97 protein-coding genes and 2 tRNA genes (2 of these 99 cut by a window edge) are annotated in these 115,343 nt (G+C 73.8%); 43 read left to right on the forward strand and 56 right to left on the reverse strand.

All coding sequences use genetic code 11. From position 1 onward, the window contains the following. On the forward strand, positions 1–644 hold the 3' portion of the coding sequence (locus tag ACA361_RS02805) for an MMPL family transporter (protein WP_375010884.1). 1,453 nt of this gene lie to the left of the window's left edge; the window shows 644 of its 2,097 coding nt (coding positions 1,454–2,097); its start codon lies off the left edge, out of view; the stop codon is at positions 642–644. A gap of 141 nt (positions 645–785) precedes the next feature. On the opposite strand, the gene ACA361_RS02810 is transcribed toward ACA361_RS02805, so the two are convergent. Next, positions 786–2,180, reverse strand: a complete 1,395-nt coding sequence (locus ACA361_RS02810) for a cystathionine beta-synthase (protein ID WP_375010169.1) — start codon at positions 2,178–2,180, stop codon at positions 786–788. Between the two features lie 178 nt (positions 2,181–2,358). Between ACA361_RS02810 and ACA361_RS02815 the strand changes: the two genes are divergently transcribed. The 4 genes from ACA361_RS02815 (at position 2,359) to ACA361_RS02830 (ending at position 6,896) form a co-directional block, all read left to right on the forward strand. Next, on the forward strand, positions 2,359–3,378 hold the full coding sequence (locus tag ACA361_RS02815) for an SGNH/GDSL hydrolase family protein (protein WP_375010170.1): 1,020 nt from the start codon (positions 2,359–2,361) through the stop codon (positions 3,376–3,378). A 142-nt stretch (positions 3,379–3,520) separates the two neighbouring features. Continuing rightward, a complete protein-coding gene (locus tag ACA361_RS02820) occupies positions 3,521–4,825 on the forward strand; it encodes a PQQ-binding-like beta-propeller repeat protein (RefSeq protein ID WP_375010171.1) in 1,305 nt (434 codons plus the stop codon). A gap of 193 nt (positions 4,826–5,018) precedes the next feature. Then, complete coding sequence (locus ACA361_RS02825) at positions 5,019–6,239, forward strand: acetyl-CoA C-acetyltransferase (RefSeq protein WP_375010172.1); 1,221 nt, start codon at positions 5,019–5,021, stop codon at positions 6,237–6,239. Between the two features lie 429 nt (positions 6,240–6,668). Then, positions 6,669–6,896 (forward strand): DUF4287 domain-containing protein, encoded by a 228-nt coding sequence (locus tag ACA361_RS02830; protein WP_375010173.1) that lies wholly within the window; start codon positions 6,669–6,671, stop codon positions 6,894–6,896. Positions 6,897–7,099: 203 nt separating this feature from the next. On the opposite strand, the gene ACA361_RS02835 is transcribed toward ACA361_RS02830, so the two are convergent. The 5 genes from ACA361_RS02835 to ACA361_RS02855 all read right to left on the reverse strand — a co-directional run bounded on the left by ACA361_RS02835 (position 7,100) and on the right by ACA361_RS02855 (position 12,272). Further along, positions 7,100–7,897 (reverse strand): Bax inhibitor-1/YccA family protein, encoded by a 798-nt coding sequence (locus ACA361_RS02835; RefSeq protein WP_375010174.1) that lies wholly within the window; start codon positions 7,895–7,897, stop codon positions 7,100–7,102. Between the two features lie 147 nt (positions 7,898–8,044). Beyond that, positions 8,045–8,117, reverse strand: a tRNA-Leu gene (locus tag ACA361_RS02840). 198 nt (positions 8,118–8,315) lie between these two features. Beyond that, positions 8,316–9,614 carry a class I SAM-dependent methyltransferase gene (locus ACA361_RS02845; RefSeq protein WP_375010175.1) on the reverse strand — a complete coding sequence of 433 codons (1,299 nt, stop codon included), beginning with the start codon at positions 9,612–9,614 and terminating at the stop codon, positions 8,316–8,318. Between the two features lie 23 nt (positions 9,615–9,637). Further along, positions 9,638–11,026 (reverse strand): NAD(P)/FAD-dependent oxidoreductase, encoded by a 1,389-nt coding sequence (locus ACA361_RS02850; protein ID WP_375010176.1) that lies wholly within the window; start codon positions 11,024–11,026, stop codon positions 9,638–9,640. Between the two features lie 436 nt (positions 11,027–11,462). Further along, a complete protein-coding gene (locus ACA361_RS02855; RefSeq protein WP_375010177.1) occupies positions 11,463–12,272 on the reverse strand; it encodes a uracil-DNA glycosylase in 810 nt (269 codons plus the stop codon). Positions 12,273–12,436: 164 nt separating this feature from the next. On the opposite strand from ACA361_RS02855, the gene ACA361_RS02860 reads away from it, so the two are divergent. Beyond that, positions 12,437–13,171 (forward strand): DUF2510 domain-containing protein, encoded by a 735-nt coding sequence (locus ACA361_RS02860; protein ID WP_375010178.1) that lies wholly within the window; start codon positions 12,437–12,439, stop codon positions 13,169–13,171. Here the strand turns inward: ACA361_RS02860 and ACA361_RS02865 are convergent. Genes ACA361_RS02865 through eno form a run of 4 tightly spaced genes read right to left on the reverse strand, consistent with a single transcriptional unit; the run spans position 13,168 to position 16,379 of the window. Then, positions 13,168–14,088: an exopolyphosphatase gene (locus tag ACA361_RS02865; RefSeq protein ID WP_375010180.1), complete on the reverse strand. Its 921-nt coding sequence runs from the start codon at positions 14,086–14,088 to the stop codon at positions 13,168–13,170. The genes ACA361_RS02860 and ACA361_RS02865 overlap by 4 nt on opposite strands. Next, positions 14,085–14,600: a DUF501 domain-containing protein gene (locus ACA361_RS02870; protein ID WP_375010181.1), complete on the reverse strand. Its 516-nt coding sequence runs from the start codon at positions 14,598–14,600 to the stop codon at positions 14,085–14,087. Before ACA361_RS02870 ends, ACA361_RS02865 begins: the two co-directional genes overlap by 4 nt. Before the next feature lie 34 nt (positions 14,601–14,634). Further along, positions 14,635–15,057, reverse strand: a complete 423-nt coding sequence (locus tag ACA361_RS02875) for a septum formation initiator family protein (RefSeq protein ID WP_375010182.1) — start codon at positions 15,055–15,057, stop codon at positions 14,635–14,637. Between the two features lie 38 nt (positions 15,058–15,095). Next, positions 15,096–16,379 carry a phosphopyruvate hydratase gene (eno, locus tag ACA361_RS02880; RefSeq protein ID WP_375010183.1) on the reverse strand — a complete coding sequence of 428 codons (1,284 nt, stop codon included), beginning with the start codon at positions 16,377–16,379 and terminating at the stop codon, positions 15,096–15,098. A 324-nt stretch (positions 16,380–16,703) separates the two neighbouring features. On the opposite strand from eno, the gene ACA361_RS02885 reads away from it, so the two are divergent. Then, complete coding sequence (locus ACA361_RS02885) at positions 16,704–17,642, forward strand: sulfite exporter TauE/SafE family protein (protein WP_375010184.1); 939 nt, start codon at positions 16,704–16,706, stop codon at positions 17,640–17,642. A 151-nt stretch (positions 17,643–17,793) separates the two neighbouring features. Beyond that, positions 17,794–19,179: a sensor histidine kinase gene (locus ACA361_RS02890; protein ID WP_375010185.1), complete on the forward strand. Its 1,386-nt coding sequence runs from the start codon at positions 17,794–17,796 to the stop codon at positions 19,177–19,179. 74 nt (positions 19,180–19,253) lie between these two features. Here the strand turns inward: ACA361_RS02890 and ACA361_RS02895 are convergent, their stop codons facing one another. From ACA361_RS02895 to mfd, 5 genes are all read right to left on the reverse strand, one after another. After that, positions 19,254–20,195: an NADP-dependent oxidoreductase gene (locus ACA361_RS02895; RefSeq protein WP_375010186.1), complete on the reverse strand. Its 942-nt coding sequence runs from the start codon at positions 20,193–20,195 to the stop codon at positions 19,254–19,256. 81 nt (positions 20,196–20,276) lie between these two features. Beyond that, positions 20,277–22,724, reverse strand: a complete 2,448-nt coding sequence (locus ACA361_RS02900) for a penicillin-binding protein (protein ID WP_375010187.1) — start codon at positions 22,722–22,724, stop codon at positions 20,277–20,279. A 61-nt stretch (positions 22,725–22,785) separates the two neighbouring features. Further along, the gene (locus tag ACA361_RS02905; RefSeq protein WP_375010188.1) at positions 22,786–23,811 is read right to left on the reverse strand and encodes a MazG family protein; all 1,026 of its coding nucleotides are present in this window, start codon (positions 23,809–23,811) and stop codon (positions 22,786–22,788) included. A gap of 3 nt (positions 23,812–23,814) precedes the next feature. Further along, positions 23,815–24,477 (reverse strand): hypothetical protein, encoded by a 663-nt coding sequence (locus ACA361_RS02910; RefSeq protein WP_375010189.1) that lies wholly within the window; start codon positions 24,475–24,477, stop codon positions 23,815–23,817. 33 nt (positions 24,478–24,510) lie between these two features. After that, a complete protein-coding gene (gene mfd, locus ACA361_RS02915) occupies positions 24,511–28,023 on the reverse strand; it encodes a transcription-repair coupling factor (RefSeq protein WP_375010190.1) in 3,513 nt (1,170 codons plus the stop codon). Positions 28,024–28,220: 197 nt separating this feature from the next. Between mfd and ACA361_RS02920 the strand changes: the two genes are divergently transcribed. Together ACA361_RS02920 and ACA361_RS02925 are read left to right on the forward strand one after the other, a co-directional pair. Beyond that, a complete protein-coding gene (locus ACA361_RS02920) occupies positions 28,221–28,817 on the forward strand; it encodes a TetR/AcrR family transcriptional regulator (RefSeq protein WP_375010191.1) in 597 nt (198 codons plus the stop codon). Next, a complete protein-coding gene (locus tag ACA361_RS02925) occupies positions 28,814–30,370 on the forward strand; it encodes an MFS transporter (RefSeq protein ID WP_375010192.1) in 1,557 nt (518 codons plus the stop codon). Before ACA361_RS02920 ends, ACA361_RS02925 begins: the two co-directional genes overlap by 4 nt. A gap of 89 nt (positions 30,371–30,459) precedes the next feature. Here ACA361_RS02925 and ACA361_RS02930 read toward each other — a convergent pair whose 3' ends face one another. Genes ACA361_RS02930 through ACA361_RS02940 form a run of 3 tightly spaced genes read right to left on the reverse strand, consistent with a single transcriptional unit; the run spans position 30,460 to position 32,080 of the window. Further along, positions 30,460–30,876 (reverse strand): adenylyltransferase/cytidyltransferase family protein, encoded by a 417-nt coding sequence (locus tag ACA361_RS02930; protein WP_375010193.1) that lies wholly within the window; start codon positions 30,874–30,876, stop codon positions 30,460–30,462. Beyond that, the gene (locus ACA361_RS02935; protein WP_375010194.1) at positions 30,873–31,655 is read right to left on the reverse strand and encodes a CDP-alcohol phosphatidyltransferase family protein; all 783 of its coding nucleotides are present in this window, start codon (positions 31,653–31,655) and stop codon (positions 30,873–30,875) included. The genes ACA361_RS02930 and ACA361_RS02935 overlap by 4 nt, the downstream gene beginning before the upstream one ends. After that, positions 31,652–32,080 (reverse strand): adenylyltransferase/cytidyltransferase family protein, encoded by a 429-nt coding sequence (locus tag ACA361_RS02940; protein ID WP_375010195.1) that lies wholly within the window; start codon positions 32,078–32,080, stop codon positions 31,652–31,654. Before ACA361_RS02940 ends, ACA361_RS02935 begins: the two co-directional genes overlap by 4 nt. 230 nt (positions 32,081–32,310) lie before the next feature. On the opposite strand from ACA361_RS02940, the gene ACA361_RS02945 reads away from it, so the two are divergent. The 3 genes from ACA361_RS02945 to ACA361_RS02955 all read left to right on the forward strand — a co-directional run bounded on the left by ACA361_RS02945 (position 32,311) and on the right by ACA361_RS02955 (position 35,776). Beyond that, positions 32,311–33,108, forward strand: a complete 798-nt coding sequence (locus tag ACA361_RS02945) for a class I SAM-dependent methyltransferase (RefSeq protein ID WP_375010196.1) — start codon at positions 32,311–32,313, stop codon at positions 33,106–33,108. A gap of 126 nt (positions 33,109–33,234) precedes the next feature. Then, positions 33,235–34,704, forward strand: a complete 1,470-nt coding sequence (gene cysC / locus ACA361_RS02950) for an adenylyl-sulfate kinase (protein ID WP_375010197.1) — start codon at positions 33,235–33,237, stop codon at positions 34,702–34,704. Between the two features lie 67 nt (positions 34,705–34,771). Beyond that, positions 34,772–35,776 carry a sulfite exporter TauE/SafE family protein gene (locus ACA361_RS02955; RefSeq protein WP_375010198.1) on the forward strand — a complete coding sequence of 335 codons (1,005 nt, stop codon included), beginning with the start codon at positions 34,772–34,774 and terminating at the stop codon, positions 35,774–35,776. 13 nt (positions 35,777–35,789) lie between these two features. Here the strand turns inward: ACA361_RS02955 and ACA361_RS02960 are convergent, their stop codons facing one another. The 3 genes from ACA361_RS02960 to ACA361_RS02970 are packed head-to-tail and all read right to left on the reverse strand — an operon-like array spanning position 35,790 to position 39,764. Continuing rightward, positions 35,790–37,076 (reverse strand): lipopolysaccharide biosynthesis protein, encoded by a 1,287-nt coding sequence (locus ACA361_RS02960; RefSeq protein ID WP_375010199.1) that lies wholly within the window; start codon positions 37,074–37,076, stop codon positions 35,790–35,792. Positions 37,077–37,083: 7 nt separating this feature from the next. Next, a complete protein-coding gene (locus tag ACA361_RS02965; protein WP_375010200.1) occupies positions 37,084–38,595 on the reverse strand; it encodes a hypothetical protein in 1,512 nt (503 codons plus the stop codon). After that, entirely contained in the window at positions 38,592–39,764 is a 1,173-nt protein-coding gene (locus ACA361_RS02970; protein WP_375010201.1) for a glycosyltransferase family 4 protein, read from the reverse strand. The genes ACA361_RS02965 and ACA361_RS02970 overlap by 4 nt, the downstream gene beginning before the upstream one ends. A 170-nt stretch (positions 39,765–39,934) precedes the next feature. Between ACA361_RS02970 and ACA361_RS02975 the strand changes: the two genes are divergently transcribed. Beyond that, the gene (locus tag ACA361_RS02975) at positions 39,935–41,068 is read left to right on the forward strand and encodes a DUF1972 domain-containing protein (RefSeq protein WP_375010202.1); all 1,134 of its coding nucleotides are present in this window, start codon (positions 39,935–39,937) and stop codon (positions 41,066–41,068) included. Positions 41,069–41,204: 136 nt separating this feature from the next. Here the strand turns inward: ACA361_RS02975 and ACA361_RS02980 are convergent, their stop codons facing one another. Continuing rightward, complete coding sequence (locus tag ACA361_RS02980; protein ID WP_375010203.1) at positions 41,205–42,758, reverse strand: hypothetical protein; 1,554 nt, start codon at positions 42,756–42,758, stop codon at positions 41,205–41,207. A 283-nt stretch (positions 42,759–43,041) separates the two neighbouring features. Beyond that, complete coding sequence (locus ACA361_RS02985) at positions 43,042–46,224, reverse strand: LamG-like jellyroll fold domain-containing protein (RefSeq protein WP_375010204.1); 3,183 nt, start codon at positions 46,222–46,224, stop codon at positions 43,042–43,044. 242 nt (positions 46,225–46,466) lie between these two features. Between ACA361_RS02985 and ACA361_RS02990 the strand changes: the two genes are divergently transcribed. The 4 genes from ACA361_RS02990 (at position 46,467) to rfbC (ending at position 50,968) form a co-directional block, all read left to right on the forward strand. Continuing rightward, positions 46,467–47,075, forward strand: coding sequence for a hypothetical protein (locus tag ACA361_RS02990; protein ID WP_375010205.1), 609 nt, complete (start codon positions 46,467–46,469; stop codon positions 47,073–47,075). Between the two features lie 144 nt (positions 47,076–47,219). Further along, positions 47,220–49,046, forward strand: a complete 1,827-nt coding sequence (locus ACA361_RS02995) for a nitrous oxide reductase family maturation protein NosD (RefSeq protein WP_375010206.1) — start codon at positions 47,220–47,222, stop codon at positions 49,044–49,046. Between the two features lie 39 nt (positions 49,047–49,085). Continuing rightward, a complete protein-coding gene (locus tag ACA361_RS03000; RefSeq protein WP_375010207.1) occupies positions 49,086–50,381 on the forward strand; it encodes an O-antigen ligase family protein in 1,296 nt (431 codons plus the stop codon). A gap of 5 nt (positions 50,382–50,386) precedes the next feature. Continuing rightward, complete coding sequence (gene rfbC / locus ACA361_RS03005) at positions 50,387–50,968, forward strand: dTDP-4-dehydrorhamnose 3,5-epimerase (protein WP_375010208.1); 582 nt, start codon at positions 50,387–50,389, stop codon at positions 50,966–50,968. Here the strand turns inward: rfbC and ACA361_RS03010 are convergent. Beyond that, positions 50,956–51,561 (reverse strand): TetR/AcrR family transcriptional regulator, encoded by a 606-nt coding sequence (locus tag ACA361_RS03010; protein WP_375010209.1) that lies wholly within the window; start codon positions 51,559–51,561, stop codon positions 50,956–50,958. The genes rfbC and ACA361_RS03010 overlap by 13 nt on opposite strands. Before the next feature lie 81 nt (positions 51,562–51,642). Between ACA361_RS03010 and ACA361_RS03015 the strand changes: the two genes are divergently transcribed. After that, a complete protein-coding gene (locus ACA361_RS03015; RefSeq protein ID WP_375010210.1) occupies positions 51,643–52,407 on the forward strand; it encodes an SDR family oxidoreductase in 765 nt (254 codons plus the stop codon). A 1-nt stretch (position 52,408) separates the two neighbouring features. Here the strand turns inward: ACA361_RS03015 and rfbD are convergent, their stop codons facing one another. The 12 genes from rfbD to ACA361_RS03075 all read right to left on the reverse strand — a co-directional run bounded on the left by rfbD (position 52,409) and on the right by ACA361_RS03075 (position 64,965). Next, positions 52,409–53,239, reverse strand: a complete 831-nt coding sequence (gene rfbD, locus ACA361_RS03020) for a dTDP-4-dehydrorhamnose reductase (protein ID WP_375010211.1) — start codon at positions 53,237–53,239, stop codon at positions 52,409–52,411. Further along, complete coding sequence (rfbB, locus tag ACA361_RS03025) at positions 53,236–54,225, reverse strand: dTDP-glucose 4,6-dehydratase (protein WP_375010212.1); 990 nt, start codon at positions 54,223–54,225, stop codon at positions 53,236–53,238. The genes rfbD and rfbB overlap by 4 nt, the downstream gene beginning before the upstream one ends. Positions 54,226–54,235: 10 nt before the next feature. Then, complete coding sequence (locus tag ACA361_RS03030) at positions 54,236–55,303, reverse strand: glucose-1-phosphate thymidylyltransferase (RefSeq protein ID WP_375010213.1); 1,068 nt, start codon at positions 55,301–55,303, stop codon at positions 54,236–54,238. 177 nt (positions 55,304–55,480) lie between these two features. Further along, positions 55,481–56,743 carry a sulfate adenylyltransferase subunit 1 gene (locus tag ACA361_RS03035; protein WP_375010885.1) on the reverse strand — a complete coding sequence of 421 codons (1,263 nt, stop codon included), beginning with the start codon at positions 56,741–56,743 and terminating at the stop codon, positions 55,481–55,483. Positions 56,744–56,775: 32 nt separating this feature from the next. Next, positions 56,776–57,690 carry a sulfate adenylyltransferase subunit CysD gene (gene cysD, locus ACA361_RS03040; RefSeq protein ID WP_366624142.1) on the reverse strand — a complete coding sequence of 305 codons (915 nt, stop codon included), beginning with the start codon at positions 57,688–57,690 and terminating at the stop codon, positions 56,776–56,778. Between the two features lie 109 nt (positions 57,691–57,799). Further along, on the reverse strand, positions 57,800–58,708 hold the full coding sequence (locus ACA361_RS03045; protein ID WP_375010214.1) for a 3'(2'),5'-bisphosphate nucleotidase CysQ: 909 nt from the start codon (positions 58,706–58,708) through the stop codon (positions 57,800–57,802). A gap of 104 nt (positions 58,709–58,812) precedes the next feature. Continuing rightward, positions 58,813–60,291 (reverse strand): sugar transferase, encoded by a 1,479-nt coding sequence (locus ACA361_RS03050; RefSeq protein WP_375010215.1) that lies wholly within the window; start codon positions 60,289–60,291, stop codon positions 58,813–58,815. 221 nt (positions 60,292–60,512) lie between these two features. Further along, a complete protein-coding gene (gene pth / locus ACA361_RS03055) occupies positions 60,513–61,088 on the reverse strand; it encodes an aminoacyl-tRNA hydrolase (RefSeq protein ID WP_375010216.1) in 576 nt (191 codons plus the stop codon). Positions 61,089–61,182: 94 nt separating this feature from the next. Next, complete coding sequence (locus tag ACA361_RS03060) at positions 61,183–61,803, reverse strand: 50S ribosomal protein L25/general stress protein Ctc (RefSeq protein WP_375010217.1); 621 nt, start codon at positions 61,801–61,803, stop codon at positions 61,183–61,185. A 365-nt stretch (positions 61,804–62,168) separates the two neighbouring features. Continuing rightward, positions 62,169–63,149 (reverse strand): ribose-phosphate diphosphokinase, encoded by a 981-nt coding sequence (locus tag ACA361_RS03065; protein ID WP_375010218.1) that lies wholly within the window; start codon positions 63,147–63,149, stop codon positions 62,169–62,171. A 97-nt stretch (positions 63,150–63,246) separates the two neighbouring features. Beyond that, positions 63,247–64,692: a bifunctional UDP-N-acetylglucosamine diphosphorylase/glucosamine-1-phosphate N-acetyltransferase GlmU gene (gene glmU, locus ACA361_RS03070; RefSeq protein WP_375010219.1), complete on the reverse strand. Its 1,446-nt coding sequence runs from the start codon at positions 64,690–64,692 to the stop codon at positions 63,247–63,249. Positions 64,693–64,893: 201 nt separating this feature from the next. Next, a tRNA-Gln gene (locus ACA361_RS03075) sits at positions 64,894–64,965 on the reverse strand. A gap of 490 nt (positions 64,966–65,455) precedes the next feature. Here ACA361_RS03075 and ACA361_RS03080 point away from each other — a divergent pair. Next, positions 65,456–66,409 (forward strand): acyl-CoA desaturase, encoded by a 954-nt coding sequence (locus ACA361_RS03080; protein WP_375010220.1) that lies wholly within the window; start codon positions 65,456–65,458, stop codon positions 66,407–66,409. 17 nt (positions 66,410–66,426) lie between these two features. After that, positions 66,427–67,233 (forward strand): TetR/AcrR family transcriptional regulator, encoded by an 807-nt coding sequence (locus ACA361_RS03085; protein WP_375010221.1) that lies wholly within the window; start codon positions 66,427–66,429, stop codon positions 67,231–67,233. A 188-nt stretch (positions 67,234–67,421) separates the two neighbouring features. Here the strand turns inward: ACA361_RS03085 and ACA361_RS03090 are convergent, their stop codons facing one another. Beyond that, entirely contained in the window at positions 67,422–68,237 is an 816-nt protein-coding gene (locus ACA361_RS03090) for a trans-aconitate 2-methyltransferase (RefSeq protein WP_375010222.1), read from the reverse strand. Between the two features lie 75 nt (positions 68,238–68,312). On the opposite strand from ACA361_RS03090, the gene ACA361_RS03095 reads away from it, so the two are divergent. After that, positions 68,313–68,807, forward strand: coding sequence for a MarR family winged helix-turn-helix transcriptional regulator (locus tag ACA361_RS03095; RefSeq protein ID WP_375010223.1), 495 nt, complete (start codon positions 68,313–68,315; stop codon positions 68,805–68,807). 13 nt (positions 68,808–68,820) lie between these two features. Here the strand turns inward: ACA361_RS03095 and ACA361_RS03100 are convergent, their stop codons facing one another. The 7 genes from ACA361_RS03100 to ACA361_RS03130 all read right to left on the reverse strand — a co-directional run bounded on the left by ACA361_RS03100 (position 68,821) and on the right by ACA361_RS03130 (position 75,213). Next, positions 68,821–70,599 (reverse strand): ABC-F family ATP-binding cassette domain-containing protein, encoded by a 1,779-nt coding sequence (locus ACA361_RS03100; RefSeq protein ID WP_375010224.1) that lies wholly within the window; start codon positions 70,597–70,599, stop codon positions 68,821–68,823. A gap of 31 nt (positions 70,600–70,630) precedes the next feature. Next, positions 70,631–70,819, reverse strand: coding sequence for a hypothetical protein (locus ACA361_RS03105; protein WP_375010225.1), 189 nt, complete (start codon positions 70,817–70,819; stop codon positions 70,631–70,633). A gap of 24 nt (positions 70,820–70,843) precedes the next feature. Further along, on the reverse strand, positions 70,844–71,779 hold the full coding sequence (locus ACA361_RS03110) for a 4-(cytidine 5'-diphospho)-2-C-methyl-D-erythritol kinase (protein ID WP_375010226.1): 936 nt from the start codon (positions 71,777–71,779) through the stop codon (positions 70,844–70,846). 20 nt (positions 71,780–71,799) lie between these two features. Further along, complete coding sequence (locus ACA361_RS03115; RefSeq protein WP_375010227.1) at positions 71,800–72,915, reverse strand: glycoside hydrolase family 26 protein; 1,116 nt, start codon at positions 72,913–72,915, stop codon at positions 71,800–71,802. Beyond that, positions 72,827–73,801: a 16S rRNA (adenine(1518)-N(6)/adenine(1519)-N(6))-dimethyltransferase RsmA gene (rsmA, locus tag ACA361_RS03120; RefSeq protein WP_375010228.1), complete on the reverse strand. Its 975-nt coding sequence runs from the start codon at positions 73,799–73,801 to the stop codon at positions 72,827–72,829. Before rsmA ends, ACA361_RS03115 begins: the two co-directional genes overlap by 89 nt. Before the next feature lie 22 nt (positions 73,802–73,823). Next, positions 73,824–74,588: a transglycosylase family protein gene (locus ACA361_RS03125; protein ID WP_375010229.1), complete on the reverse strand. Its 765-nt coding sequence runs from the start codon at positions 74,586–74,588 to the stop codon at positions 73,824–73,826. Positions 74,589–74,769: 181 nt separating this feature from the next. Further along, the gene (locus ACA361_RS03130; RefSeq protein WP_375010230.1) at positions 74,770–75,213 is read right to left on the reverse strand and encodes a hypothetical protein; all 444 of its coding nucleotides are present in this window, start codon (positions 75,211–75,213) and stop codon (positions 74,770–74,772) included. Positions 75,214–75,449: 236 nt separating this feature from the next. On the opposite strand from ACA361_RS03130, the gene ACA361_RS03135 reads away from it, so the two are divergent. The 7 genes from ACA361_RS03135 to ACA361_RS03165 all read left to right on the forward strand — a co-directional run bounded on the left by ACA361_RS03135 (position 75,450) and on the right by ACA361_RS03165 (position 81,771). After that, positions 75,450–76,259 (forward strand): BTAD domain-containing putative transcriptional regulator, encoded by an 810-nt coding sequence (locus ACA361_RS03135; protein WP_375010231.1) that lies wholly within the window; start codon positions 75,450–75,452, stop codon positions 76,257–76,259. A 212-nt stretch (positions 76,260–76,471) separates the two neighbouring features. Continuing rightward, a complete protein-coding gene (locus ACA361_RS03140) occupies positions 76,472–76,609 on the forward strand; it encodes a lasso RiPP family leader peptide-containing protein (RefSeq protein ID WP_375010232.1) in 138 nt (45 codons plus the stop codon). A 52-nt stretch (positions 76,610–76,661) separates the two neighbouring features. Then, entirely contained in the window at positions 76,662–78,470 is a 1,809-nt protein-coding gene (locus tag ACA361_RS03145) for an asparagine synthase-related protein (RefSeq protein WP_375010233.1), read from the forward strand. After that, positions 78,467–78,733, forward strand: a complete 267-nt coding sequence (locus ACA361_RS03150; RefSeq protein ID WP_375010234.1) for a lasso peptide biosynthesis PqqD family chaperone — start codon at positions 78,467–78,469, stop codon at positions 78,731–78,733. Before ACA361_RS03145 ends, ACA361_RS03150 begins: the two co-directional genes overlap by 4 nt. Positions 78,734–78,962: 229 nt before the next feature. After that, on the forward strand, positions 78,963–79,382 hold the full coding sequence (locus ACA361_RS03155) for a lasso peptide biosynthesis B2 protein (RefSeq protein ID WP_375010235.1): 420 nt from the start codon (positions 78,963–78,965) through the stop codon (positions 79,380–79,382). Further along, complete coding sequence (locus tag ACA361_RS03160; protein ID WP_375010236.1) at positions 79,379–79,945, forward strand: MauE/DoxX family redox-associated membrane protein; 567 nt, start codon at positions 79,379–79,381, stop codon at positions 79,943–79,945. The genes ACA361_RS03155 and ACA361_RS03160 overlap by 4 nt, the downstream gene beginning before the upstream one ends. Next, entirely contained in the window at positions 79,942–81,771 is a 1,830-nt protein-coding gene (locus ACA361_RS03165) for an ABC transporter ATP-binding protein (RefSeq protein ID WP_375010237.1), read from the forward strand. Before ACA361_RS03160 ends, ACA361_RS03165 begins: the two co-directional genes overlap by 4 nt. Positions 81,772–81,807: 36 nt before the next feature. Here the strand turns inward: ACA361_RS03165 and ACA361_RS03170 are convergent, their stop codons facing one another. Further along, the gene (locus tag ACA361_RS03170) at positions 81,808–82,632 is read right to left on the reverse strand and encodes a TatD family hydrolase (protein WP_375010238.1); all 825 of its coding nucleotides are present in this window, start codon (positions 82,630–82,632) and stop codon (positions 81,808–81,810) included. Further along, positions 82,629–84,437, reverse strand: a complete 1,809-nt coding sequence (gene metG, locus ACA361_RS03175) for a methionine--tRNA ligase (protein WP_375010239.1) — start codon at positions 84,435–84,437, stop codon at positions 82,629–82,631. Before metG ends, ACA361_RS03170 begins: the two co-directional genes overlap by 4 nt. A gap of 119 nt (positions 84,438–84,556) precedes the next feature. Between metG and ACA361_RS03180 the strand changes: the two genes are divergently transcribed. Next, positions 84,557–86,143: an ArnT family glycosyltransferase gene (locus ACA361_RS03180; protein ID WP_375010240.1), complete on the forward strand. Its 1,587-nt coding sequence runs from the start codon at positions 84,557–84,559 to the stop codon at positions 86,141–86,143. Positions 86,144–86,306: 163 nt separating this feature from the next. Here ACA361_RS03180 and ACA361_RS03185 read toward each other — a convergent pair whose 3' ends face one another. After that, entirely contained in the window at positions 86,307–88,091 is a 1,785-nt protein-coding gene (locus ACA361_RS03185; RefSeq protein WP_375010241.1) for a hypothetical protein, read from the reverse strand. Between the two features lie 219 nt (positions 88,092–88,310). Continuing rightward, positions 88,311–89,654 carry a glycosyltransferase family 2 protein gene (locus ACA361_RS03190; protein ID WP_375010242.1) on the reverse strand — a complete coding sequence of 448 codons (1,344 nt, stop codon included), beginning with the start codon at positions 89,652–89,654 and terminating at the stop codon, positions 88,311–88,313. A gap of 245 nt (positions 89,655–89,899) precedes the next feature. Between ACA361_RS03190 and ACA361_RS03195 the strand changes: the two genes are divergently transcribed. Further along, positions 89,900–91,627 carry a phospholipid carrier-dependent glycosyltransferase gene (locus tag ACA361_RS03195; RefSeq protein ID WP_375010243.1) on the forward strand — a complete coding sequence of 576 codons (1,728 nt, stop codon included), beginning with the start codon at positions 89,900–89,902 and terminating at the stop codon, positions 91,625–91,627. Positions 91,628–91,639: 12 nt separating this feature from the next. On the opposite strand, the gene ACA361_RS03200 is transcribed toward ACA361_RS03195, so the two are convergent. Both ACA361_RS03200 and rsmI read right to left on the reverse strand, forming a co-directional pair. After that, the gene (locus ACA361_RS03200) at positions 91,640–91,948 is read right to left on the reverse strand and encodes a hypothetical protein (protein WP_375010244.1); all 309 of its coding nucleotides are present in this window, start codon (positions 91,946–91,948) and stop codon (positions 91,640–91,642) included. A gap of 120 nt (positions 91,949–92,068) precedes the next feature. Beyond that, positions 92,069–92,944: a 16S rRNA (cytidine(1402)-2'-O)-methyltransferase gene (gene rsmI, locus ACA361_RS03205; protein WP_375010245.1), complete on the reverse strand. Its 876-nt coding sequence runs from the start codon at positions 92,942–92,944 to the stop codon at positions 92,069–92,071. Between the two features lie 70 nt (positions 92,945–93,014). On the opposite strand from rsmI, the gene ACA361_RS03210 reads away from it, so the two are divergent. Next, on the forward strand, positions 93,015–94,634 hold the full coding sequence (locus ACA361_RS03210) for a dolichyl-phosphate-mannose--protein mannosyltransferase (protein ID WP_375010246.1): 1,620 nt from the start codon (positions 93,015–93,017) through the stop codon (positions 94,632–94,634). Between the two features lie 9 nt (positions 94,635–94,643). Here the strand turns inward: ACA361_RS03210 and ACA361_RS03215 are convergent, their stop codons facing one another. The 3 genes from ACA361_RS03215 to ACA361_RS03225 are packed head-to-tail and all read right to left on the reverse strand — an operon-like array spanning position 94,644 to position 96,372. Next, a complete protein-coding gene (locus ACA361_RS03215; protein ID WP_375010247.1) occupies positions 94,644–94,970 on the reverse strand; it encodes a DUF305 domain-containing protein in 327 nt (108 codons plus the stop codon). Next, the gene (locus ACA361_RS03220) at positions 94,967–95,134 is read right to left on the reverse strand and encodes a hypothetical protein (RefSeq protein ID WP_375010248.1); all 168 of its coding nucleotides are present in this window, start codon (positions 95,132–95,134) and stop codon (positions 94,967–94,969) included. The genes ACA361_RS03215 and ACA361_RS03220 overlap by 4 nt, the downstream gene beginning before the upstream one ends. 20 nt (positions 95,135–95,154) lie before the next feature. Beyond that, positions 95,155–96,372 carry an MFS transporter gene (locus ACA361_RS03225; protein WP_375010249.1) on the reverse strand — a complete coding sequence of 406 codons (1,218 nt, stop codon included), beginning with the start codon at positions 96,370–96,372 and terminating at the stop codon, positions 95,155–95,157. Positions 96,373–96,492: 120 nt separating this feature from the next. Here ACA361_RS03225 and ACA361_RS03230 point away from each other — a divergent pair, with 120 nt between their 5' ends. After that, positions 96,493–97,527 (forward strand): LacI family DNA-binding transcriptional regulator, encoded by a 1,035-nt coding sequence (locus tag ACA361_RS03230; RefSeq protein WP_375010250.1) that lies wholly within the window; start codon positions 96,493–96,495, stop codon positions 97,525–97,527. Between the two features lie 7 nt (positions 97,528–97,534). Further along, positions 97,535–98,533, forward strand: coding sequence for a magnesium transporter CorA family protein (locus ACA361_RS03235; RefSeq protein WP_375010251.1), 999 nt, complete (start codon positions 97,535–97,537; stop codon positions 98,531–98,533). Here the strand turns inward: ACA361_RS03235 and ACA361_RS03240 are convergent. Further along, entirely contained in the window at positions 98,517–101,447 is a 2,931-nt protein-coding gene (locus ACA361_RS03240; RefSeq protein WP_375010252.1) for a BTAD domain-containing putative transcriptional regulator, read from the reverse strand. The two genes, ACA361_RS03235 and ACA361_RS03240, sit on opposite strands and share 17 nt — an antisense overlap. A 100-nt stretch (positions 101,448–101,547) precedes the next feature. Between ACA361_RS03240 and ACA361_RS03245 the strand changes: the two genes are divergently transcribed. From ACA361_RS03245 to ACA361_RS03260, 4 genes are all read left to right on the forward strand, one after another. Further along, positions 101,548–104,403 (forward strand): BTAD domain-containing putative transcriptional regulator, encoded by a 2,856-nt coding sequence (locus ACA361_RS03245; RefSeq protein ID WP_375010253.1) that lies wholly within the window; start codon positions 101,548–101,550, stop codon positions 104,401–104,403. Between the two features lie 80 nt (positions 104,404–104,483). Then, complete coding sequence (locus tag ACA361_RS03250) at positions 104,484–105,689, forward strand: MFS transporter (RefSeq protein ID WP_375010254.1); 1,206 nt, start codon at positions 104,484–104,486, stop codon at positions 105,687–105,689. A gap of 40 nt (positions 105,690–105,729) precedes the next feature. Further along, positions 105,730–106,668, forward strand: coding sequence for a LysR family transcriptional regulator (locus ACA361_RS03255; protein WP_375010255.1), 939 nt, complete (start codon positions 105,730–105,732; stop codon positions 106,666–106,668). Next, positions 106,665–107,564, forward strand: a complete 900-nt coding sequence (locus ACA361_RS03260; protein WP_375010256.1) for a serine hydrolase — start codon at positions 106,665–106,667, stop codon at positions 107,562–107,564. Before ACA361_RS03255 ends, ACA361_RS03260 begins: the two co-directional genes overlap by 4 nt. Here ACA361_RS03260 and ACA361_RS03265 read toward each other — a convergent pair. Together ACA361_RS03265 and ACA361_RS03270 are read right to left on the reverse strand one after the other, a co-directional pair. Beyond that, entirely contained in the window at positions 107,561–108,127 is a 567-nt protein-coding gene (locus ACA361_RS03265) for a hypothetical protein (protein WP_375010257.1), read from the reverse strand. The genes ACA361_RS03260 and ACA361_RS03265 overlap by 4 nt on opposite strands. Next, positions 108,124–108,540, reverse strand: coding sequence for a RidA family protein (locus ACA361_RS03270; RefSeq protein WP_375010258.1), 417 nt, complete (start codon positions 108,538–108,540; stop codon positions 108,124–108,126). Before ACA361_RS03270 ends, ACA361_RS03265 begins: the two co-directional genes overlap by 4 nt. 99 nt (positions 108,541–108,639) lie before the next feature. On the opposite strand from ACA361_RS03270, the gene ACA361_RS03275 reads away from it, so the two are divergent. The 5 genes from ACA361_RS03275 to ACA361_RS03295 form a co-directional block, all read left to right on the forward strand. Then, complete coding sequence (locus ACA361_RS03275) at positions 108,640–110,226, forward strand: serine/threonine-protein kinase (RefSeq protein WP_375010259.1); 1,587 nt, start codon at positions 108,640–108,642, stop codon at positions 110,224–110,226. Continuing rightward, complete coding sequence (locus ACA361_RS03280) at positions 110,223–111,728, forward strand: serine/threonine-protein kinase (RefSeq protein ID WP_375010260.1); 1,506 nt, start codon at positions 110,223–110,225, stop codon at positions 111,726–111,728. Before ACA361_RS03275 ends, ACA361_RS03280 begins: the two co-directional genes overlap by 4 nt. Continuing rightward, entirely contained in the window at positions 111,728–112,351 is a 624-nt protein-coding gene (locus ACA361_RS03285; RefSeq protein ID WP_375010261.1) for an RDD family protein, read from the forward strand. The genes ACA361_RS03280 and ACA361_RS03285 overlap by 1 nt, the downstream gene beginning before the upstream one ends. 186 nt (positions 112,352–112,537) lie before the next feature. Continuing rightward, the gene (locus tag ACA361_RS03290; RefSeq protein WP_375010262.1) at positions 112,538–113,500 is read left to right on the forward strand and encodes an RDD family protein; all 963 of its coding nucleotides are present in this window, start codon (positions 112,538–112,540) and stop codon (positions 113,498–113,500) included. A gap of 184 nt (positions 113,501–113,684) precedes the next feature. Next, positions 113,685–115,343 carry the 5' portion of an AAA family ATPase gene (locus tag ACA361_RS03295; protein ID WP_375010263.1) on the forward strand. Its footprint extends 1,122 nt past the window's final position, so the window shows 1,659 of its 2,781 coding nt (coding positions 1–1,659); the start codon lies at positions 113,685–113,687; its stop codon lies off the right edge, out of view.

Genomic DNA, 115,343 nt, shown 5'->3' on the forward strand with positions numbered 1-115,343 from the left:
TGCTGGTCGGCGGCGAGACCGCCATCTACGGCGACATCAACAAGGTGGTCAACCGCGACCTGTCGGTCATCCTGCCGGTCGCCGGCGTCCTGATCGCGCTGATCCTGCTGCTCCTGCTGCGGTCGGTGGTGGCGCCGCTCTACCTCGTCCCGGCGGTCCTGCTCGGGTTCGCCGCCACCATGGGCGCCGCGGTGTACGTCTTCCAGGGCCTCATGGACCAGCCCGGGGAGATCTTCCACCTGCCGATCATGCTGTACCTGTTCGTGCTGGCCATCGGGACCGACTACAACATCCTGATGACCGCGCGGCTGCGGGAGGAGGCCAAGGCGGGCCACGAGCCGCGCCGCGCCGCCGCCCTGGCCGTCCAGCACGGCGGCCCGACCGTCGCCGCGGCGGGCCTGATCCTGGCGGGCACCTTCTCGGTGATGCTGCTGGCCAAGGTCTCGATGCTGCAGCAGATGGGCTTCTCCATCGCGATCGGGATCGCCCTGTCGGCCTTCGTGATGTCGATCTTCCTGGTCCCGGGGGTGACCGCGCTGCTCGGCCACCGGGCCTGGTGGCCCGGCCACGCCGACCGCCCCGCCGCCCCCAAGGGCCCGGAGCCGGCCAAGGAGGACCGCGAACCCTCGGGGGTCCGCTCCTGAGGCACCAGAACGTCGGGGCGCGGGACCGCGGTCGGTAAAGCCGCCCACGAGACCGCGGCCCCGCGGCCCGACTCCCCGGAAAGAAGCGCCGGAGGCCCCACGGCCTCCGGCGCTTCCGCGTACCGCGGTGGGTTCGGGGGGTCAGGTGCGGGCGAGGAAGGCGAGGAGGTCCTGGCGGGTGACGATGCCGGTCGGCTTGCCGTCGACGAGGACGACGGCGGCGTCCCGGCCTTCCAGGGCCGTCATCATGCGCGAGACCGGCTCGCCCGACCCCACGACCGGGAGGGGCGGGCTCATGTGCTTCTCCAGGGGGTCCTCCGCCTGGGCCCGGTCGGCGTACAGGGCGTGGAGCAGGTCGCGTTCCTCGACCGCGCCGACGACCTCGCCGGCCATCACGTCGGGGTGGCCCGCCCCCGGGGAGACCACCGGCATCTGGGAGACGCCGAACTCCCTGAGGACCTTCACCGCCTCCTCCACCGTCTCGGTGGGGTGCATGTGGACGAAGTTCGGGATGCCGCCGGACTCCGCCTCCGCCTTCCGTCTCAGGACGTCCCCCACCGTGGCCTCCGAGGTGGAACGGTCGTCGCTGAACCCGTGCTGGCTCATCCACTCGTCGCTGAAGATCTTGCTGAGGTAGCCGCGGCCGCCGTCCGGGAGGAGGACGACGATCACCGCGTCCGGCTCGGCGCGGGCGGCCAGCCGGAGGGCCGCCACCACGGCCATCCCGCAGGAGCCGCCGACCAGCAGGCCCTCCTCGCGGGCCAGCCGGCGGGTCATCAGGAACGAGTCCTTGTCGGAGACCGCGATCACCTCGTCGCAGATCTCCCGGTCGTAGGTCTCCGGCCAGATGTCCTCGCCGACGCCCTCGGTGAGGTACGGCCGGCCGCTGCCGCCCGAGTACACCGAGCCCTCCGGGTCGGCGCCGACCACCTTCACCCGGCCGCCGGAGACCTCCTTGAGGTAGCGGCCGGCGCCGCTGATCGTCCCGCCGGTGCCGATGCCCGCCACGAAGTGCGTGACACGGCCCTCGGTCTGCGTCCAGATCTCCGGGCCGGTGGTCTCGTAGTGGGAGCGCGGGTTGTTCTCGTTGCGGTACTGGTCGGGCTTCCAGGCGTCCGGGATCTCGGCGGCCAGCCGGTCCGACACCGAGTAGTACGAGTCCGGGTGGTCGGGCGACACCGCGGTCGGGCAGACCACGACCTCGGCCCCGTACGCCCGCAGGACGTCGATCTTGTCCTTGGCGACCTTGTCCGGGCAGACGAAGACGCACTTGTAGCCGCGCTCCTGCGCGACGATGGCCAGCCCCACCCCGGTGTTGCCCGAGGTCGGCTCGACGATCGTCCCGCCAGGCCGCAGCGCCCCGGACCGCTCCGCGGCGTCGATCATCCGGACCGCGATGCGGTCCTTCACCGACCCCCCGGGATTGAAGTACTCCACCTTGGCGAGCACCTGCGGGCCGAGCCCGCCGGTCACCTTGCGCAGCCGAACGAGCGGGGTGTCTCCCATCAGCTCGACCAGTGAATCGTGTACGCGCACCGCGACGTCCTTGTCGGTGTGACATCCGCGTTCGACGGAAGGAACAGGCGTGTGTCCTGCGGCGAAAGGGATGTGGATTCGGATAGATTCCCGTTCCCGACGGTAGCCCAGATCGCCGCTCGCGGGCATCTAACCCTATGCCGGGGTCGGCCCGGGAGATGACGGAGGGTCAGCGAGGATGAGGCTGAGGGCATTCACGGCGCGGCGCATCGCCACCGCCGCGGCGTACGGGGGCGGCGGGGTCACCGCCGTGGGCGGGCTGACGTTCGGGCTCATCGTGGCCGAGGCGCTGATGGCCAGGAAACTGATCATGGCGACGCCGGCCGGCGGCCCGCCGCCCGCGGACGGCCTGTACGGCGGCGGCCTGCCCGGCGAGCCGCTCTCGTTCGCCGTCCTCGGCGACTCCACCGCCGCCGGCCTCGGCGTCCACACCCCCGAGGAGACCCCGGCCGCGCTGCTCGCCGCCGGCCTCTCCTCGATCGCGGGACGTCCCGTACGGCTGACGAACGTGGCCCGCTCCGGCGCCCGCTCGGCCGTGCTGGCCGGCCAGGTCACCCGCGCGCTGGCGGTCCGCCCCGAGATCGTCGTGATCATGGTGGGCGCCAACGACGTGACGGGCCGCGTCCCGCCGGGCGAGTCCGTCCGGCACCTGGCCGCCGCCACCGAGCGGCTCCGCGCCACCGGCTGCGAGGTCGTCGTCGGCACCTGCCCCGACCTGGGCTCCGTCCGGCAGCTGATGCAGCCGCTGCGCTGGTTCGCCCGCCGCCTCAGCCGCCAGCTCGCCGCGGCGCAGACCATCGTCACCGTCGAGCAGGGCGCCCGCTCGGTGTCCCTGGGCGACCTTCTGGGACGCGAGTTCGCCGCCGACCCCCGCGAGATGTTCAGCGCCGATCGTTACCATCCGTCTGCGCGAGGTTACGCCGCGGCGGCGGCCGCGGTGCTACCGTCGATGGCGGCCGCGCTGGGGCTGGAGCCGGACGACGTCCTGCCCGGCCCGCGGCACGGCCAGGGGGTCCTGCCCGTCTATCTCGCGGCCGCCGAGGCCGCCGAGGAGCCGGGCACGGAGGTCGCCGGCGCCCGGGTCGCCGGACGCGAGCGCGGTCCCCGGGGCCGCTGGGCGACCCTGCTGCGCCGCCGCGAGGTCGATCCGGCCGCTCCCGGCGAGGGTTCCGAGGCGATCGCACCCGGCGCGGCGTAGGCGAGGCGGCCCCCGCTCCGGTCGATCAGGGGAAACGATCACCCGGCGCCCGTCCCAGGGCGCCGAACCTCCAGGGGGAACGTCCATGGCTCACCACACCCACCGGCGACTACGGTCCGCTGTCATAGCAACACCCATCGTCATGTCCCTGCTCGCCGCCGCCGGATGCTCCGCGGACGGCGAGGCCGAGGCCGCGCAGCCGTGGACCGGCCGCGAGACCGGCATCGCGAGCCGGCCCGCCGTCGGCGCGGGGGTGGCCGCCGCGACCGGCCTGCGCCCCGGCGGCGGGCTGGAGACCGGCGTGTACGAGCTGGCCGGCGGCAAGCGGCTGTGGGCGCGGCCCGCGACCATGGCCGGGCGGCTGTCGGGCATGGGCGTCCAGCCGCCCGCCGTCACCGGTGCGCCCGGAAAGGGGCTGGTGACGGCCCTGGAGCCGCGCGAGGGCGGAGCCGGTGACCAGCGGTGGAACGCGACGCTCGTGGCCCGTGACGCCCGTACCGGCGCAGAGAAGTGGAAGCGGCCGGTGCACTCGACGTTCGGCCCGGCGGCGTGCGGCGGCAACGTCTGCCTGTCGGAGTTCACCGCGACGAAGAAGGCCCGGTTCGTCGCGCTCGACCCGGCGACGGGGCGGGCGCTGTGGCAGACGCCCGGGATCGCCGAGGTGGAGCACGCCGACCCGTCCAGGATCGTGCTGTTCCGGATGTCCGGGCGGCCCGCGCTGGAGGCGCGCGAGCCGCGCACCGGCCGGACGCTGTGGACGTTCCCCGTCGAGCGGGCGGTCGGCCGGGGCGTCAACCTGTCCGGCGGCTGGGCCTACGGCGCCCTCGACGACATGATCGTCGGGTACATGGCCCCGTACCAGGCGCGCAAGAACGCCCCGATGTCGCCGTACGGGTTCTTCGGCGTGCGGCTCTCCGACGGGAAGCAGGTCTGGGCCCGCAAGCGGCTGCTGCGCGTCTACCCGAGCGCCAACCCGGCGGTCGCGCTGATCGCGCGGGAGGTCACCGACCGGGGCCACGGCGGGTTCGAGCGGCTCGACCCCCGTACCGGGCGGACCGTCGGGAGGCTCGGCGCCGACAAGGCGCCCCAGTCGATGTGGCGGCTGTCGTTCCCCGACGATCTCGGCAGGCTCGGCTTCGTCTCCCAGGACAAGCCGGGCGCCGCGTACGACCTGCGGAACGGCGCGAAGGTCGACTCCCTGCGCGCCTGGTCGTTCTGCACGATGAAGCCCGCCGAGCTGAAGATCACCGGGCGGCGCGGCTTCTACCCGGTCGCGCCGCTGTGCGCCTACGACGTCACCACCGGCAAGCGGTCGGCGCGGCAGGGCGCGCCGCCCGCCTGGTACACCGGCTCGTCCGACGGCTGGCGGGTGTGGCGCGACGAGCGCGGCACCCTGCACGGCGTGCGCGACACGAAGGGCAGCGCGCCGGGGATGTACGGCGCCTGAGCCGGTTGTGAGGGCGCACAGCGCGGGCGCGCCCGGTGGATCTTGTGTCAACACCGCCCCGGGGCGGCGTGTACGGCGCCCCGGGGCAGCGGCTAGATTGCGTAGGTGACCGGAGAGTAACCCAGGCCGGGACGGCACCCGCCCGCCCGGTCAGATCGCCGAGAACAGGTCACCCAGACAGGAGATCCTCACCATGGCCGAGGCAGTCATCGTCGCAACCGCGCGGTCGCCGATCGGGCGCGCGTTCAAGGGCTCGCTGAAGGACATGCGGCCCGACGATCTCACCGCGCAGATGGTCACGGCCGCGATGGCCAAGGTCCCGCAGCTCGACCCGTCGCAGATCGACGACCTGCTGCTCGGCTGCGGCCTGCCGGGCGGTGAGCAGGGCTACAACCAGGCCCGGGTCGTCGCGACCCTGCTGGGCTGGGACGGCGTGCCCGGCGCGACCGTCACCCGCTACTGCTCGTCCTCGCTGCAGACCACCCGGATGGCGCTGCACGCGATCAAGGCTGGCGAGGCCGACGTGATCGTGTCCGCCGGCGTGGAGACCGTCAGCCGGTTCGCCAAGGGCAGCAGCGACGGCCTGCCCGACACCCAGAACCCGCTGTTCGCGGACGCCGCGGCCCGTACGGCCAAGCGCGCCGAGGGCGGCGCCGAGGTCTGGCGGGACCCGCGCGAGGACGGCGCGCTGCCCGACGTCTACATCGCGATGGGCCAGACCGCCGAGAACGTGGCGCAGATCCGGGGCGTCTCCCGGCAGGCGCAGGACGAGTTCGGCGTCCGCTCGCAGAACCTCGCCGAGAAGGCGCTGGAGAACGGGTTCTGGGAGAAGGACATCACGCCGGTCACGCTGCCCGACGGCACCGTGGTCAGCAAGGACGACGGCCCGCGGCCGGGCACCTCGTACGAGAAGGTGTCGCAGCTCCAGCCGGTGTTCCGCCCGGACGGGACGGTCACCGCCGGCAACTGCTGCCCGCTGAACGACGGCGCCGCCGCGGTCGTCGTCATGAGCGACACCAAGGCCGCCGAGCTGGGCATCACGCCGCTGGCCCGGATCGTGTCCACCGGCGTCACCGGCCTGTCCCCCGAGATCATGGGGCTGGGTCCGGTCGAGGCGTCCCGCAAGGCGCTGGCCAAGGCCGGCATGACGATCGACGACATCGACCTGGTCGAGATCAACGAGGCGTTCGCCGCGCAGGTGCTGCCCTCGGCCGAGGACCTCGGCATCGACCTCGACAAGCTGAACGTCAACGGCGGCGCGATCGCGGTCGGCCACCCGTTCGGCATGACCGGCGCCCGGATCACCTCGACGCTGATCAACGGCCTCGCGTTCCACGACAAGCAGTTCGGTCTGGAGACGATGTGCGTGGGCGGCGGCCAGGGCATGGCCATGGTCTTGGAGCGCCTCAGCTAGGAGCGAGGAACGAGCGGATAGCTGAGGCGCGACCATGAGCACCGAGCGCCTCAGCTGGAAACAGGAACGAGCGGATAGCTGAGGCGCGACCATGAGCACCGAGCGCCTCAGCTGGAAACAGGGACGAGTGGATAGCTGAGGCGCGACCATGAGCACCGAGCGCCTCAGCTGGAAACAGGGACGAGCGGATAGCTGAGGCGCGACCACGGGCACCGAGCGCCTCAGCTAGAAACAGCAACGAGCGGATGGCGATCCTTTCGCGGGTGGTCCGGACGATCTCCGTCCGGGCCACCTGGGCGTTCTCGCGGACCGTCACGTTCCGAATGATCCACGTAACGTCGCGGATAGGTCCCCGTTAGGGCCTTGTCACATCCCAGGTCATGTTGCAGAGTCGGCAGGAAGAGCAGCCCCTCGACCTGGAGGTGCCAATTGTCCCTGAACCACTCGCCGGAGACGCACAGCAAGCTCATCGCCCGCATTCCGCAAGTCACAGGACGTGACATCCCCGAGTGGTTCACCACCATCGAGGCCGGTCCGAGCTTCGTCCGCTGCGACGAGCGGAGCAACTGGCTCGCCGACGAGCACGGCCTCTCGCATGGTTACGCCGCGGCCCTGGTGCGCGAGCACGAACGCGCCCGCCGCGCCCGTCATTACTGACGCAAGACGACCTCAGACGCACGGAGGACCAGGGCAGGCGCCCTGCGACCCCGGATGTGTCGCGTGCGACGCGGCCGGCCAGCGGTTCCACCCCGCCGCCGTCCGCAGAGCCGGTACGGCCCTGGCCGCGAGCCCGTCCCGCGACATACAGATCAGCCCCTGCCGCTCGTACCGGCAGGGGCTGATCGCTCGTTGGGCGGCGCTCAGTCGCGGCCGCTGAAGTACGACAGCAGGCGCAGCATCTCCAGGTAGATCCACACCAGGCTCAGCACCAGGCCGAACGCGCAGTACCAGGCGAACTTCTCCGGGGCGCCCTGCTTCACGCCCTGCTCGATCGAGTCGAAGTCGAGGAGGAGGAAGAAGCAGCCGACCAGGAGGGCGACGACGCTGAAGACGTACGCCATCGGGTTGCTGGGGTCGCGGATGCCGATGCCGCTGTCCGGGCCGAAGACCTGGACGAGCAGGTTGACCAGCATCAGGCCCATCAGGCCGAAGCCGGCGGCGATGACGAACCGGGTGAACTTCGGCGTGACGCGGATGATCCGCAGCGTATGGACGGCGAGCATCGCGCCGAACGCGAGCGCGGTGCCGATCACGGCCTGGAAGACGACACCGTGGTAGAGGTCGTTATAGGCATGGCTGACGATGCCGACCATGACGCCGTAGAGGGCGGCGAAGGTGATCACCGTCGCGGCGTTGGCCTTCCGGCCGAAGGTGATGAACGCCCAGACGCCGAGCTGGGCGATGATCGCGACCGCCAGCACCGGGATGGTCAGCGACGCCGGGATCAGCACCCAGGACAGCGCCGCCGTGACGATCAGCGTGGCGAGGGTCAGGAACCCGCGGACCACGACGTCGTCGATGGTCATCGGCCGGACGGCCGGCGGGGCGTAGGAGGGGGCGTTGTACATCTCGTTGAGCTGCTCGGCCGGGGGCGTACCGTACCCGCCGCCCTGCCGCCCGAAGGCGTTGCCCCTGAAGGCGGGGTTTCTGCTCTCCATCGGTTGCCTCCACTGTGGCTTTCTGATCAGTGTAGACGTGTAAGGGTGCGAAGAGGTTCCTGTAGCGTGACGGCCGGGTATCGGCCGGCCCCGCGTGCGGTCGCGGGCGGCCGGCGCCCTGGCCGGGCGCCGGCCGGCGCGCTGCTGTGCCCCCGGTCGGACTCGAACCGACACAATGGCTCTTTTAGGGAGCCCGCCTCTGCCATTGGGCTACAGGGGCGGCGTAATCATACCTGGACCCATTGCACGTAACGCCATGCGATATTCGACCGAGACCGCATTTCTGCCGACTCGTGCCATGGCGGGCGGCGCGGCGCGGCTCCGGTCCGCCTGTCCAGGTCAGCGCACGGAGTGATATTTCCCGTTCACGGCGCGTTCTACCGTAAAAAGGCTCGCCCGGTACGGCTGTCCGCGCTGTTCATGGCGCCGCGAATCCCTGGACGGCCCGGCCCTCGACCAGGGTGGTTCCGGCCCGACCGTCACGGTCCCGGCGAATGGCACGTATTTCGTGGACGCCGATCCGGCCGCTCTCGCAGGCCAGCGCCGACGCCGCCAGATAGAGCAGCCAGACGCGGGCCCGGCCGGGACCGGCCAGTTCGGTGCATTCGTCCCAGTGCCGCGTCAGGTTGGCCGCCCACGCGCGCAGCGTGCGGGCGTGGTGCTCGCGCCGCGCCCCGACGCCGCGGACCTCCAGCCCGGCGTCCTCCAGCGCGGTGACCAGCTCGCCGAGCGTCACCAGCTCGCCGTCCTCGGGGAACACGTAGCTCGTGGTGAACGTGCGCCGGACATGGTGCGGGCCGGGCCGCCGGACGGGCTGCTGGACCAGCAGCCGGCCGCCCGGCGCGAGCAGCTCGTACAGCCGGGGCACGGCGCGGTCCAGCGACTCCGCCCCGGCGAGCCCGGCCAGGGCGGCGACCGCGTCGTACGGGCCGCCGCCGGCGCCGTCCAGGTCCCTGCCGCGCACCTCGACCCGGTCGGCCACCCCGGCCTCCTCGGCGCGGGCGGCGATGTGCTCGGCCTGCCCCTCGGTACGGGCCAGCGCGACGACGCGGGCGCCGTGCCGTCCGGCGAGGTGGCAGGCCAGCGCGCCCCAGCCGGCGTTGAGGTCGAGGACCCGCGCGCCCGGCGCGGCGCCGAGCAGCTCGGCGGCCTCGGCGAGCGCGGTCCGCTGCGCCTCGTCGAGGTCCACGGCCTCGTCCCACAGGCCGCCGGAGTGCGCCATGGTCGGGCCGAGCATGCGGTCGAAGAACGCGGCGGACTCCCCCAGCGGCCCCGCGTGCTCGCCGCGGCGGCCGGCCGGGAACTCCTCGGGCGGCGGCTTGGGCTCGGGCCCGACGGCGCCGAGCATCACCGCGGTCCGGACGATCTCGCGCTTGTCGTCGCTGCTCAGCCGGATCGGCTCGTCGCCGCCGCGCATCACCCGCTGGACGGCGCCCAGGGCGGCGAAGACGTCGCCCTCGATGTCGAGCTCGCCCGCCACGTACGCGCGGACCAGGCCCATCTCGCCGGGCTTCCACAGCAGCCGGCGCAGCGCCCGGCGGTGCCGCAGCACGAACTCGGGCGCGCCGGGCGGGCCGACGACGCTGCCGTCCCAGGCGCGGACGCGGATCGGCAGGCCGGCGGCGGCGCCCTCGTCCCCCGCCGGGGCCTCCTCGCCCAGCAGGATCCTCACCAGCAGCGGGGCCAGCCGGGAGGCGACGCCGTCGTACGCCGGCATCGGCACCTCCCCTCCGGCCGCGGTCACCCGGGCTGCCGCCGGCCGGCCGCCAGCTCGAACTCCTCGTGCGGCGACTCGATCTCGCCGAGCGAGACGATCTCGCGCCGGAAGAACGCGGCGAGCGTCCAGTCAGCCGTGATCCGGATCTTACGGTTGGTCGTCGGCATCCTGGACAGATGGTACGTGCGGTGCATGAACCAGGCGGGGAATCCGCGCAGCTTGATGCCGTACACGTTGGCCACGCCCTTGTGCAGGCCGAGACCGGCCACCGAGCCGACGTAGGCGTGCTCGTACTGCTTGCGGGGCTTCCCGCGCAGGTCGGCCACGATGTTGTCCGCCAGCCGCTTGGCCTGCCGTACGGCGTGCTGGGCGTTGGGCGCGCAGTAGTCGCCCTCGGAGGTGACGTCGGGGACGGCGGCGTTGTCGCCCGCCGCGTACACCCGGTCGAGCCCGTCCACGGTGAGCTCGGCGGTCGCCTTGATCTGCCCCTTGTCGGTCAGCGGCAGATCGCCCTGCCCGACCACCGGGTGGGCCTTGACGCCCGCCGTCCACACCAGCGTCCCGGCGTCGAACTCCTCGCCGTCGCTCAGCACGATGTGCCGGTCCTCCGCGGACTTCAGCAGCGTGTTCAGCTTGATCTCGATGCCGCGGCGGCGCAGCGCCTCCAGCGTCCACCGGCCCATTTCCGGCCCGACCTCGGGCAGGATGCGGCCGGTGCCCTCGACCATGACCCAGCGCATGTCGGCGGCCTCGATGTTCGGGTACCACTTGCAGGCGTCCCTGGCCATGTCCTCCAGCTCGCCGAGCGCCTCGATGCCGGCGAACCCGGCCCCGACGAACACGAACGTCAGCGCCTTCCGGCGGGCCCGCTCGTCCGCCGCGGCATCACCGGTGCCGCTGCCGGGCGCGGTGAGCGAGGAGGCGATGTCGAGCTGCCGGATCACGTGGTTGCGGAGGTGGATCGCCTCCTCCACGGTCTTGAAGCCGATGCCGCACTCGGCCAGGCCCGGGATCGGCAGCGTCCGCGAGACCGACCCGGCCGCCACCACGAGGTGGTCGTACCGGATCTCCTGGGTGCCGCCGGCCCGCTCCGCCCCGGCCGGGCAGAACAGCACCTTCCGGTCGGCGGTCCGGAGGCGGGTGACGTGGCCGTTCAGGATCTGGCAGCGGCGCAGCACGCGCCGGATCGGCGCCACGACGTGCCGCGGCTCCAGGTTGCCCGCCGCCGCCTCCGGCAGGAAGGGCTGGTAGGTCATGTACGACTGGGGCTCGATGACGGTGACGACGACCTCGCCCCGTCTCAGCTCGCGCCGCAGCTTCTTCTGGAGGCGCAGAGCGGTGTACATGCCGACGTAACCGCCGCCGACGATCACGATGCGCTTGGCGGAATCCGAGGAACGTGCAGCAGACATGTCCGGAGCGGTACCCGCTCAGCTCCACAGATCACCCATCGGGATCTTTCTCTAAAAACCCCACGTATCAGGCGAACAACTCCGTCCCAGGGTGCATCACACAGGATGTATCCGATGAACGGCAGAGCCAGGGCCCGACGGGGGCGCCCAGCGGCCGGACCGCCGGAACGCCGCGGGGAGCGCGACCGGCACGGCCGCTGGGCCAGGCCCTGACTCTGCCTTACTCATTGCATCGCCCTTGGCGTCGGGCCTTGAAGGCCCTCCTTCGGCGGGCACTGCAGCGATCGCTGCATCGTCTCGACTCGCCCAGGGGCTCGCTCGACGATCAGATGCTCGCTTCGCTCGCAGCCGCCTTCGGACGCGATCGCAACGCCTCGGGACCGCGACCACTTCAGCACGTGGCCGAGGCGGTCAGCCCGGCGTTCTGTGAACTACATCACATATCGGCGCGGGCCTTCGCCGTGGTGAAGAGGTCGTCGAGCATCCGTTCCGTCACTCGGCCGGTGAAGGTGTTCTGCTGGCTGGGGTGGTAGCAGCCGAGCATGGTGACCTTCTCGCCGGCGGGCGAGGTGATCTCCAGTTCGGCGGCGTGGCCGAACGGCGGGCGGGGGCGGGGAAGCTCGTAGCCGGCCTGCTTGAGGGCGGGCCAGGCCGCCTGCCAGGCGAAGCCGCCGAGGGTCACCACGCAGCGGACGTACGGGGACACGTCGGCGATCTCGCGGGCCAGCCAGGGGAGGCAGGTGGTGCGTTCGGCCGGGGTGGGCTTGTTGGCGGGCGGGGCGCAGCGGACGGCGGCGGCCATCCGGGCGCCGATGAGGCGCTGGCCGTCGCCGGCGCGCACGCTGGTCGGCTGGGCGGCGAGGCCGACGCGGTGCAGGGACGCGAACAGCCAGTCGCCGGAGCGGTCGCCGGTGAAGATGCGGCCGGTGCGGTTGCCGCCGTGGGCGGCGGGCGCCAGGCCGACGATCATGATCTTGGGTTGCGGGTCGCCCCAGCCGGCGACCGGGCGGCCCCAGTAGTCCTCGCCGGCGAACGCGCGGCGGCGCTCCACCGCCACCCGTTCCCGCCACTCGACCAGGCGGTCGCAGGCGCGGCAGACGGACTGGCGGGCGCAGAGGTCCGCCAGGTCCGGGGCGGCCCGGGCCAGGTCCACCACCTCCTGCGGGTCGTGGGCCACGGGGGTGGCGGGGGCCGCCGGGTCTTCGGGCCAGCCCGTGCCGGGCGGCACGAACCTCGGATTCGTCATGACTCCCGATCTTCGCATGCCGGCGCCGGCCGCCCTTGGACCGGTGAAACGTGCCGTATGTGGACAGCCTCCGGAACCGTTTCGGGACGGTGATCCGTCACATCGCTCGGTACGATGCGGTTCGCCGCTCGGGGAGGCGAATCCATGCGAAGCGGAGGCGCGCCTTGTCCCAGCCAGGCTGGTATCCCGATCCCCAGGGCAGTAGCAGCCTGCGCTGGTGGAACGGGCAGCACTGGACCGAGCACCTCAACCCGCAGCCCCCGGGGCCGCGGCGGGAGCGGCAGCCCGTCCAGCAGTACCAGCAGGCGCCCGTCCAGCAGTACGAGGCGGTGAGGGGGCTCGACGCCACCGTGCGCGGGGCGCTGCTGCACGCGGACGAGCACGTGGTGGCGTACGGGAGCGCGTCGCTCCCCTGGGCGCACGTGGAGTGGACTGCCTACTGGACGGCCAGCGCGCCGTACGGGCAGGGCGGCGGGCTCCAGTGGATCTTCCAGGTGGGGCGGCATCCGTTCCACGGCGGGCCGCGGGTCGAGGTGGTCATCGAGGACTCGGCCACGACCGTGCACGGGCCGGGCGGCGGCGGCGCCGAGCGGGTGTGGACGCATCTGGTCGATCTCGGGCGGACGCGGGCCGAGCCGCGGCTGGTGCAGGAGCTGGCGCGGCGGGTGCTGGACGGCGAGTCGATCGACGTGGCGCAGGGGCTGACCGTCCACCCGGGCGGGGTGCGCGGGGACCGGGTGTCGCTGAGCTGGTCGGCGATCTCCGGTGCCGTGATCGAGAACGGCCGGGTGTGGATCCAGCAGTCCAGCAGCACGGCTCCCGTGCTGTACGTCCCGCAGCAGAACCCCAACGCGGTGCTGATCCCCGCGCTGCTGACGACGCTGAAGGCCCGCCGCTAGACCAGCGACCAGGCGATGCCGTCGAGGATGTCGTGCTCGCTGACCACGACGGCGCCGAAGCCGTACTCGCGCATGATCCGGTCCAGGATCAGCGCGCCGGTGCCGATCACGTCGACGCGGCCGGGGTGCATGACGCCGATCGCGGCGCGCTCCTCCCGGGTCGCGTGCAGGAGGTCGCGGGTGACGTCGTGGACCTGCGCGGCGGTGATGCGAGACAGGTGGATGCGGTCGGGCTCGTAGGCGTCCAGGCCGAGCGCGATCCCGGCGACCGTGGTGACCGAGCCGGCCAGGCCGACGAGGGTGCGCGCCTCGTCCACCGGGACGGTCTCGCGGACGTGCGCCAGCGCGGTGTCGATGTCGGCCACCGCCGAGGTGATCATCTCGGGGGACGGCGGGTCGCCGTCGCGCAGGTGCCGCTCGGTCAGCCGGACGCAGCCGATGTCGACCGAGCGGGCCGCCTCGGCCGAGGCGCTGCCGAGCACGAACTCGGTGGAGCCGCCGCCGATGTCGACGACCAGGTACGGGCGCGGCGGGCGCAGCGCGGCCAGCTCCCGGGTGGCCCCGGTGAACGACAGCTCCGCCTCCTCGTCACCGGTGATCACCTCGGGGACGACGCCGAAGATGTCGACGACGCCGGTGACGAAGTCGTTCCGGTTGGCGGCGTCGCGGGTCGCGCTGGTGGCGACCACGCGGGTCTTCTCGGCGCCGTGCCGCTCGATCAGCCCGGCGTACGCGCGCATGGCGGTGAACGTGCGCTCCAGCGCCTCGGGCGCGAGGCGGCCGGTCTCGTCCACGCCCTGGCCGAGCCGGACGATCTCCATCCGGCGCTCGACGTCGGTCAGCGTCCCGTCGGCGATGTCGGCGATCAGCAGGCGGACGGAGTTGGTCCCGCAGTCGACGGCGGCGACGCGCGTCATCGAGCCTCCTCGGGGTCGGGGGTGACGCAGGGACCGTTCCGCCACCATTCGGGCAGCGCGTCCAGCGCCTCGCGGCCGAACGGGTTGGCGCCGGGGACCGCCAGCTCGTGCGCGACGAGCGCGTGCAGGCACTTGACCCGCTCGGGCATGCCGCCGGCGCTCTGGGTGCCCTCGGGCAGCGGCGCCATGCCCTCGTCGCGGGCGGCCTCGTCGCGGCGCCGCAGGTAGTCCTCGTGCGCGGCGGCGTAGGCCGCGCGCAGCTCCGGGTCCTCGGCGAGCCGCTCCTGCATGCGGCGCATGCGGCCGTCCCCCTCCAGCGTGCCGATGGCCGAGGCGGCCTTCGGGCACGTCAGGTAGAAGAGGGTCGGGAACGGCGTGCCGTCCGGCAGCCGCGGCGCGGTCTCGATCACCGCGGGCGAGCCGCACGGGCAGCGGTACGCCACCGCGCGCACGCCGCGCGGGGTTCGCCCCAGCTGGGCCGCGATCGCGGCCTCGTCGGTCTTGTCGATCATTCGTGTGTCCCCACCCGCGGTCTCGGCCACGGGTCTAGCGCGACTTGTCGGCGGCCTCCACCGACCGCCACAGCGTCTCGTACCACGGCGGCCGCTCGGTGCGGCCGTCCTGCCGAGGCCGCTGCCCGCCGTCCCCGCCGCCGTCGAGGACCACGTAGCAGCGCGCGCCCGGCTCGCAGTAGTGGAGCCGGCGCGTCGCCTCCCGTTTAATGTACGACTCTTCGCCGAGCCGCTGCTTGCGCAGCGTCAGTTCCTCCACCTGCTGCCGCGCGACCCGCTCCTTCTGCTTGAGCTCGGCGATCTGCCGGCGCTGCGCCACGTACTCCCGTACCGGGTAGGCGAGGCTCAGCGCGATCGCGCAGACCACGACCGCCAGGATCGCGGCACGGCTGGTCAGCGCGGGGTTGCCCGCGCGGGCCCCCCGGGTGTCGGTACGGTCGTCGTCGCCCTTCGCCACGGCGGGCCCTCTCGTCGGTCGGCGGTGCGGACGGCGGGTCAGCCCTCCCCGTCGAAGCGGGGGAAGGCGGCGGCGCCGGCGTAGCGGGCCGCGTCGCCCAGCAGCTCCTCGATGCGCAGCAGCTGGTTGTACTTGGCGACGCGGTCGCTGCGAGCCGGGGCGCCGGTCTTGATCTGGCCGCAGTTGGTGGCCACGGCGAGGTCGGCGATCGTGGTGTCCTCGGTCTCGCCGGACCGGTGGCTCATCATGCAGCGGTAGCCGCTGGTCTGGGCGAGGGTGACCGCGTCCAGGGTCTCGGTGAGGGTGCCGATCTGGTTGACCTTGACCAGCAGCGCGTTGGCGGCGCCGGAGCCGATGCCGCGGGCGAGCCGCTCGGGGTTGGTGACGAACAGGTCGTCGCCGACCAGCTGCACCTTCCCGCCGACGGCGGCGGTCAGCGACTCCCAGCCGGCCCAGTCCTCCTCGTCCAGCGGGTCCTCGATGGAGACCATCGGGTAGGCGTCGAGCAGCTCGGCGTAGTAGGCGGCCATCTCGTCGGCCGACTTCTTGGCGCCCTCGAACTCGTACACGCCGTCCGCGTGGAACTCGGTGGCGGCCACGTCCAGGGCGAGGGCGATGTCGCGGCCGGGGGTGAAGCCGGCCTTGCGGATCGCCTCCATGATCAGGTCGAGCGCCGCGCGGTTGCTGGGCAGGTCGGGGGCGAAGCCGCCCTCGTCGCCGAGGCCGGTGTTGAGGCCCTTGCCCTTCAGGACGGCCTTGAGCGCGTGGTACGTCTCGGCGCCCCAGCGCAGCGCGTCGGAGAACGTCGGCGCGCCGATCGGCGCGACCATGAACTCCTGGACGTCGACGTTGCTGTCGGCGTGCGCGCCGCCGTTGAGGATGTTCATCATCGGCACCGGCAGCAGGTGCGCGTTGGGGCCGCCGACATAGCGGAACAGCGGCAGGCCGGACGACTCGGCGGCGGCCTTGGCGACCGCCAGGCTCACGCCGAGGATGGCGTTGGCGCCCAGCTCCGACTTGGCGGGGGTGCCGTCGAGGTCGAGCAGCAGCGAGTCGATCAGGCGCTGCTCGGTGGCCGGGTAGCCGACCAGCCGCTCGTCGATGGTGTCGTTGACGGCCTTGACCGCCTTGCGGACGCCCTTGCCGCCGTAGCGCTCGCCGCCGTCGCGCAGCTCGACGGCCTCGAACTGGCCGGTGGAGGCGCCGCTGGGCACCGCGGCGTGCGCCTCGGTCCCGTCGGCGAGCAGCACCTCGACCTCGACGGTCGGGTTGCCGCGGGAGTCGAGGATCTCCCGGGCGAGTACGGCCTCGATCGACGACACGGGCATCTCCCTGTTCTGGTGCTCGGCGGTGAAGCTGGACGGCCCGGCGGGGTCCCGCGCGGGCGTTCAGCACCCGAGCCTATCCGCGCGGCCCGGGGCCGGACCAACTGGCACGCCGTTCCGCCAGAACCGCCCTTCTCGGAGCGAACCACCCATAGTCGGCGGACACCCCGTCCTGCCCCGGCCACGGCTTGACGTGGGCATTGTCGACATTGTCTACTTAGAGAACCAACCAAACTTGTTTAGTAGGAAATACAGGGAACGCCCCCGGCCGGCCCACCTCCGGTTCCAGCCCCGCGCCCCTCAACCCCCTGGTGGTGAATCGTGCGAAGACTCGTTCTGCTCGCCCTGGTCGGCCTGGGCGCCCAGCTCGTCGACGGCAGCCTCGGCATGGCCTACGGCGTGACCTCCTCCACGCTGCTGCTGGCCATCGGCACCAACCCGGCCGCCGCCTCGGCCACCGTCCACCTGTCCGAGATCGGCACCACGCTCGTCTCCGGCGTCTCGCACTGGAAGTTCGGCAACGTCGACTGGAAGGTCGTCGCCAAGATCGGCGTGCCCGGCGCGATCGGCGCGTTCGCCGGCGCCACGTTCCTGTCCGGGCTGTCCACCGAGACCGCCGCACCGCTGATGTCGATCATCCTGCTGGCGCTGGGCGTGTACATCCTGGTCCGGTTCACCGTCCGCGGGCTGCGCACCGACCGGCTGGGACAGCCGCTGCGCAAGCGGTTCCTGGCCCCGCTGGGCGTGGTGGCGGGCTTCGTCGACTCCACCGGGGGCGGCGGCTGGGGCCCCGTCGGCACCCCCGCCATCCTGGCCAGCGGCCGGCTGGAGCCGCGCAAGACCATCGGCTCCATCGACACCAGCGAGTTCCTCGTCGCCGTCGCCGCCAGCATCGGCTTCCTGGTCGGCATCGGCTCCGAGAACATCGACTTCGCCTGGGTCGCCGCGCTGCTGATCGGCGGCGTGATCGCCGCCCCGATCGCGGCCTGGCTCGTCCGGCACGTCCCGCCGCGCGTCCTCGGCAGCGCGGTGGGCGGGATCATCATCCTCACCAACACCCGCACGCTCCTGAAGAGCGACTGGATCGACGCCTCCGACGGCGTCCGGTACGCCGTCTACGCCGTCATCTACGCCGTGTGGGCCGCCGCCCTCGCCTACTCCGTGAAGAAGCACCGCGAGGCCCAGGCCCTGGAGAAGGCCGCCGCGCCGGCCCCCGAAGAGCCCCCGGCCGCCGAGAGGGCCGCCGCCCCGGCCCCCTGACGCCCCGTTCCGCGGAGGGCGGCCCCGGCCCGCGGCCGGGGCCGCCCCCCGCGCTTCCGATGTGCTGCCGACGCGCCGCCGTGCTCCCGCATGACGGGCTGTTGGCCCCGATACAGGCTCGCGTTGACCCGCTCCGGGGAACGCCGGTGCGGTGAGGGCGGATTCCGGGTCGGCGGCGCGCCGGTGGGCGCGCGAGCGGCTGCTGCCCGCGCCGTCCATCCGCGCGCGGCTGGCGGTGCTGGCCGCGGTGCTGTCCGGGCTGATCGCCTCCCTGGTGTCCGCCCTGGTCCTCCTGCTGCTGTACCGCGAGGAGGTCGCCCACACGCGGCTGGAACTGGCCCAGGCCGCCGGCCGGGTGATCGTGGTGGCGCAGGACGGCCGGCTCGCCCCGCGCGCCATCGGGTCCGAGCTCATCCAGGTCGTCAACGCCGAGGGACGGGTGATCTCGGCCAGCGCCCGGATGATCGGCTACCCGCGGGTCGACTTCCCGCCGCCCGCCCAGCACGAGGGGCGCCGCGACGGGCGCAGCTGCCGGATCGACGCCCCCGGCGGGCGCTGCCACATGGTCGTCGCCATCTCGATCGGCGCCGCCGACGGACGGCAGATCATCTACGCGCTGGCGCCCTACCCCGGGCTGCTGCCCGGCGCCGGCCTGACCGTCCTGCTCATGGCCGCCGTGCCGATGCTGGGCGGGCTGACCGGGTACGGCGTCTGGCGCGCGGCGGGACGGATGCTCGTGCCCGTCGCCGCGATGCGCGCCGAGCTGGACGAGATCACCGCCACCGACCTGCAGCGCCGCGTCCCCGTCCCGGCCCACCGCGACGAGATCGCCCGGCTCGCCGAGAGCGTGAACGCCACCCTGGACCGGCTGGAGGGCGCGGTGGCGCGGCTGCGCGGCTACGTCTCCGACGTCTCCCACGAGCTGCGCAGCCCGCTGACCGGGCTGCGGATGGAGCTGGAGCTGGCGCTGTCGGACCCCGACGCGTCCGAGCCGTACGAGACGCTGGAGGCCGTGCTCGTCAACACCGACCGGCTGCACGCCGTGCTGGACGACCTGCTCGCCATCGCCCGCCTGGAGAGCGACCCGCACTTCCCCCGGGAGCCGGTCGACCTGCACGCGCTGGCCGACCAGGAGGTCATGCGCCGTACCCGGCGCAACCGGTTCTCGGTGACCGACGGCGACGAGGTGGTCGTCCGGGGCGGGCGCGCCGAGCTGGGGCGGCTGCTGTCCAACCTGTTCGACAGCGCCGACCGGCACGCGGACAGCGCGGTGGCCGTCCGCGTGCGGAGGGACCCGGACGGGTCCGCCGTACTGGAGGTGAGCGACGATGGCCCCGGCATCGCCGCCGCCGACCGGGAGCGGGTGTTCGAGCGCTTCTCCCGCCTGCACGAGGGCCGCCACCGCGACGCCGGCGGCACCGGCCTCGGCCTGGCCGTCTCCCGCGACATCGCGCTGGCCCACGGCGGGACGCTCGTCCTCACCGACCGCCCCGACGGCCGCCCCGGCGCGCGCTTCCTCCTGCGCCTGCCTGCCTGATGTGGTGGGGCGTCCCCATACCCCCACACCTCCGGCGCGTGGCTGAGCTGGAGAACGGGCGCGCGGCCGGGTGGTCAGACGCGGATCACGGTCTTCCCGCGGGCGCCGCCCTCGCGGCTGCGGGCGAGGGCCTCGGGCGCCCGCGCCAGCGGGATCTCCTGCTCCACGTCGACGCGCATGCCGCCGGTCTGGACGAGTTCCACGACGCGTTCCAGCAGCTCGGGCGTGGGGGTGGACTGGACGTTGACGCCGCGGATGTCCTGGGCCTCCAGCGCGTCGGTGTTCAGCGCCCAGACCGTGCTGACGTAGGTGCCGCCGGGCTTGAGCAGCGGGACGAGCCGCTCGGTCGCCGCGCGGTCGCCGACCAGGTCGATGACGGCGTCGACGCCGTCCCGGTGGACGGCGCGCACCTGGTCGGCCAGGTTCCCGCGGCCGTGGTCGACGGTCTCGGCGGCGCCCAGCCCGCGGATCGCGTCCGCCGCGTCGGCGCGGGCGGTGGCGATCACGGTGGCGCCGCGGCTCGCGGCGAGGCTGACGGCGGGCCGGCCCACTCCCCCGGTGGCGCCGACGACCAGGACGCTCGTCCCCGCGCCGGCCCCGGCCTCGTCGACGACCTGGACGGCGGTCATGCCGGCGGTCGGCAGCGCGGCGGCCTGGGTGTAGAGCATGCCGTCCGGCATCGGGATCACCGCGTCGTCCTCGGCGGCGATGGCGTACTCGGCGTACGTGCCGAGCCCGCGCGGCACGCCGGAGAACCGGCCGAAGACCTGCTCGCCGATCCCGAACCGGGCGTCCGGGCCGGCCTCGTCGACCACGCCGGCGCCGTCCACGCCGAGGATGAGCGGGAAGGAGTACGCGACGGAGTCCTTGAGCATCCCGTCGGCGATCTTCCAGTCCAGCGGGTTGAGCCCGGCCGCGATGATCCGGACCCGGGACTCCGCGGGCCCGGGTTCGGGCTCCGGCAGGTTCAGCTGGGCCGGGGCCCCTCCGATCTCGGTGATGGCGATGCTGCGCATGACGTCTCCCCCCGACCGGATGATCTACCCGAAGTGCGGCGCGTCACACAACTCTGCCGGTCGGCCCGCGAGTCGCGGCTGTCAGGCGCCCGGTCTGGGCAGCGGTGTGACCGGTGGTACGGGGATGGGGGCCGGGTCGTTCGGCCCGGGGTCGGGCGGGCGCGGCGGATCGTCGTCGTCCGGCTCGCCGTCCCGGCCGCCGCCGCCGCGGCTCGGCCGCAGCGTGACGCTCGTCCCCGGCTCGGCCTCGCCGGGGCCGGGCGACATCTCCGCCACCGTGCCCTTCGGGTACTCCGAGCGGACGGGGCCGCCGACGCTCGCCCGGAAGCCGGCCCTGCGCAGCCGCTCGATCGCGTCCCGGACGTCCATGCCGCGGACGTCGGGCAGCCGCGCGCGGTCCTCGCCGGAGCCCTTGCTGAAGTAGTGCGACGGCGGCCGGCGGAACGAGGACGCGTCCCGTCCCGCGAGCGCGCCCGCCATGCTCTCCCGCCAGATCGGCGCGGGGATCGTCGCGCCGAAGACGGACCCGTAGCAGGTGCCGTCCATGCACAGGCTCGTCATCGGGTACTTGTAGCCGCCGCGCGGGTCGCCGACCCAGACCGCGGCGGCCAGGTCGGGCGTGTACCCGGCGAACCAGGCGGCCGAGAAGTTGTCGACGGTCCCGGTCTTGCCGGCCGCCGGGCGGCCGATCCCCATGCCGCGCGCGGTGCCCTTGGACAGCACGCCGCTCAGCACGTGGTTGACGGCGTCCGCGACGCCCTTGTCGATCACCTGCTTGCAGCGGGCGCTCGGCACCTTCAGCTTCCCGCCGGTGGAGTCGGTGATGGACTTGATCGCGATCGGCTCGCAGTACTCGCCGCGGGCGCCGAACGCGGCGTACGCGGCGGCCAGCCGCAGCGGCGACACCTGGTTGAACCCGAGCGTGAACGACGGGAACTGCTCCATCGGCTTGCCGTTGGCCTGCTTCATGCCGAGCTTCTCGGCCATCTTGACCGTGTCGCACAGCCCGACCTCGCGTTCCAGCGCGAGGAAGAACGTGTTCACCGAGTGGTGCGTCCCGGTGACCAGGCTGAACATCTTGCCGCCCTCGCCGTCGGCGGAGTTGCGCAGGCTGTCGCCGCTGTTCACCGGATCGCCGTCGCAGTTGCGGAACCCGGTCGGCGTGAACCGCCGCGGCGCCATCAGCCGGGTGCCGAACGGCATGTCCTCCTCCAGCGCGGCGGCGAGCGTGAACGCCTTGAACGTCGACCCCGCCTGCATGCCGATGCTGGATCCGTGGCTGGCGTCGGCGGCGAAGTTGATCCAGGTCTTGCCGCGCTCCCTGTCCGAGCCCAGCTTGCGGTCCACGACCATGCCCTTGATCTCGCCGGTGCCGGGCTCGACCAGCGCCTCGGCCGCCGCCTTCCCCGCCGAGTTCTTGCGCGGCACGTGCCGGTCGACGGCGCGCTGGGCGGCCTTCTGCGTCTGCCGGTCGAGCGTGGTGCGGATCGTCAGCCCGCCCCGCTTCAGCAGTTCCTCCCGGTCCTCGGCCGTCTTGCCGAAGACGGGATCGGTGAGGATCTCGCGCTGCACGTAGTCGCAGAAGAACGGCGCGACGCTGGTCACGCAGCCGTTCTTGGTCTCCTTGATGCGCAGCCCGAGCGGCGCCCGCATCGCGGCGTCCGCCTCCGCCCGCGGCAGCCAGCCCAGGTCGGCCATCCGGTCCAGCACCAGGTTGCGGCGCTCGCGGGCGGCGTCCGGGCGCTTCACCGGGTCGTACGCGTACGGGAGCCGGATCACCCCGGCCAGCAGCGCCGCCTCCGGCAGCGTCAGCCGCGACGCGGGCTTGGAGAAGAAGTGCCGGGAGGCCGTCTCGATGCCGTACGCGCCGCCGCCGAAGTAGGCGATGTTCAGGTACCGGGCGAGGATCTCGTCCTTGGAGAACCGGCGCTCCATCGCGGCCGCGTACCGCAGTTCGCGGATCTTGCGCGCGGCGCTGACCTCCTTGGCCGCGGCCTGCTCCTCCTCCGACTCGGCCTGGGTGAACAGCAGGTTCTTCACGTACTGCTGGGTGATGCCCGACCCGCCCTGCGTGACCTCGCCGGAGTCCAGGTTGCTGACCAGCGCCCGCAGCGTGCCCTTGGAGTCGAGCGCGCCGTGCTCGTAGAACCGGCTGTCCTCGATCGCCAGCACCGCCTTGCGGGCGGCCGGGGCGACCTGGTCGAGCCGGACGTTCACCCGGTTCTCGAAGAAGAACGTCGCGAGCACGCTGCCGTCGGCCGCCAGGATCCGGGACCGCTGCGGCACGCCCGCCGTGCTCAGGTCCTCCGGATCGGTCTGGAACCAGTCGGCCGCGTCCCGCGCGCCGAGCCCGGTCGCGCACGCGGCCGGCAGCGCGATCAGCGCGACGAGCACCCCCGCCAGCAGGCTGAACTTGCCCAGCCCGCGGATCGCCCGCGCCCGGTCGGCCCCGGTGACGGGCCCCGCCTCGGCCGGACGCCAGAGCCCGGCATCGCCGTCCTCGGGGTCATCCTGGGCCTCAGGCTGCACGCGCTCAGAGTAGACGGGCGCCGCCCTCCCGACCACCCATAGCGCGATCTTTCGGGCTAGATCACCCGTCCTGGACGCTCTGCTCCCGTTCCCAGGCCCGGACACGATCCCGGAATACCCGGGAGATCGCCCGCAATTCCGCTTCCGGGTCGCGGCCCTCGTCCCGCGCCCGCCGCACCAGCTCGAACAGCCGCTCGCCGACGCCGTCCCCGGCGGGGAACAGCTCCGCCGGCGCCTCGATCCGCCCGGCCCGCCGCTGGAGCTGCGCGGCCAGCGACAGCGCGGGCTGCCCCATCGGCACCCCGTCCAGCGCGGACGCCTCGCCGCCGTCCTTCGCGGCCCGCTCGGCCGCCTTGATCTGCTCCCAGTTCGCGTTGACCTCGTCGGCCCCCGACACGGCCACGTCCGCGAACACGTGCGGATGCCGCCGGACGAGCTTGTCGACGATCCCGCCCGCCACGTCGTCGATCGTGAACGCCGTCTCGTCGTCCCGCTCCGACGCCACCACCGAGTGGAACGCGACCTGCATCAGCACGTCGCCCAGCTCCTCGCGCAGCGCGCCGAGGTCGCCCTCCTCGATGGTCTCGGCGACCTCGTACGACTCCTCCAGCAGGTACCGGACGAGCGACTCGTGCGTCTGCTCCCGGTCCCACGGGCACTCGCGCCGCAGCGTGTCCATCACCGACACCAGGTCCAGCAGCCGGGCGCCCGGCAGGTCGTACGACCCGTGCAGCACCTCGATGTCGAGCGGCTCCTCCACGGCGATCCGGCCGATCTCCCGCATCAGCCGCTCGTCGCCGTCCTGCGCCGCGAGCCACACGACCCGTTCGCCGCGCGCCGCGTCCACCAGTTCCCGGGCCACCGCCTCGGTCACCTCGACGGCCACGCCCGCGTCCAGCACGTACGGCAGCAGCGGATGCTCACCGCTCCCCGCCAGCACCCGGCCCGCCGACCGCAGCGTCTCCCAGGCCCGCCACGTCAGCAGCCCGGGCGCCACCCGGTGCGAGCTGGCGAGCAGCACCAGACCGGGCTTGACCTGTGGTTTGGCGTTCTTCACGGTGTTCTTGCGGGACGACTTGGCGCTCATGGATCAGCGGGTACCCGATTCGGTGCCGGACAGGCGGGGGGTGCCTGCGTTGATGGTGATGGTGGACGGGTCGAACGTGCCGAAGCGCGGATTGATCTTGATCTTCATCGACCGCGCGGTCTCCACGAACCGCTGCCTGATCTGCTGCTGGACGATCGCGTTCTGCTGCGTGGCGGCGGGGCCGGGGGTCGCGCCGAGCTTCTGCGCGAGCAGCTGCTGGACCAGGGAGACGCGGGCCAGGTCCGGGGCGTACCGGCCGGGCAGGCCCTGCGCCCGGGTGAGGGAGGCGGCGCCGACCCGGCGGTCGAGCTCGCCGGTCAGCCCGTCGACCTGCCCGCCCGTGACGGTGATGCCGTTGCGGCGGGCGACCTCGTCGCCGATGCGGAAGTAGACCAGCATGTCCAGGGCCCGGCGCGGGTCGGACTGCACCAGCGGCTCGCCACCGCCGCCGCGCGGCTCGTTGGCGGCGCGGATCTGGTTGGCGCGCTGGTCGGCGCGGAACTCGCGGCGCCAGTCGACGACCGCCTGGTCGAGGGTGGCGGTGGCGATGCGCTCGTCGCCGACGAGGGCGGCGGCGCCCATCTTGACCGGGCCGCCGCCGCAGGCGGCGAGCGTGGCGACCGCCGCCAGCGCGGCGGCCGCGACCTTGATCGTTCTACCGGGCACGGGTCCTCGTCTCGTCGGTGGTGATCAGCCAGCCTAGGGCTTGCGCGCCGGTTCGAGGAACAGCGCCTCGACCAGGTCGGTGGCCCACTTCAGCAGCTCCTGGTCGCGCAGCGGGCGGCCGCCGAGCGGGGCCGTCTTCGGGGTGGGGACGAGGAGCGTCTTCACGTTCTGCTTCAGCACGCTCTTGGGGTACAGGCGCTGGAGGCGGACCTGCCGCGAGTCGGGCAGGTCGACCGGGGCGAACTTGATGAAGTTGCCCTGGACGGTGACCTCCGTGAGACCCGCCCGGCGGGCCTTGGCGCGGAACCGCGCGACCTCCAGCAGGTTGAGGACGGGCACCGGCAGCGGGCCGAAGCGGTCCTTCAGCTCCTCGTGCACGCCGGCGATCTCGTCGTCGGAGGTGATCGCGGCGATCCGGCGGTACGCGTCCAGGCGGAGGCGCTCGCCGGGGACGTACTCGTGCGGCAGGTGCGCGTCCACCGGCAGCTCGACCTTGGTCTCGGGCATCTCGGGGACGCCCTCGCCGCCCTCCTTCAGCTCCCGCACCGCCTCGCCGACCATCCGGACGTACAGGTCGAAGCCGACGCCCGCGACATGGCCGGACTGCTCGGCGCCCAGGATGTTGCCGGCGCCGCGGATCTCCAGGTCCTTCATCGCGACGTACATGCCCGCGCCCATCTCGGTGTGCTGGGCGAGGGTCGCGAGGCGCTCGTGCGCGGTCTCGCTGAGCGGCACCTCGGGCGGGTACAGGAAGTACGCGTACGCGCGCTCGCGGCCGCGCCCGACCCGGCCGCGCAGCTGGTGGAGCTGCGACAGGCCGTACATGTCGGCGCGGTCGACGATGAGCGTGTTGGCGTTGGGGACGTCCAGGCCGGACTCGACGATCGTGGTGGCCACGAGGACGTCGTAGTTCTTCTCCCAGAAGTCGACCATGACCTTCTCGAGCTCCTGCTCGTTCATCTGGCCGTGGGCGGTCGCGATGCGCGCCTCGGGGACGAGCCGCGCCAGGTTCGCGGCGACCTTGTTGATCGACCGGACCCGGTTGTGGACGAAGAAGACCTGGCCCTCGCGCAGCAGCTCGCGCCGGATGGCGGCGGCGATCTGCTTCTCCTCGTACGGCCCGACGAACGTCAGGATCGGGTGCCGTTCCTCGGGCGGGGTGAGGATCGTGGACATCTCGCGGATGCCCGTCAGGCCCATCTCCAGGGTCCGCGGGATCGGCGTGGCCGACATCGCGAGGACGTCCACCTGCGTGCGGAGGCGCTTGAGCTCCTCCTTGTGCTCGACGCCGAAGCGCTGCTCCTCGTCGATGATGACCAGGCCGAGATTCTTGAAGCGGGTCTGCGCCGACAGGATCCGGTGGGTGCCGACGACGACGTCCACGGTGCCGTCGGCCAGGCCGCGCAGCGTCTCCTCGATCTCCTTGTCGGTCTGGAACCGGCTGATCGGCTTCACCACGACCGGGAACGCGCCGAACCGCTCGGAGAACGTCGACATGTGCTGCTGGACGAGCAGCGTCGTCGGCACCAGCACGGCGACCTGCCGGCCGTCCTGGACGGACTTGAACGCCGCGCGGACCGCGATCTCGGTCTTGCCGTAGCCGACGTCGCCGCAGATCAGCCGGTCCATCGGGACCGGCTTCTCCATGTCCTCCTTGACCTCGTCGATGGCGGCGAGCTGGTCGGGCGTCTCCACGTACGGGAACGCGTCCTCCAGCTCGCGCTGCCACGGCGTGTCCGGGGCGAACGCGTGCCCGGGGCTGGCCATCCGGGCGGAGTACAGCCGGATCAGCTCGCCGGCGATCTGCTTGACCGCCTTGCGCGCCCGGGACTTGGCCTTCTGCCAGTCGGCGCCGCCGAGCCGGTGCAGGCTGGGCGCCTCGCCGCCGACGTACCGGGTCAGCTCTTCGAGCTGGTCGGTCGGGACGAACAGCTTGTCGCCCTTGGCGTACTCCAGGATGAGGTACTCGCGGGTGGCGCCCTGGATGTTGCGGCTGACCATCTCGACGTACCGGCCGACGCCGTGCTGCTCGTGAACGACGTAGTCGCCGGCGCGCAGCTGGAGCGGGTCGACGCCGCCGCGCCGCCGCGACGGCATCCGGCGGGCGTCCTTGGTGGACGACTTCTGCCCGGACAGGTCGGCCTCGGTCAGCACCGCGAGCTTGATCGACTCCCAGGTGAAGCCGTTCTCCAGCAGGCCGGTGGAGACGCTGACGACCGCCGGGCGGGGCGGTTCGGCCAGGTCGGTGAGGGTCGCGCCGATGCCCTCCTCGCCGACCAGCTGGACGAGCCGTTCGGCGGGGCCGTGGCCGGGCGTGACCAGCGCGACCCGCCAGCCGGAGTCGATCCAGCCCTTGAGGTCGCCGACGACGCGGGCGGTGTCGCCGCGGTACGCCTCGGCGGCGTGCGCCCCGAGGTTCAGCGCCTCGCCTTCGGGGTTGAGAGCGGTGACCGTCCAGCGGGTGAGGCCCAGCTCGCCGGTGTGCTCGCGGACCTCCTCCAGCGAGCGGAACGCGGCCGCGCCCAGGTCGATCGGGGCCTCCCCGCCCGCGGCGGCGTTGACCCAGCTGGCCTCCAGGAACTCCTGGCTGGTGCGGACCAGCTCGACCGAGCGGGTGCGGATCCGCTCCGGCTCGCACACCAGCAGCGCGGAGCCGTCCGGGAGCAGGTCGGTGAGCAGCTCCATCCGCTCGGCGAGGACGGGCGAGAACGCCTCCATGCCCTCGACGGTGTCGCCGTCGGCGATCCGGCCGAGGATCTCCTCCAGCGCGGGGTGCTCCTCGGCCAGCAGCCGGGCGCGCTCGCGGACCGCCTCGGTCAGCGGCAGCTCGCGGCACGGCGGCGCCCACAGGCCGTCGGGGGCGACCTCCAGGGAGCGCTGGTCGGCGGCCTTGAAGTAGCGGATCTCCTCGACGGTGTCGCCCCAGAACTCCACCCGCAGCGGGTGCTCCTCGGTGGGCGGGAACACGTCGAGGATGCCGCCGCGCACGGCGATCTCGCCGCGCTTCTCGACCAGGTCGACGCGGTGGTACCCGGCGTCGACGAGGCGGCGGACGGTGTCGTCGAGGTCGGCGTCCTCGCCGCCGCGCAGCCGGACCGGCTCCAGGTCGGCCAGGCCGGACACGATCGGCTGCAGCACGGCCCGTACCGGGGTGACGACGACGTTGAGGCGGCCGGACTTCTCCGGCCCGCCCTCGTCCTCGCTCACCTCGGGGTGGACGAGCCGGCGCAGCACGGCCAGCCGCTGCCCGACGGTGTCGGAGCGCGGCGACAGCTTCTCGTGCGGCAGCGTCTCCCAGGCCGGGAAGTGCGCCACCCGGCCCGGGTCCAGCAGGCTGCTGAGGGCCGCGGTCAGGTCCTCGGCCTCGCGGCCGGTGGCGGTCACCGCGAGCACGACGCCGTCGCCGACCGCCTGGGACAGGGCCGACGCGAGGATCGGCCACAGCGAGGGCGGGGCGACCAGGTCCTGGTCGACGCGCGCCTGCTTGAGGGCGCGCTCCAGCTCAGGGTCGGTGCACGCCAGGTCAACTAGTCCGCTAAGGGTCATCTTCGCCCGCAACTCCCCGCCGGGCGGGCGCCCGCATCGGTCGTGCGAGGCAGCCCGAATGACCGGTGATCCTCCGCCGATCCCGGTGCCTCTACCAGCCTACGCGCCCCGGCCCGGCTCCGTGGACGGGATCACCACCGCGACTTCTGTGTTTAGAATGAGACAGTGCTGTCGCAAACAAGGCATGGTTGGCTCAGATGACCAAGGAAGAAGCGATCCTCGCGGCCGCCACCCGGCGGCTGAACGAGAACCCGACGGCCTCGATGACCGAGCTCGCCGAGGCGGCCGGGATCAGCCGGGCGACGCTGCACCGGCACTTCGCCACCCGCGAGGCCCTGCTGCACCGGCTGGGAACGCGCGCCGTGGGCGAATGGGAACGGGTCCACCGGGAGGTCGGGCTCGCCGAGGCCGGCCGGTCCCGCGACCCGGAACTGCTGGCCCGGACGATGCGCGAGCTGATCCACGGGTATCTCCACACGGTCGACGAGCACGGCTTCGCGCTCACCGACCACTTCGTGTACGGAGCGCCCGACCTGATGGCCTGGATCGAGCGCCTGGAGAAGGACGGGTTCGCGTTCATCGAGGCCGTGCAGCGCGCCGGCGTGCTGAACCCGGCGCTGCCGGCCCGGTGGATCAGCGACGCCCTTTACGGCCTGCTCATCGGGGCGCGCGACTCCCTCCGCAGCGGGAACGTCGCGCGCCGGGACATCGAGGATCTGCTGCTCACCACCTTCCTGCGGGGCGTCGGCCCCGCCGGCGGGGACGCGGGAACGGGGACGGAGACGGGGACATGACGATCACGAAACCGGGCGCGGGCGCGGCCGTGCCGCCGCCGGCGCACCCGCGCCGCTGGGCCGGGCTCGCCGTGCTGTCGGCGAGCCTGCTGCTCATCACGATGGACATCACGATCCTGAACGTGGCGCTACCCGCCATGTCGGCCGACCTGCGGCCGGACTCGGTGCAGCTGCTGTGGATCGTGGACGTCTACGCGCTGGTCGTGTCCGGCCTGCTGGTCACCGTGGCGGCGCTCGGCGACCGCTGGGGCCGCCGCCGGATGCTGCTGGCGGGCTTCACCGTCTTCGGGCTGGCCTCGGCGGGCATCCTCGTCACCGACGGCGCGAACCAGGTGATCGCCATCCGGGCGCTGCTCGGCCTCGGCGGCGCGATGATCATGCCGTCCACGCTGTCGATGATCCGCCACCTGTTCACCGACCCGAAGGAGCGCGCCACCGCGCTCGGCGTCTGGGCGGCGACCGCGGCGGTCGGCGCGGCCGTCGGCCCGATCGTCGGCGGCGCGCTGCTGGAACACTTCAGCTGGCACTCGGCGTTCCTGGTGAACGTGCCGGTCATGGTCGTCGCGATCGTCGCGGGGCTGCTCCTGCTGCCCGAGTCGCGGGCGCCGCGGCCGGGCCGCTGGGACGCCGTCGGAACGGTCCTGTCGATCGCCGGCATGGTCGCGCTCGTCTACGCCATCAAGCACTTCGGCAAGGAGGGCTTCGACGATGCGGGCGCCCTGGTCGCGGCGCTGATCGCGGCCGTGCTGCTGCCGCTGTTCGTGGTGTGGTGCCTGCGCGTCCCGAACCCGCTCCTGGAAGTCCGGCTGTTCGGGCGGCGGGCGTTCTCCGCCGGCGCGATCGCGGCGCTGTGCACGAGCCTGGCGGTGGCGGCCGTCCTGCTGCTGCTCGCCCAGTGGATGCAGCTCGTCGAGGGGTACGGCCCGCTGGAGGCGGGCGTGCGGCTGCTGCCCGCCGCGATCGGCGCGGCGATCGTGTCACCGGCGGCGCCGTGGCTGGCCGGCCGGATCGGCACCCGGACGGTGCTGGCCGGCGGCCTGGTGGTCAGCGGATCGGGCTACCTGGTGATGGCCTTCGGCCCGCGGCCGCTGTCGTACGTCACGGTCGCGATCGCGCTGGCGCTGGTCGGCGCCGGGATGGGCTCGCTCGCCATCGCCTCCGCGGTGATCATGGTGGGGGCGCCGCCGGAGAAGTCCGGCAGCGCCGCGGCCGTGGACGAGACCAGCTACGAGCTGGGGTCGGCGCTCGGCGTCGCCGTCCTGGGCAGCGTGGCCGCCGCCGTGTACCGCGCCGACCTGTCGTTCGCCTGGCTCGCGGAACGGGGCGTGACCGGCGCCGCCGCCGCGGACGCCCGGGAGTCCATCGGCGGCGCGATGGAGGTCGCCCGGCACGCGGGCCCGGCCGGCGCCGAGCTGGTGGCGCGGGCGCAGGCCGCGTTCACGACCTCGCTGGAAGGCGCCAGCCTGGCCGGCGGAGCCCTGATGATCGTCGCCGGCGTACTGGTCTGGTACCTGGCCCCCAGCGACCTGGACGTCTCAACGGGCCACCACTGACCCGCCCCGAGCGGGTTGACTCGTGGCGTGTCCGCCTCCGGGGTGCCGGCACGGAGGGCGACACGCCACGAGTCAACGCGGAGGCGCGGTCAGGTGCCGGTGATCAGGCGGCGCAGGGCGGTGCTGGAGGTGTGGACCGTGTAGGGGAAGTAGTGGACTCTCACGCCTCGGGCGCCCAGGTCGGCCTCCAGCCGGTCGCCCTTCTCGGTGCCCTTCCAGTCGTCGCCCTTGAACAGCACGTCGAAGCCCAGCCGCTCCCACATGACGACCTTGTCGCTGGAGACGTCGGTGACGACCTCGTCCACGCAGTCCATGCTGCCGACGATCGCCAGCCGCTCGGCCAGTGGGACGATCGGCGGGCGGCCCTTGGCCCGCTCCAGCACCTCGTCGGTCACCACGCCCGCGATCAGCCGGTCGCACTCCTGGGCGGCCCGCCGCAGGATGTTGAGGTGCCCGATGTGGAACATGTCGTACGCGCCGGGCACGTACCCCACGATCCGCGTCACCGGAACGCGCCTTCCCGGGACTGCGCGGGAGCCGCGGCGGCGGGCGCGTCGAGCGCGCCGACCTCGCGGAACCACTTCACCGAGGCGGCCAGCAGGAACAGCAGGTTGCCCGCGAAGATCAGCGCGTACAGCGGCATGAACACCGCCGGGGCGCCGATCAGCAGGAACGCCACGCACAGCAGCCCGTAGTCGGTCGGGATCACCAGCAGCGAGCGGATCGCGGACGGCGCGACGGCGGGCGGCGCGGGGGCGCCGGTCGCGGCGCGGTGCGCGCGGGCCAGCAGGTCCTTGAGGATCATCCCGAAGAACATCACCGCGGCCACCACGGTGAACCCGACCGGGATCAGCAGGTACGCGTGGTGCCCGAGGTCGCCGAACCGGTACCAGGAGATCAGCACGGCCAGGTGCAGCGCGGAGATCTTGCAGCTGTCGACCATGTGGTCGAGGTACTCGCCGGACTTGGAGCCGCCGCCGCGGAGCCGGGCCAGCTGCCCGTCCGCGGCGTCGAACGCGTACCCGACGACGAGCGCCAGGCAGACGGCGACGCCCAGCCAGACGGCGGGCTCGACCAGCGCGATCAGGGCGATGCCGGTGAAGGTGAACGCGGCGCTGATCGCGGTGACCGCGTTGGGGGTCAGCCCGGCCACGTACGCCACGGCGGCCAGCAGCCGGCCGAGCTTGCGGTTGACGAAGCGCGAGTACGCGGGCGCGCCCTTGGCGGTCTTCTGCGCCGAGGCGAGCCGGGCCAGCGCCTCGCGGAATCCGGACGGGGCGCTCACGCGACCGACGTCCTGGGGCCCGACTCCAGCGCGCCGCGCAGCACCGGGCTCGCGGTCTCGGCCAGGCCGGCGAAGTTCACCACGGCCACGCCGGTGCCGGCCAGCTCCGCCTCAGCGCGCTCGGCGGCGGGACCGTCCGGGGTCCCGGTGAACAGCCGCGCGAAGCCGACCGACTCGCGCGCGCCGCGCAGGCCGGGCTCGGCCACCGCGACCACCTCGGCCACGTACCGGACGTTCCGCACGATCTCCATCCGCTCGATCAGCGGGACGATCGGCCGGGCGCCGTGCAGCTCCGCGGCCAGCTCGTCGGTCAGCACGCCCGCGACCAGCCGGTCGCAGCGGTCGGCGGCGCGGCGCAGCAGGTCCAGATGCCCGACATGGAAGAGGTCGAAGACCCCCGGCGAGTAGCCGACCACCCCGTGCATGCATCCCCCTGATAGCGAGCCAAGGCCGACATACCTGTGAATCAGGCGTACGTTAGCAGCTCTCGATTCACCTGGTGTAACGCTTCTCTTCACCGGCGAAGGCCATGTCCGGACGGCGACACGACACTCGCCAAGAGTGAACAAATGGCGGACACTCCGCAGTCGGACGATTACTCTGCGAGTTGCGGACGTCAGAACCGTGCGTCACCACCCGGAAAGGAGCGGGTCTCATGACCAGCTCGGTCAAGGGAGTCCCCCGCCGTTCGGCGGAGGAACACGCCGGCGAGAGCCTTCCGCCGCCCGGGGAGGTCGGCGACCTCTTCTCCGCCCGGGCCCGCGGGTACGCACACGAGAGACCGCTGCAGGAGATCCACGTCCTGGAGGCCGGCTGCGGCTGGGGCCGCGGCCTCGACCTCGGCTCCCGCGAGCACCGGTCCACCGGCGTCGACCTCGACGATCCGGCGCTGCGCGCCCACGCCCGCGAGCGCGCCGACCTGGACGCCTTCCACCTCGGCGACCTGCGCACGGTGCCGATGCCGCCGCGCGCGTACGACGTCGTCCACGCCCCGTTCCTGATCGAGCGGGCGCCGCACGCCGAGCTGGTCCTCGACCGGTTCGTGGCCGCGCTGCGGCCGGGCGGGCTGCTGCTGGTCCGGCTGCGCGACCGCGACACCGCGTTCGGGTTCCTCGACCGCCGGCTGCCGCGCCGGCTGCGCCGCCCGCTGTGGCGCGGCCTGGCCCGGATCGAGCCCGGCGCCGCCGGGCCGCCGGTGCCGCCGCCGCCCGCGGTTTACGAGCGCGTCGCGTCCCGGCAGGGCATGCGCTGGTACTGCGTGATGCGCGGCCTCGTGATCGCCGAGGAGTACACCTCCCGCGACGCGCTGGACGCGCTGGGCGCCGGATCCGGCCTCATGGGGGCCCTGTGCCGGCTGGTGTCGGCGGTGAGCCGGCGCCGCCTCACCGCGGACCACAGCGAGGTGACGCTCGTGATCCGCAAACCCGAGAACCGCTTCGCCCGGGTGATCTGAGACCCGGTCCGGCCACGCCGGGGGTGCCGAGGTGCGCGCAGCCCGCCGGGCTGGGTATTTTTCTGCGGAAACCCCTGTTGACCTGGACCAGCCCGGTAACGAGCCCGGGCAGGATCGGAGACCGCGGTGACCGCCGAGTCCGGCCTTCCCGACACGCTGCGCGACCTGCCCGCATGGACGCCCGACGCGACCGAGCTCGCGGACCTGGAGCTGCTGCTGGCGGGCGTGTACGCCCCGCTGGCCGGGTTCCTCGGCTCGTTCGACACCGCGATGGTCATCGCGGGCGGGCGGCTCGCGGACGGCACGCCCTGGCCGGTGCCGGTCACGCTGGCCGTGCCCAAGGAGCTCACCGCTCACGAGCGGGTCGTCCTGCAGGACCCGGAGGGCGTGCCGCTGGCCGTGCTCGACGTCGGCGAGGCGTGGCAGGACCCGACCTCGCAGGAATGGCGGCTGGCGGGGACCCTGGAGGCCCTGCGCGCGCCCGCGCACGGACCGTTCCACGGGCTGCGGCGGCGGCCGGACGAGTGCCCGCCGGCCGCGGGCCCGGTGCTGGCGGTGGCGACCCGCGAGCCGCTGCACCGCAAGCAGCTCGGGCAGCTGCGGCAGGTCGCCGAGCGGCTGGACGCCCGGGTGCTGGTGCTGCCGCTGATGGGCGGCGAGCACGACGAGGCCCTGGTGCGGGCGCTGCTCGCCGTCCGCAAGGAGCTGCCGGAGGAGGCGCGGGTCATCCCCGTCCCGCTCCCCCGGCGCGACGACGACCGGCGCGACCTGCTGCTGCGCTCGCACGTCGCCGCCGCGTACGGCGCGACGCACCTGCTGGCCGAGGAGGAGGTCGAGGGCACGGCGATCCCGGTCGTGGTGCCCGAGCCGTGGGGGTACGACGCGGACGTCGAGGTGTGGCGGCCGGTCGCCCGGATCGAGCCGGACCACGTGCAGGCCGAGCTGACGCCCGAGCAGCTGGGCGAGCTGCTGGACCGCGGCGACCCGGTGCCCGACTGGTTCACGCCGCCGGCGGTGGCCGCCGAGCTGGCCGTGGCCCGCCCGCCCAAGCACCGGCGCGGCATCACGGTCTTCTTCACCGGCCTGTCCGGCTCGGGCAAGTCCACCGTCGCCCGCGGCCTGTCCGACGCGCTGATCGAGCGCGGCGGCCGGACGGTCTCGCTGCTGGACGGCGACGTCGTGCGGCGGCTGCTGTCGGCCGGGCTGACGTTCTCCAAGGCCGACCGCGACCTCAACATCCGCCGGATCGGGTACGTGGCCGCCGAGGTCACCCGGCACGGCGGGGTCGCGATCTGCGCGCCGATCGCGCCGTACGCGGCGACCCGTGCCGAGGTGCGCCGGATGGTGTCGGCGGTGGGCGACTTCGTGCTGGTGCACGTGTCCACGCCGCTGGAGGAGTGCGAGCGCCGCGACCGCAAGGGCCTGTACGCCAAGGCCCGGGCGGGGATCATCCCCGAGTTCACCGGGATCTCCGACCCGTACGAGGAGCCCGAGGACGCCGACCTGGCCATCGACACGTCGGAGATGACGCCCGACGAGGCCGTGGGCCGGGTGCTGGAGCTGCTGGCCGCCGGCGGCTGGATCCGACCCGCCTGACCGGGTGCCCGGGACGTTTCGTACCCTGGCATCTGCACTTTCCCGATATACCCGGTAGGTCATGGCGATGGACTTCGATTGGACGATGGCGCTGGGCTCGTTCCTGGTCGCGATCGTCGTCGGGCTGACCGGCATGGGCGGCGGCGCCCTGATGACCCCGATGCTGGTGACGTTCTTCGGCGTCAGCCCGCTGGCCGCGGTGTCCAGCGACCTGGTCGCGGCGGCGGTGATGAAGCCGGTCGGCAGCGCCGTCCACTACCGCCAGGGCACGATCAACATGCGGCTGGTGGCGTGGCTGTGCGTCGGATCGGTGCCCGCCGCGTTCTGCGGGGTGCTGGTCGCCAAGGCGCTGGGCCAGGGCGAGGACGTCCAGGGCGTCATCGAGAAGGCGATGGGCGTCGCGCTCCTGATCGCCGCCGCGGGGCTCGCGGTGCGCGCGTACCAGGGGCTGAAGGACCACGCCGCCCGGCGCACCGGCGCCGACCGCCGGACCGTCGCGCGCGGCGAGCCGGCCGCCACCGAGACGCCCGAGGTCACCGTCCGCCCGGTCGCCACCGCGCTCGTCGGCGCCGTGGGCGGCCTGGTGGTGGGGATCACCTCGGTGGGCTCGGGATCGCTCATCATCGTCGCGCTGCTGGCCCTCTACCCCACGCTGAAGGCCAACCAGCTCGTCGGCACCGACCTGATGCAGGCCGTGCCGCTGGTGTTCGCCGCCGCCATCGGCCACCTGCTGTTCGGCGACTTCCAGCTGGAGGTCACGACGGCGCTGCTGGCCGGCTCCATCCCCGGCGTCTACCTGGGCTCCCGGATCTCCTCCCGGGCGCCCGGCGGCCTGATCCGGCGCATCCTGGCGTTCGTGCTGGTCGCCTCGGCGCTGAAGATGTTCGGCTTCGGCGCCGCCGCGCTGGCCTGGACGCTGATCGGCCTGGCCGTCGCCGCGGCCGTCACCTGGGCGGTCCTGCGGCACCGCCACGGCCTCCCCGCGGTCACGCTCAAGGGGGACGGCGAGCCGGCCGGCGAGGAGCCGCCGGGCGACGATCCGTCCCGCGAGCCAGCCGGCCAGCGCGGCTGACCCCGCCCGCCGCTCAGCGGGCCGCGGCGGTGGCCTCCGGAACGGCCGCGGGCGCCCCGGCCGCGCCGCGGGGCGGGTCGCCGCGGCGCAGCATCCGCCACAGCAGGGCCGCCGAGACCAGCCCGCCGATGCCGAGGCAGTACGGCGCCAGCGCGGCGTTGCGCGGATCCGCGGCCAGCAGGACGGCCAGCACCGCCAGCCCGGTGAGGGCCTCGGCGGCGCGGATGGCGAAGACCGTGCGGGACCGCTTGCGGGCCGTGGCGAGGCTGGCCAGCGGCAGCGTGCAGGCGAAGCAGACCGCGTAGATCCCCCACCCGACCAGGGCCTTCTCGTCGACCGCGAACGAGCCGCCGGTCACCACCGGGCCCAGCCACCCCGCCAGCGCGATGCCGAGCACGCTCATCACCAGCGCGATCCCGGCCATCAGCCCGCAGGCGCGGACGGCCTGGCGGGCCCGCATCGGCCGCCCCTCCCGCTCGGCCTTGGCGAAGTCGCCGAGCAGGAACCAGCCCGCGCCGTTCACGAAGGTGAGGGCCGGGGCCAGCAGCAGGCGGGCCGCCTCGACGCCGGCCAGCGCGGCGGTCGACGCGAACGCGACGATCATGACGCGGGCGGCCAGCAGCGCGCTCGGCCGGATCGCGGCCTGGATCGACCGCCACCACGCGAACGCGGCGATCTCCCGGAACGCCGTGCCGCGCAGCGGTGCCGGCGCGAACTCCTCGGCCGGCAGCCGCAGCACCGCCAGCACGATCGACGACGCGCAGCCCATGCACATCGCCGCGAGCAGCAGCTCGACGGAGGCGGGCGTGCCCACGGCGAACGCCACGCCCAGCGTCGCGAACGTCACCAGCAGGTAGCAGGTGTCGTTCAGCGCCAGCCGCCAGAACTCCATCCGGGCGGTGAAGACCCGCCGGCCCGTCTCGTTCAGCAGCCACAGGGCCACCAGGAACGCGAACAGGGCGATCCCGCCGGGCCCGGCCAGCCCCATCGCGACGGCGACGGCCGCGCCCACCGCGGCGCCCAGCGCGACCGTTCCCGCCACCGACTGGATGAGGGCGCCGCGGACGCGGGGATCGAACCGGTCGAACACCGTCAGCGTGTCGCCGACCCAGCTCGTCTGCACCGCGGTGATCATCACGAGCACGGCGACGAGCAGCGCGTACGCGCCGTACCCGTGGGCGCCCAGCCCGCGGGCGGCCAGCGCCTGCACCACCAGGCTGCCGCCGGCCGTGACGAACTGGACGGTGACGGCGCCGCCCGCCGAGGACAGCAGCCGCCCCGCCTTGCGAGCGAGACTCAAGCGCGGCTCACTTGTCGATGTCGTAGCGCATGAGGCCCGACGAGCCCGAGCCGGAGCCCTTGCCCTTCTCGGCCTCCTTGCTGACGTCCTTGAGGATCGAGGCCGCGTCCTTGCCCTTGGCGATCAGGCTGTCCTCGGCGGTCCGGGTCGGGTCGCCGTTCAGGTCGCCCAGGTGGGACAGGTCGACCGGGATGTCCTTGTCGCCGCCGCCCTTGGCGTGCGAACCGCCCTTGGCCCGCGTGCCCTTGGAACGGGAGCCGCCGGCCGGCCGCGAGGACGGGGACGAGCCGTTGGCGCCGGACACGCGGCCGGGCGCGGACCCGTTGGCCACGCTGGCGCCCTGCTCCAGCAGGGACTCGGCCCGGTCGAGCAGCGACTCGGTGGACGGCACCGGCGGCCCGGCCGGCGGCGCGGCGGGCGCCGGGGGCGGAACGTCGCGGCCGTTGCGGCGCGAGCCGCGCGAGCGGCCGCCGGACGGGGGCGCGGGCGGTCCGGCGACGGGCGGCTCGGCGGCCGGCGGCCGGGGCCGTTCCGGCGGCCGGGCGCGGCGCGGCGGCGCGGCCGGGCGCGGCAGCTCGGCCCGCGCGACCGGGGCCGCCTCGACCTCCAGCCGGGGGTCGCCGTCCTGGTACGGGCCGGGCGGCAGCTCGCCGAACGAGCCGTACCCGCCGCCGGGGGCCAGCCCCGGTCCGGCCTGCACGGACATGCCCGCGGCCGCCGCCTCCTGGCGCCGCCGGCCCGCCTGGCCGGCCGCCCGGAGGAACGACACCACGGTCGCCACGATCGTGCCGATGGCCAGGCCGATGGCCGCGTTGCGCGGCAGCTTGCTCGGCGACGCCGCCGAGGCGTCGGCGGTGTCGACGAACTGGACGCCGTCGTTGGCGTTGGCCCGCGCCGTGGTGACGCTGTTCGTCTGGGTCTGCAGCTTGGTCATGCTGCTCGTCAGCAGCCGGTAGCTGTGGGTCCCCCGGGCGGTCAGCTCCATCTGCTGGGTGAGCTTCTGCTGGGCCTGCTGGAGGCCGGCGAGCTGCTTGTCGAGCTTGTCGGTGGTGCTCTTGAGCGTGACCTCCTGGTACGCCTGCACGACCGCGTTGGCGTCCCGGGCGGCCGAGGCCATGTCGTCGCCGGTGGCGTTCACGATCACCACGCCGCCGTCGGGCTTGCTGGAGGTCTGCACCCGCCCGCGCAGCTGCTCGCCGGTCAGCGCCGGCCCGCCCTTCTCCTTGACGATCTGGGCGGCGCGGGCCAGCACCGGCGTGGAGCTCGCGAACGCGGCGCGCTGGGCGGTGTAGGTGGCGTAGCCCTGCCCGGAGACCACGCCCATCCCGAGCTCGTTGTTGTCGTTGGTCGGGTCGGTGACGGCGAACCGCGCGGTCGCCTGCACGCTGCTGAACAGCAGCTGGGTCGCGCCGGCCGCCAGCAGGACGGACACGGCGATGATGATGAGCGACATCAGCCGGTAGCGCCAGACGGCCTCGACCAGGCTGATCTCCGGTGTGGCGGGGGTCTGTGCTGTCATCGGGTGCTCTGAGTCCTCACGGAGACGGCATCGGGATCGGTGAGCGCACGGACGGCCTCCCGCAGCTCGCGGTGGTAGCGGTCCTTGCCGAACCGCCGGGCGGCGTCCGCGCGGGCCCGCTTGGCCATCGCCAGCGCGCCGTCCCAGTCGTCCAGCAGGCGGGCGATCCCGTCGGCCAGGGCTTCCGGGTCGTCCGGCGCGACCTGCACGCCGTTCTCGCCGTCGGCGACGATCTCCACCAGGCCCTGCGTGGCGGCGGCGACCACCGGCCGGCCGGCCAGCATCGCCTCCACCGCGACGTTACCGAACGGTTCGACGCGCGAGGGCACGATCGCGATGTCCGCCTCGGCGAACGACTCCCAGACCGAGGACCGGAAGCCCGCGAGCACGACGTTCCCGTCCCGCAGCGCGTCGCCGGCCAGCTCCCGCAGCTCCTCCTCGAACCACTCGTAGCCGGGGAAGACGCTGCCGACCAGCGTCAGCGTCGCATCGTACCCCCGCGCGCGGAGCAATCCAGCCGCTTTGACCGCGATGTCGGATCCCTTGCGGGGGGACAGCCGCCCGACCAGCGCGATCCGCACCGGCGGCGCGAGCTCGGCGCGCGGCTCGGCGGGCTCCTCCGGCGGCTCGTCCACCCCGTTGTAGATGATCTCGCTGCGGCGGCCGGGGCCGCCGAGCGCGGCGGCGCTGGCGCGGCTGTTGACGACGATCGTGCGGGCCAGCCGCAGCGGGGCGCCGAGCGCGGCGCGCACCGGGCCGGGGACGCCGTCCTCGGCCTCGTGGACGTGGCACAGCGCCGGCACGCGCGCCAGCCTCCCGGCCACCAGCCACAGCGGGATCGTCACGGTGTTCACGTACAGCGCCTCGGCGCGGGTGCGGCGCAGCAGCCGCCACGCCTTCGGCAGCGCCCGGGCGGCGGCGAACGCCAGCCGCACCAGCCCGAAGGGCGTCATGTACGCCTTGCGCAGCACCGGCACCGGCAGGATGACGACCTCCGCCCCGGCGTCCCGGAGCACCGGCGACAGCGGGCCGTCGGCGGGCAGCGTGACCACCACGCGGCGCGCCGGCACCAGGGCCCGCACCGACTCGACCAGCATCCGGTCCGAGCCGTACAGGTCGGGCGACGGGTGCGCCAATACCACGGTGGAGCCCGGCTCTCGTTCGCCCACTTCACTCTCCTTCTGGCATTCCAGACACCCTGGCTACCAGTTTCGCGCAACCCTCAGATTAACTCTCCTTAACCGTCAAGACGCCTGACACCGGTTCCGGTTAGCGTTGCGGTCTGAAAAATCCCAATGGATGTGCAAACAGGAGGGCTGGGGGTCACGTGCGCATCGCCATGGTAGGCACTCGCGGAGTGCCGGCGCGCTACGGCGGTTTCGAGACCGCGGTCGAGGAGATCGGCCGGCGGCTCGCCGCCTCCGGGCACGAGGTGACGGTCTACTGCCGCGGGGAGCGCCACGCCGAGCGCGAGTACCTCGGGATGCGGCTGGTGCACCTGCCCGCGCTGAAGAAGAAGGTCGCCGAGACGCTGACCCACACGGGGCTGTCGGTGCTCCACGCCGCCGGGAAGCGGGTGGCCCGCAAGGGGCCGGACGTGGCGCTGGTGTTCAACGCCGCGAACGCGCCGCTGCTGCCGGTCCTGCGGACGATGCGGATCCCGGTCGCCACCCACGTGGACGGCCTGGAGTGGAAGCGCACCAAGTGGAGCGGCGCGGGCAAGCGCTACTACCAGACCGCCGAGAGCCTGGCGGTGCGCTGGTCGGACGCGCTGATCTCCGACGCCGTCGGCATCCAGGACTACTACACCGAGCGGTTCGGGGCCGACTCGGTCTTCATCCCGTACGGGGCGCCCATCCTGGAGCGGACCGACACCGGGAAGCTGGCCGAGGCCGGGTACGAGCCGGGCGGGTTCCACCTCGTCGTGGCCCGGTTCGAGCCGGAGAACCACGTCCACCTGGCGGTCGACGGCTACCGCCGCAGCAAGGCCGCCAAGCCGCTGGTCGTGGTCGGCTCGGCGCCGTACAACGACGAGTACACGGCCCGGCTGAAGGAGCTGGCGGGCGACGACCCGCGGATCCGGTTCCTCGGCGGCGTGTGGGACCAGGACCTGCTGGACGCCCTGTACGCGGGCGCGCTGACGTACCTGCACGGCCACTCGGTCGGCGGCACCAACCCCTCGCTGCTGCGCGCGATGGGGGCCGGGGCGTCGGTGGTCGCGTACGACGTGAACTTCAACCGGGAGGTGCTGGGCGAGGAGGCGGGCCGGTTCTTCGGCGACGCCGAGTCGCTGGCGTGGCGGGTCGAGGAGGCCGAGGCCGACCCCGGGGGCGCGGCCGACCGGGGCGAGGCGGCGCGCAAGCGGGCCGCCGAGCGCTACGTCTGGGACGACGTCGCGACCGCGTACGAGCGGCTCTGCGAGGACCTCCGCGCCCGGCGCCTCACCCGGAAGACGGTCCGCCCGAAGAAGTGACGTTCGTCACGGCGCCGTCCATTACGGGCGGCGCCTGGCCGGTTGTGGCCACGGGGCCGTCCTGCGGGGCCCCACGGAACGCGAAGGGCCCCGGTGGTTCTCCCACCGGGGCCCTTCTCACGTGCTCGCTACCGGGTCAGCCCACCGAGTTGGACGCCGGGCTCGTGACGGCGATGCCGAACGGGTCCTTCACACGGATCTTGTACGTGTGCTGGCCCGCCGGGGCGTTCTCGTCGACGAACGTGAGGGTCGGCTTCGTCCAGAAGTTGGAGCTCTTCTTGACCGTCCCGATCGGGGTGGTGCCGTTGTCGCGGAGAACCTCGTAGGTGAGGTTCTCGTTGTCCATGTCCCAGGTGGCCTTCCAGGAGATGGTGGTCTTCTTCGTGACCATGTTCCGGCTGGCCCTGGGGGTGCCGAGCTCGGCCTTCACCGGGCCGGACTTGTTGGGCGCCTTGGCCTTGGTCGCGAACCGCACCAGGCCCTGCTGGGCGACGCCGTTGACGCGCGGGAACTCGCCGCCCATCGCGACGTACTCCGAGTTGCCGGTCACGGCCCAGGCGGCCTGGTACTGCTTGGTGAACGTGCCCATCGCCAGCGTCGGGTACCAGTGCAGCAGGCTCGGCACCGGCTGCCTGCGGTAGTTGCTGTTGCTGCCGGGAGGGGCCTGGTCCCTGCCGGTGGCGGCGGTGGTCTCCGCCAGCGCGCGGTGCCAGGTCTGCGGGTCGGTCTCGGGGAACGCGCCCAGCGAGGAGCAGTCGTGCGCGTGCGAGACGCTGTACAGCGACTTGCCCTGGGCGAAGACGCCGTAGCTCGCGCCGTAGCAGTTGTCGAGCCACACCAGCTCGCCGTCGGCCGCCTTGGCGGCGAACCGGCCGTCGAACCAGTGGAAGCCCTCGCCGTTGGCGGAGCCGTACACCGTGTCGCCGGAGACGGTCAGGTCGGTCACGTACGAGAACTTGCTGCCCTGCCTGGTCGGGATCGGCCGGCTGCTCCACGGGACCGACGCGCCGGTGGAGCCGTTGAGGGCGCCGACGCCGACCTTGGCGGCGTTGTTCAGCTTCTGGAACCGGCCGCCCACGATCACGCGCGAGCCGGAGATGGCCATCGCGAAGACCTCGTCGTCGGCCGTCGGCTTCCAGCTGTCGCTGACGGCGCCGTTGCTGGCCAGCACGGCGGCCATGCGGTTGCGCGACTTGCCGTTGACGTTGAAGAAGTTGCCGCCGAAGAAGACCCACTTGTTGGTCGCGGCGATGGCCCGCACCTTGTTGGACACCTTCGGCTTGAACGCGGTGACGAGCTTGCCGGTGGCGGTGTCGAACGCGGCGAGGCGGCTGTGCGCCTTGCCGTCGACGGTGGTGAACTCGCCGCCGACGTAGACGCGCTTGCCGTCAGGGGAGCGCACGATGCGCAGGCCCTGGCCGTTCAGCGAGTGGTTGAACGAGGTGAGGTTCCCGGTCCTGATGTCGAAGGCCAGGATGTTCTTCCGGGTCACCTCCTTGGAGCTGCCCGGGGCGGTGCCCGCCGGGCGCGCCTTGGTGAAGTTGCCGGTCGCGTAGACGGTGTTCCCGACGGTCGTCATGCTCCACACGACGCCGTTCACCTGCACCGTCGGCAGCGGGTCCGCCGAGACGGTCGGCGGCGTGCCCTCCGCCGGGGCGGTGTCGGCCGCGGCCGTCCCGGCCGGGACCATGGAAGCGCCCAGGAGTGCGATGGAAGCGGTAGCGGCCGCCAGGCCGGTCCGGCGTGCCCTCGGGCGCGGAAGCGCTTGAGCTCTCACGAATCGGTTCCCCTGCTCATAAGCCCCCTGTGACCCCAACGGTCACTGCTGGCTAGGCGATGCTAGTGCGTCTCGCGTTCCGTAGTGCACTCCTTATGAAATCGTGACCGGTGTCGCCATTCCGGCACCGGAAAAGAAAGTGCCCCGAGGATGACAACCTCGGGGCACTTTCGCGCGTCGGGGGCGCTGAATCAGATCAGCCTGTGACGCGGATCGCAGTGAAATCGTCCACCGTGAGCGCGAAAGGCGCATTGGTGGCGTTGCCCGCCAGGTAGCTCCGCAGCCCGACGCTGCCCGCGGCCTGGAGGCCGGCGGTGGTGTCGGTGCCGCTGAGCTGCCAGCCGGGCTCGGCGGCGCCGTCCGCCCAGACCTTGGCCCGCAGGGTGGTCGGGCCGGAGCCGGTCACCTGGAGGCGCATCCGCAGCGCCTGGCCGGGCGCGTACGTCAGGCCCGCCACGGTCTGCTCGGCGGTGACGGCGGTCTCGGCCTGGGCCGCGTCGGTGCGGCTGAGCTGGAGCGAGACCACCCCGGACGGCCGCAGCCGGATCCGGGCCCGGTACTCGCCCTCGCCCTCGACGCGCCGCCCGGCGATCCAGAAGTAGACGCCGTTGCCGGTGCCCTCCTTGTCGGTGGTGACCTTCAGGGAGACGTCGGCGCCCGGGGCGGTGGCGTCCTTGAGGTACGCGCCGCCGCTCTTGGCGGGATCGGCGAGCGCGATGCGCCCGGCGCCGCCGGAGACGGACGTGGCGCCCGCGCTGCCGACGGCCGTCCAGGCGCCGCCGGTGTCGGCGGTCCCGAACCCGCTCGCGACCGTGCGGCCGAACGCGTCCGACGCCAGCGTCTGCGTGCTGGCCGTGACCGTGCGCGTCACCTCGGCGGTCGCGCCGTCGTCGTCGGTGACCGTGAGCTTCACCGTGTACTGGCCGGCCTCGGCGTACGTGTGGGACGGCGTGGCGCCCGTACCGCTCCGGCCGTCGCCGAAGTCCCACGCGTAGCCCGCGATCGACCCGTCGGAGTCGGCCGAGCCGGCGGCGTCGAACGTGCACTCCTGCCACTCGCAGTCCGCGGTGAACGCGGCGGTCGGCGGCTGGTTCGGGGTGACCGTCCCGGCTCCGACGCCGTGGTGCTCGGTGACCTGGGCCGCGGCGAGCGCGCGCGGGTAGACGGCCACCTCGTCCAGCGTTCCGTTCAGGTAGTCGCTGGACGGCCTGCTCGGCCAGCCGGAGAGGTTGTCGCCGCCCACGCGCCAGTGGCCCGTGTAGCTGGTCTCGGCGCCCTTGACGCTCGCGTCGGCGGCCACCTGCCGGCCGTCCACGTACAGCTTCATGCCGCCGGTGCCGTCCAGCGTGCCGACGACGTGGTGCCACTGGCCGTCGTTCAGCCCGGCGCCGCTCTGGATCGTCTTCACGGCGCCCGGGTAGACGCCGAACACGACGCGCCCGTCGTTGGTCATGTACAGCTGACGGTCGTACTTGGTGCTGCCGCCGGTCGCCTGGTTGCCGTACCCGACGATCTTGCCGCCGCTGCCGCTGGCCGTCTTCACCCACGCCTCGAGGCTGAAGTCGCCGGGCATCGGCGCCGTGCCGCTGCCCGCCGTCCCCGAGGAGGTGCCGTTGAACGTGATCGCCTTGTCGGGGTCGTTCGCGATCGCGCCCGCCTGGTTGCGGGTCACGCCCGACCCCACGGTGAGGTCGTTGGTGCCGGCGTTGTCGTACGCGGTGCCGCCGCTCTCGCCGAGCCGCCAGTACGCGTCCGCGCCGTCACCGGTGACGAGCCCGCCGTACGGCCCGGACGTCGAGCCGCCGCCGGGCGTGGCCGCGTTGGAGGCCGCGCTGGTGACGGCGTTGCCGAAGGCGTCCTTCACCCGCACCCGGTACGTGTGCGAGGACCCCGGCTCGGCCGTGGAGTCGAACAGCGTCACCTTCGGCTTCTTCCAGAACGTGGCGCCCTTCTGCGCGGTGCCGACGGGCTCCGTCCCGCCGTCGCGGAGCAGCTCGTAGGTGAGGTTCTCGTTGTCCATGTCCCAGGTGGTGGTCACGCTCACCCGGACCTTGCCGCCGGAGATCCCCTCGGCGGCCGGCGTGCCGAGGTCCGACGCCTGCGGGCCCTCGTCGTTGGGCGCCTTGTCCTTGACGCCGAACCGGACGAGGCCCTGCTGGTTCGTCCCGTTCACGCGCGGGAACTCGCCGCCGAGGGCGATGTAGTCGGAGTTCCCGGTGACGGCCCAGGCCGCCTGGTTCTGCCCGGTGAACGTGCCCATGGCGACCGTCGGGTACCAGTGCAGCAGGCTCGGGATCGGCTGGCCGCTGTAGTTGCTGCCCGTCCCGGGGGGCGCCTGGTCGGTGCCGGTGGGGTACGCCGTCTCGGCCAGCGCGCGCTGCCAGCTCTGCGGGGTGGTCTCCGGGAACGCGCCGAGCGAGGAGCAGTCGTGGGCGTGCGAGACGCTGTAGACCGACTGGCCCTGGGCGAAGATGCCGTAGCTGGCGCCGTAGCAGTTGTCGAGCCACACCAGGTCGCCCGTCTCGGCCTTGGCCGCGAACCGGCCGTCGAAGACGTGGAAGCCCTCGCCGTTGGCGGAGGCGAACACGGTGTCGCCCTGGACGTGCAGGTCGGTGACGTAGGAGTAGCGGGTCCCGGACTTGCTCGGGATCGGCCGGCTGCTCCAGGGCGCCAGCGCGCCGGTGGTGGCGTCGATCGCGCCGATGCCGACCTTGGCGGTGGCGTTCAGCGTCTGGAACCGCCCGCCGACCAGCACCCGCTGGTTCCCCGGGGCCATCGCCATCGCGAAGACCTCGTCGTCGTCGGCGGTCGGCTTCCAGGTGTCGATGTTGGTGCCGTCGGACGCCTTCACGGCCGCGAGCCGGGTGCGCGACTTGCCGTTGACGTTGAAGAAGTTGCCGCCGAAGTACACGGTCGTGTCCGTCGCCGCGATGGCGCGGATCTTGTTCGACACGGTCGGGGCGAAGTTCGGGTCGAGCGCGCCGGTCGCGGTGTTGAACGCCGCGATCCGGCTGCGCGGCTGGCCGTCCACCGTGGTGAACTCGCCGCCGACGTAGACGCGGCTCCCGTCCGGCGAGGCGACGATGCGCAGGCCCTGGCCGTTGAGCGAGTGGTCGAACGACTCGACGAGGTCGCCGGTGCGGATGTCGAACGCCAGGATGTTCTGCCGGTCCACCTCCTGCGCCGAGCCGGCGGCGGTGCCCGGCGGGCGCGCCTTGGTGAAGTTGCCGGTCGCGTAGACGGTGTTCCCGACGGTCGTCATGCTCCACACGACGCCGTTCACCTGCCAGGTCGGAAGCGGGTCCGCGGAAACGGTCGGCGGCGTGCCCTGCGGCGGCGCGGTGTCGGCCGCCGCGGGCCCGGCGGGAGCCGTGCCCACCGCGACCACCGAGAGCGAAACCGTCGAGAAAGCCGCCGCGATGGCCAGAACGGCCCGTCTCAGGCCGGGCCGCGCGGTAGAAAGAACTTTCACCGGATGGAGTCCCCTGTCCATCAAAAGAGACAAAAAGTAGAAATTAGACTAGCCGGATCACTGTCTACACTGGTGGCCACTACCGGCACTTCCGGTCCCCCGCCCCCGGCACGCCGGCCCCTGCCGACGAAGATCGAGGAGATATCCGCATGCCCCTCTCGGGATCGCGCTCGTCCCTTTCCCCGCGTCCGGCGGGCCGGGGCGCGACGCTCGCCCTGGCGCCGGTGGTGGCGCTCGCGCTGGCGCTGACGGGCTGCTCGGGCGACGACGAGAAGCCCGCCGCCGGGCCGAAGCCGCCGCCCGCCAGCGAGCAGCCGCAGGAGCAGGCGACCGCGGCGCCCGGGTCCAAGACGTTCGGCTCGACGACGGCGGGACTGCGCAAGCCGGTCACCTACGACGACAAGATCACCATCGCCATCAACGACATCCGGTACGTGAAGAACCAGGCCAAGGGCCCCGGCGAGCTGACCGGCAACACCCTCACCATCTTCACGCTGCGCTTCACCAACGGGTCCGCGCAGCCGCTGGACCTCAACAAGGTGAAGGTGGTCGCCAAGTACGGCAGCGCCCGCACCGAGGCCAGCCCGACGTCGTACGCCGACTTCAACGACTTCCACGGCACGGTCGCCCCCGGCGCGCACCGGTCCGCGTCCTACGCCTTCGACCTGCCGCCCGAGGGCTACAAGAACGTGGTGCTGGGCGTGAACTTCGACGACAAGCACAAGACCGCCGTCTTCGCCGGATCCCTGAAGCAGTAGCCGCCCGGGTCAGGGCAGGGGAACCCGCCGATCAGTGACCTCACCGTCTCCTCACCATGAGAGAGCGGTGACTTCGCGCGTCCGGTGAGGCCCCTGCGGGCAGGTATTGACCATCGTGTCCCCCGGGGGTAAAGGGATTTCGTCATGGCGTCTTCCGGTTCGCGGCCCGCCGCCCGCCGTTCGCTGACCGCCGGCCTGGTGGCACTGCCCGTGGCAGCCGCCGCCGGCCTGCTGGCCTGGCAGCTTCCCCAGCGAGGGGAGGAGGCCCCGCTTCCCGTCGAGGTGACCGGCCCGCCCGGCGCGCTGACGATGGGGGCCACCAGCTACAAGATCCCGGACGCGGCCGTCATCGTCGCGCCGTCGGGGGACGACGCGTCCCCCGGCTCCGCGGCCAAGCCGGTGCGGACGGTGGCCAAGGCCATCGCCAAGGCCCGCGACGGCGACACGATCGTGCTGCGCGCCGGGACGTACCACGAGTCGGTCACGGTGCCCGCGGGCAAGCGGCTGACGATCCAGGCCCACCCCGGCGAGCCGGTCTGGTTCGACGGCAGCTCCGCCGTCGACGGGTGGGAGCGCGCGGACGGCGCGTGGGTCAAGCGCGGGTGGACGTACAGGTTCGACCACAGCCCGACCTACTCCAAGGGCTCGCCGCAGAACAGCGATCCCGACTTCCAGTTCGTCGACCCGAAGTACCCGATGGCCGCCCATCCCGACCAGGTGTGGATCGACGGGCGGCCGCAGCGCCAGGTCCAGAAGCGGGACCAGGTGGAGGAGGGCACGTTCTACGTCGACGAGAAGGGCGACCGGCTCTACCTCGGCTCCGACCCCGGCGGCCGCAGGGTGCGCGCCTCGACGCTCGGCGAGGCGATCACCATCCGCGGCGCCGGGTCGACGCTGCGCGGGATCGGGGTGCGCCGGTACGCCACCTCGCTGCCCGAGCTCGGCACGGTGAAGGCCGTCGCCGACCGGGTGACCGTGGAGAACGTCGCGGTCACCGACTCGGCCACGCAGGGCCTCAGCGTGCTGGGCAAGCGCGCGCGGATCCGGCAGGTCACCACGGCGCGCAACGGCCTGCTCGGCATCCACGCCAACCACGCCGACGACCTGCGGATCGAGCTGGCCCGCTCGACCGGCAACAACACCGAGCGGTTCAAGCAGTCCCCGGTCTCCGGCGGCATCAAGATCACCCGGTCCCGGACGGTCTCGGTGACCCGCAGCGTCCTGGACGGCAACCGCGGCAAGGGCGTCTGGCTGGACGAGTCCGTCCACGACACCACGGTCGCCGGCAACCGGATCCTGAACAACGCCGGCCACGCCGTCGTGCTGGAGCTGAGCGCGAAGGCCGTGGTGGCGGGCAACCTGATCCGGGGCAACGGCGGCGACGGAATGAAGATCAACAACACCGCCGGGGTGCGGATCTGGAACAACACGCTGGCCGGAAACGGCCGCACCGTCCACCTCGTCCAGGACGACCGCAGCCCCGACAAGCCGAACACGCCCGGCCGCGACCCGCGGCAGCCGTTCCCCGACCCCACCATGACCTGGAAGCTCGGCGAGATCACGGTGAGCAGCAACGTGCTCGCCGACGCCAGGGACGGCGCGCCGTGCCTCCTCTGCGTCGAGGATCACACCCATGAGCGGTCCGGCGGCGACATGAAGATCAAGGTCGACGGCAACCTCTACGCCCGGCCCGACTCCGGATCGCCCGAGCACCTCGCGGTCTGGTCGCGGGGCGAGGGCGAGCCGCACCGGCTCGGCGACCTCGCCGCGTTCAAGGCGAAGACCGGCCAGGAGGGCAACGGGCTGGCGTACGACTCCGCCGACGCGGTCGGCAAGGACGGCGCCCTCGGCCGCAAGGCCGCCGCCGAGGCGGCCCGCGCCGCCCGGCCGCTCCCGGAGCCCATCGCGAAGCTGCTCGGCAAGAAGGGCGGCGTCCGCCACATGGGCACCTGGAACATCAAGGTCGTATAGCCACGAACAGGACTCCCGGCCGCCCGTATCCTTAGCCCCATGACGTCGACGGGCCGCTTCCCGCGCCCGACGCTCCTCCCCCGGCACCGCCTCCGCCCGGCCGTGCCGTCGGCCGGCTGGTGGAGCGTCGTGCTGCCGCTGGCCCTCATGCTGTCCAGCGACTACAAGCTGCGCAGCCGCGAGGTGGACCAGGCCGTGGGCGGCAGCGCCGACCTGACCGTGCTGGTCGAGATCGGCGTGTACGGCTTCGCGGCGCTCTACCTCTACTACCGGTTCGGGCTGCGTGCCCCGTCCCGGCCCACCACCGGGCTGCTGCTGGCGGCGTGGGCCTGGGCCGGGTACGTGGCGATGTCCGCGCTGTGGTCGCCGTTCATGTCGCTCGGCGCGGTCCGCGGCGTCCAGCTGCTGATCACCATGTGCCTGGCGTTCACGCTCGCCAGGCGGGCCGAGCCGCGCGACCTGCACCGGCTGGCGCACGCGTTCATCGCGATCGTGCTGGTCTCGGTCGCGATCGGCGTCGCGCACCCGTTCCCGCGGACGTCCCGTACCGAGGACCGGTTCAACTGGCTGTTCGTGCACCCGGTCGTCGCCGGCGTGTACCTGGCGGTCGGCATCCTGCTGACGACGAGCTACCTGATCCGGATGGAGCGGCCCGAGCACCGGCTCTGGCATCCCGTGACCTACCTCGGCGCCATGGCGGTCCTCACCGGGGCGCTGGTGGCCACCGGGACCCGCGGGGCGGCGGCCGGGTGCGCGGTCGGGCTGGTCGTCCTGCTCGCCACCTCGCGCGGGCCGCGCGGCCGGGTCGACGTCATGGTGCTGGGCGCCGCCGTCGCCACCGTGGCCGTGCTGGCGTTCTCGGAGAAGATCCTCGCGTTCGTGGCGCGCGGCGAGACGGCCGCGAAGGTGGCCTCGCTCAACTCCCGTACCGAGCTGTGGACGTTCGCCATGCAGGCGTACCGGGAGGAGCCGCTGTTCGGGCACGGCCTGGGCGCCTCGCGCGGCATCTTCCTGGACGACATCGGCCTCGGCGGCGCGCACAACGCGTTCGTGAACGCGATGGTCGACAACGGGACGGTCGGCGCGGCGATCTTCATCGTGCTGCTGCTCACGCTGGCCTTCGTGCTGCTGCTGATGGCGCGGCAGCGCACGCTCCGCACCGACGCCGGCATGCTGCTGGGCATCCTGGCGTTCTTCGTGGTGAACAGCATCACCACCGAGTACCTGGCCGCCCCCGCCAACGTCTCGGGCATCTGGCTGATGATCCTGGTCTGCTGGACCGAGGTGCTGCGCCGCCAGGGCGGCGATCCCATCCCCCGGCACGCTCTAAGCTGACCCGCGTGGACCCCCTGAGCATCGAAGGCGCCTACGTCTTCACCCCGCGCGTGCACGGCGACGACCGAGGCTCGTTCCACGAGTGGTTCCGCACGGACCTGCTGGAGGGGACGGGCCACGCGTTCTCGCTCGCCCAGGCGAACTGCTCGGTCTCCTCCAGGGGCACCCTGCGCGGGATCCACTTCGCCGACGTGCCGCCGAGCCAGGCGAAGTACGTGACGTGCGTGCGCGGCGCCATCCTGGACGTGGTCGTCGACATCCGCGTCGGTTCCCCCACGTTCGGGAGGCACGAGGCCGTCCGGCTGGACCCGGAGAACCGCCGCTGCCTGTACATCGCGGAGGGCCTCGGCCACGCGTTCATGGCGCTGGCCGACGACACGATGGTGGTCTACCTCTGCTCGGAGCCGTACGCGCCCGCGCGCGAGCACGGCGTCCACCCGCTGGACCCGGACCTGGGCATCGCGTGGCCGGAGGGCGTCGAGCCCGTGCTGTCCCCCAAGGACGCCGCCGCGCCGTCGCTGGCCGAGGCCGGGAGGTCCGGCCTGCTGCCCTCTTACCAGGACTGCCTGGACTTCTACGCCTCCTGAGGCCAGGCCCGCATCGCCGTCTCGGCGACCGCCTCCAGCTCGGCGCGCGTCGCGCCGTCGCGGGCCTGCTGTGACAGCCCCTGGAGCATGCCGCCGCTGAACCGGGCGAGCATGCGCGCGTCGGTGCCCGCGGGGAGCACGCCGGCCGCCACGTCGGCCTCGATCAGGCTCTCGATCGCGCGGACGTTGCGGTTGCGCAGCCCCCGCAGGTGCTCCTCCACCTCCGCGGACGCGGGCGCGCAGTTGGTGGCCGCGGAGATCACCAGGCAGCCGCGGGGCAGGCCGGGGCGGGTGTAATCGGCCGCCGCCTCGCGCAGGATCCGCTCCACCGCGCGCCGGGCGGTCGGCTCCTCCGCCAGCGCGCGGCCCACGAAGTCGCCGTGCCGGGCGCCGTAGTGGCGGACGACCTCCTCGAACAGCGCCCGCTTGTCGCCGAACGCCGCGTACAGGCTGGGCGCGCCGATGCCCATCGCCCGGGTGAGGTCGGCGACCGAGGTCGCGTCGTACCCGTGCGTCCAGAACAGCAGCATGGCCTGCTCCAGGGCCTCCTCCCGGTCGAACGACCGGGGCCGCCCGCGCTGCTTCGCCACCATGGACCCGATTCTATAGCGCTCGCTAGATAATGTGCTACGGTCCCTTTCCGTAACGATCACTAGAGAAAGGTGTGAGCGATCATGAGCGGACGGCTGGACGGGAAGACCGCGCTGGTCACGGGCGGCAGCCGGGGCATCGGGCGGGGCATCGCACTGCGGCTGGGAGCCGACGGCGCGCGCGTGGCGGTGCACTACGGCGGCAACGAGACGGCCGCCAAGGAGACCGTCACGGAGATCGAGGCGGCGGGCGGCCGGGCGTTCGCGCTCCGCGCGGAGCTGGGCGTCCCCGGCGACGCCGAGGCGCTGTGGGCCGCCTTCGACCGCGACGCGGACGGGCTGGACATCCTGGTCAACAACGCCGGGATCACCCTCTACGAAACCATCGAGAACGTCACCGAGGAGGACTACGACCGGGTCTTCGCGGTCAACGCCAAGGCGCCGTTCTTCATCGTCAAGCACGGCCTGGAACGGCTGCGCGACGGCGGCCGGATCGTCAACGTGTCCACCGGGGCGACCCGCATCGCGATGCCGGGGATCGGCGCCTACGCGATGACGAAGGGCGCGCTGGAGGCGATGACGCTCTCCCTGGCGCAGCAGCTCGGGCCGCGCGGCATCACCGTCAACAGCGTCGCGCCCGGCATCGTCGAGACCGACATGAACGCCTGGCTCGCCGACCCGGCGGCGCGCGCGGAGGCCGCGGCGTACTCGGTGTTCGACCGGGTCGGCCAGCCCGCCGACCTCGCCGGGATCGTGGCGTTCCTCGCCTCGGACGACGCGGGCTGGGTCACCGGCCAGCGGATCGACGCCACCGGCGGCTCCCTGCTCGGCCTCGCCCCGGCCGCCTGAGTCAACGCAGGGTGGGCCAGGCCGCGTGGAGGGCCTCGCGCCAGCCGCGCATGGGCGGCAGGCCGGCGGCGGCCCAGCCGTCGTGGCCCAGCACGCTGTACGCGGGGCGCGGCGCCGGACGCGGGAACTCGGCGCTCGTGACGGGGCGGACCCGGGCCGGGTCCAGGCCGAGCAGGATGAAGATCTCGCGGGTCAGGCCGTACCAGGTGACCTGGCCCGCGCTCGTCCCGTGGTAGATCCCGGCCGGCGCCCCGGACTCCACCAGCGCGATGATCCGGTCGGCCAGGTCGCCCGTCCAGGTGGGCTGGCCGAGCTGGTCGTCGACGACGCTCACGGTGTCGCGCTCGGCGGCCAGCCGCGTCATCGTCCGGACGAAGTTGGGGCCGTGCGCGCCGTACAGCCAGGCCGTACGGACGATGTACGCGCCCGCCTTCGCCGCCGCCCGCTCCCCCGCGAGCTTGGTGCGCCCGTAGGCGTTCACCGGGTTCGCGGGGGCGTCCTCGGCGTACGGGCGGTCGCCGCGGCCGTCGAAGACGTAGTCGGTGGAGATCTGGACGAGCCGGGCGCCGATCTCCGCGCACGCGCCCGCCAGCGTCTCCACGGCCGTGCCGTTGACGGCCAGCGCGCCGTCCTCGTCCGCCTCGGCGTCGTCGACGGCGGTCCAGGCGGCGCAGTTCACGACCGTGGACGGGCGGTGCTCGCGCAGCGCGGCGCGGACGGCGTCCGGGTCGAGCAGGTCGAGATCGGAACGGCCGAGCGCCGCGGCGCCGGGCAGGCGCGCGGCCAGGTCGGTGCCGAGCATCCCGCCGGCACCGGTGACGAGCCAGGTCACCGGGCGTCCTCCGCGCGCTTCTTGAGCGGCTCCCACCAGTCGCGGTTCTCCTCGTACCAGCGGACGGTCGCCGCCAGCCCCTCCTCGAACCCGATCGTCGGCGCGTACCCGAGCCCGCGCAGCTTGGCGTCGTCGAGCGAGTAGCGGCGGTCGTGGCCCTTGCGGTCGGCGACCCGCTCCACCCGGTCCCAGCCGGCGCCCAGCGCGTCGAGGAGGCGCCGGGTGAGCTCCAGGTTGGTCAGCTCGGCCGTCCCCGCGATGTGGAACACCTCGCCCGGCTCCGCCCGGTCGGCGCGCTCGGCGACGAGCTGGATGCCGCGGCAGTGGTCGGCCACGTGGATCCAGTCGCGGACGTTGCCGCCGTCCCCGTACAGCGGGACCGTGCGGCCGTCCATCAGGTTGGTGGCGAACAGCGGGATGACCTTCTCGGGGAACTGGTACGGCCCGTAGTTGTTGCCGCAGCGCGTGATGCTGACCGGCAGGCCGTGCGTGCGGGCGTAAGCGCGCGCGATCATGTCGCCGCCCGCCTTGGCCGCCGAGTACGGCGAGTTCGGCGCCAGCGGCGCGTCCTCGTCCCACGAGCCCGTGTCGATGCTGCCGTACACCTCGTCGGTGGAGACCTGCACGATCCGCGGCGTGCCGGCGTCCAGGCACGCCTGCATGAGCGCCTGCACGCCCTGCACGTTCGTCCGGACGAACTCGCCCGCGCTCGCGATCGAGCGGTCCACGTGCGACTCGGCCGCGAAGTTGATCACGACGTCGTGGCCGGGCACCAGGTGCGCGAGCAGCTCGCCGTTGCAGACGTCGCCGTGCACGAACGCGAACCTCCCCGCGACCGGCTCCAGGTTGGCGAGGTCGCCCGCGTACGTGAGCTTGTCCAGCACCGTGACCTCGGCGCCCGCGAACGCCGGATACCCGCCCGAGACGAGCTCGCGGACGTAGTGCGACCCGATGAAGCCGGCCCCGCCGGCGACCAGCACTCTCATTCCCCGACCCTCATTTGCTGATCTGCACTTTGCTGTGGTCCCCCAGGACGAGGCGGTGGGCCTTCGGAACGCGGGGCGCCGGGGTGACCTCGGCCTCCCGGCCGATGAGCGAGACCTCGATGCGGCCCACGCCGTCGATGGACGCGCCGCGCAGCACGATCGAGTACTCGATCTCGCTGTCGATGACCGCGCAGTCCCGGTCGATGGAGGTGAACGGGCCGACGTAGGAGTCGCGGACGACCGACCCGGCCCCGATGATCGCCGGGCCGACGATGCGGGACCCGGCGACGGACGCGCCCGCCTCGACCACCACCCGGCCGATCAGCTCGGACGCCGCGTCCACGTCGCCCTCGACGGACGGTTCGACGCTCTCCAGCACGAGCCGGTTGACCTCCAGCATGTCCGTGACGTTGCCGGTGTCCTTCCAGTAGCCCGAGATCACCGTCGACTCGACCCGGTGGCCCTCGTCCAGCAGCGACTGGATCGCGTCGGTGATCTCCAGCTCGTCCCGCCAGGACGGCTTGAGCCCCGCGACCGCCGCGTGCACGGCCGGGCTGAACAGGTAGACGCCGACGAGCGCGAGGTCGCTCTTGGGCTCGGCGGGCTTCTCCTCCAGGCCGACGACGCGGCCGGCGGCGTCCAGCTCGGCCACGCCGAACGCGCGCGGGTCCGACACCCGCGTCAGCATGATCTGCGCCTGCGGCCGCTCCCGCCGGAACCGCTCGACCAGCCCGTTGATGCCGCCGACGATGAAGTTGTCGCCCAGGTACATCACGAAGTCGTCGTCGCCGAGGAACTCGCGGGCGATGAGCACCGCGTGCGCCAGCCCGCGCGGCGCGTCCTGCGGCAGGTAGGTGACCTGGAGGCCGAACTCCGACCCGTCGCCGACCGCCCGCCGGATCTCCGCCGCCGTGTCGCCGACCACGATCCCGACCTCGCGGATCCCGGCGTCCCGGATCGCCTCCAGGCCGTAGAACAGCACCGGCTTGTTGGCCACCGGCACCAGCTGCTTGGCCGACGTGTGCGTGATCGGGCGCAGCCGGGACCCGGCACCGCCCGCCAGCACAAGCGCCTTCACGCGGCGCGCCGGAGGGGTGGGGGGACGTACGGGCTCAACGAGGCTCCAGGGGATGCCGGGAAGTCGGGTTACACATCGACATTACCGGCACTTCCAGCGGCTTCGTCCCCCCGCGGGGTTGGCCGGGACCGGCCCGCGCCGCGCGCGAACCGGTCCCCGCCCTCCGTGTCGGCGGCGCTACTTCGCGCCGATGATCATCCCGGCCGCGACGGTGTTGTTGGTGACCTCGTCGATGAGGACGAAGCCGCCCGTCAGCCGGTTGCGGCCGTAGTCGTCCACGAACAGCGGCTGGGTGACCCGCAGCGAGATCCGGCCGATCTCGTTCAGGCCGAGCGCGTCCGCCGAGTCGTCGCGGTGCAGCGTGTTGACGTCCAGCCGGTACTGGAGGTCCTTGACCATGGCCTTCGCGGTGCGGGTGGTGTGCTTGACGACCACCTTCATCCGCGGCGTCAGCTGCCGGTCGGGGGTCATCCAGCAGACCATCGCGTCCAGGTCCTGCGCGGTCTCCGGCCGGTTGTTCGGCCGGGCGATCATGTCGCCGCGGGAGATGTCGATGTCGTCGGCCAGCCGCAGCGTCACCGACATCGGCTGGTACGCCTCCTCGACCGGCCCGTTCGGCCCGTCGATGTGGGTGATGGTCGTGGTCAGCCCGGACGGCAGGTGCACGACCTCGTCGCCCGGCTTGAGCACGCCGCCCGCGACCTGGCCCGCGTAGCCGCGGTAGTCGTGCAGCTCGGGGTCCGTCGACTTGTGCGGGCGGATCACGTACTGCACCGGGAACCGCACGTCGATCAGGTTGCGGTCGGAGGCGATGTGCACGTGCTCCAGGTGGTGCAGCAGCGAGCTGCCCTGGTACCAGGGGGTGTTCGGGGAGCGGTCCACCACGTTGTCGCCGTGCAGCGCCGAGATCGGGATGAACGTGAGGTCGGAGACCTCCAGCTTCGCCGCGAACTTCGTGAACTCGTCGACGATGTCCTCGAACCGCCGCTGGTCGTAGTCGACCAGGTCCATCTTGTTGACCGCCACCACCAGGTGCGGGACCTTCAGCAGCGTGGTCAGGAACGCGTGCCGCCGGGACTGCTCAAGGATGCCCTTGCGCGCGTCCACCAGGATGATCGCCAGGTCGGCGGTGGAGGCGCCGGTGACCATGTTCCGGGTGTACTGGATGTGCCCGGGGGTGTCGGCGATGATGAACTTGCGCCGCGGCGTCGCGAAGTAGCGGTACGCCACGTCGATCGTGATGCCCTGCTCGCGCTCGGCCCGCAGCCCGTCGGTGAGCAGCGCCAGGTTGGTGTAGTCCTCGCCGCGGTCGGCGCTGGTGCGCTCCACCGACTCCAGCTGGTCCTCGAAGATCGACTTGGAGTCGAACAGCAGCCGGCCGATCAGCGTCGACTTGCCGTCGTCCACCGAGCCGGCGGTGGCGAACCGCAGGATGTCCATCTGCTTGCCCGTGGTGCTCGTCGAGACGGACATTAGAAGTAGCCCTCCTTCTTGCGGTCCTCCATGGCGGCCTCGCTGGAACGGTCGTCCGCCCGCGTCTGGCCCCGCTCGGTGATGCGGGTCGCGGCGATCTCCTCGATCACCTCGTCCAGGCTCGCGGCGTTCGACTTCACCGCGCCCGTGCAGGACGCGTCGCCGACCGTGCGGTAGCGGACCGTCGCCTCGAACGCCGGCTCGTCGTCGCCGCGGTTGGCGTACGGGAGGTCGGCCAGCAGCATGCCGTCGCGCTCGAACACCCGCCGGCTGTGCGCGAAGTAGATCGGCGGCAGCTCCAGCTCCTCACGCCGCACGTAGTCCCAGATGTCCAGCTCGGTCCAGTTGGACAGCGGGAACACCCGGACGTGCTCGCCCTGCTGGATCCTGGTGTTGTACAGGTTCCACAGCTCGGGCCGCTGGTTCTTGGGGTCCCACTGGCCGAACTCGTCGCGGAACGAGACCACCCGCTCCTTGGCACGCGCCTTCTCTTCGTCCCGCCGGGCGCCGCCGAACGCGGCGTCGAACCGGTGCTCCTCGATCGCGTCCAGCAGCGTGGTGGTCTGCAGCCGGTTGCGGCTGGCCCGCCGCCCGGTCTGCTCCACCACCCGGCCCTTGTCGATCGACTCCTGGACGGACGCGACCACGAGCCGCACGCCCAGCTCGGCGACCCGGCGGTCGCGGTACTCGATCACCTCGGGGAAGTTGTGCCCGGTGTCGACGTGCATGACCGGGAACGGGATCGGGGCGGGGGCGAACGCCTTCTGCGCCAGGCGCAGCATGACGATGCTGTCCTTGCCTCCCGAGAACAGCAGGACCGGCCGCTCGAACTCGGCGGCCACCTCCCGGATGATGTGGATCGACTCGGCTTCCAGGACGTCCAGCTGGGACAGCAGATAATCGCAACGCTGCATGGTCTACGGCTTCTCTCCACGCTCGTCTGGCGGACTCGTCGGCGGCTTGGGGGCGGGATGCGGTTGTGGGCGGGCCGTGCGGCGGAGGCGGGCGCCGGCCCGGCGGCGATCAGCCCGGCGGGGCCTGCGTCACGTCCCGGATGCCGGTCAGCAGCGTCGATGCCGACCCGGGATGACACACCAGGATATCCGGCAGCCGGGGGTCCTTCCGGTTGTAGGCCAGCGGCGCCCCGTCGATCCGGGACGCGTGGGCGCCCGCGGCCAGCGCCACGGCGGCGGGGGCGGCGGAGTCCCACTCGTACTGGCCGCCCGCGTGGACGTAGGCGTCGACCGTGCCCAGCAGCACCGCCGCGATCTTGGCGCCGGCCGAGCCGATCGGGACGAGCTCCACCTCGGTGCCCGCCTCGCCCAGCCGCTCCGCCAGCCGGGTGAGGAACTCGGGAGGACGGCTCCGGCTCACCGCGATCCGCAGCCGGCCGGGCGCGGGCGGCTTCAGGAGCAGCGGCCGCTCGCCGTCCGCGTCCACCACCACGGCCCCCTCGGCGGCGGTACGGAGCGTCGCCCCCTGAGCGGGCAGCGCGACGGCCCCGGCCGCCAGGCGCCCCTCGCGACGCCGCTCCCACAGCGCCACGTGGACGGCCCAGTCGGCGCGGCCCTCCTCGGCGAACTCGCGGGTGCCGTCCAGCGGATCGATGATCCAGACGCGTCCGGCGGCGAGGCGCGCGGCCACGTCGGTGTTGCCGGTCGGGGGGCCGTCCATCGCCACGGCGGTGGCGCTCTTGCCGGCCACGGAGGCGCGGCCCTCCTCCGACAGGATCGCGTCGGCCGGACACGCCGCGGCGAGGCCGGCCATCAGGTACTCGTGCGCCCGCAGGTCGCCGGTGTCCTTGAGGGCCCGCGCGTCGGCGAACCCGATCTCGTCCCGGACGCCCAGCAGCAGCCGCCCGGCGTGCGCGGCCAGTTCCCCGGCCAGCGCGTGGTCACCCGCGGCGGGATCCGCCGCCGGAAGCTCCGTCATCGACCCCATCACAATCCCGGCTCGGCCTATCGGTTCGGTCTACATTGTGGTGCACACCGAACCGCGCCCACACGCCGGGTCTCGCGAGCCGGGAACCGGGCGCTCTAGTAGGCGCCCGAGCCCTTGAACACGGCCGACCAGGTCTTCCACATGATCTGCAGATCGAGGGCCAGGGTCCAGTTGTCGACGTAACGCAGATCGAGCCGGACCGATTCCTCCCACGTCAGGTCGGAGCGGCCGCTCACCTGCCACAGGCCCGTCATCCCCGGCTTCACCGCCAGCCGCCGGTACACGTCGCCGCCGTACTGGGCCACCTCGTCCGGCAGCGGCGGGCGCGGCCCCACCAGCGACATCTCGCCGCGCACCACGTTGAACAGCTGCGGCAGCTCGTCCAGCGAGTAGCGGCGCAGCCGGCGGCCCACCCCGGTCACCCGCGGGTCGGCCTTCATCTTGAACAGGACGCCGTCGCCCTCGTTCTCCGACCGCAGCTCGATCTTGCGCTGCTCGGCGTCCACCACCATCGTGCGGAACTTCAGCACGGTGAACTCGCGGCCGTCGCGCCCCACCCGGGTCTGCCGGAACATCACCGGCCCCTTGCTGGTCACCTTGATCAGGAACGCCACCAGCAGCAGCAGCGGGCTCAGCAGCAGGATCCCGGCCAGGGCCGCCGTCCGCTCGAACGCGCCCTTGAGCAGCTTCCTGGAGCCCTCCAGCTCCGGGTGCTCCACGTGCAGCAGCGGCAGCCCCGCCACCGGCCGGATCGAGATCCGCGGGCCGGTGACGTCCATCAGCGCCGGCGCCACCACCAGCTCGACGTCGTCGCGCTCGATCTGCCACGCGAGCCGGCGCAGCGCCACCCCGTCCATCTCCGGGCACGCCAGCACCGCCACCGAGTCGGCGCCGCTGCGGTCCACCACCGCCGCCGCCTGGGCGAAGTCGCCCAGCACCGGGACGCCCTCGACCTCGCTCACCGCGTCCTCGCCGGACACCAGCGCCGGGGGCAGGCACACCCCGACGATGTCCATGCCGTGGTAGCGCTTCTCCCTCAGCAGCTTGATCAGGTCGGCCACCGACGTCCGGTGCCCCACCGCGATCACGCGGCGCATGCACTGGCCGTTCCACCGCTTCTTGTGCAGCCACTTGCGCAGCCGGTAGCGGGCCACCAGCGCCAGGAACGTCCCCAGCGGCAGCGCCATCACCACGTACCCGCGGGCCACCTCGGTCTTCGTCGCGTACGCCACGATCGCCACCGCCGCGGTCAGCACGAACCCGGCCCGCAGCACCCGGTGGAACTCCTCCCACCCGACGCCCACGAAGCGCGGCTGGTAGGCGCGGCACAGCATCAGCGTCACCACGAACAGCAGCGGCAGCACGACCGTCAGCGCCACGTACGGCACGGTGGGGTCGCTCGGGATGCCGGGGAAGCGGAGCACGAAGGCGATCACGCCCGCCGACAGCATGCTCAGGCAGTCGAGCAGGGCGGCCAGGCCGCGGTAGCGTCCGGTCCAGTTGCCGCCCGACGGTCGTCGCAGCTGTTCCTCGATCGGGGCATCAACGAGCCTGATCTTGTCAACGACGGCCATCGACTCTCTCACCACCCCTGCCACATGCGCCCCATAACGCACGGTCCCCAACGGAGACGGCCGAACGGCAATCGAGGTTCACATGCCACGCGAAGCCCGCGTGTGATGCATCTTACGATCCGGATTCTCACTAGGTGAGCGGAACGCCGCTTTCGCCGCGCCGTCTTTGTCAGCGGGCGCGCGCCGGACGCCCGCGCCGCCACGCGGCGCACATCCGGCGGCTACGAAGCGTGGAAGGCGTTCTGCGCCGCCTCCAGCGGCCCCGCCAGCAGCGCCTCGACCGCGTCCGCGGCCCGCTCGGCGTTCAGGTCCAGCTCCCTGCGCTCGGTCGCCGAGAAGTCCTTCAGCACGAACGCGGCCGCGTCCATCCGCCCCGGCGGCCGGCCCACCCCGAACCGCACCCGCAGGTACTCCTTGTCCCCCAGGGACCGGGTGATCGACCGGAGGCCGTTGTGCCCGTTGTCGCCGCCGCCCCGCTTCAGGCGCACCGCGCCGTACGGGATGTCCAGCTCGTCATGGACGACGATCAGCCGCTCCACCGGCACCTTGTAGAAGTCGCGCAGCGCCTTCACCGGGCCGCCCGACTCGTTCATGTAGCCGCGCGGCTTGGCCAGCACCGCCCGCACGCCCGCGAGGCGCCCCTCCAGGACGTCCGCGCGGCCCTTGTGCGACCTGAACCGGCCCCCGGCCCGGCCGCCCAGGACGTCCAGCACCATGAACCCGGCGTTGTGCCGGTTGCCGGCGTACGCCGGACCCGGATTCCCCAGCCCGACGACCAGCCACGGATCAGTGCTCATCTGCGGTGTCCCTCATCGCCGACGGCCCCCGGCGGCGCGAGCGCCGCGGGGGCCGTGCGGAAGCGTGTGCCGCCGGACGCCCGGCGGCGCGGAATCACTCGGCCGACTCGGCCTCGGCGCCCGCCTCGGCGGTCTCGCCCTCGGGCTCGGCCTCCTCGCCGGCCGGCTCGGCCGACAGCGTGGCGTCCACGATCTGCACCAGCAGCAGCTCCTCGTCGGCGGCCAGGGTGGCGCCGGAAGGCAGCTTCAGGTCGCGGGCCAGCACCTGGGAGTCGACCTCCAGGCCGCTGATGTCGAGCTCGACGTTCTGCGGGATGTGGGTCGCCTCGGCCTCGACCGCGATCTCGACCTCGGTCTGCACCAGCCGGCCGCCGGCCACCACGTCACCGGTGATCTCGATCGGGATCGAGACCTCGACCTTCTCGCCCCGCTTCACCAGAAGCAGGTCGACGTGCTCCAGGAAGCCCTTGATCGGGTCGCGCTGGACGTCCTTGGGCAGCGCCAGCTCGGCACCCGAGCCCAGGCCCTCCACGCGCAGCAGCACGTTGGGGGTCTTGAGGGCGAGCATCAGTTCGTGGCCGGGCAGCGAGATGTGCTGCGGGTCGGTGCCATGGCCGTACAGGACAGCGGGAACCTTGCCGGCCCGGCGGGTGCGCCGCGCGGCACCCTTACCGAACTCGGTGCGCGGCTCGGCGGCGATACGTACCTCGGACACGGCGAAAACTCCTCGTTGTTGCGATCCACGGCCGTCCGGCACTGGACGTCCGCTGCGGACATGAGCGAATCAGGCGTTGCTCGATGCGTCAGGCGCCTCGAAGATTCTTTGCGTTAACCCGGGGAGTACGAGTCCTCGCACGGCGCCGGTCTGAGGGCCGTGCCGGAGCCGCACTGAACGACCCGGGGCACACGCGGATTAAGCAAGTCTAGCCGATCGTCCCAACACGCAAAGCCAGTGGGGCCGGGTCCCTCCGGCCCGCCGGCCCCGGACGCGCGCGGGCCCGGGACGGCCGTACCGTCCCGGGCCCGAACGCGATTCGCCGCTCACCTGCGGCGCCGGATCAGTGCCGGATCAGTGCCGAGTCAGCTCTGGCCGCCGAAGAGGCTGGTCACCGAGCCCTCGCTGAACACCTCGTTGATCGCGCGCGCCACCAGCGGCGCGATCGACAGCACGGTCAGCTTGTCGAACTGCTTCTCGTGCGGGATCGGGAGCGTGTTGGTCAGCACCACGTCGGAGATCCGGGAGTTCTTCAGCCGGTCCACCGCCGGGCCCGACAGCACCCCGTGCGTCGCCGCCACCACGACGCGGGTCGCGCCGTTGTCGAACAGCGCGTCCGCCGCCTTCACGATCGTGCCGCCGGTGTCGATCATGTCGTCGACCACCACGCAGGTGCGGCCCTCGACCTCGCCGACCACGTCGAACACCTTGACCTCGTTGGCCACGTCCGGGTCGCGCTTCTTGTGGATGATCGCCATCGGCACGCCGCCGAGCCGGTCCGACCAGCGTTCGGTGACCCGCACCCGGCCCGCGTCCGGCGCGACCACCGTGACCTGCGACAGGTCCAGCCGGCCCTCGAAGTGCGTGGCCAGCAGGTCCAGCGCGAACAGGTGGTCCACCGGGCCGTCGAAGAAGCCCTGGATCTGCGCCGTGTGCAGGTCCACCGTGATCAGCCGGTCGGCGCCGGCGGTCTTGAACATGTCGGCCATCAGCCGGGCCGAGATCGGCTCACGCCCGCGGTGCTTCTTGTCCTGCCGCGCGTACCCGAAGAACGGCGCCACCACGGTGATCCGCTTGGCCGACGCGCGCTTCAGCGCGTCCACCATGATCAGCTGCTCCATGATCCACTGGTTGATGGGAGCCGTGTGGCTCTGGATCACGAAGGCGTCCGAGCCGCGGACCGACTCCAGGAACCGCACGAAGGTCTCGCCGTTGGCGAAGTCGTACGCCGAAGTCGGCGTGAGCTCGACGTGGAGGTTGTCGGCTACTTCCTTGGCCAGGTCCGGGTGGGCGCGGCCGGTGAAGAGCATCAGCTTCTTCTGGCCGCTCGCCTTGATCCCACTCACCTCTGACAACTCCCCCTCAATGGAACTGAACTACACGTGGGAATCGCCCCCACCACCCGGCTGCGGCGGGATGGGCCCCGGCCCGCGCGGGAGTTCCTCATTCGCCGGCCTCGGCGGCGCGCCGCGCGGCCTCCGCCGCGGCCTCGGCCGCGGGCGTTCCGGCGCGCTTTCGCTCGACCCAGCCCTCGATGTTGCGCTGCTTGCCGCGGGCGACCGCCATGGCCCCCGGCGGCACGTCCTGGACGATCACCGAGCCGGCCGCCGTGTAGGAGCCGTCCCCGATGGTCACCGGCGCGACGATCATGTTGTCGCTGCCGACCTTCACATGGTCGCCGACCACGCTGTGGTGCTTGCGCACGCCGTCGTAGTTCACGAAGACCGAGCTCGCGCCGATGTTGGACCCGGTCCCGATCGTGGCGTCGCCGACGTACGTCAGGTGCGGGACCTTGCTGCCCTCGCCGACCTCGGCGTTCTTGGTCTCCACATAGGTGCCGATCTTCGCCTTGCGGGCCAGCCGGGTGCCCGGCCGCAGGTACGCGTACGGCCCCACCGACGCCTCCGGCCCGATCTCCGCCTCCACGCACACCGCGTTGACGACCTTCGCGTCCGCGCCGACCCGCGTGTCGGTCAGGGTGGAGTTCGGCCCGACCTCGGCGCCCTCGCCCAGGTGCGTGGCGCCGTGCAGCTGCGTCCCCGGGTGCACCACGGCGTCCCGCTCCGCGGTCACAGTGACGTCGATCCAGGTGGTGGCGGGGTCGACGACCGTCACCCCGGCCCGCATGTGGGCCTCCAGGATCCGGTCGTTCAGCTGCCGCCGCGCCTGCGCGAGCTGCACCCGGTCGTTGACGCCCTGGGTCTCCACCCAGTCGGCCGCCAGGAACGCGCCGGCCCGGTGCCCGTCGCCGCGCAGGATCCCGATCACGTCGGTGAGGTACTCCTCGCCGTTGGCGTTGTCGGTCGTCACCCGCTTCAGCGCGTCGGCCAGCAGCGCGCCGTCGAACGCGTACATCCCCACGTTGATCTCGCGGACGGCCCGCTGCTCCGCGGTCGCGTCCTTGTGCTCCACGATCGCCGTCACGGCGCCGTTCTCCTCCCGGAGGATCCGGCCGTACCCGGTGGCGTCGGGCATCTCCGTGGTGAGAACCGTCACGGCGTTGCCGTCGCCCTCGTGCACCCGGACCAGCTCGGCGAGCGTCTCGCCGCGCAGCAGCGGGTGGTCGCCGTTGGTGACCACCACGGTCCCGCTCAGCTCGCCCACCTGCTCCAGGGCCGTCCGCACCGCGTGCCCGGTGCCCCCCTGGTGCTCCTGCACCACGGGCTCGGCCGCCGGATGCTCCCCGGCCAGATAGTCGATCACCTGCTCCCGCCGGTGGCCGACGACCACCACCAGCCGTTCGGGCTCCAGCGCCTGGCCGGCGGCCAGCACGTGCCCGAGCATCGGGCGCCCGCACAGCTCGTGCAGGACCTTGGAGGTACGGGACTTCATCCGGGTGCCCTCGCCCGCGGCGAGGACGACGACGGCAGCCGGGCGGCTCGCGCTCACGTGGAGGCTCCTCGGCATCGCGGACTTGGATTGGCTCGGGTGCCGATCTACCTGCTCAAACAGGGACGCAACACACCCGACACCCGAAGGATACCGTCCTGCCCGCGGCTGTCACCCCGCCGGGCTCCCGCGCGCCCCGAACGGGGTCGGGTCCGGCCCCGCCAGGGGCCGGACCCGCACCTCGGAACTCGGACCGCCGAGCTCCGGCGCCAGGATTCGAACCCGAACTAAAGGCACCAAAAGCCCTTGTGCTGCCAATTACACCACGCCGGATCAAACGCCCCCACAAGCGGACATCAAGCCCGGAAGGCAGGGGCCGCAGCCATGATAGCGACAGGCGCTCGCGGCCCCCACCTCATTACGGCGCGCCGACCGCGGCCCGGTCGCCCCTGATCGACTTCGGCACGGCGGTTTAGGACGTCCTGGAGCGAGCACCCCCATCACCGAGTCGTCCGACCATTCCCAGGGCGCCGGCGGCACGCCGGGCCTCCGGGGAGAGAGCGCGGTTGGAGAGCATGAAGAACCGGGCGCCGAACGCGCCCCCTGCGGGCGGGCCTCCCAGCGAACCTTCGGCGGAGGTCGAACGTTCCTCCTGCGTGAGGGGTATGTCACGCCTTCCCGTACGGCCCTGTTCGCGCGAGTGACCCGCGAGTCCCCCGAGATGCGTTGCTGCCGATTTTACGTTCCAGGCCCTGTAAACCTACGCAACCGTAGCTTACGGTGGCGTAAGTAGTGGCCTTCAAGAATCAGGAAGTGGTGACATATGGCTACACCTCCCGTCCTCGATCCGCCCCGTCCTAGACGCCGGCCCGAGGTCGAGCCCGAGCCGACCGGGAAGGCCGAGCGGATCCTCGTCGGGGTCTTCACCGGGGTGCCGTTCCTGGCACTGTTCGCGGCCGTGCCGCTGGCCTGGGGAAGCTTCCTCGGCTGGACGGACGTCGCGCTGATGGCCGTCTTCTACTTCGTGTCGGCCGGCGGGATCACGGTGGGCTACCACCGGTACTTCACGCACGGGTCGTTCAAGGCCCGCCGCGGCCTCAAGATCGCGCTGGCGATCGCGGGCAGCCTGGCGATGGAGGGCCCGGTGATCACCTGGGTCGCCGACCACCGGCGGCACCACAAGCACTCCGACAAGGAGGCGGACCCGCACTCGCCGTGGCGGTTCGGGTCCGACTGGAAGGCGCTGGCCAAGGGGCTCGGGTGGGCCCACTACGGCTGGCTGTTCGACGGCAACAGGACGTCCAAGGAGCGGTTCGCCAAGGACCTGCTGAACGACAAGGACATCGTCCGGATCCACAAGGCGTTCCCGGCGCTGGTCGCGGTGACGCTGCTGCTGCCGGGCGTGCTGGGCGGCCTGCTGACGATGTCGTGGGCCGGCGCGTTCACCGCGTTCTTCTGGGCCGGCCTCGTCCGGCTGACGCTGGTGCAGCACGTGACGTGGTCGATCAACTCGATCTGCCACACGTTCGGCACCGAGGCGTTCGAGGTGCGCGACAAGTCGCGGAACGTGTGGTGGCTGGCGATCCCGTCGCTCGGCGAGTCGTGGCACAACCTGCACCACTCCGACCCGACGTGCGCCCGGCACGGGGTCCTGAAGGGCCAGGTCGACATCAGCGCCCGGGTCATCTGGGCGCTCGAGAAGACCGGGCTGGCGTACGACGTGCGGTGGCCGGACGCGGAACGGCTGGCGGCGAAGCGGACGAACCAGCCCGCCTGACCGCCACAATTGATCCCGTGACAGAACCCGCCCCCCGGTCCCGCAGGAAGCGGATGACCGGCAAGGAACGACGCGAGCAGCTCCTCGGCATCGGCAGGACGCTGTTCGCCGAGCGCGGCCTGGACGGCACGTCGGTGGAGGAGATCGCCGCGGCGGCCGGGGTCTCCAAGCCCGTCGTGTACGAGCACTTCGGCGGCAAGGAGGGCCTGTACGCGGTGGTCGTCGACCGGGAGTTCGAGCGGCTGCTCGCCTCGGTGACCGAGGCGCTGAGCTCGGCGATCCACTACCGCGGCAAGCTGGAGAAGGCGGCGCTGTCGCTGCTGGAGTACATCGAGACCAACCCGGACGGGTTCCGGATCCTGGTCCGCGACTCGCACGGCGGCACCGGCACCGGCAGCTTCGCGAGCCTGCTGAGCGAGATCGCCGGAGAGGTCGAGCACGTGATGGCCCAGGAGCTGGACCGGCACGACTACGACGACAAGGTCGCGCCGATGTACGCGCAGATGCTGGTGGGGATGGTGGCGCTGACCGGCCAGTGGTGGCTGGACGCGCGCCGTCCCAAGCGCGAGGAGGTCGCGGCGCATCTGGTGAACCTGGCGTGGAACGGCCTGTCCGGGCTGGAGCCGCGGCCGTCGCTGGACCCGAAGCGGCGCCGCAAGGAGGCCGAGCGCCGCGAGCGGCGGGCCGAGAAGGCCGCGGCCAAGGCGGAGAAGGCCGGGGAGAAGGCCGCCGCGAAGGCGCAGCGCAGGGAGCGCCGCGACGGCGACGGCATCGACGGCACCGAGGGCGACGCGCTCGGCGGGGCGGCACCGCAGCCGCTGTGACCGGCCCGGAACGACGGAGCCGGTGGCCGCCGGAGTTCGTCCGTGCGGCCACCGGCCGGGGTCACCGTGTTACCGGTCGGTCCCTGCCCCGGATTTCGGGGCGCGGGTCTTGGGATGCCGCCCATCGCGCGGACGGGCACACCGCAGGGGAACGATTCGCTCCGCTCGCAGCGTGGGCGGCACCCTGATCAGGGGCCTCCGGCGCGTTCGGCGATCACGAACACGCGCCGGAAGGGGTAGACGGTGCCGTACGGCGCGGGCGGGTAGGCCGCGCGCAGCAGGGCGCCGTACTCGGTCAGGAAGTCGGCCGCCCCGGCCGGGCCGAGGGCGGTCAGGACGGGCCGCAGCGCGGTGCCCTTGACCCATTCGAGGACGGCGTCCTCGCCCTGGAGGACCTGCGCGTACGTGGTCTCCCAGGCGTCGGCGGCATGGCCGTTCCGGGCGATGAGGTCGAGGTAGCCGGCGGGGTCGAGGACGGGGCGGCGCGCGGCGGCGCCGCTCAGCCGGTCGCGCCAGCGGGGCGATTCGCACAGCTCGCGCAGGATGGTGTGGCTCGGGGCGTCGAAGTTGCCGGGGACCTGGAACGCGAGCCGCCCGCCGGGGGCGAGGGCGGCGATCCAGCGGGGCAGCAGTCCGGTGTGCCCGGGGACCCAGTGCAGGACGGCGTTGGAGACGATCAGGTCCGGCGGCGACTGGGGCGCCCAGGTGGCGACGTCGCCGACGGCGAAGCTCAGGCGGCCGGGGATCGCGTGCGCCCGGGCGGCCTCGATCATCTCGGCGGAGGAGTCGATCGCCTCGATCTCCGCGTCCGGCCAGCGGCGGGCCAGGGCGGCGGTGAGCTCGCCGGAGCCGCAGCCGAGGTCGGCGATCCGGCCGGGGGCGGGCAGGTCCCGCGCGGCCCGGTCGACCAGCTCGGCGAACGGGCGGCCGCGCTCGCCGCCGAAGACCCCGTACTGCGCGGGGTCCCAGACGGCGGCTCGTTCCGCCCCGGCTTGTCTCGACATCAAGAAAGATGATGCCCGGCGATAATCTTGATGTCAAGAAAGTCTTCTCGATATCGAGACAGGTAAGGTGTCGGCATGCAGGACGAGGTGGACCGGCTGACCGAGGCCTGGCGCAAGGAGCGCCCGGACCTCGACGTCCGCCCGCTGCAGGTCCTCAGCCGCGTCTCCCGGCTGGCCCGCCACCTCGACCGGGCGCGCCGGGCCGTGTTCGCGGCGCACGAGCTGGAGGGCTGGGAGTTCGACGTCCTCACCGCGCTGCGCCGGGCGGGCGACCCGTACCAGCTCAGCCCCGGCATGCTGCTGCGCGCCACCCTCGTCACCTCGGGCACGATGACCAACCGGATCGACCGGCTGGCCGCCGCCGGGCTGGTCGAGCGGCATCCCGACCCGCAGGACAAGCGGGGCGTGCAGGTGCGCCTCACCGCGGCGGGCATGACCCGGGTGGACGCGGCGTTCGCCGACCTCCTGGACCGCGAGAACGCGATACTGGAGAGCCTGGCCCCCGACGACCGCGAGACGCTGGCCGGCCTGCTGCGGAACCTGCTGATCCCGTTCGACAGCGACGACTAGCCGCGCGGGACCGTCAGCCCACGTCCTCGGCGAGCATCAGCCACTCCTCCTCGACCTGCGCCGCCTCCGCCCGGACCTCCCGGAGCCGGCCGTCCAGCTCCTGGAGCTTCGCGTAGTCGGTGGCGTGCGCGGCGAGCTTCTCGTGCAGCTCCGCCTCCTGCTTGGCGAGCTTGTCGAGGCGGCGTTCGAGCTTGTCCAGCTCCTTGCGCGCCTTCCAGTCCTGCCCGCCGCCCTTGGCCTGCGCCTTGGGGGCGGTGACGGCGGCGGCCGTCGACTCGGCGGCCGCGGCCGTGCGGGTCGGGGCGCTCCCCTCGGCGCGGCGCCGCAGGTACTCCTCGACGCCGCCGGGCAGCATCGACACCCTGCCGTCCCCGAGCAGCGCGACCGCGTGGTCGGTGACGCGCTCCAGGAAGTAGCGGTCGTGGCTGACGACCACGAGCGTGCCGGGCCAGCCGTCGAGCAGGTCCTCGACCTCGGTGAGCGTCTCGATGTCGAGATCGTTGGTGGGCTCGTCCAGGAGGAGGACGTTGGGCTCGCCCATCAGGAGCCGCAGCAGCTGGAGGCGGCGCCGCTCGCCGCCGGACAGGTCCCCGACCGGCGTCCACTGCCGGTCGCCGCGGAAGCCGAGCCGCTCCAGCAGCTGGCTGGCCGTCCACTCGCGCTTGCCGACGGTGATCCGTCGCTTGATCTCCTCGACCGACTCCAGCACCCGGCGGGACGGGTCGAGCTCCTCCAGGTTCTGCGACAGGTGCGCCAGCTGGACGGTCTTTCCGCGGACCACCGTGCCGGACCCGGGCGCGACCGCGCCGTCCAGCAGCCGCAGCAGGGTGCTCTTGCCGCTGCCGTTGACGCCGACCAGGCCGATCCGGTCGCCGGGGCCGAGCCGCCAGGTCAGGTGCTCGAAGATGGGGCGGCCGCCGACCTCGACGGTCACGTCCTCGAGGTCGTACACCGTCTTGCCGAGCCGCGCGGCCGCGAACCGGGTCAGCTCGACCGAGTCCCGCAGCGGCGGCTCGTCCGCGATCAGCGCCTGCGCCGCGTCCACCCGGAACTTGGGCTTGGACGTGCGGGCCTGCGGGCCGCGGCGGAGCCAGGCCAGCTCCTTGCGCAGCAGGTTCTGCCGCTTGGCCTCCGTGGCGGCGGCGATCCGGTCGCGCTCGGCCTTGGCCAGCACGTACGCCGAGTAGCCGCCCTCGTACCGCTCCACCCGGCCGTCGACGACCTCCCAGGTGCGCTCGGTGACCTCGTCCAGGAACCAGCGGTCGTGCGTGACGATCAGCAGCGCGACCCGGCGGGCCTTGAGGTGCCGGGCCAGCCAGTCGATGGCCTCGAGGTCGAGGTGGTTGGTCGGCTCGTCCAGAACGATCAGGTCGGTCTCGGGCACCAGCAGCCGGGCCAGCGCGACCCGGCGCCGCTCGCCGCCCGACATCCCGGCCACCGGGGCGTCCAGGTCGAGGTCCGCGAGCAGGCCGGCGAGGATGTCGCGGGCGCGCGTGTCGCCCGCCCACTCGTGCTCCTGCCGGTCCCCGAGGACGACGCTCCGCACGGTCGCGCCCTCGGCGAACGCGTCGCGCTGGTGCAGGTAGCCGAGGCGGAGCCCGCGGGCGTGCGTGACGCGGCCCGCGTCCGGCTCGGCGGCCTTCGCGAGGATCTCCACGAGCGTGCTCTTGCCGCCGCCGTTGCGGCCGACGACGCCGACCCGGTCGCCCTCGTCGAGGCCGAGGGAGACCGCGTCCAGCAGCGGAGCGGGGCCGTATGCCTTGGTGACGTTCTCAACGTTGATCAGATTCACGACGCCTACCAGGCTAACGCCCCGGCAGGGCTCAGTGGCCCGGGCCGGGGCCGTACGGGCCGCCCGGTCCCGGCGGGCCGTACGGGCCGGGCTGCCCGGGGGGCGGGGCCTGCCGGCCGCGGTTGCGGCCGATGACGACGACGGCGACCACGATCCCCGTCACCACCAGCACGGCGAGCAGCAGCAGGATCGCGAAGAGGAGGAGGGAGACGCTCGCCATGGAGCTCCGTTCGGGGGTCGCGGGTCAGATGATCGTCGCCCCGGGCACGGGGCCGTGCGCGGGGAGCGCTTCGCGGACGCCGTCCAGGTCTCCCAGCGCGGCCGCCAGCTCCGCCGCGTGCCCGGCCGATCCGGCCAGGAACGCGCAGGTCGGCCCGGAGCCCGAGACCAGGGAGCCCAGCGCGCCGAGGTCCTGCCCGGCGGCGAGGGTACGGCGCAGCGAGGGGCGCAGTTCGAGGGCGGCGGGCTGCAGGTCGTTGGCCAGCGCCGCGCCGAGGCCCTTGGCGTCGCCGGTGGCCAGCGCCGTCATCAGCTCCGCCGAGACGTCCGGCAGCCCGGCGCGCTCGCCGCCGGCGTCGCGGAGCCGGTCGCACTCGGCGTACACCGCCGGGGTGGACAGGCCCCCGCCGGCGGTCGCGAACACCCAGTGGAACGTCCCGCGGGTGAGCGCGGGCGTGAGCCGCTCGCCGCGGCCGAGCCCGACGGCCGTGCCGCCCAGCAGCGCGAACGGCACGTCGCTGCCCAGCGCGGCGCCGAGCTCCAGGAGGTCCTCGCGGCCCAGCAGGGGGCTCTCGGGGTCGTCCCACAGGCGGGCGCACGCCACCAGCGCGGCCGCGGCGTCGGCGCTGCCGCCCGCCATCCCGCCCGCGACCGGGATCGCCTTGCGGATCCGCAGCCGGGCGGACGGCTCCACACCGAGCCGCTCGGCCACCAGCAGCGCCGCCCGTACCGCGAGGTTGTCACCGTCGACGGGGACGCCGTCCACCGCCACCGCCGAGCCGGGCGCGGCCTCGACGGTGACCGCCAGCCGGCCGTCCGCGACGGCGGTCACCTCGTCGGCCAGGGAGACGGCGTGGAAGACGTTGACGAGGTCGTGATACCCGTCGTCGCGGAGCGGCCCCACGCTGAGCTGGAGGTTGACCTTCGCTGGCACGCGTACGGTCACTGCGGTCGCGGTCACGTCAGGGAAGCGTAGCGGGTCTACTCCCCGCTGGTGACGGGAAGGTTGCGGGGGTTGAAGTACGGCGTGGTGGCCAGCTCGCGCAGCGCCGAGACCGCCTTCTGGTCGCCGGTCACCGCGTACTTGCGGCGGTCGTCGCGCGACTCCTGGGCCTGCTCGTCGGAGTTGAAGTAGACGACGGCCTTCACCTGCGGGTTCTGCAGCGTCTCGGCGGCCTTGCGGAGCCACTCGGCGCGGCGGGTGCCGTACGCCTTGGGCACCCCGAACTCGGCGACCATGATCGGCTTGGGCCGCTCGCCGGCCCAGTCCATGAAGACCTTCAGGACCTCCGACAGGTCGCGGTAGTCGTAGCCGGCGCCCGGCTGGGCGTCCACGCAGATCCAGTCGACCTGGTCGTCGCCCGGGTAGTACGAGGGCCCGTTGCGGCTGCCGAAGCCGGTGGCGGTCGGGCACCACACCCAGGCCACGTTGTCGACCCGCTCCGCCTTGAAGATCGCGCGGATGTGCTTCCACGCGGCGACGAACTCCTTGCCGCCGTGCACCCGGTCCCGCGCGCCCGGCGCGTCCATGTCGCGCGACCAGCGCAGGAAGATCGGCTTGCCGGTGGCCCGGACGGCCCGGGCGCGCTCGCGGATCACCGCGTCGTGCTTGCCCGACACGATCTCCTTGGTGTCGGCGCCGGCCCAGGTCAGCAGCAGGTAGCGGTCGCCGGCCGCCAGCAGCGCGGAGTCGTCGCGGCTCGGGAACGTGGACTTCCAGCCCCGGTAGCTGTGCACGATGTCCAGCCGCCGGCCGAGGTCCTGCTCGAAGCCGCGCACCGGCTCGGGCGCGGGGCGTCCCGACGGCGAGGCCGCGGCCGGGGGGCTCTCCGAGGGCGACTCCGAGGCCGCGTCCGAGGGGGACCCGGACGGCGACGGCGACGCGCTCCCGGCCGGCCCGGCCCCGTCCGGCGGCACCCAGGCGCCGAAGTAGGCGCCCTTCTCCGGCGGCATGGGCGCCACCCCGGCCCGGGTGGTGGTCGTGATCGTCGGTGTCGCGCCCGCGCCGTCACTGCATCCGGCTGCCGCGATCGCCAGCATCGCCAGCGCCGCCACGGGCATCTTCGCCCGCGCCGTCCGCGAACGCCCCTTCACCATGGTCCTCCGCCTCGTTCCGCTCCAGCACGCCCCCAGGACGATACTGGGCGATCCGGGCGAAGGCGGCCACGTCCAGTGCTTCTCCCCGCGCCTTCGGGTCGACGCCCGCCGCGACCAGCGCCCGTTCCGCCGCCGCGGGCGAGCCGGCCCAGCCCGCCAGCGCGGCGCGCAGGGTCTTGCGGCGCTGCGCGAACGCGGCGTCCACCACGGCGAACACCTCCTCGCGGGAGGCCCGGGTGGGCGGCGGCTCGCGGCGGGTGAACGCGACGAGGCCCGACTCGACGTTGGGCGCCGGCCAGAACACCCGGGTGCCCACGTCCCCGGCGCGGCGCGCCTCCCCGTACCAGGCGAGCTTGACCGACGGGACGCCGTACACCTTGCCGCCCGGCCCGGCCGCCATCCGGGCGGCGACCTCGGCCTGCACCATCACCAGCGCGCGGCGCAGCGACGGCAGCGTCGCCAGCAGGTGCAGCACGACCGGCACCGCGACGTTGTACGGGAGGTTGGCGACCAGCGCGGTCGGCTCCGGCCCCGGGACGGCGTCGATGCGCAGCGCGTCCGCGGTGACGACCTCCAGCCGGTCCGCGAACCCGGGGGCGCGCGCCGCGGCGGTCGCGGGCAGCTCCGCCGCGAGCGCCGGATCGATCTCGACCGCCACGACCCGCCGTACCTCGGGCAGCAGCGCCAGCGTCAGCGACCCCAGGCCGGGCCCGACCTCGATGACCACGTCGTCGGCGCCCACCTCGGCGGTGCGCACGATGCGGCGCACCGTGTTGGCGTCGATGACGAAGTTCTGGCCCAGCGTCTTGGTCGGCCTGATGCCCAGCCGCGCCGCCAGCGCGCGGATGTCGGCGGGCCCGAGAAGTGCGTGCGCGTCGTCCCCCACCCGTCCAGTGTCCCAGGTCCGGTCAGCTGAACAGGCGGCTGCCGCAGTTGGGCCACTGGCCCTGCCAGCGGCCGTTCACCTTGTTGTAGAGCATCTGGGCGCGGTAGGTCTGCTCGGCGGGGCTGGCGTCGGACGGCTTGCCCTTGCCGCCCACCGAGCCCCAGGTCTGCATCGAGAACTGGTAGAGCCCGTAGTAGCCGGCGGGGTTGACGGCCTTGGGGTTGCCGCCGGACTCGCACTCGGCCAGGCCCGCCCAGTTGAGCCGGGCGGCGGAGCCGGTGCTCGCGCCCTTGGGGCCGACCAGCATGATCGTCGCGACCGGCTTGCGCTTCACCTTCTCGGAGATGACGATCTTGACCTTCTTGCCCTTGCGGCGGGCGTAGGCGGTCTGCACGATCTTCAGGCCGGGCTTGCCCTTGCGCGACACCTTCTCGGTGAACGGCGCCACCTTCGAGCTCTTCTTGCGCACGGTCGGCGCGGCCGTCTTCACCGTCCGGGTGACCGGCTTGGACAGCAGCCGCATCACCTTGATCGTGTCACCGGGCGGGGCCGTCCGGGCCGGCTTCACCAGGTCGTACGGGCCCAGCGCGATCTTGGCCTCGGCGAGCACCTGCTCGACCGTGCCGCCGGCGCTCATGACCTCGCTCTTCTTCCGGTCCACCACGATCACGACCTTGCGCGGCGTGGCGCTCGGGCTCGGCCGGGCCGCGTCCGCCGCCGGGGCGGTCTTCGGAGCCTCGCCCTCCCCGCCGCATCCGGCGGCCAGGACCGCCAGCACGAGCAGCACGGAAAGCGCAGAGCGCGTAGGGGGACGGCGCACCTTGGTTCCTCCAGGGGAGACAGGGCTCCGGATCCGGCCCTGTGCAACGGGCCAGACCCTAGAGCCCCTCAGGTACCTTTCGCCACCGCATCGACCCTTTTGGTCGCTCTCCTCACGTTCGCACGCGGCGTGGAGCGGCCGGAGAGGATCAGGCGGTGGCGGCGCGCCGGAGGCCCCGCGCCAGCGCGATGACGCCCGTGATGAGCAGCAGGACCGCGCCGGCCGCGAAGAAGGCGGGACCGGCCGGCGCCTGGACGGCGCAGCCGTCGACCCGCAGCGACCGCGTGCTCGGAGGCCCGGACGAGCCCAGGGTGACGGTGATGCGTTCCTCACACCGCGCGCCGCCGGCGGCGTTCTGCCAGCGGGCCGTGCAGGGCACCTTCTGCGTGCCGTTCAGGCGCCCGCCGCAGTCGCTCAGCTCGGCCCGCACGGCGTCGGCCCGCGCGTACTGGAGGAGGGGGTACGCCGATCCCAGCATGAGCAGGGCGGCCAGCCCGCACACGATGGCGTACCCGAGGCGCTCGTTGCGCCGCCGGCGCGCCGCCTCCCCCGCCCGCTCCCGCTCCTGCCCGCGCCGTGCCCTGCCGCCCACACCGGTCCTTTCCTCGCGAAGGCGGCAGCCTAGCCCAACCCCGGTTGCCCGGCTGCCGGAAGATTCTGGACGGACGAGGTCGGCAGAGCATCGCATAAAACACGATAAATAGCGGAATTGCGGCCCGCGCACTCCGTCAACTATCCCTCGGGACTCTCGTCTCCACTCCGAACCTGTAACAGGATGGCAACGTCCAATGAAATGAGCATCGGATACTTGGCGAGCGGGGAACGTTCATGGTCGACAGGGTCGATTTCCGGATACTGGGACCGCTCGAAGTGGCGGTCGGCGGGCATCGCGCGGCGGTACCCGCCGGCAAGCAGCGGGTGCTGCTCGCCGGGCTGCTGCTGCGTTCCAACGAGGTCGTCCCGGTGGAGGACCTCGTCGAGTGGCTCTGGGGCGAGGGCACGCCGCGCTGCCCGCGCGGGGCGCTCCAGACGCAGGTCGCCCGGCTGCGCCGCTGGCTCGCCCAGTTCGCCGCCGGCGCGCCCCAGGCGGCGGTGCCGCAGGCGGCGCTGCACGCCTCGGCGGCCGGCTACCTGATCGAGGTCGAGCCCGGCCGGCTCGACCTCGCCCGCTTCCGCGACCTGATCGACGCGGCCGCCGGCGCCGCCGGCCGCGGCGACCTGGAGGCCGAGTCCGTGCTGCTCGGCGCGGCGCTCGCCCAGTGGCGCGGGCCCGCGCTGCCCGACGTGCGCTCCGACGCCCTGCACCGGGACGCCGTACCGCGGCTGACCGAGGAGTGGCTGCGCGCGGTGGAACGGCGCGGCGAGGCCGCCCTGCTGCTGGGCCGCCACCAGGAGGTGGTCGGCGAGCTGCGCTTCCTGACCGGCAGCAGGCCGTTCCACGAGCGGTTCTGGTACCAGCTGATGCTCGCGCTGTACCGCTGCGGCCGGCAGGCGGAGGCGCTGGCGGCGTACCGGGACGTCCGCGCGCGGCTGGACGAGCAGCTCGGCATCAGCCCCGGGCAGGAGCTCCGGGCGCTGCACGAGGCCATCCTGCGCAACGACCCGGCGCTCGACCGGTCCGCCGCCCTGGTCGGCTGACCGGGCGGCGCCGGCCATGGGGCCGGAGAGAGCCGTCGGGCTTTCTCCGGCCTTTCTCGTGACAGCGGAGTGAAAGCGTACGGAAAGCGGTCCGGCAGTCCCCGGAAAGCGAACGGGAAGCCACCGGAAAGCGACATGAAAGGGGCGCCCGGTAACTTAGTCGGCAGGCCGGAAGGAAAAGCCTTCCGGCCGAACCGGAAAGGGTGATCCGCATGCAGGAGACCGTTTACGAGCCCCCGATGCTGGCCGCGGCCGGCGCCTTCGCCGACGTCACCCTCGGGGACGCCGACTGGGGCATCGACCGGAAGAACGAGTGCGCGTTCTACCAGTGCGACGGCTCGGACAACTGATCCCGCCGGGCGGCCGCGTCCCCGGGCGCGGCCGCCCACCCCGGAGCGTGAGATGCGATTCCTGATCCTTCCGGACACGCCGGCCGCGGCCGGCGTCGCCGAGCGCGCGGCCGCGTACGGCGGCACGGTCGTCCCGCACGCCTCCGGGCGCCCCTGGATCGCCGGGACGTGGGAACCCGGCGAGCTGGTCCTCGCGCGGGCGGGCCGGCGGCGCCTGGCGCTGCTCGGCCACGCCCGGCCCGCGGCGGCCGGCCGGCTGCCCGCGCTGCTCGGCGGCATGGCCCGTACCCCGGACCTGGACGCGGCCGCCCGCGCCGTGCCCGGCGCGTTCCACCTGGTCGCCTCCATGGAGGACGGCCGGGTGTGGGCCCGCGGCACCCTGTCCGCGGTCTGCCGGCTCTTCACCGCGCGGATCGGCGGGATCCCGGTGGCCGCCGACCGGCCCGACACGCTCGCCGCGCTGAACGGCGCGGGCGTCGACGAGGACCTGGTCGCGCTGCGGCTGATCGCGCCGTACGCGCCGTACCCGCTCGGCGAGCGGTGCCTGTGGCGCGGCGTCGAGTCCCTCCCCGCGGGGCACCTCCTGCGGCTGGATCCCGGCGGTCACGCGGCGGTCGGCGGCTGGACCGCGCCGGAGCCCGAAGTGCCGCTGGAAGAGGGCGCCGCGCGCGTGCGCGAGGCCCTGCACGAGGCCGTCGCCGCCCGTACCGACGAGGGCGGCACGCTGAGCGCCGACCTGTCGGGCGGCATGGACTCCACCAGCCTCTGCTTCCTGGCCGCCGCCGGCCCCGCCCGCCTGGTCACCTTCCACTGGGCCGCCGGCGACTCCGCGAACGACGACCTGCGGTGGGCCGACCGCGCCGCCGCCGCGCTGCCGGACGCCGAGCACCTGGTGTACGGCCAGAGCCGCGTCCCCCACATGTACGCCGACCTCCCCCGGGCGGACGGCGACCTGGAGGCGCCGTTCGTGGCCGCGCGGGTCCACGCGCAGCTGCGGCACCTGGCCGGGGAGGTCGCGGCGCGCGGCTCCACGCGGCACCTGGTCGGGGACGGCGGCGACGAGCTGTTCTTCGGCCTGTCGGCGTACCTGCACTCCCTCGCCCGCACCCGCCCCCTCACCGCCGTACGGCACGTGCGGGCGGCGCGCGCGATGCTCAGATGGCGCCTGGCGCCCACCGTCAGGGCCCTGCTCGACCGCGCCTCCTACACCGAGTGGCTCGCGGCCGCGGAGCGGACCCTCACCACCGGGCTGCCGCCCACGTCCGCCGCGCTCGGCCTCGGCTGGGACTCCGTCGTTCGGCTCCCGTCCTGGTCGACGCCCGAGGCGGCCGCCTCCGTGCGGGCGCTGCTGCGCGAGGGCGCCGAGCCGCTGTCGCCGTACCGCGGCCAGCACATGGCCCTCAACAGCGCCCGCAAGAACGGCGACGGCGTGCGCCGCGCGGGCCGCCTCTCGGCGCGTTCCGGCGTCTCCTGGCACGCCCCGTACCTGGACGACCAGGTCATCGAGGCGGCCCTGGCGGTGCGCCTGGAGGACCGCCTCGCCCCGGACCGCTACAAGCCCGTGCTGGCCGCCGCCATGCGCGGCATCGTGCCCGAGGCCGTGCTGGGCCGCCCCACCAAGGCCGAGTTCAGCCCGCTGGTGTTCGAGGGCCTGCGGCGGCACCGCCGCGAGCTGCTCGACCTGTGCGACGGCATGCTGCTCGCCCGGATGGGGCTGGTGGACGCCGCCGCGTTCCGCTCCGCGCTGCTCGGCCTGCACACCTCCTCGCGCCGGCTCCTGCTCCTCGACCGGACGCTGTCCTGCGAACTCTGGCTGCGCTCCGTCGCCGCCGTCCCCGCCACCACCGGAGAGGCCCGATGACGATCGCCCTCGCACCCCATGTCACCGCCACCGAGACCGAGCACGGCATGGTCCTGCTGGACGAGCGCCGCGGCACGTACTGGCAGCTGAACGCCACCGGCGCGGCCGTCCTCACGGCCCTGACCTCCGGCACCGACACGGCCTCCGCCGCCGCGATCCTCACCGCGGCCCACCCGGAGTCGGCACCGAGGGCCCTGGCCGACGTCACGGCCTTCCTCGCCACCCTCCGCGAGGCCGGCCTCCTGGCGGAGACCGCGGCATGACCACGCGCCCGCTTCCCGAGGGACACGGACACGACGGACACGGGCGGCGGATCGCCGCGCGGGCGCTCCCCGGCGTCCGTCCGGCCGCTGCCGCCGCCGGGACCGGCAGAAGGCAGGGCGTGAGCACGCAGGTGGGGACGGATGAGCGCAGGCAAGACGTGTTCGGGCAGCGGATCGCCGTGCTCGGGCTGGTCCGGTCAGCGCCACGAGGAGTAACAGGGGGCAGGGCGTGAGCACTCGGGTGGTCCTGGAAGAACGTGCGCGGGTCGGATTCGGGCGGCGCATCGCCGCATGGGTGGTCGTGGTGGTGGCCCGGGGGCTGGTGCGGCTGTCGCCCGGGCGGCTGCGGCGGGTCTTGGAGGCCGTGCGGGGCGGGGCACGGCCGGCGACCGTGGCCGAGGCCGCCGCGGCCCGGCGGGCCGTGGTGGCGGTCAGCGTGCTCTGCGCGGGGCAGGGGTGCCTGCCGCGGTCGGTGGCGACGGCCCTGCTGTGCCGGCTCGGCGGCTCCTGGCCGGACTGGTGCACCGGGGTGCTCACTGAGCCGTTCCGGGCGCATGCCTGGGTGGAGGCCGAGGGCGCGCCCGTCGGGGAGGACACCGGGCACTACCACAAGGTGATGACGGTGCCGGCGCGCGGCGGCGGGCGGTGAGCGCGGGGCTGGCCGCCGGTCTCGCCGTCGGGGCGAGGTACCTGCTGGCCGTGGTGTTCGCCGTGGCCGCGTACGGGAAGGTGCGCCACGCCCGCGGCTTCGGCAACTTCGTGACGACCGTGCGCCGGCTGGCCGGGTTCGCCCAGGGGCGGGCGCGGCGGGTCGCGGGGGCGGTGGTCGCCGTCGAGATCGTGACGGCGTGCCTGCTGGCGGTGCCGCCGGGCGTTCCGGGGGCCTGGGCCGGGCCCTTGCTGGCGGCCGGGCTGCTGGTCCTGTTCACCGCGGTCGCGCTGCGCGCCGTCCGTGCGGGCGTCTTCACCGAGTGCGGGTGCTTCGGCCGGTACGGGTCGGTGATGGGCTACCCGCTGATCGTGCGGAACGTGCTGCTGCTGGCCGCGGCGCTGCCCGCCGCACTCGTGGCCCCGGCCGCCCCGGGGGCCGCGCTGATCGTTCCGGCGGTGGCCGGGGGCGCGGCCGCGCTGCTGTACGTCCGGTACTACGACGACGCCGCGCGGGCGGTGCTCGTCCGGCTGGTCGGGCGGCCCGAGGGGGCGGGGCGGTGAGCGCGGCCGGCGGGGCGGAGCGGCCGCCGGGCGGGCGGGACCTGGCCGCGGCCGTGCTCTTCGCGCTGGGGTTGTGCTGGAAGGCCGACCGGCGGCGGTTCGCCGGGATCGTGGCCGCGCAGGCCGTCACCGCGCTGGGCCTGGCCGCGGTCGTGCTGCTGGCCCGGGACGTGCTGGGCGCGGCGGTGGCGCCGGCGGCCGCCAACCCGGCGGGCGACGGGCGGCTGATCCCGGCGGTCGCGGCGATGGCCGCCGCCGGGTCCGCGGGCGCGGTGCTGCGCATGGTCGCGCAGTCGCGGCAGCGGGTGCTGGCGGCGGCGTTCGACCGGCGCGCCACCGGGCTCGTCCTGGACCGCGCGGTCGGCGCGGACCTGGCGGCCTTCGAGCGGCCCGGCTTCCACGACCGGCTGGAGCGCGCGATGTTCGCCTCGCGGGTGCAGCCGATGATGCTGATCGGGCCGCTGTTCGCGGTACTGCAGGCGGTCCTGGGCATGGTCGCGGTCGGCGCGGCGTTCGCGGTGATGGCGTGGTGGCTGGTCCCGTTCGCCGCCGCGGGCATGGTGCCGCTGCTGCGGGCGTCGCGCCGGGAACGGGACGCCGCGTACGGGCTGCACCGCGGCCTCGCCGAGGACCGCCGCCGCCGCGAGTACCTGGAACGGCTGCTGACCGGCCTGGCCGAGGCCAAGGAGGTCCGCTCCCTGGGGCTCGGGCCGGAGCTGCGCCGCCGCTGGGAGGACCGTTACGAGGGCGAGATCGGCCGGCTCACCGCGCTGTACCGCCGCCATCTCCCGCGCAAGGTCCTGGCGCGGCTGGCCGGGGACGCGATCACGCTCGGCGTGATCGGCGCCGTCTGGTGGCTGGTGCTGGCGGGACGGCTGGCGCTGCCGACGGCGCTGGCCTCGCTCACCGCGCTGTGGCTGCTGTCGACCCGGCTCCAGATCATCGGCTCGATGCTGAACAACCTGGGCGCTTCCGTCCTGTACCTGCGCGACCTCAAGGCGTTCGCGCAGGAGGAGGCCGAGGACGCCGGGAACGCCGCGGAGCCCGGCCGGGAGGCGGTCGCGTCCTTCACCGGGGTACGCGCGGAACGGGTCTCCTTCACCTATCCCGGCTCGGCCGCGCCCGCGCTGCGGGAGGTCAGCGTGGACCTTGAGAAGGGCGAGATCGTCGCGCTGGTCGGGGCGAACGGATCCGGCAAGTCCACCCTCGCCAAGATCCTCGCCGGGCTCTACCCGCCCTGCTCGGGCACCGTGCTGCTGGACGGCCGCCCGGCGCCCCCGGACGGGCTGCGCCGGCTGTCGGCCGTGGTCTTCCAGGACTTCCTCCGCTACAAGCTCACCGCCGCCGACAACATCGCGTTCGGCCGCCCCGGCGAGCCCGCCGGCGATGACGGCGTGCGGGACGCGGCGCGCATGGCCGGCGCCGACGGGTTCGTACGGCGGCTCCCGGACGGGTACGGCACCGTCCTGAGCAAGGAGTTCTCCGGCGGGGAGGACCTGTCGGGCGGCCAGTGGCAGAAGCTCGCGATCGCCCGCGCCTTCTACCGCAACGCCCCGTTCGTCATCCTGGACGAGCCGACCGCCGCGCTCGACCCGGAGGCCGAGGAGGAGCTGTTCGGGCGGATCCGGGAGCTGTTCGCGGGCCGGACGGTGCTGCTGATCTCGCACCGGTTCTCGTCGGTGCGCGGCGCCGACCGGATCTACGTGCTCGACCGCGGCGCCGTCGTCGAGCACGGCACCCACGCGGCGCTGATGGCGCGGGACGGCACCTACGCGCGCCTCTTCCTCACCCAGGCCGCCGGCTACCTGGACGCGGCGGCCGGCTGACCCGGCGGCCGGCCCGGCCGGCCCGCCCGCGGCGCCTCACCAGGCGCCGAACGCGCGCTCCCCGTTCGCCGCGATGGCCGTGCACAGCTCGGCCACGTCGACGCCCTTCACCTCGGCCATGAACCGCACGGTGTGCGGGATCAGGTACGAGGCGTTGGGCTTGCCCCGGTGCGGGACCGGCGTCAGGAACGGCGCGTCGGTCTCCACCAGCAGCAGGTCCAGCGGCGCGACGCGCAGGGCCTCGCGGAGCGGCTCGGCGTTCTTGAACGTCACGTTCCCCGCGAAGCTCATCAGGTACCCGCGCTCGGCGCACACCTTCGCCATCTCCGCGTCGCCGGAGAAGCAGTGGAACACGACCCGCTCGGGCGCGCCCTCCTCCGCCAGGACGCGCAGCACGTCGTCGTGGGCCTCCCGGTCGTGGATGACCAGGGCCTTGCCGGTGCGCTTGGCGATGTCGATGTGCGCCCGGAACGAGCGGTGCTGGTCCTCCCGCGGCGCCCAGTCGCGGTAGTAGTCGAGCCCGGTCTCGCCGATCGCCCGCACCTTCGGGTGGGCGGCCATCAGCTCGATGTCGTGCAGGACGTCGTCGGTGATGCCGGTCGTGTCGTTGGGGTGGATGGCCACGCCCGCGTACACGTGCTCGTACTCGTCGGCGGCCTCCACGGCGAACCGCGACGACGGCAGGTCGCAGCCGATCGTGACGATCCGGGCGATCCCGGCCGCCCGGGCCGAGGCCAGCGCCTCGGTCACCGGGGTGTCGGCCATGTCGAGATGGCAGTGGCTGTCGAAGACGTCGACCGGCAGCCGCTCGGGAAGCGGCGGGAACGACCGCGACGCCTCCCCGCCCGGCCCCTTGTTCACTGGGCGCCTCCGGCGCCTTCTTGGAGGCGGGCGAGCTCGTCGTCCACCACCGAGGCGTCCAGCTTCTTGAACAGCGGCACCGGCTTGGCCAGCGGCAGCCCCACCTTGATCGGCCGGGACTCCCAGACCGCCTCGGTGTCGTAGTCGCCGGTCAGCACCGGGTAGTCGGGGCCGCCCTCCTCCGACACCGTCTCGATCCGCGGCATCCCGCTCCAGACGCCCTCACCGCCGAGCATCTCGTACACCTTCTGCGACGAGGCCGGCAGGAACGGCGTCAGCAGCGACTTGGCGTCGTCGACGACCTGGAGCGCCACGTGCAGGATCGACCCGACCCGCTCGGGGTCGTCCTTGAGCTTCCACGGCGCCTGGTCGGACAGGTAGCGGTTGGCGTCGCGGACCACGTCCAGCGCCTCGGTCGTCGCGTTCTTGAACCGCGACCGCTGGAGCTCGCCGCCGACCGCGGCGAACGCGTTCCGGCTGCGTTCCAGCAGCGCCCGGTCGGCGTCGGTCAGGTCCCCCGCCGCCGGGATCGCGCCGAAGTTCTTGGCGGCCAGGTTCACCGACCGGTTGACCAGGTTGCCCCAGGCCGCGACCAGCTCGTCGTTGTTGCGGCGGACGAACTCGGCCCAGGTGAAGTCGGTGTCCTGGTTCTCCGGGCCGGCGACCGCGACGTAGTAGCGCAGCGCGTCGACGTCGTACCGCTCCAGGAAGTCCTTGACGTAGATGACCACCTGGCGGGAGGAGGAGAACTTGCGGCCCTCCATCGTCAGGAACTCCGACGACACCACCTCGGTCGGCACGTTCAGCGCGCCGAGCGAGCCCGGCGTGCCGCCCTTGTCGCCCCGGCCGCTGTAGCCGAACAGCATCGCCGGCCAGATCTCCGAGTGGAAGACGATGTTGTCCTTGCCCATGAAGTAGTACGACAGGGCGTCCGGGTCCTGCCACCAGGCGCGCCACGCCTCCGGGTCGCCCTTGCGGCGGGCCCACTCCACCGACGCGGAGAAGTAGCCGATCACCGCGTCGAACCACACGTACAGCTTCTTCGCCGGGTTGTCGCGCCAGCCGTCCAGCGGGATCGGCACGCCCCAGTCGAGGTCGCGGCTGATCGCCCGCGGCTGGAGGTCGTCCAGCAGGTTCAGCGAGAACTTCAGGACGTTCGGCCGCCACTCCCCCTGCTTGCCGCGCAGGTAGCGGCCCAGCACCTCGGTGAACGCGGGCAGGTCGAGCATGAAGTGCTCGGTCTCCACGAACTTCGGCGTCTCGCCGTTGATCCGGCTCACCGGGTCGATCAGGTCGATCGGGTCGAGCTGGTTGCCGCAGTTGTCGCACTGGTCGCCGCGCGCGCCGTCGTACCCGCAGATCGGGCAGGTGCCCTCGATGTAGCGGTCGGGCAGCGTCCGGCCGGTGGACGGCGAGATCGCGCCCATCGTGGTCTTGGGGAAGATGTAGCCGTTGTCGTACAGGCCCTTGAAGAGCTCCTGCACCACGGCGTAGTGGTTGCGCGTCGTCGTCCGGGTGAACAGGTCGTACGACATGCCGAGCCCGTGCAGGTCCTCGGCGATCACCCGGTTGTAGCGGTCGGCCAGCTCGCGGGCCGTCACGCCCTCCTTGTCGGCCTGCACCTGGATCGGCGTACCGTGCTCGTCGGTGCCGCTGACCATCAGGACCTGGTTGCCCGCCATCCGCTGGTAGCGGCTGAACATGTCGGCGGGCAGCGCGAATCCGGAGACGTGCCCGATGTGACGGGGCCCGTTGGCGTACGGCCAGGCGGGCGCGGTCAGGATGTGTCGGCTCGACGAGGACATGTATCCAGACTAGAGGGCCGACCAGGGCCCCTCGAACCGGTATCGGCACCCGGGCAGGGCGCGCCGCCCGATAGCCTGCATTCCGTTCCCACACCCCACAGGCGAGGTTGAGTTCAGGCATGGCCCAGACCACGGTGCGCGAGCCGGCCGTCGACGAGGCCCCGGCCCGCACCGGGCCGCTGCGGGGGCTGGCGCGCCTGCGGCGCCGCCGGGTGGTGTGGCTGTCGGCGCTGGTGGGCGCCTGCGGCGTGCTGGCGCAGTGGGTGGTCAACCCGCCGCCGCTGTACTTCGACCCCTACTACGTGTGGCTGGGCGCGCGATCCTGGCCGGACATCCCGCTCGACCGGTGGCCGTTCAGCGAGGTACCGCACCAGGTGACCCGGCTGGGGCTGGTGCTGCCGGCGCGGCTCGTCCAGGAGCTGCTCGGCTCGGGGCAGGCCGCCTACTTCACGGTCGCCGCGCTCGGCGGGGCGCTGTTCTTCGTGGGCTGCTACCTGGCCGTGCGGTCGCTGTTCGGGGACGTGGCGGGGGTGGCGTCGGCGCTGCTGCTGATCGTCCACCCGTTCTTCACGATGACGAACCCGTACGGGGTCGAGGTCACCTGGTCGGCGGGCGCGGTGCTGCCCGACATGCCGGGGGCGGGGCTGTTCGCGTTCGGGATGGCGGCGCTGGTGGCCGCGTCCCGGCGGGAGGGGCGCGCTCGGACGCGGCTGCTGGTGGCGGCCGGTGTCTGCTTCGGGTCGGCGTACCTGGTCCGCGAGTTCGTCGCGTTCCTGTTCCTCGCGATCCCGATCTACCTGGCGCTGCTGCGGATCCCGTGGCGGCGGAACGTCACGGTCGGCCTGCCGATGGTGGGCATCCTGGCCGCCAACCTGATCCACAACCAGGTGGTGTGGGGCGACCCGCTGGCCGGGCTGATGTCGGCGGCCGGCCACGGCGGCGAGTCCCGCGACCACGTCACCCGCGTGCTGGCGCTGCGGTCGTTCGAGCGGGCGATGGCCGACTGGCACTGGATGGGCTGGGTCTTCGTCGCCGCGCTCGTCCTGACGGTGATCGGCTGGGTGGTGACCCGGGACCGGCGGCTCGCGCTGTGCCTGGTGTGGTTCCTCGTCCTGTGCGTCCCGCTGACGGTCCTGTCGGGCGTGATCGACCCGCACAACATCAAGCTGCGCGGGTGGCTGCTGCGCTACTGGTTCGCCGTCTTCCCGGCGCTGCTGGCGGGCGGCTGCGGCGCGCTGGTCCTGCTGGCGAAGCGGATCCCGGACGGACTCGCCGCGCGCTTCCGGCTCCGTACGGTCGTGGCGCCGGCGCTGGCGGCCGTGCTCGCCCTGACCTACGCCGTCGCCGCCGTGCGGACCGTCCCGCTGCTGCCGCGCGACAAGGCGTGGAACGAGCTGCGCGGCTACCTCCGGGCCCACGACGGCGACATCCCGGTGCTGTGGGCCGACCGCCGGCTCGCGCAGACGGCGACGTTCTACACCCGCTCGATGTGGGGCGACGTGCTGTGGCACGGCCGCATCCGCGACTTCGAGCACTCCTCCGCGAAGCTGCCGGCCGAGTCGTACGGGCAGCCGATGCTCTTCACCCGCTGGCGCGGGCAGGAGTCGCAGATCCTCTACGGCTACCGCCCGAGCGCCGAGACCGGCTGGAAGCGCATGTGGCGCTCGTCCGACGGCGTCCTGGAGATCTGGGGCCCGGCGAAGTGATCCTCAGGGCCAGAAAGCGTTGCGATCGCGTCCGAAGGCAGGGACGAGCGCAAGCGAGGCCCTGATCGCGCAGCGAGCCCCTGGGCGAGTCGAAGCGATGCGGGGATCGCCGCGAAGCCCGCCGCAGGAGAGCGTTCAACGCCCGACGCCAAGGGCTGCGCAATCAAGGACTGCGCCAGGCGACCCAGTCGCCTTCCGGGGAACGGCGGCTGTCCACGACGCGCCAGCCGTTGGGGGCGTCCTTCCAGCTGGCGGTCGCGGGGACGTTCTCCGGCCAGTGCAGGACGACCAGGTCCACGTTCCGCGGCGGCGGCGTCCAGCGGGCGTCGAACAGCGTGCCCTTGCTGTCCCAGGCCCAGTAGAAGAGGCCGAGCCGCACCGTCCAGGGGACGTTCCAGTCGACGGCGATCGAGCGCTGGGCGTCCAGGTCGGTCTTGCCGCGCAGGTCGGTGTACGCGGTGAGGTTCTGCACGAGCGGCCGCGAGATCTGCGTGGTGGCGGTGGTCACCGCCGCCACGTTCACGATCACCAGCAGGCCCGCCAGCACCGCGGGGCCGTGCCGGGGCAGCCGGGCGGCGATCAGGGCCAGGCCGAGCAGGGTCAGGCCGGCGAGCGTGGCGTGCCAGAGGTGGAACTCCGACCAGTTCCAGGTCAGGAACGACACCTCGGGGAAGTCGAAGAGCGTATAGGTGTACTCGCTCAGCAGGTCGCCCGCGTACCACTGCACGACGCCCGCGCCGGCGACCGCGAGGGCCGCGGTGGCGGCGGCCGTCCACAGCACGGTGCGGAGCGTGGCGCGCAGCAGCACCGCCGCGCCGACCAGGAACAGGACCGGCGTGACGCACGCCAGGTAGCGGCCGTAGACGTAGTTGCCGATGCGGTACTCGACGGGCAGCGCGGCGGAGGTCGCGAACGCGATGCCCGCGATCGTCGCCAGCACGGCCAGCGACAGCGCGCGCAGCCGCGGCGCGGTGCCGCGGCGGACCGCCACGACGGCGATCGTGACCAGGCCGATCCCGGCCAGCCCGCCGGTCGCGACGATCTGGTACCAGACCTGGCCGGTGCCCAGCGACAGCACCCAGCCGTAGCCGTCCACGGTGGTCAGCCGGCGGGTGAGGTTGCCCGACAGGTCGTTGTCGCCGCCCGGGTACAGGGCCGGGAGCAGCGAGTCGTTGAGCAGCATGCCGGCGCCCGCGACGGCGCCCATCACGGCGGCGGCCACGGCGGCCGAGCGCCATCCGCGCCAGCGGAACGCGACCGCGGCCAGCATGACGCCGACGTGCACGATCAGCAGGATCGCGCCGCGGGTGTGGGACGCGTAGACGTACGCGACGGTCATCGCGGCGGCCGCACCGTACAGCGTCCGGCGCGCCCGGGACGTCTCGGGGCCCGCGGCCAGCCAGGAGTGCGTCAGCAGCAGCCAGCCGAAGACCGCGACCGGCAGCACCGCGTCGGTCAGCACGAACTCGGCGAAGAACAGCACGCAGGGCAGCAGCGCGGTGACGTGGCCCATCGCGTACGACCAGTTCGGCGAGACCCGCAGGCGGCGCAGCATCAGGTACGCCAGCGGCAGCATCGCGGCGCTGATCAGCGCGTTGATCACCAGGCAGATCCGGTAGACGGTCACCGGGTCGTCGGCGATCCAGAAGGCGGGGAGCAGCAGCAGCGCGTACCCGCCGCGGTAGACGGTGCCGTACGACATGTCGGCGCCGGGTCCGCCGTCGATCACCCGGGCCGCGAACAGGTAGCCCGCCTCGTCGGGGGTGGCCACCGGCATCGTCTGCCCGGACGCCAGCCACAGCCGCACGGCGACCTGCGCCGCCCAGCCGAGGAGCAGCAGGAGCGCCCAGTGTCCGGGGCGGCCCGCGGTACGCCCGGAGGCGGCGTCCGGGGCGGCGTCGCGCGCCGTGCCCCGGGCCGCGCGCAGGGTCGTGGCCTGGGGACTCATCAGGGGCCGGGGTCCGGGAGACCGGCGGGCACGGGCGAGTGATCCATCAGCGAGTCAGCCTGTCACACCCCGGCGCGCGGGCCCCGCCCTGCTCAGCGAACACTCAGCAAGTTGTCGGCTACCGCGCCGGTGGGTGACGGCGTCGTTCCCTTCCGTGAGCGACGGGACGCGGCCGGGGGCGCGCCCCGAGGTGGAGGGGAGGCGCCGTGCCGCGCCGGGCTATTCGGCCTTTTCCTCGATCTTCTTCTCGGCCCCGGTCTCGGCTCCGGCCGCGGCCGGGACGGGCTCCGCCTTCTCGGCCGACGCGACCGGCTCGGCCTTCGCGGCTTCGGCGGCCTCGGCCACCTCGGCGGCGACCTTGTGGGCGGCGGCGTCGACGACGCCCGCGGCCTCGTCGGCCGGGTCGTACGCCGGCGGGTGCTGGCGGCGGCGGATGCTGAGGATGCTGGCGAACAGCGACGCGAAGACGGCCTGGAGGCTCATCACCAGCGCGGTCGCGGACGGGACGACGATGCGCAGCGACTCGCGCGGGTCCAGCTCGCCGAAGTTGTTGACCCGCCAGTGGAACAGCGAGGCGGCCAGGCCGGCGAGACCGGCGATGGCGAGCAGCCCGCCGAGCACGAGTCCGCGTTCCAGGCTCCACCAGCCGAGGATCTTCTGTACTCTCCGATCATGCGGCAGGAATCCCTCCTGCATCGCGTAGACCTTGGTGAGCAGTGCGAACAGCGCGGCCTGGAAGCCGATCACCATCGCCGCCCCCGCGCCGACGAGCGTGTCGACGTCGAAGGCGATCTCCCCGACCCGTACCGGACCGAACGAGAGCGCGATCCCGGCGATCAGTCCGAGCGTCATAAAGGCGAGGCCCGGGATCAGGAACAGCCAGCGCGGGCTGTAGAGGAGGAGGAAGCGCAGATGGCGCCAGCCGTCCCGCCAGGTGTTGAGATGCGGCGCGCGCGTCCGGCCGTCCGGGGAGAGCGTGGTCGGGACCTCGCGGATGTCGTACTTGGCGAGGGTGGCCTTGACCACCATCTCGCTGGCGAACTCCATGCCCCCGGTCTGGAGGCCGAGCCGCATGATCGACTCCTTGTTGAAGGCGCGCAGCCCGCAGTGGAAGTCGCCGATCTTGCTGCCGAAGAACAGCCGCCCGACGAAGCTCAGCACCGGGTTGCCGAGGTAGCGGTGCAGCGGCGGCATGGCGCCGTCGGCGATGCCGCCCTTGAAGCGGTTGCCCATCACCAGGTCGGCGCCGTCGCGCAGCTCGTCCAGGAACGGGCCGAGCGTGGTGAAGTCGTAGGAGTCGTCGGCGTCGCCCATCGCGACGTACGTGCCGCGGGCGGCGCGGATGCCGCCCATCAGGGCGTTGCCGTACCCCTTGTCGACGACGGGCACCACCCGCGCGCCCGCGTCGCGGGCGAGCTGCTGGCTGCCGTCGGTACTGCCGTTGTCGGCGATGACGACCTCGCCGTCGATGCCGTTCTCCTCAAAGAAGCCGATGGTCTTTCGGACGCACGTCTCGACCGTTTCGGCCTCGTTCAGACACGGCATCACTACGGAGAGTTCCACGCGATCTCCTTCGTTACCCCTGGTGACCGTCTGCGGTATTTTCCACTAATCTCGTCATGTTCCGCCGGGCGGTCGGCCGTTGTTCATGATGCCTGCCCGGAGCGATCGATGCGCACGGCTCTCAACAAGAGCGTCAGTATCGTGTTGCGTACTTGCAACCTGAAGACCCGCTCTGTCACGGCCGTAGGCGGCAGGCTAGAGGGACAAGCATACGGGCATGGCGGCCCGGAAAGGTTGGGTCGGCTTTGACGCGCGCCGCAGAACGCAGTGCCACCGAGTCGGGGGGCGCCGGAGAGAGCGCCGGTCGGAACGGCGACACGCCGAAGCCCGCGCGTTTCGGCAAGGACCGGGCGGCGCGCGCCGCGCGCCGGGTCAGGACGGGCGCGCGCGCCCGTGCCGCCGCCACCGCCGGACGGGCCCTCGCGGCCCGCGACTCCGCAGTACGGGCCGGTCGCGAGTTCGCCGCCGACCCGGGCGGGAAGGTCCGCGAAGGGAGCGCGCGGTTCTGGGCGCTGAACCGCCGGCACCCGTTCTTCGCTGTGATCCTCGCCACCGCCGCGCTGGTGCGGGCCGTGTCGATGCTCGCCTACCAGCCGGCGATGTACTTCAACGACACCTTCGACTACCTGCACGTGGCGATGAAGCCGTACCCGCACCCGCTGCGGCCCGACGGCTACTCGTTCCTGCTGATCCTGCTCAAGCCGTTCCACAGCTTCGCGCTGGTCGTCGCCGTCCAGCACCTCATGGGGCTGGCGATGGGCGTCATGGTGTACGCGCTGCTGCGCAAGAGGTTCCGGCTGCCGGGATGGGGCGCGGCGCTGGCGACCACGCCGTTCCTGCTGGACGCGTACCAGATCCAGCTGGAGCACCTGATCCTGTCCGACGTCATGTTCATGTTCCTGGTGGTCTGCGCGGTCACCGTGGCGCTGTGGAACGACCGGCCCACCTGGAAGATCGCCGCCGCGCTCGGCCTCATCATCGGGATGGCCTGGCTGACCCGCTCGGTCGGCATGCCGGTGCTGGTCGGCGTGCTGGTCTACATGCTCATCCGGCGCACCGGCTGGCGGATGATGGCGGTCACCGTGGCCGCCTGCGCGCTGCCGGTCGTCGCCTACGCCGGCTGGTACAAGGCCGAGCAGGACAAGTTCGCGATCACCGAGAGCAACGGCATCTTCCTGTACGCCCGGGTCTACAAGTTCGCCGACTGCCACCGGTTCGACGAGCTGCCGACCGAGGAGATCCCGCTCTGCACCCAGCCGGAGAACCGGCTGCCCCTCTCGCAGGCCGGCATCTGGGACGCGGCGTCCCCGCTCAACCGCTACCCGGGCAAGCGGTTCAGCCCCGAACAGAACACGGTCGCCAGCTCCTACGCCAAGCGCGCGATCCTCTCCCAGCCGGTCGACTACCTGAAGGTGGTCGGCTACGACTTCCTGCGGGTGTTCCGCTGGGAGCGCACGGTCTTCCCGGACAAGGCGACGTACCAGCAGTACGAGTTCGGCGAGAAGTCGAGCGCCCTGCCCAACTGGCGGATGGACAGCGACAACACCGCGGCCGGCGAGGCCGTCGCGTACGAGCAGGGCCGCGCCCGCACCCGCGTGGTGGAGCCGTTCGCCGGGTTCATGCGGGTCTACCAGGACCACGTCTACCTGCGCGGCACCGGCGTCGGGATCATCCTGCTGGTCGGCCTGGCCGGGATGGGCGCGATGTGGCGGCGGCTGGGCGGGATGGCGTTCCTGCCCTGGTCGCTCGGCACCGGGCTGCTGCTCGCGCCGGCCGCGACCGCGGAGTTCGACTACCGGTACGTGCTGCCGGCGGTGCCGCTGGCGTGCCTGGCCGCGGGCATGGCGTTCTCGCCGGAGGCGCGCCGCCGGTTCGGCGGCCTGCTGCGGCGCCGCACGCCCGCCGTGGACGCCGTCCCCGAGCCGCCGGCCGAGCAGATCGAGGAGAAGGTCCCCGAGCCGGCCGCGAACTAGAGCCGGCGGCCGTCAGTACGCGTGCAGGCGCCTGAGCCGGAAGACCAGCTCCAGGTCGTCGCGCCGCTGGACGGGCACCATCGGCGCCTGCCGGCCCCACGGCGCCAGGTAGGCCCGGACGTTCTCGCTCGCGCAGCCGGGGCACGCGTGATCGCTCCAGGGGGTCAGCGACCGCTGGCCGTCGCGCTCGAACACCACCGCGTCACCGCCGTGGCCGTCGGCGCAGTGCCGGACCTCGTACTCCTCGTCCCAGGCCGTCTCGCAGTTCTGGCATTCGTAGACCCAGGTCTCGTGGCTCGACCATGGTTCGTGCACGGTCATCCACCCCCCTCGGCGACCAGCCGGTTCGCGCCCGGGGCGTCGCCCGCCCGGGCGCGCTGCCACCTTCCAGTATCCCCCTGGAGGCGCCGTCCGCCCGTGCCGCCGGCCATGATTTTCCGGTTACCCGCGCGCGGCCACCACGGCGTCGTACACGGTCCGCTTCGGCAGGCCGTTCGCCTTGGCGACCTCGGAGATCGCCTGCTTGCGGGGCGTGCCGGCCTCCTCGCGGGCGGCGACGGCGGCGGCCAGGTCGGCGGGCTCGGACAGCCCGGCCGGCTCGGGGGCGCCGCCGACCACGATCGTGATCTCGCCGCGGACGTGCTCGTCCGCCCAGTCCGCCAGCTCCCCCAGCGGGCCGCGGCGGACCTCCTCGTAGGTCTTGGTCAGCTCGCGGCACACCGCCGCCGGGCGGTCCGCGCCGAACGCCGCCGCCATGTCGGCCAGCGTCCGGTCCAGGCGGCGCGGCGACTCGAAGAACACCATCGTGCGCGGCTCGGCCGCCAGCGCCTCCAGCGCCCGCGCCCGCTCGCCCGGCTTGCGCGGCGGGAAGCCCTCGAAGCAGAACCGGTCGGTGGGCAGCCCCGACACCACCAGCGCGGTGGTCACCGCGGACGGCCCCGGCAGCGCGGTGACCGGCACGCCCGCCGCCACCGCCGCCCGGACCAGCCGGTAGCCGGGATCGGACACGCCGGGCAGCCCCGCATCGGTGATCACCAGCACGTCCCGGCCCGCCAGCAGCTCGCCGACCAGCTCCTCGGCCCGCGCCCGCTCGTTGTGGTCGTGGTACGCCACCACCTTCGCGGCGATCGGCACGTCCAGGTCGGCCGCCAGCCGGCGCAGCCGCCGGGTGTCCTCGGCCGCGATGATCTCCGCGCCGGCCAGCGCCGCGCGCAGCCGCGCCGAGGCGTCCTCCGGGCGGCCGATCGGCGCAGCCGCCAGCAGCAGGTTCCCCGTGGCCGGACCGGTCCCGGCGGTGCTCGTCTCGTTCCCCGTCACCCCTCCATTCTGTCGGCCGCCCGCTCCGCCGCGGCCCGCCCCGTACCGGAGGCGCCCGTACGATGTCGGGATGGCGATGACGGAACACGCGCCGGCACCGGCCTCCGAAGGCCGCCCCGCACCGGCCTCCCTGCGCGACTGGCTCGCCCCTCCCGTTCCGGGAAGCGCGCTGCTGGGCTGGCTGGGCCCGCTGCTGGTGACGGTCTTCGCCGGCTTCCTGCGGTTCGACCGGCTGGGCGTGCCCAAGGCGGTGGTCTTCGACGAGACCTACTACGCCAAGGACGCGCTCGCGCTGCTGAAGTTCGGCTGGGAGCACAACACCGTCAAGGACGCCGACAAGCTCCTGATCGCGAACCCGGACGCCCACATCTGGGCGAACGGGCCGTCGTTCGTCGCGCACCCGCCGTTCGGCAAGTGGATGATCGCCATCGGCGAGTTCCTGTTCGGGGCCACGCCGTTCGGCTGGCGGTTCACCGCGGCGCTGTGCGGGACGCTGTCGGTGCTGATCCTGTGCCGGGTGGCCCGCCGGATGACCGGGTCCACGCTGCTGGGCTGCGCGGCCGGGCTGCTGCTGGCCCTGGACGGCCTCCAGTTCGTCACCAGCAGGGCGGCGCTGCTGGACATCTTCGTCATGTTCTGGATCCTGGCCGGGTTCGCCTGCCTGGTGGCCGACCGGGACCGCGCGCGGCGGCAGCTCGCGGACCGGATCGGATCCGACGCCCCCTCGGCGTTCGGGCCGATGGTGCTGCACGGCTGGCGCTTCGGCGCGGGCATCTGCCTGGGCCTTGCGGTCGCGACCAAGTGGACCGGCCTGTTCTACGTGGCGGCCTTCGGCATCATGGTCGTCTTCTGGGACTTCGGGGCGCGCCGGGCCGCCGGGGTGCGGCGGCCGCTGGCCGGGGCGGTGCTGCTGGACGCGCTGCCGGCGTTCGGGCAGCTGGTGCTGATCGGCGCGGGCACCTACCTCGCCACCTGGTGGGGCTGGATCTTCCGGCCGGGCGGCTGGGGGCGCGGCGAGGTCGCCTCGTTCGCCCCGCTGCGGCCGATCGAGGCGCTGCCCGACCTGTGGCGGTACCACGCCGAGATGCTCAACTTCCATACCGGGCTGGACTCGGAGCACCCGTACCAGTCCTGGCCCTGGGACTGGCCGATCCTGCGCCGGCCGGTGGCGTTCTTCTACACCGAGCCCGACGGCCGCCTGTGCGGGGCCGAGCGCTGCTCGCGGGAGATCCTCGGGATCGGCACCCCGGCGCTGTGGTGGGGCGGGCTGATCGCGCTGGTGATGACGGCGGTGCTCTGGCTGGTGCTGCGCGACTGGCGGGCCGGGGCGATCGTGCTGGGCTTCCTGGCGGGCTGGCTGAGCTGGTTCCCGTCGGCGTTCTCCGACCGCACGATGTTCCTGTTCTACGCCACGCCGATGCTGCCGTTCATGGTGCTGGCGATCGTCCTGGTGCTGGGGTACCTGATAGGCCCGGCGCGCGGCGCGTCCGTGCCGCGCGCGGCGCTGGACGGGACGCTGATGAAGGAGCCCGCCGCCGTGGCGCCGCGGCGGGTGGCCGGGGCCGCGGCGGCGGGCGCCTTCGTGCTCGTCGTCCTGGCGAACTTCGCGTACTTCTACCCGATCCTGGCCGCCAAGGTCATGCCGTACGACGACTGGCACGCCAGGATCTGGTTCGGCAGCTGGATCTGACCCGGCCGGCTACTCCAGCAGGGCCCGCATCTCGGCGATCTCCCGCCGCTGGGTCCGGATGATCGTTCCGGCCATCTCCCTGGCGGCCGGGTGGGCGCCCCCGGCCTGCTCGTCCTCCGCCATGGCGACCGCGCCCTCATGGTGCTCGATCATCATGGTGAGGAACATCCGGTCCAGCCCGGCGCCGGTGGCCTTGCCCAGCTTCGCCATCTGGGCGGGCGTCATCATCCCGGGCATCTCGCCGCCGCCGTGCCCGCCGCCGTGCCCGGCGTGCCCGCCGTCGCCGCCCTGCTCGGACGGGACGTCGGCGCCCCACTGGCGCAGCCATCCGGTCATCGTCTCGATCTCCGGCGGTGGCCGCCATGGGCCGACAGGACCGGAGCCGCGCCGTGCACGGGGGACGGCGTCGCCGTGATCCCGTGCATCATGAACATCCCGGCGAGGAGGCCGAGCCCGATGAGGGCCGGCCACACGGTCCGCGCCGCTTCTCGCCGGGTCATGGCACCAGGGTAGTGACCGTTCAGGGGAGCCGGGCCGCGGACGTGGCGGGCGCGTCCGCGGGGGCGGCGGCGGCCGGGCGCAGCGGGCGCGCGCCGAGGAGGCAGGTGGCGAGGGCGAGCAGGCCGCCCAGGCCCGCCGCGGCGAACGCGCCGGGCACGCCCGCGAGGTCCTGGCCCACTCCCGCGGCGGCGGCCCCGATGGCGCCGCCCACGCCGAACGCGGCGACCACCCAGGCGAACGCCTCGGTCACGGTCCCGGCGGGGGCCAGCCGGTCGACGAGCGTGAAGCTGCACGCCAGCATCGGGGCCAGGAACAGCCCGCTGGCGAACGCGAGCACCGACATGGCCGGCAGGGCGGGCGCCCAGGCGAGCGGCAGGTAGCCGGCCGCGAGGGCGGCCATCAGCCAGGCGAACCGCCGGTGGTCCTCGCCGGGCCAGGGGCGCGCGCCGTAGACCAGCCCGCCGACGAGGGCGCCGAAGGACATCGCGGCCAGCAGGAGCCCGGAGGCCAGGTCGTCGCGGGCGCGCTCGGCGTAGGCGGTGGCGGCGACCGCGTACACGCCCAGGGCGATGCCCGCGCAGGTCAGGCAGGTGAGGACCACGCGCAGGCCGGGTGAGCGGAGCGGCCCCGCCCAGTCGGCCGCGCGGGGCTCGCCCCGCCAGGTACGGGACGGCGCCGACGTGGTGACGACGAGCGTCCCGGCGACGCCGAGGGCGCCGGTGAGCCCGAGCGCGGTCTCGGTGTTCACCACGGCGGCGGCGACCACGAGCAGCGGGCCGGCGGTGAAGAGGATCTCCTGGGCGGCGGCGTCCAGCGCGTACGCGGCCTTGACCTCGGCCGGGCCGGGCAGCACCCGGCTCCACAGCGCGCGCAGCCCAGCCTCCAGCGGCGGGGTGGCGAAGCCCGCCAGCACCACCGCGCCGATCGTCACCGGCAGCGGGTCGCCGCCGGTGAGCGCGAGCAGGGCGAACCCGGCGGCCGACAGCCAGGCGGCGGGGAGCAGCACCCGGGGCTGGCCGTAGCGGTCCATGGCGCGGCCGAGGATCGGCTGGCCGGCGGCCATGGCCAGGCCGAAGACGGCGCCGAGCGCGCCCGCCAGCGGGTACCCGCCGCCCTCGGCGCGCACGTGCAGGACGACCGCGAGCATGCCCATGCCGTTGGGCAGCCGGCCGAGCAGGGTGCCGCCGAGCAGGCGGGCGGCGTGGGTCACCCGCAGGAAGTCGAGGTAGGCGCGCATCCGTTCTCCAAGCCCAGGGAACACCTGGAAGTCATACGTATTACGTGTACGTCATACGTACCACTTCATGGGCCCGCGGATCTACTCTGATTCCGTCCCGACCCGCGCTAGGAGGCACCGGTGGCGAGTGGGCCCAGGACCCGGAACGGGCGGCCGACCAGCAAGGACGTCGCCCAGGAGGCGGGCGTCTCGCAGTCCACGGTCTCGCTGGTGCTGGGCGGGAAATGGGCCGGGCGGGTGTCGCCCGCGACCGCGCGGTCCGTCCAGGAGGCGGCGGAACGGCTCGGCTACCGGCCCAACGCCGCCGCCCGCAACCTGCGCCTCGGCACGACCCGCACGGTCCTGCTGGTCGTCCCCACCCTCACCGCGCCGTTCTTCGGCTCGGTCTACATCGGCGCGGCGCGGGTCGCCGCGCGGCACGGGTTCGGAGTGGTGGTCTACCCGCCCGACGACGCCGGCCCGGAGGGCACGGCGGGCGGCCCGGCCGGGAGCCCGTTCGCGGCGGCGCGCGAGGCGATCGACGGGATCATCGCCTCGTCCATGGCGCGGGACGCGCTGCGCGGCTTCGGCCCGGCGCCGGTGGTGATGCTGGACAGCGGCCCCGCCGCCGCCGCGCCGACGGTCGACTTCGCCGTCGAGGACGGGATGCGCGCCGTCGTCGCCCATCTCGCCGGGCTCGGCCACCGGCGGATCGGCCATGTCGCGGTGGCGCTGGACGAGTGGACGTTCCGGGCCCGCGGCGAGGCGGTCGCGGCGGCCGTCCGCGCGCTGCCGGGCGGCCGGTACGACCGCGCGGCCGGGGCGATCGACGTCCACTCCGCCCGGGACGCGGCCGGCCGCCTGCTCGACCTGCCGGTGCCGCCGACCGCGCTGGTCTGCGACGACGACCTGATGGCGGCGGGCGCGTTCAAGGCGGCCCGGGCGCGGGGCCTGGACATCCCCGGCGACGTCTCGGTCACGGGGTTCGACGACGTCCAGGTGGCGGTGGCGCTGGAGCCGGAGCTGACCACGGTGCGGCTGCCGGCCAGGGAGCTGGGCGCGCAGGGCATGAGCGCGCTGCTGGACCTGCTGGAGGGCGGCCGTCCCGGGCCGCGCTCGCTGCCGGTGGAACTGGTCGTGCGCGCCTCGACGGCCCCGCCCTCTCCAGGGGTATAGGCGGTCCATGGGGGACACGGGGCGGAACGGCGCGGGGCCGCGCACCCGGATGTGGCGGGACGGCCGGCTGGAGGCGGCGGGCTTCCCGCACTCCGAGCTGCCGGAGCGGCTGCGCGAACCCGGCGCCGTGGTCTGGCTCGACCTGCGCGACCCCCGCGAGGAGGAGCTGCGGCTCGTCGCGGGCGAGCTGGGCCTGGACCCGATCGCGATCGAGGACGCCGTCTCGTCCCACGAGCGCACCAAGCTCGACCACTACCGCGACTACGCGTTCCTGAACGCCTACGCCCCCGAGGTGTCCGGCGGGGCGCTGGTCATGCACGAGGTGTCGGCGTTCGTCTCGGACCGGGTGCTGGTGACCGTGCGGCAGGGCGGCGGGTTCGACGTGGACGCCCTGGTCGAGCGCTGGGACGAGGGGCCGCGGCCGCCCGGGGCCCGCGGCACGGTCCTGCTGCTGTACGGCCTGCTGGACATGCTCGTCGACCTCCAGCTCGACGCGGCGCAGGCGCTCGACGACGAGGCCGACGCGCTGGAGGGGCTGATCTTTGACGAGGAGTCGTCCGCGATCCGGGAGATCCAGCGGCGCGGCTTCCGGCTGCGCAAGGACCTGGCCGCGCTGCGCCGGGTCGCGCTGCCGATGCGGGAGATCGTCAACGCGCTGCTGCGCCATCCGGACCGGACCGTGCCGGAGCCGCTGGTGCCGTACTTCCAGGACGTGTACGACCACACGCTGCGCATCGGCGAGTGGACCGACGGCCTGCGCGACCTGGTCGCCAACCTGATGGACACGCGGGTGGCGATGCAGGGCAACCGGCTCAACGAAGTGATGAAGAAGGTCACCAGCTGGGCGGCGATCATCGCGGTGCCGACCGCCGTCACCGGCTGGTACGGGCAGAACCTCCCGTTCCCCGGCTACGCTAAGGAGTGGGGGCTGGCCGTCAGCGTGGCGCTCATCGCCGGGTCGATGGCCGTGCTGTACGCGGTGTTCAAGGTCAAGGACTGGCTCTGAGATCGTCGGCGGCGGCGTCGCCGTCCAGCAGCCGCCGCACCTCCCCGGCCTCCGGGACGCCGAGCCCGCCGTACAGTTCCAGCGCCTCCTCCCAGCAGCGGCGCGCGCCGTCCGGCTCGCCGAGCGCGGCCAGGACCCGGCCGAGGACGGTCAGCGCCCGGCCCTGCTGGTACTGGTCGCCGATCTCGCGCCCGACGGCCAGCGACTTCCCGGCGCTCGACCGGGCCTCCCGCGGCCGGCCGAGTCGCAGCCGGGTCTCGGCGATCCGCAGCAGCACGTACGACTCGCGCGCCCGCAGGCCCTGCGACCAGCAGATCGCCAGCGCGTCGTCGAAGCGGGCGAGCGCCTCGTCCGGCCGGCCGAGGCCGCGCAGCGCGATCCCGAGCGTGTAGAGCGCGTACGCCTCGCCGGCGGCGTGCCCGCCGGCCCGGGCCAGCTCGCGGGCGCGTTCGGCGGCCGGGACGGCCTCGGCGGCGGCGCCGGTCTCCACGTACGCGTAGGCGAGGTTGCCGGTCCGCTCGGCCTCGCCCGCCGCGTCGCCGAACTCGCGGCCGAGGGCGAGGGCGCGCTCGATGTGGCCGATGGCCTCCGCGGCGGCGCCCTCGTAGAACGCCACGTGCGAGAGCAGGTCGAGGGCCGGGAGCAGCAGGAGGCGGTCGTCCAGCTCCTCGCACAGCGCGGCGGTCCGCTCGCCGTGCTCGCGGGCCGCGGCGAGCCGGCTGGTGTGGGTGAGCACCCGGCCCGTCTCCAGCCGGGCCCGCGCCTCGACGCGGGCGTCGCCGCGCCGCAGCCCGGCGTCCAGCAGGGCGCGCGCGGCCGGGAGCGCCTCGTCCCAGCGGAAGGTGTCCTCCAGCACGGGGTCCAGGGCGACGAGCAGGTCGGCGGCCTGGAGCAGCACGGCCGGCTCGGCGCCCGCGTCCCCGGCGACCTGCCCGATCACGGCGAGCAGGTCGGCGAGGAACCCGGACACCCAGTCGCGCGCCTCGTTCGCGGTGCGGAACGCCCGGCCGCCGCCGTCGTCGGGGACCGGGGCGCCGGGGCGGAGCAGCCGGACGGCGCCGCGCTGGGTGGCGAGCATGGAGCGCAGCAGGCGGCGCAGCGCGGCGTCGCGCTCGCCGTCCTCGCCGGGCAGGCCGCGGGCGAACAGCCACAGCAGGTCGTGGTAGCGGTAGCGGTCGGGCGACGGCGCGTCCAGCAGGCCGAGGTCGACCAGCGACTCCAGGACGCGCTCGGCCTCGGCGGCCGAGGTGCCGAGCAGCGCGGCGGCGCCGTCCAGGCACAGGCAGCTGGTCTCGGGGACGGCCAGCAGCCGGAACGCCCGCGCCGCCTCGGGGTCGAGCTGGTCGTACCCGAGCCGGAACGTCGCCTCGACGCCCAGGTCGCCGATGCGCAGCTCGGCCAGCCGCCGGTGGCGGTCCGACAGCCGTTCGGCCAGCGACCGGATCGACCAGCCGGGGCGGGCCGCCAGCCGCGCCGCCGCGATCCGCACGGCCAGCGGCAGGAACCCGCACAGCGCGACGGTGTCGACCACGGCCCGCCGCTCGGCCGCCGCCCGCGGGCCGACGATGCCGGTGAACAGCGTGACCGCCTCGACCGGGTCCAGGACGTCCAGGTCGACCGCGCGCACGCCGGGCGGCCCGGACAGGCGGGACCGCGAGGTCACCAGGACGGCGCAGCCCCGCGCCCCGGGCAGCAGCGGGCGGATCTGGGCGGCGTCCCGGGCGTTGTCGAGCAGGATCAGCACCCGCCGGTCGGCCAGCACCGACCGGTACAGCGCGGACCGCTCCTGCTCCCCTTCCGGTACGGCCGAGCCGGGCACGCCGAGCGCGCGGAGCAGCTCCCCCAGCGCCACGGCGGGCGGCACCGGGCGGCCGCCGGTGCCGAGCAGGTCGATGTAGAGCTGGCCGCCGGGGTAGGCGTCGCGGACGGCGTGGGCGACGTGCACGGCCAGCGCGGTCTTGCCGACGCCGCCGACGCCGGACACGGCCACGACCGCGGGCGCCAGGCGCTCCTCCTGGGAGAGCCACCCGGTCATCTCCCGGACCAGCGCCGCGCGCCCGGTGAAGTCGGCCAGGTCGGCGGGGAGCGAGGCGGGCCGCTCGACCGGCGCGGCGGCCGGGACGGGCGGTGCCGGCGGCGGGCCGGGCGGGGAGAGGGACGGGTCGTTGCGCAGCAGGCGCGCGTGCAGGTCGCGCAGCGCGGGGCCGGGGTCGACGCCGAGCTCGGCGGCCAGCGTGCGGCGGGCGGACTCGTACTCCCGCAGCGCCTCGGCCTGCCGCCCGCACCGGTACAGCGCGGTCATCAGCAGCCCGCGCAGCGGCTCCCGCAGGGGGTGCTCGCGGCTCAGCGCGGCCAGCTCGCCGACGATCTCGCCGTGCCGGCCCAGGGCGAGGTCGGCTTCGAGGCGCTCGCGCAGGACGGCCAGCCGCCGTTCGGCGAGCCGTTCCCTGGCGGCCTCGGCGTGCGGTCCCGGGAGGCCGGGCAGCGGGGCGCCGTCCCACAGGTCCAGGGCGCGGCCGAGCAGCTCCCGGGCGCGGGCGCGGTCGTCCCGGTCGCGCGCCCGGCCGGCCTCGGCCGCGAGGCTCTCGAAGACTTCGGCGTCCAGCATTCCGGGGACGGCGCGGAGGGCGTAGCCTTTCCCGGTCGAGACCAGGACCTCGGGGACGGCCCGGTCGGTCTCGAGGACCTGGCGGAGTCTGGAGGCGTACGTGCGCACCGTTCCCACGGCACGGGCCGGCGGGTCGTCTCCCCACAGCGCGTCCACCAGGCCGTCGACCGACAGCGTCCGGCCCCGGGCGAGCAGCAGCGCGGCGAGCATCGCGCGCTGCTGCGGGCCGCCGAGCGCCAGCTCGCGGGTGCCGCGCCAGGCGCGCACGGGCCCGAGGACGGCGAAGCGCGGCGCGGGGGTGCTCACAGCAGTGGAGTCTCTCATCCGGACTTGACGATCTTCGGTGCGACCAGCGGGCCGATGCCCGCCGAGCCGCCGTTTATATCGCCGCATATGGTGCTTTGCAATGGAAATGCTCCCGGTTCCGCTCACGTTCGCCGTCCTCGGGCCCCCGCGGGCCTGGCGCGGCGGCGCCGAGCTGCCCCCGGGACCGCCGCAGCAGCGCGCCGTGCTGGCCGCGCTGCTGCTCCGGGAGGGCCGGCCCGCCACCGCGCAGGAGCTCGTCGACGCCGTCTGGGGCGAGGACCCGCCGCGCCGCGCGGTCGGCGCGCTGCGCACCTACGCCGCGCGGCTGCGCCGCCTGCTGGAGCCCGCGGCGGACGGCGCGTACGAGGTCCTGGTGTCGGTCGGCGACGGGTACGCCCTGCGCGTCCCGGACGGCGCCCTGGACGCCACCGCGTTCGAGCGCGACATCGCCGCCGCCGAGCGCGCCCGCGCCGACGGCCGCCCGGCCGAGGCCCGCGACCTGCTGCGCGCCGCGCTGGCCCGCTGGTACGGCGAGCCGCTCGCGGGCGTGCCCGGCCCGTACGCGCTGGCCCACCGGCTCCGGCTGCTCGAACGCCGGCTGGCCGCCGCCGAGACCCGGCTGGGCCTCGACCTGGAGCTGGGCGGCGGCGCGGACCTCGTCCCGGAGCTGACCGCGCTGGTCGCCGCGCATCCGCTGCGCGAGCGGCTGCGCGGCCTGCTGATGCTGGCCCTGCACCGCGCGGGCCGGCACGCGGAGGCCCTGGAGGTGTACGCCGAGACCCGCCGCGCGCTGGTCGACGACCTGGGCATCGAGCCCGGCCGGGACCTGTCGGACCTGCACCGCCGGCTGCTGTCGGGACCGGCCGGGCCCGAGCCCGAGCCGCCCGCCGAGCCGCCGCCGCCCGCGCCGCCGTCGCCGGCCCAGCTGCCCGGCGACGTGCCCGACTTCACCGGCCGCGAGCGGCTCGTCGGCGAGCTGCGCGGGACGCTGCTCGCCACGCCCCGCCGCGCCGTCGCGATCACCGCGCTGTCCGGGCCCGGCGGGGTCGGCAAGACGGCGCTGGCGCTGCATGTGGCGCACCAGGTCAGGGACGGTTTCCCGGACGGCCAGCTCTACATCGACCTGCGCGGCGCCGGCGGCGACCCGGCCGACCCGCACCCGGTGCTGGGCGCGTTCCTGGAGGCCCTCGGGGTGGAACGTGACGCGATCCCGGCGGGGCTGCCCGAGCGCGCCGCCCTCTACCGCACCCGGCTGGCCGGCCGGCGCGTCCTGGTGCTGCTGGACGACGCCCGCGACGCCCGCCAGGTCAGGCCGCTGCTGCCCGGCTCGCCGTCCTGCGCGGTACTGATCACCAGCCGGTCCAAGCTGGGCGGGCTCGGCGCCCGGCCGGTGGACCTCGACGTGATGGAGCCCGCCGAGGCGCGCGCCCTGGCCGCCCGGATCGTCGGCGCCGAGCGCCTGGACGCCGAGCCGGCCGCCACCGCCGAGCTGCTGGCGGCCTGCGGCCGGCTGCCCCTCGCGGTCCGCATCGTGGCCGCCCGGCTCGCGGCCCGCCCGTCCTGGACGGTCGCCGCGCTGGCGGCCCGGCTCGCCGACCGCAGCCGCCGGCTGGGCGAGCTGCGGGTGGCCGACCTGGCCGTGGAGGCCGCGTTCCGGCTCGGCTACGAGCAGCTCGACCCGGCGCGGCGGCGGGCGTTCCGGCTGCTCGCGCTGGCCGAAGGGCCGACGGTGTCCGCCGGCGCCGCCGCGGCGCTGCTCGGCCTGCCGCTCCTGGACGCCGAGGAGCTGTGCGAGTCGCTGGTCGACGCCAGCCTGCTGCGCTCCCCCACCGCCGGCCGGTACCGCTACCACGACCTGCTGAAGCTGTACGCGCGGCAGCGCGCCGAACGCGACGAGCGCCCCGAGGACGCGGCCGCCGCCCTGCACCGGCTGTTCCACTTCTACCTGGCCACCGCCCGCCGCGCGCACCTGCTCGCCGAGCCCGGCGACGGCCGGGCCCGCAACGGGCTGCTCCCGGCCGCGGTGCCCGGCCTGGACTTCGCCGGCCCGGACGCGGCGCGGGACTGGTTCTTCGCCGAGGCGCCCGCGCTGTTCGCCGTGATCGGCCAGGCCGCCCGGACGGGCTCCGGCACGGGGACGGGCGCCGGCGCGGGGACGGCGCTCCCGCTGGCCGCCGACCTGCTGCTGCTGACCGAGACGCTCGTCGAGTCCGGCGTCCACGCCCGGGAGTGCGAGCGGGCCGCGTACGCGGTGATCGACGCCGCCTGGGAGGGCCGCGACCCGCACGGCGAGGGCCGCGCCCACCTGCACCTGGGCGGGATCTACCACAACGCCGGCCGGCTGGACGACGCCCGCGCGGTGAGCGGGGTGGCGCTGCGCCGCGGCCGGGAGACCGGCGACCTCTGGCTCGCCGCCGCCGCGCTGGAGCTGCTCGGCCGGTGCGCGTTCATGGCCGGGCGGCGGGAGGAGTCGCTGCGCCGCCACATCGAGGCGCTGGACGCGTTCCGCAAGCTCGGCGACCGGCACGGGGAGGGCCGCACGCTCAGCTCCCTGGCCCGCGCGCTGCTCGCCGCCGGCCGCCCCGACGAGGCCCTCGCCGCCGCCGAGCGCGGGCTGGCGCTGCTCCGCGAGCACGGCGGCGGCCACCGCTGCGGCTACGCCCTCTACCAGCTCGGGATCGTCCTGGACGCGGCCGGCCGCGGCACGGAGGCGCTGGCCTGCCTGGGGAAGGCGCGCGACGCGTTCCGGGCGCACCGCTGCCGGCGGTGGGAGGGGCTGGCGATGTTCCGGATCGCCGAGACCCGGCTCCGCCTCGGCCGGCCGTGCGAGGCGGCCCGGGCGGCCGAGGAGGCCGGCGAGGCGCTGCGCGTGCTCCGCGAGAGCGGGCACGCCTGGGGCCAGGCGCAGGCGCTCCGCGTCCTCGCCGACGCGCTCCGCACCCGGGTGGCCACCTAGCCCGATATCCATGTTCGTATCGATTCCTGACCCATCGCCATATTGGACCCTTCTCGCCTCCCTCTGGTCTCCTCTCTCCCGTGCCTCCCGTGATCGCCGCCGCTCCCGCCGCCGCGCCCGTCCCCGTCCCGCCGCCCGACGCCGGTCCGGGCGACCGGCGGGTGATCGTGACGACGGTCGCCATCCAGCTCGCCACCTGCCTGGGCTTCTTCGGCGTGATGACGCATCTGGTGGCGCACCTGCGGCACGACCTGCACCTGCTGGCCGGCACGGTCGGGCTGATCATGGGGGTGCGGCTCGGCGTCCAGTACGTGCTGCTGCTGCCGGTCGGCGCGGTCACCGACCTGCTCGGGCCGCGCCGTACCGGGGTGCTCGCCTGCGTCCTGCGCGCGCCCGGCTTCCTCCTGCTGGGGACGGCGACCGAGACCGGCCCGCTGCTCGCCGCCGCCGTGATCATCGGCGCGGGCGGCGCGCTCTACAACCCCGCCGCCCAGAGCCTGCTGGCCGGGGTGTCCCCGGAGCGCCGCGCCGCGGGCTTCGCCGCGTACGTCGCGACCCAGCACATCGGGACGATCGCGGGCCCGCTCGTGGGCCTCGGCCTGCTGGCCGCCGGCCCCGGCTTCCCCCTGGTCACGGGCGCGGCCGCCGCCACCTGGGTGGTCGCCGGCGTCCTGTTCCTGCTCCTGCCGCGCGGCACGCGCCAGGCCGCGCCGCCGCGCCCCCGCGACGTCCTCACCGGAGTACGGGCGGTGCTCCGCGACCGCCGGTTCCTGCTGTTCGCGGTGATGACGGCGCCCACGACGCTGCTCGCCAACCACATCATGACCGCCGTGCCGAACCTGGGCTTCGGTTCCGGCGCGGCGACGCTCTCGTTCAGCGTGCTCGCCGCGGTCGCGGCCGCCGCCCAGCCGTTCGTCGCCGCCGGCGGGCGCGGCGAGCACCCCTGGGTGCTGCGCGCGGGCCTGCTGTGCGCGGCGGCGGCGTTCCTGGTGCTCGCGCCGCTGGACGGCACGGAGACCGGCCCGCTGATGCTGGCCGCCGTGCTCAACGGCGTCTCCAACGGCCTCGTGCAGCCGTCGATCTTCCAGCGCGCCGCCCGGCACGCCCCGCCCGCCCGCTTCGGCTCGTACTACGGCGTGCTGGCGTCGTTCGCGGGCCTGTTCGCGTGCGCGGGCGACCTGGTGATCGGCCGGCTGTTCGATCTGGGACCGGCCGGCGCGGCCGCCGCGCTGACCGGTGTCGCCGCGTGCGCGCTGGCGGCGGCGTTCGGCACGAGGGGGCCGTGATGGGCGGGCCCCCATATCCGGATTGCTATGATCCCTGCTCGTGAATCTGGTGGGGCACCTCCGGTGCTTCGTCGTCGTGGCCGAGGAACTGCACTTCGGCCACGCCGCCGAGCGGCTGGGGATGGCGCAGCCGCCGCTCAGCCAGCGGATCCAGCGGTTGGAGAGGGAACTGGGCGTACGGCTGTTCGACCGGTCGAGCCGCCGGGTGGAGCTGACCGCGCCGGGGCGGCTGCTGCTGGACGAGGCGCGCGAGTTCCTGGCCCGCGCCGACCGCATCTACTCGCTGGCCGACCGGGTGCGGGCCGGCGGGTCCGGCGCGCTGCGGGCCGGGCTGCCGCCGGGGCTCGGCGGGGACGTGGTCGCGGCGCTCATCGCGGCGTTCCGGGACCGGCATCCCGAGCTGCGGCTGGACCTGCGCGAGCTGCCGACCGGCGAGCAGGTGCGGGCGCTCGCCGACGGGATCCTGGACGTCGGGGTGCTGCGGCATCCCGCCGACACCCGCGGCCTCACCCTGGGCCCGCTCCTGGGCCAGCCCGTCGGGGTGCTGCTCCCCGACCCGGCCGCCGCGGGCGAGGTGCACCTGCCCGACCTCGCCGGCCGGGACCTGGTCGTGTTCCCCCGGGACGAGGCGCCGGGCGCGTACGACGAGCTGCTGGTCACCTGCCGGCGGCACGGGTACGACCCGCCCGCCGTGCACGAGGCCGGCAACCCGCAGTTCGCGCTCGGCCTGGTCCTGGCGGGGACGGCGGTCGCGCTCACGCCCCGTACGGCGGAGGCGCCGGGGGTGGTGTGGCGGCCGCTGGCCGGGGAGCCGCTGACCCTGCGCACGTCCTGCGCGTGGCGGCGCGACGACGGCGCGGTGGCCGAGTTCGCGGCGGTCGCGACGGCCGTGCTGCGGCGCGAGGCCGGGATGCGGACGATCGAGCGGCCGCCCGCCCGGCGGGTCGTGCCGCGGCCGGACGCGGGGTTCCTGGCATGACCGCCGCGACGAGCCTGGACGCCGCCGGGGAGCGCATCGAGGGCCGCTTCCGCGAGGTGGGCGTCACCGGCCACCTGTACGCGGCGGACATCGACACCGGCCGGGAGATCGCCGTGCGCGGCGACGCGCTCGTGGTGCTCGCGTCGGTGTTCAAGGTCCCGCTGCTGGTGACGCTGCACCGGCTGGCCGCGGCGGGCGCCTTCGACCTCGCCGAGGCCGTCACGCTGCCGCCGGAGGGCCGGACCAGCGGCCCCACCGGCATCTCGGCGATGCTGGACGAGGTGCGGATGTCGCTGCGCGACCTGTCCGCCCTGATGATCACGGTGAGCGACAACGCGGCGGGCGACGTGCTGTACGCCCGGGTCGGGCCGGCGGCGGTGAACGCCGCGATGGACGAGCTGGGCCTGCACCGCACCCGCGTCGTCGCCGACGGCCGCGAGCTGCACGACGCCCTGCTCCGCGACGCCGGGGTGGCGGACTTCGGGGACCTGTGGGAGCGGCTGGACGAGCCGGGGCTGCTGCCGTCGCTGCGGGTGCTGGACCCCGAGCGGACCAACCGGAGCACGCCGCGGGAGATCGCCCGGCTGCTGGCGTCCATCTGGCGGGACGAGGCGGCCCCGGCGGACGCGTGCGCGCAGATGCGGCGCCTCTTCGGCCTCCAGGTGTGGCCGCACCGGCTCTCGTCCGGCTTCCCGTTCGACGACGTGCGGGTCAGCGGCAAGACCGGGACCCTGCCCACGATCCGGAACGAGGTGGGCGTCGTCGAGTACCCCGACGGCGGCCGCTACGCGGTCGCGGTGTTCACGCGCTCGCTGGGCACCGGGGCGGTGATGCCGGAGGTCGACGCCGCCATCGGCACCACCGCCCGGATGGCCGTCGAGGCGCTGCGCTCCTAGCCGCCGCGGCGGTCCAGCTCGTCGAGGAGGGCGTGGTCGAGCGGGGCGCAGGGCTCGGCCACGAGGGTGCCCCGGAACGCGCGGCGCGGCACGGAGGCCCCGCCGAGCTCGATGAACACGCCGCTGCAGTCCTGGTAGAACGCGCCTCCGCGCTCGAACAGGTAGAGGAGCGGGTCGTACGGGCCCGGCAGATCGGGCAGTTCCGCGCCGTCCTCCTGGAGCGCCGCGAAGTCGAGGGCGGCGACGATCATCTTCCCGGCCACCTGCGACCCGCGCAGGTGCGGGGGCAGCGCCTCCCGGACGCGCTCCACCGTTCCGGGGTCGGCCCGCACGTCGCCGCCCACCAGGGCGGCCACGTCCAGGAACGGCCCGCCGGCGGGCCGCCCGAAGTGGTCGAACCACCAGGCCGAGCGGCGGCAGAACTCCTTGAACAGCGCCACCCGGGAGCGGACCCGGTCCGGGCCGTCCGGCCACTCGTCCGACCAGTCGACGGCGGTCAGGCGGCCGGCCAGCGCCGCGACGGGCCCCGTTCCCGCCGGGCCCGTCGCGGCCGGGCCGGTCACGGGCGGGCGCCGGTGATCACGGCGACGGCCTCGACCTCCACGAGCTGGTCGTCGTACCCGAGGACGGCCACGCCCAGCAGCGTGCTCGGCGCGTCGTGGTCGCCCATGTGCGCGCGGACGACCTCCCACGCCTCCCCCAGGTCCTCCTGGCGAGACGACGCCACGTACACGGTGGTCTTGACGATGTCGGTCAGCGCGGCGCCGGCGCCCTCCAGCGCGGCGGTCAGGTTGCGCATCACCTGGCGGGCCTGCCCGGCGTAGTCGCCGGGCGCCACCGTGGCGCCGGCGGCGTCGAGCGGGCAGGCGCCGGCCGTCCAGACGGCGCGTACGGGGGTTTCCGCCTCTGCGGCGTAGGCGTAGTCGACGGTCTGGGCGAGGTCGGGGTTGCGGATCAGGCGGACACCGGTGGTCATGATCCATTCCTACCGCGCGGCCCCTGATGGGCCGAACGGTTTTCGGGCCGGATCGGCCCGGATCGGTATCGTGTGGCCGCCGGAGGAGGAAACGCTCACATGCCTGAACAGTTGGTGCTCGCGGGCCGTTACCGCCTGCTCGAACGGCTCGGCGGCGGCGGCATGGGCACGGTCTGGTCCGCGACGGACGAGACGCTCCGCCGGGAGGTCGCGGTCAAGGAGATCGTCCTTCCCGGGGAGCTGTCCGCGGAGCAGCGCGGCGTCGCGGTCGAGCGCGCGCGGCGGGAGGCCCGCGCGGCCGCGCTCATCGACCACCCCAACGTGATCACCGTCCATGACGTCGTGGTCGAGGACGGCCGCCCGTGGCTCGTGATGGAGCTGGTTCGCGGCGTCTCGCTGGAGCGGCTGGTCCGGGAGCACGGGCCGCGGCCGCCCGCGATGGTCGCGCGGGTCGGCCTCCAGGTGCTGGACGCGCTCCAGGCCGTCCACGCCAAGGGGATCGTCCACCGCGACGTGAAGCCGGACAACGTGCTCCTGGCGGACGACGGGGAGCGCGTCGTCCTCGCCGACTTCGGCATCGCGAGCGTGGAGAGCGACCCGTCCCTGACCAGGAGCGGCATGTTCGTCGGCTCGCCCGGTTACATCGCGCCCGAACGGCTCCGCGAGCGGCCGGTGGGGCCCGGGTCGGACCTGTGGTCGCTGGGCGCCACGCTCTACATGGCGGTGGAGGGCCGGGGGCCGTTCGATCGCGAGGACCGGATGGCGTCGCTCGGCGCCGTCCTCACCGAGGAGCCCGTGCCCCCGCGGCGGGCGGGCTCGCTGGCGCCCCTCCTCTGGTACCTGCTGCAGAAGGAGCCGGCGGCGCGGCTGCCCGCCGACGCCGTCCGGCAGGTCCTGCGGAACGTCGCGGACGGGAGGCCGTCGGGCCTGCGCGACCCGGTCCCGCCGCCCCCGCCGGCTCCGCCGGTCCCGGCCGCCGTACCGGCCGGTCCGCCGCGCCCGCCGGGGAAGGGGTCCCGCGCGTGGATCCCGCTGGCGTCGGGCGCGGCGGTCCTCGCGCTGGCCGCCGCCGCCATCGGCGCGGGCGTGGCCCTGTCGGGCGACGACCGCCCCGCCGCCTCCGAACCGCCGCCGAGGCCCGAGTCCGGCGCGCCCGCGCCGCCGCCGTCCCCCACGCCGAGCGCGGCGGCCCTCGACCTGTGCGGGCTCCTGACCGGCGACCAGATCGGCCGCCTGTTCCCGGCGGGAACGCCCGAGCGGGGCCGGGAGGAAGGCGAGAACTGCTTCTGGACCGCGCCCAAGCACGGCCTGAGCGTGGCGGACGAGAGCCGGATCGGATCCGGCGCGGCGCCCGACTCCGACGCCGCGGCGCACAACAGGTACGTCAGCAAGCGGAACGCGGAGTCCCGCGCGTCCGGCGGCATCTACTGGGGCTGGACTGAGATCGGCGTCCGGCACGTCCGGGCGAGCCGGACCGCGGCCCGCGCCGTCCCCGGAATCGGCGACGAGGCGTTCGCCTACACGGTGACCGGCCTGACCGAGCCCATGGACAAGGCATACGTCGTCTTCCGGTCGGGCAAGGTCGTCCTGGAGGTCATGTACGCGTACGAGCGCGGCGCGAGCTCCCCGGAGAAGGCGTCCCAGGCGGCCCGCTGGGCGGCCCGGAACCTGGCCGGGCGGGCATGACCGCGGAACGCGTGATCGCCGGCCGCTACCGCCTCGTCCGGAGGCTCGGCCAGGGCGCCATGGGCGTCGTCTGGCGCGCGCGGGACGAGGAGCTCGGCCGGGACGTCGCGGTCAAGGAGCTGCTCATCTCCGAGCGGCTCGGCCCGGAGGAGCGCGAGCAGGCCGCGCGGCGCGCGATGCGGGAGGCGCGCGCGGCGGCGCTCCTCAAGCACGAGTCGATCGTGACCGTCCATGACGTCGTCATCGACGGGGGCCGCCCGTGCATCGTCATGGACCTCCTGCCCGGCCGTTCCCTGGACGCCATCGTGGACGAGGAGGGGCCGATGCCGCCCGACCGGGCGGCGCGCGTCGGGCTCGACATCCTGGCCGCGCTCCGCGTCGCGCACGCGCGGGGCGTCCTGCACCGCGACGTCAAGCCCGACAACATCTTCCTGCGGGACGACGGCCGCGCCGTCCTCACCGACTTCGGGCTCGCCTCCCTGGAGGGCGACGCGCCGCTCACACAGGAGGGTTACCTGGTCGGCTCGCCCTCGTTCATGGCGCCCGAGCGCGTCCGGCGCGAGCCCAGCGGTCCCGCGTCCGACCTGTGGTCCCTGGGCGCGACACTGTACGGGCTCGTGGAGGGACGCCTGCCGTTTCCCCAGACGTCCCTCGTGGGGACGCTGAGCGCCGTGCTGACGGAGGAGCCCGACCACCCGGAGTCGGCCGGGCCGCTCACCCCCGTCCTGCTGGGACTTCTCGTCAAGGACCCGGCCGCGCGGCTGACCGCCGAGGAGGCCGCGCACGCGCTGCGCGCCCTGGCGGCGGGCGAGCCGTCCCTCCCCGCGACGCCGCTCCCGCCGGGGCCGGGGGCGTTCCTCCCCGTTGCCCGGCCCATGATCCCCGCCTCCGCCGCCCCGCCCCGGAAGGGCGGGCGGGGACGGCGGATCGCGGTGGCCGCGGCGGCCTGCCTCGCCGGGGCGGCCGCGGTGGCGTGCGCGGCCTTTCTCGTGTTGAAGGCCGGTTCCGGGGATCCCGATTCCGGGGACGCGCGGCCGAGAACGGCCGCGAGCGCAACTGCCGCCGCGCCCGCCCGCTTCGCGGCCCCGCCGGACCCCTGCGGCCTGATCACGGCCGAGCAGGCGTCCCGGCTCGTCCCGTCGTTCTCCACGTCGAACGGCTCCGACCGGGACGCCACCGGGACGAGCAGGTCCTGCTCCTGGTCCACCGGCGCGGTCGCCGAGGGCGACGACGCCCTGGACGTCGAGGTACGGGCCGCGTCCGGCGCCGCCGACGCCCGCCGCGAGTTCGGCGAGGAGCGCCGGAACGCGACCGCCGTGACGAATCTCGGCGGCCTGGGAGAGGCGGCGTTCGCCCACAATGCCGCCGGTGACTCAATAGTCTTCTTTCTCGTCGATAACCTCACCGTCGAGGTGCGGTACGGGTCCGAGCGACTCGACCCCTATCGGCAGGCCGTCAAGGCCGCCCGCTGGGTCCACGCGTCGATCGAGGATGAGCAGTGATGAGCGAGCCGCCGCCCAGGTCCCCCTGGTCCGATCCCGCCTACTCCCCCTCCCCGCAGCCCCCGCAGCCCGGGCAGCCGCCCGCGTACGGCGTCCGGTACGGGGCGCCCCCGCAGCACGGGGCGCCGTACGGCGTCCCGCCCGCCAAGCCCGAGATCCCCGGGCTCGGGTTTCCGAGCCGGCGGCTGGTCGCCCGGCTCATCGACATCTCGATCTCCGTGACCGCCGCCGTCGCGGCGGGCGTGACGCTGGCGGCCGCGACGGCGAACGCGGACAACGAGATCCCGCCGCCCGCGATCGCCGGGATGTTCGTGATCATCCTGGGCGGCATCTGGGGGTACGAGGCCGTCCAGCTCGCCGTGTGGGGCCGCACGCTGGGCAAGCGGGTGATGAAGCTGCGCGTGGCGCCAAAGAGCGACATCGACGCCCCGCTCCCGGCGGGCCGCGGCCTCGGGCGCGCGGCGGCGTACCCGCTGCTGTTCACGATCATCGGGGCGCTGCCGCTGATCGGCCTGGTCAGCACGCTGAACGTCCTGTGGCACCTGTGGGACCGGCCGCTGCGCCAGTGCCTGCACGACAAGGTGGCCGGCACGGTGGTCGTGGACGCCCGCGTCCGTCCCTGAGAATGCGTCCGGACGCCCTTTCGTATTCCGATCTCCGCCAGCAAGCCGGTTTCGACGGGGTTTGCCGGGATGCGACGAAATTTGACGAAACCTGACGGAATCTGACGGAAACGGTCACCTCGGGACATCCCGGTCGATACGATCGGGCGTCACGGTGAGCGGCTTTCGTCTCGAAGGTGGCGTCACATGCAAGATCTGCCGGCTTTCTCGTCCGCCTCGTACGCGATGCCACCGGTGCGCACCCCGGCGTTCGCCGCGGTGGACGCCGCGTTCCCCGCTCCCGTGCGGCGGCTGGCGGCGCGCGCCATCGACCTCGCCGCGGTCCTGACCGGAGCGGCGCTGCCGGCCTGGGGGTTCGCCGCCGCCACCGGCCGGGGCCCCGCGGCGCTGCTGGCGGCCATGCTGACGGCGGTGCTCGCGGCCGGGTTCGCCTACGAGGCCGTCTCCCTGGCCGGATGGTCGCGGACCCCGGGCAAGCGGCTGCTCGGGCTGCGGGTCGTCGGGGCCGACGGGGCGCCGCTGAGCCGCCGTACGGCCGTCCTGCGGGCCGCGGACTTCCCGCTGGGGGTGGCGGTCGCGGGGCTGGTCCCCGTCCTCGGGCAGATCCTCTGGGTGCTGGACGCGCTCTCGCTGCTGTGGGACCGGCCGCGGCGGCGCTGCTGGCACGACCGGCTCGCCGGAACGGTCGTCATCGGAACCGACGCCCGGCCCCGCGCGGGCGGCCCGGCGGCGCCGGTGCCCGCGCCGCCCGGACGGCGGCTCGCGGCGCGGCTCATCGACCAGCTCCTCGTGGCCGTCCCCGCCGCCGGGCTGGCCGCGCTCTGGACCGCCGCCGCGGGCGGCCCGGCCCTCCGTACCGCCGCCGGCGGGCTGCTGATCTACGCGGCGTGCCAGGTCGCGTACGAGGGCGCCCTGTCGGCCGCGTACGGCGGGACGCCCGGCAAGCGGCTCCTGGGCCTGCGGGTCCGGGACGCGGCGGGCGGGCGCCTCTCCCCGGGGCGGGCGTTCGGGAGGGCGCTCTGCTTCCCGCTGGCCTTCCCGCTCGTCCCGGTGCTGGGCGCGCTGGACGTCCTGTGGGCGCTGTGGGACCGCCCGTCCCGGCGGTGCCTGCACGACAGGGCGGCGGGCACCGTGGTCGTCCGGGGATAGGAGATAGTGGTCCGAAACCGACATTAGGATCGCGCGTACGCCCTCGACGAACGTGCGGACAGGCCGGGGTCCAGGACAGTTCAATGGGGGGTTGGGAGGGCGCCGCCCGGCGCCGGTGAAGAACTCAGGCAGTTCGGAACCATAGGCTGTTACCCCGGTTTTGTTCACTCTTGGGGAGAATGCGTTGCGGCTGCCGGAGCATCTGGAGCTACTGCTCACCGACGAGCCGGTCCTCGACGTCTACTCGTACGGTCCCTGGCGGGTGCCCGGCGGGCTGTTCGAGGAGATCGGCGAGCGGATCGACGCGCTAGCGGCCGACCCGCGCTGCGCCGGGCTCACCACCGACGAGCACAAGCTGCTGACGCTGCCGGCCTCGCTCGTCACCGCGGAGATCTTCGGGATCCTGGCGTTCCTGCCCGGCGGCGGCGCGATCAAGGCCGGCTCCTGGTCGCAGCTGCCCGAGCGGCTACTGCACCGGCACCTGCTCAACCCCGGCCCGCTGAGCACCCGGATGACCCGCTGGGACGCGCCGGGCGGCCGGTGGCGGCCGCCGGTCGACTGGCTGATCGAGGCGCCCGACCGGGAGCTGGCGATCACGCTGGCCCGCGAGTGCCTGGAGGTGCTGGAGGGCATCGAGCCGCTGGACGAGCGGCGCCGCGCGCTGCTGCGGCTGTACGAGAACCCGCCCGAGTGCGACGTCAACGTGGCCAAGATGGAGCTGCGCGAGCACTGGCACGCCCACGCCGGCGAGGAGATCCTCGCCGCCGTGCCCGAGCTGATGGGCCCGGTCGGCTACCTGGAGTGGGTCTCGGCCGGGCTGCTCGCCGCGTACGAGCACCTGGTGAGCGTCGCGCCGCGCGACGAGACGGTCGAGACGCACCTGATCCAGCTGCTGCTCCAGGGCAGCATGGAGCACGTGCCGGCCGAGCTGTCGGCGGCGCTGGGCGAGGACCGCTACCAGGAGCTCCAGGCGCGCTTCCCGGCCGAGCGGCGCGGTTTCAAGCCCGGCCCGTGGCAGGAGCGCACCCGCGCCTGGCTGGTGCGGGCGCTGGCCGCGGGCGCGGCCGACGCCTGCCGGGCCTGGCTGGACATGGCGATGCGGTGGATCGCGATCGTGCAGGGGCTGCCGGGCGACCCGTGGTTCCCCAAGCCCGAGTGGATCCCGGTCGGCCAGTTCCAGACCGACCTGCGGCGGCTGTACGCGCCGCGCCGCAAGATCGTCAACCCGCTGGTGGACCGGCTGAAGGTCGCGCCCGCCGGCTCCGGGGGCACCGCCGGCGGCGCCGCGGCCGCGCCGGGCACCGCGGCGGCCAAGGTCGCCGACGTGACCAGCACGCTGGTCGGGCAGCCCGAGGTCTCCCGGGCGCTGGCGGAGCTGGACCGCGAGGACGGGCCCGTCCGGCTGCTGATCGCCGGCCCGGACGGCACCGGCAAGCGGGACGCCGCCCAGGAGGTCGCCCGGGCGCTCAACCTGGGCCGCGACCCCGTCTGGCTGACCGACAACCTGTTCGCCGGGCAGCGGCTCTCCGACGCGGTCGCCAAGCTGCACGCCGACACGCGCGACTGCGCGGGCGAGCGGGTGCTGATCATCGAGGGCCTGGACGGCATCGTCACCGACCCCGGCAACGGCGAGGCCCTCGCGGGCGAGCTGCACCGGCTGCTGGCCGTCCATCCGGAGCTGAGCCTGGTGGCGCTGTGCGACGCGGGCGGCGAGGAGCGCATCCGCGAGGTCGATCCCGTGCTGACGCACCGGTTCCGTGTCGTCCGCACCCGGCCGTTCGACGAGGACGCGCACGCCGAGCTGTTCCGCCGCGCCCTGAAGGAGCGCGGCGCGCGGGCCACC

This window comes from Actinomadura sp. 21ATH (assembly GCF_041951345.1).
In the GTDB taxonomy this organism is placed as follows: domain Bacteria; phylum Actinomycetota; class Actinomycetes; order Streptosporangiales; family Streptosporangiaceae; genus Spirillospora.

Coding starts and splice junctions, on each gene's coding strand:
- pth (WP_375010216.1), bottom strand. CDS start 61,088: ATGAGCACTGATCCGTGGCTGGTCGTCGGGCTGGGGAATCCGGGTCCG.
- ACA361_RS02965 (WP_375010200.1), bottom strand. CDS start 38,595: ATGACAGCACAGACCCCCGCCACACCGGAGATCAGCCTGGTCGAGGCC.
- ACA361_RS03145 (WP_375010233.1), top strand. CDS start 76,662: ATGCGATTCCTGATCCTTCCGGACACGCCGGCCGCGGCCGGCGTCGCC.
- ACA361_RS03280 (WP_375010260.1), top strand. CDS start 110,223: ATGACCGCGGAACGCGTGATCGCCGGCCGCTACCGCCTCGTCCGGAGG.
- ACA361_RS02975 (WP_375010202.1), top strand. CDS start 39,935: ATGGTAGGCACTCGCGGAGTGCCGGCGCGCTACGGCGGTTTCGAGACC.
- ACA361_RS03045 (WP_375010214.1), bottom strand. CDS start 58,708: ATGACGGAGCTTCCGGCGGCGGATCCCGCCGCGGGTGACCACGCGCTG.
- ACA361_RS02995 (WP_375010206.1), top strand. CDS start 47,220: ATGGCGTCTTCCGGTTCGCGGCCCGCCGCCCGCCGTTCGCTGACCGCC.
- ACA361_RS03035 (WP_375010885.1), bottom strand. CDS start 56,743: ATGGACATCCTGCGGTTCGCCACCGCCGGCTCGGTGGACGACGGCAAG.
- ACA361_RS02925 (WP_375010192.1), top strand. CDS start 28,814: ATGACGATCACGAAACCGGGCGCGGGCGCGGCCGTGCCGCCGCCGGCG.
- metG (WP_375010239.1), bottom strand. CDS start 84,437: ATGTCCTCGTCGAGCCGACACATCCTGACCGCGCCCGCCTGGCCGTAC.
- ACA361_RS03015 (WP_375010210.1), top strand. CDS start 51,643: ATGAGCGGACGGCTGGACGGGAAGACCGCGCTGGTCACGGGCGGCAGC.
- ACA361_RS02865 (WP_375010180.1), bottom strand. CDS start 14,088: ATGACGCGCGTCGCCGCCGTCGACTGCGGGACCAACTCCGTCCGCCTG.
- ACA361_RS02940 (WP_375010195.1), bottom strand. CDS start 32,080: ATGCACGGGGTGGTCGGCTACTCGCCGGGGGTCTTCGACCTCTTCCAT.
- ACA361_RS02815 (WP_375010170.1), top strand. CDS start 2,359: ATGAGGCTGAGGGCATTCACGGCGCGGCGCATCGCCACCGCCGCGGCG.
- ACA361_RS02870 (WP_375010181.1), bottom strand. CDS start 14,600: ATGATCGACAAGACCGACGAGGCCGCGATCGCGGCCCAGCTGGGGCGA.
- ACA361_RS03200 (WP_375010244.1), bottom strand. CDS start 91,948: ATGACCGTGCACGAACCATGGTCGAGCCACGAGACCTGGGTCTACGAA.
- ACA361_RS03105 (WP_375010225.1), bottom strand. CDS start 70,819: ATGGCGAGCGTCTCCCTCCTCCTCTTCGCGATCCTGCTGCTGCTCGCC.
- ACA361_RS03090 (WP_375010222.1), bottom strand. CDS start 68,237: ATGTCGAGACAAGCCGGGGCGGAACGAGCCGCCGTCTGGGACCCCGCG.
- ACA361_RS03150 (WP_375010234.1), top strand. CDS start 78,467: ATGACGATCGCCCTCGCACCCCATGTCACCGCCACCGAGACCGAGCAC.
- ACA361_RS03275 (WP_375010259.1), top strand. CDS start 108,640: ATGCCTGAACAGTTGGTGCTCGCGGGCCGTTACCGCCTGCTCGAACGG.
- ACA361_RS02955 (WP_375010198.1), top strand. CDS start 34,772: ATGGACTTCGATTGGACGATGGCGCTGGGCTCGTTCCTGGTCGCGATC.
- ACA361_RS02820 (WP_375010171.1), top strand. CDS start 3,521: ATGTCCCTGCTCGCCGCCGCCGGATGCTCCGCGGACGGCGAGGCCGAG.
- mfd (WP_375010190.1), bottom strand. CDS start 28,023: ATGACCCTTAGCGGACTAGTTGACCTGGCGTGCACCGACCCTGAGCTG.
- ACA361_RS03180 (WP_375010240.1), top strand. CDS start 84,557: ATGGCCCAGACCACGGTGCGCGAGCCGGCCGTCGACGAGGCCCCGGCC.
- ACA361_RS03115 (WP_375010227.1), bottom strand. CDS start 72,915: ATGGTGAAGGGGCGTTCGCGGACGGCGCGGGCGAAGATGCCCGTGGCG.
- ACA361_RS02990 (WP_375010205.1), top strand. CDS start 46,467: ATGCCCCTCTCGGGATCGCGCTCGTCCCTTTCCCCGCGTCCGGCGGGC.
- ACA361_RS03095 (WP_375010223.1), top strand. CDS start 68,313: ATGCAGGACGAGGTGGACCGGCTGACCGAGGCCTGGCGCAAGGAGCGC.
- ACA361_RS02920 (WP_375010191.1), top strand. CDS start 28,221: ATGACCAAGGAAGAAGCGATCCTCGCGGCCGCCACCCGGCGGCTGAAC.
- ACA361_RS02905 (WP_375010188.1), bottom strand. CDS start 23,811: ATGAGCGCCAAGTCGTCCCGCAAGAACACCGTGAAGAACGCCAAACCA.
- cysD (WP_366624142.1), bottom strand. CDS start 57,690: ATGCAGCGTTGCGATTATCTGCTGTCCCAGCTGGACGTCCTGGAAGCC.
- ACA361_RS03220 (WP_375010248.1), bottom strand. CDS start 95,134: ATGACCCGGCGAGAAGCGGCGCGGACCGTGTGGCCGGCCCTCATCGGG.
- ACA361_RS03215 (WP_375010247.1), bottom strand. CDS start 94,970: ATGACCGGATGGCTGCGCCAGTGGGGCGCCGACGTCCCGTCCGAGCAG.
- ACA361_RS03000 (WP_375010207.1), top strand. CDS start 49,086: ATGACGTCGACGGGCCGCTTCCCGCGCCCGACGCTCCTCCCCCGGCAC.
- ACA361_RS03135 (WP_375010231.1), top strand. CDS start 75,450: ATGGTCGACAGGGTCGATTTCCGGATACTGGGACCGCTCGAAGTGGCG.
- ACA361_RS03290 (WP_375010262.1), top strand. CDS start 112,538: ATGCAAGATCTGCCGGCTTTCTCGTCCGCCTCGTACGCGATGCCACCG.
- ACA361_RS03010 (WP_375010209.1), bottom strand. CDS start 51,561: ATGGTGGCGAAGCAGCGCGGGCGGCCCCGGTCGTTCGACCGGGAGGAG.
- ACA361_RS02845 (WP_375010175.1), bottom strand. CDS start 9,614: ATGCCGGCGTACGACGGCGTCGCCTCCCGGCTGGCCCCGCTGCTGGTG.
- rfbB (WP_375010212.1), bottom strand. CDS start 54,225: ATGAGAGTGCTGGTCGCCGGCGGGGCCGGCTTCATCGGGTCGCACTAC.
- ACA361_RS03235 (WP_375010251.1), top strand. CDS start 97,535: ATGGGGGACACGGGGCGGAACGGCGCGGGGCCGCGCACCCGGATGTGG.
- ACA361_RS03210 (WP_375010246.1), top strand. CDS start 93,015: ATGGCGATGACGGAACACGCGCCGGCACCGGCCTCCGAAGGCCGCCCC.
- ACA361_RS03285 (WP_375010261.1), top strand. CDS start 111,728: ATGAGCGAGCCGCCGCCCAGGTCCCCCTGGTCCGATCCCGCCTACTCC.
- ACA361_RS02825 (WP_375010172.1), top strand. CDS start 5,019: ATGGCCGAGGCAGTCATCGTCGCAACCGCGCGGTCGCCGATCGGGCGC.
- ACA361_RS03270 (WP_375010258.1), bottom strand. CDS start 108,540: ATGACCACCGGTGTCCGCCTGATCCGCAACCCCGACCTCGCCCAGACC.
- ACA361_RS03185 (WP_375010241.1), bottom strand. CDS start 88,091: ATGAGTCCCCAGGCCACGACCCTGCGCGCGGCCCGGGGCACGGCGCGC.
- ACA361_RS02850 (WP_375010176.1), bottom strand. CDS start 11,026: ATGTCTGCTGCACGTTCCTCGGATTCCGCCAAGCGCATCGTGATCGTC.
- ACA361_RS03225 (WP_375010249.1), bottom strand. CDS start 96,372: ATGCGCGCCTACCTCGACTTCCTGCGGGTGACCCACGCCGCCCGCCTG.
- ACA361_RS03245 (WP_375010253.1), top strand. CDS start 101,548: ATGGAAATGCTCCCGGTTCCGCTCACGTTCGCCGTCCTCGGGCCCCCG.
- ACA361_RS02895 (WP_375010186.1), bottom strand. CDS start 20,195: ATGCGCAGCATCGCCATCACCGAGATCGGAGGGGCCCCGGCCCAGCTG.
- ACA361_RS03050 (WP_375010215.1), bottom strand. CDS start 60,291: ATGGCCGTCGTTGACAAGATCAGGCTCGTTGATGCCCCGATCGAGGAA.
- ACA361_RS02945 (WP_375010196.1), top strand. CDS start 32,311: ATGACCAGCTCGGTCAAGGGAGTCCCCCGCCGTTCGGCGGAGGAACAC.
- ACA361_RS03080 (WP_375010220.1), top strand. CDS start 65,456: ATGGCTACACCTCCCGTCCTCGATCCGCCCCGTCCTAGACGCCGGCCC.
- ACA361_RS03140 (WP_375010232.1), top strand. CDS start 76,472: ATGCAGGAGACCGTTTACGAGCCCCCGATGCTGGCCGCGGCCGGCGCC.
- ACA361_RS02855 (WP_375010177.1), bottom strand. CDS start 12,272: ATGACGAATCCGAGGTTCGTGCCGCCCGGCACGGGCTGGCCCGAAGAC.
- ACA361_RS02980 (WP_375010203.1), bottom strand. CDS start 42,758: ATGGTCCCGGCCGGGACGGCCGCGGCCGACACCGCCCCGGCGGAGGGC.
- ACA361_RS03260 (WP_375010256.1), top strand. CDS start 106,665: ATGACCGCCGCGACGAGCCTGGACGCCGCCGGGGAGCGCATCGAGGGC.
- ACA361_RS02835 (WP_375010174.1), bottom strand. CDS start 7,897: ATGGAGAGCAGAAACCCCGCCTTCAGGGGCAACGCCTTCGGGCGGCAG.